At 71.3% G+C, this 114,773-nt stretch carries 93 protein-coding genes and 1 tRNA gene (1 of these 94 running past the window's edge); 45 read left to right on the forward strand and 49 right to left on the reverse strand.

The annotated features are described in order from the left end of the window. Positions 1-108 precede the first annotated feature (108 nt). Positions 109-1,065: a hypothetical protein gene (locus FHY02_RS11345; RefSeq protein WP_183922070.1), complete on the forward strand. Its 957-nt coding sequence runs from the start codon at positions 109-111 to the stop codon at positions 1,063-1,065. A 344-nt stretch (positions 1,066-1,409) separates the two neighbouring features. Further along, positions 1,410-3,821 (forward strand): hypothetical protein, encoded by a 2,412-nt coding sequence (locus FHY02_RS11350; RefSeq protein ID WP_183922071.1) that lies wholly within the window; start codon positions 1,410-1,412, stop codon positions 3,819-3,821. Positions 3,822-3,880: 59 nt separating this feature from the next. On the opposite strand, the gene FHY02_RS11355 is transcribed toward FHY02_RS11350, so the two are convergent. Then, a complete protein-coding gene (locus FHY02_RS11355) occupies positions 3,881-4,963 on the reverse strand; it encodes an acyltransferase (protein ID WP_183922073.1) in 1,083 nt (360 codons plus the stop codon). A gap of 310 nt (positions 4,964-5,273) precedes the next feature. Between FHY02_RS11355 and FHY02_RS11360 the strand changes: the two genes are divergently transcribed. Continuing rightward, positions 5,274-6,155, forward strand: coding sequence for an SGNH/GDSL hydrolase family protein (locus FHY02_RS11360; RefSeq protein WP_183922075.1), 882 nt, complete (start codon positions 5,274-5,276; stop codon positions 6,153-6,155). A gap of 10 nt (positions 6,156-6,165) precedes the next feature. Here the strand turns inward: FHY02_RS11360 and FHY02_RS11365 are convergent, their stop codons facing one another. The 5 genes from FHY02_RS11365 to FHY02_RS11385 all read right to left on the reverse strand — a co-directional run bounded on the left by FHY02_RS11365 (position 6,166) and on the right by FHY02_RS11385 (position 14,989). Further along, on the reverse strand, positions 6,166-8,517 hold the full coding sequence (locus FHY02_RS11365) for a TonB-dependent siderophore receptor (protein ID WP_183922076.1): 2,352 nt from the start codon (positions 8,515-8,517) through the stop codon (positions 6,166-6,168). 148 nt (positions 8,518-8,665) lie between these two features. Further along, a complete protein-coding gene (locus FHY02_RS11370) occupies positions 8,666-9,958 on the reverse strand; it encodes a nitrate/sulfonate/bicarbonate ABC transporter ATP-binding protein (RefSeq protein ID WP_183922078.1) in 1,293 nt (430 codons plus the stop codon). Between the two features lie 11 nt (positions 9,959-9,969). After that, the gene (locus tag FHY02_RS11375; RefSeq protein ID WP_221190027.1) at positions 9,970-11,724 is read right to left on the reverse strand and encodes an ABC transporter permease subunit; all 1,755 of its coding nucleotides are present in this window, start codon (positions 11,722-11,724) and stop codon (positions 9,970-9,972) included. Positions 11,725-11,738: 14 nt separating this feature from the next. After that, positions 11,739-11,921 (reverse strand): hypothetical protein, encoded by a 183-nt coding sequence (locus FHY02_RS11380; protein WP_183922082.1) that lies wholly within the window; start codon positions 11,919-11,921, stop codon positions 11,739-11,741. 599 nt (positions 11,922-12,520) lie between these two features. Further along, a complete protein-coding gene (locus FHY02_RS11385; protein ID WP_183922084.1) occupies positions 12,521-14,989 on the reverse strand; it encodes a PAS domain S-box protein in 2,469 nt (822 codons plus the stop codon). Positions 14,990-15,174: 185 nt separating this feature from the next. Between FHY02_RS11385 and FHY02_RS11390 the strand changes: the two genes are divergently transcribed. The 3 genes from FHY02_RS11390 (at position 15,175) to FHY02_RS23005 (ending at position 17,835) form a co-directional block, all read left to right on the forward strand. Continuing rightward, positions 15,175-16,071: an NAD(P)-dependent oxidoreductase gene (locus tag FHY02_RS11390; RefSeq protein ID WP_183922086.1), complete on the forward strand. Its 897-nt coding sequence runs from the start codon at positions 15,175-15,177 to the stop codon at positions 16,069-16,071. A gap of 321 nt (positions 16,072-16,392) precedes the next feature. Next, complete coding sequence (gene nhaA / locus FHY02_RS11395) at positions 16,393-17,658, forward strand: Na+/H+ antiporter NhaA (RefSeq protein WP_183922087.1); 1,266 nt, start codon at positions 16,393-16,395, stop codon at positions 17,656-17,658. A gap of 45 nt (positions 17,659-17,703) precedes the next feature. Beyond that, positions 17,704-17,835: a hypothetical protein gene (locus FHY02_RS23005; protein WP_260158640.1), complete on the forward strand. Its 132-nt coding sequence runs from the start codon at positions 17,704-17,706 to the stop codon at positions 17,833-17,835. 196 nt (positions 17,836-18,031) lie between these two features. On the opposite strand, the gene FHY02_RS11400 is transcribed toward FHY02_RS23005, so the two are convergent. From FHY02_RS11400 to FHY02_RS11420, 5 genes are read right to left on the reverse strand one after another with little or no spacing between them, the layout of a single operon-like run. Next, entirely contained in the window at positions 18,032-18,844 is an 813-nt protein-coding gene (locus FHY02_RS11400; protein WP_183922089.1) for a MetQ/NlpA family ABC transporter substrate-binding protein, read from the reverse strand. Between the two features lie 8 nt (positions 18,845-18,852). Then, the gene (locus FHY02_RS11405; RefSeq protein WP_183922091.1) at positions 18,853-19,518 is read right to left on the reverse strand and encodes a methionine ABC transporter permease; all 666 of its coding nucleotides are present in this window, start codon (positions 19,516-19,518) and stop codon (positions 18,853-18,855) included. Then, positions 19,515-20,243 carry a methionine ABC transporter ATP-binding protein gene (locus FHY02_RS11410; protein WP_183922102.1) on the reverse strand — a complete coding sequence of 243 codons (729 nt, stop codon included), beginning with the start codon at positions 20,241-20,243 and terminating at the stop codon, positions 19,515-19,517. Before FHY02_RS11410 ends, FHY02_RS11405 begins: the two co-directional genes overlap by 4 nt. After that, complete coding sequence (locus FHY02_RS11415) at positions 20,240-21,256, reverse strand: LLM class flavin-dependent oxidoreductase (protein WP_183922105.1); 1,017 nt, start codon at positions 21,254-21,256, stop codon at positions 20,240-20,242. Before FHY02_RS11415 ends, FHY02_RS11410 begins: the two co-directional genes overlap by 4 nt. Then, entirely contained in the window at positions 21,253-22,164 is a 912-nt protein-coding gene (locus FHY02_RS11420; protein ID WP_183922107.1) for a RimK family alpha-L-glutamate ligase, read from the reverse strand. Before FHY02_RS11420 ends, FHY02_RS11415 begins: the two co-directional genes overlap by 4 nt. A 315-nt stretch (positions 22,165-22,479) precedes the next feature. On the opposite strand from FHY02_RS11420, the gene FHY02_RS11425 reads away from it, so the two are divergent. The 3 genes from FHY02_RS11425 (at position 22,480) to FHY02_RS11435 (ending at position 26,510) form a co-directional block, all read left to right on the forward strand. After that, positions 22,480-24,711 (forward strand): glycosyl hydrolase, encoded by a 2,232-nt coding sequence (locus FHY02_RS11425; protein ID WP_183922110.1) that lies wholly within the window; start codon positions 22,480-22,482, stop codon positions 24,709-24,711. Between the two features lie 136 nt (positions 24,712-24,847). After that, the gene (locus FHY02_RS11430) at positions 24,848-25,855 is read left to right on the forward strand and encodes an NAD-dependent epimerase/dehydratase family protein (protein WP_183922112.1); all 1,008 of its coding nucleotides are present in this window, start codon (positions 24,848-24,850) and stop codon (positions 25,853-25,855) included. 43 nt (positions 25,856-25,898) lie between these two features. After that, positions 25,899-26,510, forward strand: coding sequence for a hypothetical protein (locus tag FHY02_RS11435; RefSeq protein WP_183922114.1), 612 nt, complete (start codon positions 25,899-25,901; stop codon positions 26,508-26,510). Positions 26,511-26,658: 148 nt separating this feature from the next. Here the strand turns inward: FHY02_RS11435 and FHY02_RS11440 are convergent, their stop codons facing one another. Continuing rightward, positions 26,659-28,269, reverse strand: a complete 1,611-nt coding sequence (locus FHY02_RS11440; protein WP_183922116.1) for a cyclic nucleotide-binding domain-containing thioredoxin-disulfide reductase — start codon at positions 28,267-28,269, stop codon at positions 26,659-26,661. Between the two features lie 150 nt (positions 28,270-28,419). Between FHY02_RS11440 and FHY02_RS11445 the strand changes: the two genes are divergently transcribed. Beyond that, positions 28,420-28,653, forward strand: a complete 234-nt coding sequence (locus FHY02_RS11445) for a hypothetical protein (RefSeq protein WP_183922118.1) — start codon at positions 28,420-28,422, stop codon at positions 28,651-28,653. Positions 28,654-28,684: 31 nt separating this feature from the next. On the opposite strand, the gene FHY02_RS11450 is transcribed toward FHY02_RS11445, so the two are convergent. Beyond that, the gene (locus tag FHY02_RS11450) at positions 28,685-29,452 is read right to left on the reverse strand and encodes a DUF1206 domain-containing protein (RefSeq protein ID WP_183922120.1); all 768 of its coding nucleotides are present in this window, start codon (positions 29,450-29,452) and stop codon (positions 28,685-28,687) included. Positions 29,453-29,646: 194 nt separating this feature from the next. On the opposite strand from FHY02_RS11450, the gene FHY02_RS11455 reads away from it, so the two are divergent. Both FHY02_RS11455 and FHY02_RS11460 read left to right on the forward strand, forming a co-directional pair. Then, complete coding sequence (locus tag FHY02_RS11455) at positions 29,647-31,944, forward strand: EAL domain-containing protein (protein ID WP_183922122.1); 2,298 nt, start codon at positions 29,647-29,649, stop codon at positions 31,942-31,944. 148 nt (positions 31,945-32,092) lie between these two features. Then, positions 32,093-32,362, forward strand: coding sequence for a hypothetical protein (locus FHY02_RS11460; protein WP_183922125.1), 270 nt, complete (start codon positions 32,093-32,095; stop codon positions 32,360-32,362). Positions 32,363-32,451: 89 nt separating this feature from the next. Here FHY02_RS11460 and FHY02_RS11465 read toward each other — a convergent pair whose 3' ends face one another. From FHY02_RS11465 to pyrE, 8 genes are all read right to left on the reverse strand, one after another. Continuing rightward, positions 32,452-33,636 carry a glycosyltransferase gene (locus FHY02_RS11465; protein WP_183922127.1) on the reverse strand — a complete coding sequence of 395 codons (1,185 nt, stop codon included), beginning with the start codon at positions 33,634-33,636 and terminating at the stop codon, positions 32,452-32,454. A gap of 12 nt (positions 33,637-33,648) precedes the next feature. Continuing rightward, the gene (locus FHY02_RS11470) at positions 33,649-34,179 is read right to left on the reverse strand and encodes a DUF2141 domain-containing protein (protein ID WP_183922129.1); all 531 of its coding nucleotides are present in this window, start codon (positions 34,177-34,179) and stop codon (positions 33,649-33,651) included. Then, positions 34,155-35,132, reverse strand: coding sequence for a hypothetical protein (locus tag FHY02_RS11475; RefSeq protein WP_260158885.1), 978 nt, complete (start codon positions 35,130-35,132; stop codon positions 34,155-34,157). Before FHY02_RS11475 ends, FHY02_RS11470 begins: the two co-directional genes overlap by 25 nt. Before the next feature lie 121 nt (positions 35,133-35,253). Beyond that, positions 35,254-36,315, reverse strand: a complete 1,062-nt coding sequence (locus FHY02_RS11480; protein ID WP_311731833.1) for an AI-2E family transporter — start codon at positions 36,313-36,315, stop codon at positions 35,254-35,256. 38 nt (positions 36,316-36,353) lie between these two features. Then, positions 36,354-37,292 carry a signal peptidase I gene (lepB, locus tag FHY02_RS11485; RefSeq protein ID WP_183922131.1) on the reverse strand — a complete coding sequence of 313 codons (939 nt, stop codon included), beginning with the start codon at positions 37,290-37,292 and terminating at the stop codon, positions 36,354-36,356. 4 nt (positions 37,293-37,296) lie between these two features. After that, positions 37,297-37,716 (reverse strand): holo-ACP synthase, encoded by a 420-nt coding sequence (gene acpS / locus FHY02_RS11490; protein WP_183922133.1) that lies wholly within the window; start codon positions 37,714-37,716, stop codon positions 37,297-37,299. A 229-nt stretch (positions 37,717-37,945) separates the two neighbouring features. Further along, complete coding sequence (locus FHY02_RS11495) at positions 37,946-38,680, reverse strand: pyridoxine 5'-phosphate synthase (RefSeq protein ID WP_183922135.1); 735 nt, start codon at positions 38,678-38,680, stop codon at positions 37,946-37,948. Next, a complete protein-coding gene (pyrE, locus tag FHY02_RS11500; protein WP_183922137.1) occupies positions 38,680-39,264 on the reverse strand; it encodes an orotate phosphoribosyltransferase in 585 nt (194 codons plus the stop codon). Before pyrE ends, FHY02_RS11495 begins: the two co-directional genes overlap by 1 nt. 196 nt (positions 39,265-39,460) lie before the next feature. Here pyrE and coxB point away from each other — a divergent pair, with 196 nt between their 5' ends. From coxB to FHY02_RS11525, 5 genes are all read left to right on the forward strand, one after another. After that, positions 39,461-40,699, forward strand: a complete 1,239-nt coding sequence (coxB, locus tag FHY02_RS11505) for a cytochrome c oxidase subunit II (protein WP_260172867.1) — start codon at positions 39,461-39,463, stop codon at positions 40,697-40,699. Positions 40,700-40,703: 4 nt separating this feature from the next. Beyond that, complete coding sequence (ctaD, locus tag FHY02_RS11510; RefSeq protein ID WP_183922139.1) at positions 40,704-42,371, forward strand: cytochrome c oxidase subunit I; 1,668 nt, start codon at positions 40,704-40,706, stop codon at positions 42,369-42,371. A gap of 284 nt (positions 42,372-42,655) precedes the next feature. Further along, complete coding sequence (locus FHY02_RS11515; RefSeq protein WP_183922141.1) at positions 42,656-43,024, forward strand: hypothetical protein; 369 nt, start codon at positions 42,656-42,658, stop codon at positions 43,022-43,024. Positions 43,025-43,131: 107 nt separating this feature from the next. Next, positions 43,132-44,433, forward strand: coding sequence for a UDP-glucose/GDP-mannose dehydrogenase family protein (locus tag FHY02_RS11520; RefSeq protein ID WP_183922143.1), 1,302 nt, complete (start codon positions 43,132-43,134; stop codon positions 44,431-44,433). Positions 44,434-44,524: 91 nt separating this feature from the next. Beyond that, positions 44,525-45,415, forward strand: coding sequence for a PEP-CTERM sorting domain-containing protein (locus FHY02_RS11525; protein WP_183922145.1), 891 nt, complete (start codon positions 44,525-44,527; stop codon positions 45,413-45,415). A gap of 239 nt (positions 45,416-45,654) precedes the next feature. Here FHY02_RS11525 and FHY02_RS11530 read toward each other — a convergent pair whose 3' ends face one another. Then, positions 45,655-47,160: a PAS domain-containing protein gene (locus FHY02_RS11530; RefSeq protein ID WP_183922147.1), complete on the reverse strand. Its 1,506-nt coding sequence runs from the start codon at positions 47,158-47,160 to the stop codon at positions 45,655-45,657. 120 nt (positions 47,161-47,280) lie between these two features. Between FHY02_RS11530 and FHY02_RS11535 the strand changes: the two genes are divergently transcribed. Next, positions 47,281-48,582 (forward strand): PQQ-dependent sugar dehydrogenase, encoded by a 1,302-nt coding sequence (locus tag FHY02_RS11535; protein WP_183922150.1) that lies wholly within the window; start codon positions 47,281-47,283, stop codon positions 48,580-48,582. A 33-nt stretch (positions 48,583-48,615) separates the two neighbouring features. Here the strand turns inward: FHY02_RS11535 and FHY02_RS11540 are convergent, their stop codons facing one another. After that, positions 48,616-50,295 (reverse strand): class I poly(R)-hydroxyalkanoic acid synthase, encoded by a 1,680-nt coding sequence (locus FHY02_RS11540; RefSeq protein WP_311721401.1) that lies wholly within the window; start codon positions 50,293-50,295, stop codon positions 48,616-48,618. A gap of 138 nt (positions 50,296-50,433) precedes the next feature. On the opposite strand from FHY02_RS11540, the gene FHY02_RS11545 reads away from it, so the two are divergent. Beyond that, entirely contained in the window at positions 50,434-51,642 is a 1,209-nt protein-coding gene (locus FHY02_RS11545) for an LL-diaminopimelate aminotransferase (RefSeq protein WP_183922152.1), read from the forward strand. Positions 51,643-51,800: 158 nt separating this feature from the next. On the opposite strand, the gene FHY02_RS11550 is transcribed toward FHY02_RS11545, so the two are convergent. Both FHY02_RS11550 and FHY02_RS11555 read right to left on the reverse strand, forming a co-directional pair. Next, positions 51,801-52,505 carry a gluconate 2-dehydrogenase subunit 3 family protein gene (locus FHY02_RS11550; RefSeq protein WP_183922154.1) on the reverse strand — a complete coding sequence of 235 codons (705 nt, stop codon included), beginning with the start codon at positions 52,503-52,505 and terminating at the stop codon, positions 51,801-51,803. Next, a complete protein-coding gene (locus FHY02_RS11555; RefSeq protein ID WP_183922157.1) occupies positions 52,502-54,235 on the reverse strand; it encodes a GMC family oxidoreductase in 1,734 nt (577 codons plus the stop codon). Before FHY02_RS11555 ends, FHY02_RS11550 begins: the two co-directional genes overlap by 4 nt. 297 nt (positions 54,236-54,532) lie before the next feature. Between FHY02_RS11555 and FHY02_RS11560 the strand changes: the two genes are divergently transcribed. The 3 genes from FHY02_RS11560 (at position 54,533) to FHY02_RS11570 (ending at position 58,313) form a co-directional block, all read left to right on the forward strand. Then, on the forward strand, positions 54,533-55,516 hold the full coding sequence (locus FHY02_RS11560; protein ID WP_183922159.1) for a ferritin-like domain-containing protein: 984 nt from the start codon (positions 54,533-54,535) through the stop codon (positions 55,514-55,516). Positions 55,517-55,527: 11 nt separating this feature from the next. Further along, the gene (locus FHY02_RS11565) at positions 55,528-56,556 is read left to right on the forward strand and encodes a ferritin-like domain-containing protein (protein WP_183922161.1); all 1,029 of its coding nucleotides are present in this window, start codon (positions 55,528-55,530) and stop codon (positions 56,554-56,556) included. Between the two features lie 278 nt (positions 56,557-56,834). Next, entirely contained in the window at positions 56,835-58,313 is a 1,479-nt protein-coding gene (locus FHY02_RS11570; RefSeq protein WP_183922163.1) for a UxaA family hydrolase, read from the forward strand. A gap of 189 nt (positions 58,314-58,502) precedes the next feature. On the opposite strand, the gene FHY02_RS11575 is transcribed toward FHY02_RS11570, so the two are convergent. Both FHY02_RS11575 and FHY02_RS11580 read right to left on the reverse strand, forming a co-directional pair. After that, complete coding sequence (locus FHY02_RS11575; RefSeq protein WP_183922165.1) at positions 58,503-59,600, reverse strand: PepSY domain-containing protein; 1,098 nt, start codon at positions 59,598-59,600, stop codon at positions 58,503-58,505. After that, entirely contained in the window at positions 59,600-61,723 is a 2,124-nt protein-coding gene (locus FHY02_RS11580) for a TonB-dependent receptor (RefSeq protein WP_183922167.1), read from the reverse strand. Before FHY02_RS11580 ends, FHY02_RS11575 begins: the two co-directional genes overlap by 1 nt. A 300-nt stretch (positions 61,724-62,023) precedes the next feature. Here FHY02_RS11580 and FHY02_RS11585 point away from each other — a divergent pair, with 300 nt between their 5' ends. After that, complete coding sequence (locus tag FHY02_RS11585; RefSeq protein WP_221198610.1) at positions 62,024-63,409, forward strand: alpha-L-fucosidase; 1,386 nt, start codon at positions 62,024-62,026, stop codon at positions 63,407-63,409. 9 nt (positions 63,410-63,418) lie between these two features. On the opposite strand, the gene FHY02_RS11590 is transcribed toward FHY02_RS11585, so the two are convergent. Together FHY02_RS11590 and FHY02_RS11595 are read right to left on the reverse strand one after the other, a co-directional pair. Further along, positions 63,419-64,558 carry an MFS transporter gene (locus FHY02_RS11590; protein ID WP_183922169.1) on the reverse strand — a complete coding sequence of 380 codons (1,140 nt, stop codon included), beginning with the start codon at positions 64,556-64,558 and terminating at the stop codon, positions 63,419-63,421. Next, a complete protein-coding gene (locus tag FHY02_RS11595; RefSeq protein WP_311731822.1) occupies positions 64,555-65,499 on the reverse strand; it encodes a DeoR/GlpR family DNA-binding transcription regulator in 945 nt (314 codons plus the stop codon). Before FHY02_RS11595 ends, FHY02_RS11590 begins: the two co-directional genes overlap by 4 nt. Before the next feature lie 47 nt (positions 65,500-65,546). Here FHY02_RS11595 and FHY02_RS11600 point away from each other — a divergent pair, with 47 nt between their 5' ends. Beyond that, positions 65,547-67,568, forward strand: a complete 2,022-nt coding sequence (locus FHY02_RS11600; protein ID WP_221198611.1) for a TonB-dependent siderophore receptor — start codon at positions 65,547-65,549, stop codon at positions 67,566-67,568. A 66-nt stretch (positions 67,569-67,634) separates the two neighbouring features. Here FHY02_RS11600 and FHY02_RS11605 read toward each other — a convergent pair whose 3' ends face one another. After that, complete coding sequence (locus tag FHY02_RS11605; RefSeq protein ID WP_183922175.1) at positions 67,635-67,796, reverse strand: DUF1674 domain-containing protein; 162 nt, start codon at positions 67,794-67,796, stop codon at positions 67,635-67,637. Positions 67,797-67,882: 86 nt separating this feature from the next. Here FHY02_RS11605 and FHY02_RS11610 point away from each other — a divergent pair, with 86 nt between their 5' ends. From FHY02_RS11610 to FHY02_RS11620, 3 genes are read left to right on the forward strand one after another with little or no spacing between them, the layout of a single operon-like run. Then, on the forward strand, positions 67,883-69,205 hold the full coding sequence (locus FHY02_RS11610) for an RsmB/NOP family class I SAM-dependent RNA methyltransferase (RefSeq protein ID WP_183922177.1): 1,323 nt from the start codon (positions 67,883-67,885) through the stop codon (positions 69,203-69,205). Positions 69,206-69,236: 31 nt separating this feature from the next. Then, complete coding sequence (gene rpe / locus FHY02_RS11615; RefSeq protein ID WP_183922179.1) at positions 69,237-69,899, forward strand: ribulose-phosphate 3-epimerase; 663 nt, start codon at positions 69,237-69,239, stop codon at positions 69,897-69,899. A gap of 4 nt (positions 69,900-69,903) precedes the next feature. Further along, positions 69,904-71,679: a heparinase II/III family protein gene (locus FHY02_RS11620; protein ID WP_183922181.1), complete on the forward strand. Its 1,776-nt coding sequence runs from the start codon at positions 69,904-69,906 to the stop codon at positions 71,677-71,679. Between the two features lie 215 nt (positions 71,680-71,894). Here FHY02_RS11620 and FHY02_RS11625 read toward each other — a convergent pair whose 3' ends face one another. The 4 genes from FHY02_RS11625 to FHY02_RS11640 form a co-directional block, all read right to left on the reverse strand. Next, complete coding sequence (locus FHY02_RS11625) at positions 71,895-74,024, reverse strand: M3 family metallopeptidase (RefSeq protein ID WP_183922183.1); 2,130 nt, start codon at positions 74,022-74,024, stop codon at positions 71,895-71,897. 326 nt (positions 74,025-74,350) lie between these two features. Further along, entirely contained in the window at positions 74,351-75,127 is a 777-nt protein-coding gene (gene ppk2 / locus FHY02_RS11630) for a polyphosphate kinase 2 (protein WP_183922185.1), read from the reverse strand. A gap of 66 nt (positions 75,128-75,193) precedes the next feature. After that, positions 75,194-76,651, reverse strand: a complete 1,458-nt coding sequence (locus FHY02_RS11635) for a DEAD/DEAH box helicase (protein ID WP_183922187.1) — start codon at positions 76,649-76,651, stop codon at positions 75,194-75,196. Positions 76,652-76,934: 283 nt separating this feature from the next. After that, entirely contained in the window at positions 76,935-77,408 is a 474-nt protein-coding gene (locus FHY02_RS11640) for a hypothetical protein (RefSeq protein WP_183922189.1), read from the reverse strand. A gap of 109 nt (positions 77,409-77,517) precedes the next feature. Here FHY02_RS11640 and FHY02_RS11645 point away from each other — a divergent pair, with 109 nt between their 5' ends. The 3 genes from FHY02_RS11645 to FHY02_RS11655 all read left to right on the forward strand — a co-directional run bounded on the left by FHY02_RS11645 (position 77,518) and on the right by FHY02_RS11655 (position 80,346). Continuing rightward, positions 77,518-78,933: an FAD-binding oxidoreductase gene (locus FHY02_RS11645; protein ID WP_260172879.1), complete on the forward strand. Its 1,416-nt coding sequence runs from the start codon at positions 77,518-77,520 to the stop codon at positions 78,931-78,933. A gap of 81 nt (positions 78,934-79,014) precedes the next feature. Then, positions 79,015-79,782 carry a SapC family protein gene (locus FHY02_RS11650; RefSeq protein ID WP_183922193.1) on the forward strand — a complete coding sequence of 256 codons (768 nt, stop codon included), beginning with the start codon at positions 79,015-79,017 and terminating at the stop codon, positions 79,780-79,782. Positions 79,783-79,803: 21 nt separating this feature from the next. Further along, positions 79,804-80,346: a cytochrome b gene (locus FHY02_RS11655; protein ID WP_183922195.1), complete on the forward strand. Its 543-nt coding sequence runs from the start codon at positions 79,804-79,806 to the stop codon at positions 80,344-80,346. Positions 80,347-80,541: 195 nt separating this feature from the next. Here FHY02_RS11655 and FHY02_RS11660 read toward each other — a convergent pair whose 3' ends face one another. Beyond that, the gene (locus tag FHY02_RS11660; protein WP_183922197.1) at positions 80,542-81,384 is read right to left on the reverse strand and encodes an N-formylglutamate amidohydrolase; all 843 of its coding nucleotides are present in this window, start codon (positions 81,382-81,384) and stop codon (positions 80,542-80,544) included. Between the two features lie 155 nt (positions 81,385-81,539). On the opposite strand from FHY02_RS11660, the gene cpdR reads away from it, so the two are divergent. Both cpdR and FHY02_RS11670 read left to right on the forward strand, forming a co-directional pair. Continuing rightward, entirely contained in the window at positions 81,540-81,917 is a 378-nt protein-coding gene (gene cpdR, locus FHY02_RS11665) for a cell cycle two-component system response regulator CpdR (protein ID WP_183922199.1), read from the forward strand. A 58-nt stretch (positions 81,918-81,975) separates the two neighbouring features. Further along, positions 81,976-82,050 (forward strand) — tRNA-Val (locus FHY02_RS11670). Positions 82,051-82,202: 152 nt separating this feature from the next. On the opposite strand, the gene FHY02_RS11675 is transcribed toward FHY02_RS11670, so the two are convergent. Together FHY02_RS11675 and FHY02_RS11680 are read right to left on the reverse strand one after the other, a co-directional pair. Then, a complete protein-coding gene (locus FHY02_RS11675; protein WP_183922201.1) occupies positions 82,203-82,457 on the reverse strand; it encodes a hypothetical protein in 255 nt (84 codons plus the stop codon). Between the two features lie 383 nt (positions 82,458-82,840). Then, on the reverse strand, positions 82,841-85,942 hold the full coding sequence (locus tag FHY02_RS11680; protein ID WP_260172868.1) for a PAS domain S-box protein: 3,102 nt from the start codon (positions 85,940-85,942) through the stop codon (positions 82,841-82,843). A gap of 164 nt (positions 85,943-86,106) precedes the next feature. Here FHY02_RS11680 and FHY02_RS11685 point away from each other — a divergent pair, with 164 nt between their 5' ends. From FHY02_RS11685 to FHY02_RS11700, 4 genes are all read left to right on the forward strand, one after another. Continuing rightward, entirely contained in the window at positions 86,107-87,105 is a 999-nt protein-coding gene (locus FHY02_RS11685; protein WP_183922203.1) for an SDR family oxidoreductase, read from the forward strand. 91 nt (positions 87,106-87,196) lie between these two features. Further along, positions 87,197-87,568, forward strand: coding sequence for a response regulator (locus FHY02_RS11690; protein WP_183922205.1), 372 nt, complete (start codon positions 87,197-87,199; stop codon positions 87,566-87,568). A 102-nt stretch (positions 87,569-87,670) separates the two neighbouring features. Further along, a complete protein-coding gene (locus FHY02_RS11695; RefSeq protein WP_260172869.1) occupies positions 87,671-89,191 on the forward strand; it encodes a permease in 1,521 nt (506 codons plus the stop codon). Continuing rightward, positions 89,188-90,204, forward strand: a complete 1,017-nt coding sequence (locus tag FHY02_RS11700) for a serine hydrolase (RefSeq protein ID WP_183922207.1) — start codon at positions 89,188-89,190, stop codon at positions 90,202-90,204. Before FHY02_RS11695 ends, FHY02_RS11700 begins: the two co-directional genes overlap by 4 nt. Before the next feature lie 22 nt (positions 90,205-90,226). Here the strand turns inward: FHY02_RS11700 and FHY02_RS11705 are convergent, their stop codons facing one another. Next, positions 90,227-90,811, reverse strand: a complete 585-nt coding sequence (locus FHY02_RS11705) for an NADPH-dependent FMN reductase (protein WP_183922209.1) — start codon at positions 90,809-90,811, stop codon at positions 90,227-90,229. A gap of 83 nt (positions 90,812-90,894) precedes the next feature. On the opposite strand from FHY02_RS11705, the gene alr reads away from it, so the two are divergent. Next, on the forward strand, positions 90,895-91,941 hold the full coding sequence (gene alr, locus FHY02_RS11710) for an alanine racemase (RefSeq protein ID WP_183922211.1): 1,047 nt from the start codon (positions 90,895-90,897) through the stop codon (positions 91,939-91,941). 23 nt (positions 91,942-91,964) lie between these two features. On the opposite strand, the gene FHY02_RS11715 is transcribed toward alr, so the two are convergent. Beyond that, positions 91,965-93,044, reverse strand: a complete 1,080-nt coding sequence (locus tag FHY02_RS11715; RefSeq protein WP_260172870.1) for an alpha/beta fold hydrolase — start codon at positions 93,042-93,044, stop codon at positions 91,965-91,967. A gap of 13 nt (positions 93,045-93,057) precedes the next feature. On the opposite strand from FHY02_RS11715, the gene phaR reads away from it, so the two are divergent. Beyond that, positions 93,058-93,615, forward strand: coding sequence for a polyhydroxyalkanoate synthesis repressor PhaR (gene phaR, locus FHY02_RS11720; protein ID WP_183922213.1), 558 nt, complete (start codon positions 93,058-93,060; stop codon positions 93,613-93,615). A 535-nt stretch (positions 93,616-94,150) separates the two neighbouring features. Here phaR and FHY02_RS11725 read toward each other — a convergent pair. After that, positions 94,151-94,942 carry a class I SAM-dependent methyltransferase gene (locus FHY02_RS11725; protein WP_183922215.1) on the reverse strand — a complete coding sequence of 264 codons (792 nt, stop codon included), beginning with the start codon at positions 94,940-94,942 and terminating at the stop codon, positions 94,151-94,153. A gap of 41 nt (positions 94,943-94,983) precedes the next feature. Here FHY02_RS11725 and FHY02_RS11730 point away from each other — a divergent pair, with 41 nt between their 5' ends. After that, positions 94,984-95,178 (forward strand): hypothetical protein, encoded by a 195-nt coding sequence (locus FHY02_RS11730; RefSeq protein ID WP_183923006.1) that lies wholly within the window; start codon positions 94,984-94,986, stop codon positions 95,176-95,178. A 33-nt stretch (positions 95,179-95,211) separates the two neighbouring features. On the opposite strand, the gene FHY02_RS11735 is transcribed toward FHY02_RS11730, so the two are convergent. The 9 genes from FHY02_RS11735 to sucC form a co-directional block, all read right to left on the reverse strand. Continuing rightward, entirely contained in the window at positions 95,212-96,429 is a 1,218-nt protein-coding gene (locus FHY02_RS11735) for an aspartyl protease family protein (protein ID WP_183922217.1), read from the reverse strand. 311 nt (positions 96,430-96,740) lie between these two features. Further along, on the reverse strand, positions 96,741-98,114 hold the full coding sequence (locus FHY02_RS11740; protein WP_183922219.1) for a glutamate--cysteine ligase: 1,374 nt from the start codon (positions 98,112-98,114) through the stop codon (positions 96,741-96,743). A 134-nt stretch (positions 98,115-98,248) separates the two neighbouring features. Next, positions 98,249-98,989: a 16S rRNA (uracil(1498)-N(3))-methyltransferase gene (locus tag FHY02_RS11745; RefSeq protein WP_183922222.1), complete on the reverse strand. Its 741-nt coding sequence runs from the start codon at positions 98,987-98,989 to the stop codon at positions 98,249-98,251. Beyond that, on the reverse strand, positions 98,990-99,151 hold the full coding sequence (locus FHY02_RS11750) for a hypothetical protein (RefSeq protein WP_183922224.1): 162 nt from the start codon (positions 99,149-99,151) through the stop codon (positions 98,990-98,992). Continuing rightward, complete coding sequence (locus FHY02_RS11755; RefSeq protein ID WP_183922225.1) at positions 99,148-99,549, reverse strand: DUF2147 domain-containing protein; 402 nt, start codon at positions 99,547-99,549, stop codon at positions 99,148-99,150. The genes FHY02_RS11750 and FHY02_RS11755 overlap by 4 nt, the downstream gene beginning before the upstream one ends. 164 nt (positions 99,550-99,713) lie before the next feature. Continuing rightward, the gene (locus FHY02_RS11760) at positions 99,714-101,342 is read right to left on the reverse strand and encodes an NAD(P)/FAD-dependent oxidoreductase (protein WP_183922227.1); all 1,629 of its coding nucleotides are present in this window, start codon (positions 101,340-101,342) and stop codon (positions 99,714-99,716) included. A 212-nt stretch (positions 101,343-101,554) separates the two neighbouring features. After that, positions 101,555-102,484 carry an electron transfer flavoprotein subunit alpha/FixB family protein gene (locus FHY02_RS11765; protein ID WP_183922229.1) on the reverse strand — a complete coding sequence of 310 codons (930 nt, stop codon included), beginning with the start codon at positions 102,482-102,484 and terminating at the stop codon, positions 101,555-101,557. An 11-nt stretch (positions 102,485-102,495) separates the two neighbouring features. Further along, positions 102,496-103,245 carry an electron transfer flavoprotein subunit beta/FixA family protein gene (locus FHY02_RS11770; protein ID WP_183922231.1) on the reverse strand — a complete coding sequence of 250 codons (750 nt, stop codon included), beginning with the start codon at positions 103,243-103,245 and terminating at the stop codon, positions 102,496-102,498. Between the two features lie 436 nt (positions 103,246-103,681). Next, positions 103,682-104,881, reverse strand: a complete 1,200-nt coding sequence (gene sucC, locus FHY02_RS11775) for an ADP-forming succinate--CoA ligase subunit beta (RefSeq protein WP_183922233.1) — start codon at positions 104,879-104,881, stop codon at positions 103,682-103,684. A 466-nt stretch (positions 104,882-105,347) separates the two neighbouring features. Between sucC and FHY02_RS11780 the strand changes: the two genes are divergently transcribed. From FHY02_RS11780 to FHY02_RS11805, 6 genes are all read left to right on the forward strand, one after another. Beyond that, positions 105,348-108,089, forward strand: coding sequence for an ATP-dependent DNA helicase (locus FHY02_RS11780; RefSeq protein WP_183922235.1), 2,742 nt, complete (start codon positions 105,348-105,350; stop codon positions 108,087-108,089). Continuing rightward, positions 108,086-108,625, forward strand: a complete 540-nt coding sequence (locus FHY02_RS11785) for a histidine phosphatase family protein (RefSeq protein WP_183922237.1) — start codon at positions 108,086-108,088, stop codon at positions 108,623-108,625. Before FHY02_RS11780 ends, FHY02_RS11785 begins: the two co-directional genes overlap by 4 nt. Positions 108,626-108,946: 321 nt before the next feature. Further along, positions 108,947-111,283, forward strand: a complete 2,337-nt coding sequence (locus FHY02_RS11790; protein WP_183922239.1) for a TonB-dependent receptor — start codon at positions 108,947-108,949, stop codon at positions 111,281-111,283. A 2-nt stretch (positions 111,284-111,285) separates the two neighbouring features. Continuing rightward, positions 111,286-112,845, forward strand: coding sequence for a sulfatase (locus FHY02_RS11795; protein WP_183922240.1), 1,560 nt, complete (start codon positions 111,286-111,288; stop codon positions 112,843-112,845). A gap of 548 nt (positions 112,846-113,393) precedes the next feature. Continuing rightward, on the forward strand, positions 113,394-113,927 hold the full coding sequence (locus FHY02_RS11800) for a CarD family transcriptional regulator (protein ID WP_132908544.1): 534 nt from the start codon (positions 113,394-113,396) through the stop codon (positions 113,925-113,927). A 110-nt stretch (positions 113,928-114,037) separates the two neighbouring features. Continuing rightward, positions 114,038-114,773, forward strand: partial view of a head GIN domain-containing protein gene (locus tag FHY02_RS11805; protein ID WP_183922242.1) — the 5' portion only. Its footprint extends 35 nt past the window's final position; the window shows 736 of its 771 coding nt (coding positions 1-736); it begins with the start codon at positions 114,038-114,040; its stop codon lies beyond the right edge, outside the window.

The raw sequence follows: 114,773 nt of genomic DNA on the forward strand, positions 1-114,773 counted from the left end.
TGATCGTCCGTCAGCCAAAACAGGTCGCTCATCCGGGTCTCCTTGCAGAGCCTGAATCAGATCGCGACGCTCACATCAATGGGTCCTGACCCTAACAAGGTTTCTTCGATGCGAACTCTCTTCCATGCAGTTGGCGCGATTATGTTGGCGGGCTTTCTCGATCGACCTGCCGCTGCGCAGAACCCGGACTCGAACGCTACTCATCGCCTGATGGTCGAGAACGGCTTCACCCCGATCGACGACATGATCTTCGGGGATCGTGACGTCCGACGCGTCCTGCCGATCGATCCCTATGGCATCCTCCCGATCCCCGGCATCGAGCTCGAGCGCCATCACGACGGCAGGCTGACGCTTCGGACGCAATATCGGCATTGGACCGGCACGACCTACATCATCTCACCTGAGGAGTGGCGCCGCCTGGCGCCACTCGAAATTGCCGCGTTCGCTCCAGACCAGAACAAGCGCACGAAGCCTGCAGCGAACGCGCTCGCGCACTGTTGGAGCGGCGCCGTTGAAGCGAGTTCTCCCAGGGCTAGTCGGTTTTGGCATTGTAGCGACGAGTCGAGAGCAGCCCAGGCCTATGCGGAAGCCGCATTGACCTTGGCGATGGAGAAAAACAATTGCCCCGCGAGCGATAAGGGACTGTTCTGGCGCTACGCCGATTGCTTCGAAGATCGCGGCACGATCGCCGATCCCGGGGCGCAGCGATGGTTGGCGGGGCTGGTCGATCGATGGACGAAAATACGAGCGCCTGTCGCTGATCTGTTGGCCGCCGCCCGTGGCTCACTACAGGAAGCGGCGGCCGCACCAACACCAGAACGGGTGTCGGCAGCACGCGGCGCGGTCATGGCCTTCGGTCGGCAGAAGAGAGCGTTAACCGCCGTCCTGACGGATAGCGCTTCCAGCTCCCGCGACGATGAAGCGCGCGACGACCGATCGCGAGCCATTATCTCGCAGACCCGAAAGGAGTGGAAGGATGATATCGCGAACACCGACCACCTCTACGTGGAGTTACTCGAGGATCTCACGAAAGTGCTTTCGGACCCACGTGCCAAGGCCAGCTAACTGAAGGACGCTCGGTCGCCTCTCACTTCCGCCTCGGGCGTGACTTCACTGTATCAAACAGGCATGCCGACGCCCCGGCCGCCCTTTTAGCGCGCGCTCCGTCCCCTCCGACTGTCCTACATTCGGCGATTCTGCGACATGCCGGGCGTGTTTTCGCCCCGCCCCCGCCCCGACCCATGCGCGACCGCGCCGGCCACTCAACATTCGCAACATTCGCTCCAACAGGACTCACCATTCGCGCCCGCCCCACCATCCCCACCGCGCCGCCGCATCCTCGCCCAGATCGCGCGCCACCCATGGCGGCGGTGGCGCGGGCGCGCGCGGCTGGGCTATAGCGAGGGGTGATGCGGCTTCTTCTTCAACGCGTGCTGGCGCTGCTGGCGCTCTCCTCGCTCGTGCTGTCGCCCCTCCCCGCGAGCGCGCAGGGCAACAGCTTCGACCTCGCCGGCCCGGCGCTGACCATGGCGGTGACGCGCGACAAGGTGACGCTGCCGATCGGCCAGGTGCCCTCCTTGCGCGTCGGCGACCAGCTCGAGCTCAAGGCGGACCTCCCCGCCGACCAGGCGGCGCGCTACCTGCTCGTCCTCGTCTTCCTGCGCGGCGCGACCAACCCGCCGCCCAAGAACTGGTTCTACGAGGCCGAGACCTGGAACCCCAAGAAGGCCACGCTCCGCGTCAAGGTGCCCGAAGGCGCGCAGCAGGCGATCGCGCTGATGGCGCCCGAGACCGGCGGGGGCTATAACGCGTTGGTCAAGGCGGTGCGCGGCCGCCCCGGCGTGTTCGTCCGCGCCGCGCAGGACCTCTATCAGGCCTCGCTCGACCGCGCCCGGCTGGAGACCTTCGTCAACGGCGTCGCGCGCGTCGAGGAGAGCGCGCCCGAGCGGCTCGTCCCGGTCTCCACCGCGCTCGCCGGCTCGCTCGGGATCAAGCTCAACGCCGACTGCCTCGCGCGCAGCCGCGCGCTCCAGGCCTCCTGCCTGACGCAGAACCGCGACGGCATGGTGCTCCAGACCGGCGGCGGCGCGGCCTCGATGATCGACGTGATCGGCGGCACCACCACGCAGTTCGCCTACAGCCTCGCCGCCACCAAGGAGGGCGGCGCGGGCGAGTTCAGCCCCTATATCTCGCTGGCACGCGACTTCGCGCGGCTGTTCGGCGTGTTCCGCAGCGCCGACTATCAATATGCCCCCGCGCTGGCGGTGGGGCAGAACGAGCGGCTGCGGCTCCAGCTCAACACGCCGCCGTCGTTCCAGAACCCCAAGTCGGTGCTGGTCGCGCCGCTGCCGCCGATCGGATCGTCGCCGCCCCCGCCGCTGCGCGCGGCGCTCAAGGACGCGGTGTGCCTCGCCAAGCCCGGCCTGGTGCTGCCGCTGGAGGATGCGCCTTTGGTGTTCGCGACCGACTATGCGCGCGCGCTGACGCTCCGGCTGGCGCTGGCGGACGGCAGGACGGTGGAGCTGCCGGTGACGGCCGACGCCGAGCGCGGCGGCCTCGTGGTCGGGCCCGACGCGCAGAAGCTGGGCGCGAGCACGATCGGCGAGGCGGTGCTGACCGGCCGCTGGGGCTTCGACAGCTTCACCGGCCCGCGCTTCCCGCTCCAGAACGGCGCGCCGGCGGCGTGGCAGCCCAAGCCCGACGACACGGTGGTGGTCGGCCGCGACGCGCCGCTGACGCTGCGCGGCGGCGCCGCCGCCTGCGTCGAGCAGGTCGCGCTGCGCGACCGCTCGGGCACGATCAAGCCGGTCGAGTGGAAGGCCAGCGCGCCCGACGAGATCAGCGCGACGCTGCCGCTCCAGCGCGCGCGCCCGGGCGACCTGACCGTGCTGGTGTCGCACTATGGTGCCAGCGCGCCGGCGCAGCTGACGCTCAAAGGCCAGAGCGAGGCGAGCCGGCTGGAAGGCTTCACGCTCTACACCGGCGACAAGGAGGGCCGGCTGGTCGGCGCGCGGCTCGACCAGGTCGCGTCACTCGAGGTGGCGGGGCTGACCTTCACCGCCGGCGCGCTGTCGCGCGACATGGGCGGCGGCGACCGGCTCGCGCTCACCACCGACGCCAATACCGAGACGGTGCCGACCGGGACGAGCGACGCCAAGGTGACGCTCAAGGACGGGCGCACCACCGCAGTGCGCGCCACGATCACGCCGCCGCGGCCGCGGCTCGAGCTGGTCAGCCGCAGCGTCGCCGCGCCCGCAGCGCCCGACCGGCTCGCGCTCGAACTGCCCGACTTCGCGCTGGCACCCGAGGCGACGCTCACCTTCTCGGCGCGCGCGGTCAACACGCGGCTGAGCGCGGGCGACCTGATCGAGGTGGCGACCGCCGACGACGGCGCCAGCGCCAAGCTCAGCGTGGCGAGCGGCAAGCTCCAGCTGATCGGCAGCGACGTCGCGGTCGCCAGCCTCACCCCGCGCGAGGCGCTCGGCGCGGCGGCGACGGGGCCGCTCAAGATGCGGCTGGTGCAGGGCGAGCTGGTCGGCGACTGGCAGCCGCTGGCGCGCGTGGTGCGGCTCCCCGAGCTGACCGAGCTGCGCTGTGAGGGCGCGACCTGCACGCTGCACGGCCAGGAGCTGTTCCTGATCGCGCAGGTAGCGGACGAGGCCGGCTTCCAGAAGCCGCAGACGGTGCCGCTCGGCTTCGTCGGCGGCGAGCTGGCGGTGCCGCACCCGGTGGCGGGCGCGCTCTACCTCAAGCTGCACGACGCGCCCGACGACGTGGTCAAGCTGGTCGTACCCGCGGGGGCGGCGAAGAAGGCGAAGTGAGAGGGGAGGGAGCGCTCAAGCCACCTTGTCCTTACCCCTCGTGGGAAGGATCGCTCCCCTCACACCACCACGGTACGCGCCGCTATCGGCCGCAGTCGGTAGCCGCCGCGGTGAAGCGCGCGCCGCACCCGCGCCAGCGGCTGGTCGACCCAGCGGTACATCGCCGCGGCGTAGACGAAGGCGAGCGGGTAGGCGATCAGCGCCGCCGCACCGCGGCTCGCGGTGCCGGTCAGCGCCATCACCAGCGTCAGCAGCAGCAGATGCGAGAGATACAGGCTGTACGAATAGTCGCCGACCAGCTTCATTGGCGCCGAGGACAGCCAGCGCGCCACCCGGCCGCGCGACTGCAGCACCGCCGCGAACAGGACGAAGAAGGCGAGCGACTGGAGCGAGTAGCGGATCGTCTGGCGGAACAGCTCATTGCGGATTGCCAGCGTGGCGAGCAGCAGCGCCGCCGCCAGCAAGGTCTCGCGCCGCCGCGGCCGCCACGCCGCGGCGCCGTCGAGCACCGGGTTGCGGTGGAGCGCGAGGCAGGAGCCGGCGAGGATGCTGTCGACCCGCGTGTGCGACCAAAAATAGAGCGGGTCGAGCGGGTCGCCGGCGAGCGCATGCGCGCCCCGCACCAGCAGCACCAGCATGCAGAGCGCGAGGCACAGCTGCGCCGCGCGCGCGTTGGGCAACCGCCGCAGCACCGCGACGTACAGCAGCGGGAAGGCGAGGTAATAATGTTCCTCCACCGCCAGCGACCAGACCGGCATGCCCGGCACCGCGCCGCTCAGCCCGAAGCTGTCGGTATAGTTGTTGAGGAAGAGGAACTGCGCCGCCAGGCCGCGCCCATCGAGCCCGTTGCCCCCGCTCGCCGGCAGCACACCGGCGAGCACCAGCAGCAGCCCGAGACCGAGCGTGATCCACATCGGCGGCACGATCCGCAGCACGCGCCGCGCGTAGAAACCGCGCAGGCTCACCGCCTGGGTGCGCGTCTGCTCGACCCGCATCAGCGTGGTGATGAGATAGCCGGACAGGAAGAAGAAAGCGGAGACGCCCAGCCCGCCGGGTACGATCCGATCGAGGCCGGCATGCGACAGCATCACGATCGCCACCGCGCAGGCGCGAATGCCGTCGAGCGGTGCGATATGTCCCATCGGTGCGCCGGGCGCCCCGTCACCTCTCGCCAAGTCCCCGCCCCCACTCGCCGCAGTCGCCAACATGGGTGAGGGAGTCGCGAGCGATCCCGTCCACCGGCCCGACCGATCCCTATCACCCCGCCGACCCTGGCACGACGCGGCTTACATTTGCTTTAATGTACAATCTGCTCCACTTCTGGACAGTGATGTCGCGCCTCATCGTGGCGGGAACGGGTCCGGGGCGACGGGAACCATTTACTTCTTGTCAACCACGAGCCGGTAACCACGCGTTCGATGGCCGCGGTGCGGCGCAGGAGAGAGCTTCCCCATGACGATCGCGTCGATGTCGCCGGCCGCTGGCACCCGACCGCTGCGGCGCCCCCTTCCCCTCACCCGGGCCGCGTCGCTGATCGCCTTCGCGTCGCTCTCGGCGTGTGGCGGCGGCGGTGGCAGCGCCGCGGCGGCCTCGCTCGCGGCACCGGTCGCTGTGGTCGCGGCGGCCACACCGATCGCCGCCCCCGCGCCCGCCCCCGCCCCGAGCGCGTCGCCCAGCGCGATGCCGAACTCGGCGGCGGCCGCCGAGCCCGCGCCCGCCGCCACGCCGAGCGCCACCGCCGCGCCGGCGGCGAGCGGCAGCGGCGTGCTGTCCGAGGGCGACTCGATCTCGGTCTTCTGGGGCGGCAGTCACACCGGCCTCTACGCCGCGTCGCATCCCAAGGTGACCTTCTACGGCAAGGCGGTCGGCGGCTCGGGCGTCAACGACCTGGAGGCACGCGCCGACGCCGACCTCGCGCTCCACCCGCGCCTGCTCACCGTGCTGATCGGCGCCAACGACCTCCAGGCTGCCGGCGGTGCGCGCGCCTGGCTCGAGCAACTGTTCCGCTATACCGCGCGCTTCAAGGCCGCGGGCGTGACGGTGGCGGTGGGCACGCTGCTGCCGATCAACATACCCGACCAGCCGCGCTATACCAGCGTCCACAATGAGCGTCGCCAGATCGTCAACGCCGAGCTCCGCGCCGCGGTCGGGCATGAGATCGACGCGGTGATCGACTTCGCCGCCGATCCCGTGATGGGCCCCGACACCGCGCCGCTCGACAAGACGCTCTACAAGGACGGGCTCCACCCCACCGACGGCGGCCCCAACGGCGCGGGCGGCCAGGGCAAGCTCGCGCTGATCTACGCCAAGGCGGTCGACGCGCTGCTGAAGTGAGCCGCGTGGTTCACGCACCCAGCCGCAGCCGCAGGTAGTAGAAGCCGCCGTCCTGCCCGAGCTGCTGGCTCGCCAGGTCGTAGCGCATCGCACCGATGTACGAGTTCGCCGCGGGCAGCCGCGACGGATACGCGTCGAACAGGTTGCTCGCCCCGATCGCGGCGCGGAGCGAACCGGCGAGACGCAGGCCGAGCTCGACGTTGGTCACCCAGCGCGCCGCGTTGGTGAAATTTCGGAAGCGCTCGGTCGAGAAGGCGTCCGGGCCGGCATAGTAGGTCAGCTGTGAGCGCGTCGCGCCGTAGCGGAGCTCGTGCAGCGTGACGTCCCAACGCGACGTCGCCACCGCGCCGCCGGCGATCACGCGCGACGCGGGATAGGCGGTGGTGAGATAGCCGACACCCTGCACGTCAAGCAGCGCGCGGCCGAGCTGGTCGCGGCCGACATGCGTGACCGCGGTGCGCCCCGCGGTCGCGGCCAGGTCGGCGTCGAGCGTCGCGCCGCCCGCCAGCGCCGCGTGGTAGCGCAGCGTCAGGTCGAGGCCGCGCGTCCGCGTGCGCACGCCGTTGGCGTAATATTGCACCGCGGTGCTCTCCGGCGTCAGCCCGGCGGGCAGCGTCACCCCCTGTAGCGCGAGCGCGTCGAGCGCGGTCCGGCCGGTATAGGCGCCACCGGTGACGATGCGATCGCGCACGATGATCTGATAACCGTCGAGCGTCAGGTCGAGCGAGTCGCGCAGGTGCGCCACCGCACCCGCCCCGATATGCGTCGAGCGCTCCGGGCGCAGCGGCGCGGCACCGAGCGCGCGCGCCGCTGCGGAGGTCACCGCCACCTGCGCGTTGGCATAGCTGGGCGAGACGACGATGCTGCTGAAGTGCGACTGCGCCAGCGTCGGCGCACGGAAGCCGGTCCCGGCGCTGGCCCGCAGCGCGATCGCGTCCGTGAGCGCGAGCCGCGTCGCCAGCTTGCCCGTCAGCGTCTCGCCGGCATCGCTGTAATGTTCGTAGCGTCCCGCCGCGTCGAGCCGCCACGCGCGCGCGAGCGGCACTTCCAGATCGGCATAGCCAGCAGCGACCGAGCGATCAGCGCGCGTGCGATTGTCGGGCGAGAGCCCCTGATAGCCCTGCGTCCCGCCGAGCACATAGGCCGCCGGCTCGCCCGGATCGATCGCATAGGTCTCGCGGCGATATTCCCCGCCCAGCGCGAGATGGAGCGGCGCGGCGAGCCAGGCCAGCGCGATCGGTCGGCGCAGGTCGAGCGTGCTGGTCCATTGCCCGAGCCGGTAGCGCCCGATCGCCACCGCGGTCGGCGTCGCGCCGGTCGCGGCGTAGAGCCCGAGATTGGCGGTGTCGCGCAGACCCAGGTCGATGCGGTCGCTGCCGTACGTCGTGCTGAGGTCCCAATGCCAGCCGTCGCGCGCGCCGCCGCGTGCGCCGATCGTGGCGGCGGCGTCCTGCTCGGCGATCGTCTCCTCGGGCTGGAAGCCGCGCGGGTACAGCGCGGGGAGCACGTCGCCGAGCCGGCGAAAGGCGAGCCGTCCCGCGTCGCGGCGCGCCCAGCTGGCGTCGCCGTACAGCGTCGCCGCGCCGAGCCGGTAGTCGGTCTCGAGCGCGAGCGCTGCCCGATCGGTCCGTGGCGCGCCGATCGCGGGATTGTCGTACAGGCCCGTGCGCGTGTCGCGGCCCTCGCGGTCGGTGCGGTCGCGATGGACCAGCTCGGCGGTCCAGCGGGCGTGCCCGCCCTCGCCCAGCGCCACGCCCGCGCCGGCCGACAGCGTGCCCGATGCGCCGTCGCCGGCATAGGTTCGCCCCGCCAGCGCGCGCGCTTCGCTGGCGGTGTCGTCGCGGAGGATCAGGTTGATCACTCCCGCGATCGCGTCCGAGCCATATTGCGCGGCGGCGCCGTCCTCGAGCACTTCCACGCGGGCGATCGCCGCGGCGGGGAGCAGGTCGAGGTCGACCGGCGCGGTGCCCTGCTGCGGGCCGGGATCGAGCACCACCGCCGCGGTCGGGTGGCGGCGCTTGCCGTTGACCAGCACCAGGGTCTGGTCCGCGGTGAGCCCGCGCAGGCTGATCGAGTCGACCAAAGAGGCCTGATCGAGCCCGTGCAGCGGGCGCGACAGCGACGGCACCAGCTGCACGAGCGAGTCGCGCAGGTCGGGCAGCCCGATCGAGCGCAGCGCGGCATCCGAGACGATCGTGATCGGGCTCGCGCTCTGGCCCGCCGTCACGTTCGGGTCGCGCGAGCCGGTGACCACCACGTCCGCCGCCTGGGCGGGCGCGTCGGCGGCCTGCTGCGCCAGCGCCGGGCTGGTGATGGCGGCGAGCGCGGCGGCGACGGACAGGCGGGAAGAGACGGACGGCATGATCGAACCCTCGACGAGGCCGCGACGCTGCTATCCCCTTGACGCGCGGCGCGGCACGTCAGCGTCTCTTAGGAAGGCGGCGCACGGCCTTGTCGCGCGAGAGCGTGCCTTATCTTGCCGCCCGCCAAGCCCGGCTATGCGCCGTACCTCAGCCCGGATCGTCCAGCGTGAACAGGTCGCCCGCCTCGTCATAGGCGAACAGCTCGGCGTAGCGGCCCCATTCGGTCACCGCGCGCAGCGTGTCCTCGGCGAAGTCGGGCGAGAGCGCCTCCTCCAGCTCCTCGCGGAAGAGCCGCGCCGGCACCTGGTGGCCCGTGCGCGCGTCGAGCGCGGCGCGGATCGCCCCGGCCAGCGGCACATGGCCGAGCAGCGCGGCGCGGAACATCGCCTTGCGCTGGTCGACGTCTTCCTGCGCGAATCCCGCGCCCGCCGCGGTGAGCGCTACCTCACCCTCCGCCAGCGTGACGAAGCCGAGCTGCTGCAGCGTCTCGACGATCGGGAACAGCTCGTCGACCTCGAGCTGGAGCGTGTCGCCCAGCTCCGCGAGCGGCGCCCGCCCGTCGAACGGCGCCGCCTCCACCTCCTCGATCAGTCCGGCGAGCGCGGTGACCGAGACGGGCGCGAGCGGACGGCCGAGCGCCGGCGCCGGCGCGTGCGCCTCCTCCGCCGCGGGCACAACGCGCTGGGTCATGCGCGCGTAGATCCGCTCGACCAGGTCGCGGAAGGCGGGATCGAGCCGGTCGCGCGGCTGCGGCAGGCCGACGCGGAACTCGGCGACGATCCGGCCGGGATTGGAGGAGAGCACCAGCACGCGGTCGCTCATCAGCACCGCCTCCTCGATATTGTGCGTGACGATCAGCACCGCGGCGATGCCGAGCCGCCCGTCGCCCCACCACTCGATCAGGTCGCTGCGCAGCGTCTCGGCGGTGAGCACGTCGAGCGCGGAGAAGGGCTCGTCCATCAGCAGCAGCGACGGCTCCACCACGAGCGCCCGCGCCAACCCGACGCGCTGGCGCATGCCGCCCGACAGCTCGCGCGGGAAGGCGTTCTCGAAGCCGTCGAGCCCAATGAGATCGATCGCAGCGAGCGCGCGCCGGCGCCGCTCGGCCGCTGGTACCTTCTTCGCCTCCAGCCCGAGCTCGACGTTCTGCAGCACGGTCAGCCACGGCATCAGCGCGAACGACTGGAACACCATCGCCACCGAGCGCGCGCGCCCGTCCGCGCCGGGGGTGAAGCGCAGCGTCCCCGCGTCGGGCGTCACCAGCCCGGCGATCGAGCGCAGCAGCGTCGACTTGCCCGAGCCCGAGCGGCCGAGCAGCGCCACCACCTCGCGCTCGTGCACCGTCAGCGCCACGTCGTCGAGGATCGGCGGCCCCTCGCTCCCGCCGTAGCGGTGGCTCAAGGCCTCGACGGTGACGAGCGGTGGGTTGTGCTGCGCCATGCGCGCCTCCTTCACGACAGCCGCAGCCGGCGCTCGGCCAGCCGGTAGAGCGGGCGGAACAGCGCCCGGTTGATCGCGATCACCAGCGCGGACATCACGAGGATGCCGAGCAGCACGCGCGCTTCGTCCCCCGCCGCGGTCGCCTCGGCGATATAGCTGCCCAGCCCCGCCGCGGTGAGCCGCGTGGAGCCCCAGCTCACCGCCTCGGCGACGATGCTGGCGTTCCACGAGCCGCCGCTCGCGGTCAGCGCGCCGGTGACGTAATACGGGAAGATCGCGGGCAGGATCAGCCGCCGCCACCATGCCCAGCCGCTGAGGCCGAACAGCCGCGCCGCCTCGCGCAGGTCGCTCGGGATCGCGCTGGCACCGGCGATGACGTTGAACAGGATGTACCATTGCGTGCCGAGCCCGATCAGCGGGGTGAGCCAGATGTCCGGGTTCGCGTGCCAGCGCACGATCAGCACCACCGCGACCGGGAACAGCACGTTGGCGGGGAAGGCCGCGAGGAATTGCGCGACCGGCTGCGCGCGCGCGGTCCAGCGGGGGCGCAGCCCGATCCACACGCCGATGGGTACCCAGACGAGACTCGCCGCGACGATCAGCACCGCCACGCGCACCAGCGTGTAGAAGGCGAGCCGCAGCACTAGACAAGCGTCGCTCGGGCTCAGCCGCGCCGCCAGGTAGCGCGCGGCGAGCAGCGCCGCGCCCGCCGCGGCGAGCGCGACCGCCACCTGCCAGACCCGCTGCGACCGCGCCGCTCGCTTCCCCGCGTCCTCGCGCGTGCCGAACGTGCGGTGCTGGGCGGCAGCGCTCGGGGCTGGGTCGAGCAGCAGCATCGCCCCCGCCACGGCGCGCCACGGCTTCACCAGTGCGGGCAGCAGCCGCGCGCGCCGCAGCAGCTCGAACAGCCAGGAACGCGGCGGCGCCACGCTGGCGGTCTGCTCGACGCGGAAGCGATCGGCCCAGGCGATCGCGGGGCGGAACACGAGCTGGTCGTACAGCAGGATCACCGCCGCCATGGTCGCCACCGCCAGCGCCACCGCGCCGAGATCGCGCCGCTCGATCGCCAGCCCCAGCCATGAGCCGACGCCGGGCAGCATCACCTGCGTCCGCCCGACGCTGATCGCCTCCGAGGCGACGACGAAGAACCAGCCGCCCGACATCGACAGCATCGCGTTCCACACCAGCCCCGGCGCGGCGAAGGGCAGCTCGACCCGCAGCAGCCGGCGCAGCGGAGACAGGCCGAAGCCGCGCGCCACCTCGGCGAGGTCGTCGGGCACCTGGCGCAACGACTGGTAGAGGCTCAGTGCGATGTTCCACGCCTGGCTGGTGAAGATCGCGAAGACTGCGGCGCATTCCACGCCGAGCCGACTGCCCGGGAACAGCCCCATGAAGGCGGTGACGGTGAAGGTGAGGAAGCCCAGCACCGGCACCGACTGGAGGATGTCGAGCGCGGGGACGATCACCAGCTCGGCGCGGCGGCTCTTGGCGGCGGCGGTGGCGACCACGACGCTGAACACCAGCGAGGCCGCCAGCGCCGCGAACAGCCGCAGCGTGGTGAGCAGCGCGTAATAGGGCAGAGCGCGCGGATCGAGCGTGATCGGCTCGAGCTGGAGCCGGCGGAGCGGCTCGACCGCGTCGTGCGCGCCCGCGGCCACCGCGGCGCCGAGGCCGGCGAGCAGCGCGAAGAGCGCGAGATCGGGCCAGCCGAGTGCGATACGACGCGCTCCCAGCGGCGGGGCGGTGCGGCCGAGCGGACGGGACAGCACGGGCGATCCTGTCAGGCGACGCGGCGGCGCGCCGCCACCATCGCGCGCAGCAGCCGGGCGCGGTGGAGTGGCGCGGCGGCGAGCGCGGCGCGGATCGCGCACCCGCGCGCGGCGGCGCGAAGGGCGAGCAGGCGCTGGTCCTTGTTGAGGGTGACGAAAGCTGGATCGGTCCCGCCCGGGCCATGATCCGGCAAAGGCGACACTCTTGCAAGAGCCGCGCAACGCTCCCCCACTTCCGTCATTCCTGACTTGTTCCGGGATCCACGCTTCCGCGAGAGCAACGCACCGGCTGTCTGCGGCACAGTGGATCCCGGACCAAGTCCGGGATGACGGAAGGTTTTGCAGGGGTCCCGCGAACGCCGAGATTCAAGGTCGCCGGGATCGGGCTCGCGGCGCTGGGTTCCTGCGTGCGCAGGAGCACGCTGATCGTGCGATGAAGACAGGTCGAGTTCAGGCGCACGCACGACGGCGCGCGGGTCATATCGGGTCATGGCGACCTCCATCGGGGTTCCGGTGACGGGACCCGGCGGCGGTCGGCTCAGGTCAGCGCGTGCCGACCTCGCGAGCCACCGACGGACCCGTGCGCTGACGTGCGGTGACGGCGAAGCGGGTGCTTCGACTGTCTCCGTCGTCGGACAAGGGACTAGATCGGGGCATCGGTGCGCGTTTCTCCGAGTCGCACGGGAGCGCGCGACGCGGTCGCCCTTACGCCTGTCGCGCCGCGGATCAACCCCGCGCCCGCCGCGTCGCTACCCGATATGAGCGAGCGGCCGTCCGGCGCCGTGCCGGACGCTCAGCCGGTTGCGCCCAGCATCTCCGCTACCTTGGCGGTGAGCGCGTGCATCGTGAAGGGTTTGGTCAGCAGCTCCATGCCGGGCTCGAGATGCCCCCCGCCGACCGCGACATTCTCGGCATAGCCCGTCACGAACAGCACCTTCAGCCCGGGGCGCAGCGCGCGCGCCGCATCGGCCACCTGGCGGCCGTTGAGCCCGCCGGGCAGGCCGACGTCGGTGATCAGCAGGTCGATCGGCGCGTCCGAGCCGAGCACCTTCAGCCCGGCCGCGCCGTCGGCGGCCCCAATCACCGTATAGCCCGCCTCCTCGAGCACCTCGTCGATCAGGTGGCGGATCGTGGTCTCGTCGTCGACCACCAGCACGGTCGCGCTGCGCACCGCCGCGGCGGCGTCTTCCACGCCCTCCTCCTCACCACCGAGAGCGGCACCGGCGTGGCGCGGCAGATAGATGGTGATCGTGGTGCCCGCGCCCAGCGCGGAGTCGATGCGCACCTGCCCGCCCGACTGGCGCGCGAAGCCGTAGATCATCGACAGCCCCAGGCCCGTCCCCTGGCCGATCGGCTTGGTGGTGAAGAAAGGCTCGAACGCGCGCTCCACCGTCTCGGGCGCCATGCCGGTGCCGGTGTCGCTCACCGCGACGCTGAGATAGGGTCCCGGCTCCAGCTCGAGCTCGCGCGCATCCGACTCGTCGATCCAGCGATTGGCCGTCGCGATCGTCACGCGGCCGGCGTCGGGCATGGCGTCGCGCGCGTTGATGGCGAGGTTCAGGATCGCGCTCTCCAGCTGGGTGGCGTCGATCATCGCGGTCCACAGCCCGGGCGCAGCGATCACCTCGATCGCGCTGGTCGGGCCGATCGAGCGCTGCAGCAGCTCCTCCATCCCCGCGATCAGCCGGTTGACGTCGGTCGGGCGCGGGTCGAGCGTCTGGCGGCGCGAGAAGGCCAGCAGCCGCTGGGTCAGCGACGCGGCGCGGCGGCTGGCACCCTGCGCGGCGAGGACAAAACGCTCAAGGTCGTCGTGCCGCCCGCGCGCCAGCCGCGCCTGCACCAGCTCCAGATTGCCCATCACGCCCGTGAGCAGATTGTTGAAATCGTGCGCCAGCCCTCCGGTGAGCTGGCCGACGGCCTCCATCTTCTGCGCCTGGCGCAGCTGTCCCTCGGCGAGCGCCAGCGCGGCGGTCTGCGCCTTCTCCTCGGTGGCGTCGCGGCCGACCGCAATGATCTTGCCGTCGCCCGGCCCCGCCGCCCAGACGAGGTCGCGGTAGCTGCCGTCGCGGTGGCGGTAGCGGTTGTCGAAGCGCGCGAACGCCTGTCCGGCGCCGATCCCCGCCGCCGCGGCGCGCGTCTCGTCGAGGTCGTCGGGGTGGACGAAGGCGAAGATCGGGCGGCCGAGCAGCTCGAACTCGGCCCACCCCAACACCCGCGTCCACGCCGGATTGACCGCCTCGATCGTGCCGTCGAAGCCGGCGACGAGCATGATGTCCGACGACAATTGCCACAGCCGGTTGCGGTCGGCGGTGCGCGCCGCGACCTCCTGCTCGAGCGTGGCGTTGAGCCGCTCGAGCTCCTGCTGCGCCTGCCAGCGCGCGGTCTCGTCGCGTGCGATCTTGATGAAACCGCGCTCCTGCCCCTGCGCATCGGCGGGCAGCGGGTGGACCGAGCCGTTGAGGAACACCCGCGTGCCGTCGCGGCGCAGGTGCCAGCGCTCGTCGGGCGCGCAGCCGTCGCGCGCGGCGCCGGTGATCTCGCGCACGTCGGCCCCCGCGGCGCGGTCCTCGGGCGTGAAGATCATCGCGGCGGGCTGACCCACCGCCTCCTCCGGCGTCCAGCCGAGCACCGCCTCCGCCCCCGCCGACCAGCTGGTGATCACCCCGCCCGCGTCGGTGGTGAAGATGACGTGGTCGCGCGCGCCCTCGATCACCAGCCGCAGCCGCTCCTCGCTCTGGCGCAGCGCGGCGTCGCTCAGCACGCGCTCGGTGGTCTCGTTGGTGAAGATAAACAGGCCCGCCACCCCACCGCTCGAGTCGAGCACGCGCGAGTAGGAGAAGGTGAACCAGGTGTCGGACTGGCCGCGGTCGGTGTCGAGCTTCCACGGCAGGTCGGTGAAGCGCTGGCTGCGCCCGGCGAAGGCGTCGTCGATGATCGGCTTCGCCTGCGCCCAGGCGTCCGCCCAGACGGTGCGGAACGGCGCCCCCATCGCCCAGGCCAGACGCGGCCCGAGCAGCGGGAAATAGGTTTCGTTGAAGAAGAAGGTGAGCTCTTCCGCCCCCCAGCAGAGGATCATGGACTCGGGCGAGTTGAGCACGGTGCTCAGCGTCGCCTTGAGCGCCTCGGGCCAATTGGCCGGCGTGCCGAGCGGGTGATCGGTCCAGTCGCGCGCAAGGATCAGCTCGGTCGCGCGCCCGCCCCCGGCGAGGAAGCGCAGCGGCGCGGGCAGCTCGGCTGGATCACGGTAGAGAGCGGAGATCATGGGCCGTTCGCGTTAGCGCTACAGCGGCGGCAAAGATACCGCTCGACGTGGTGGCCGTACGAACCGCCAGGGGACTCCTGCGAACGCCGGAGCCCGGACCCACGGGCAGGTCGCCCTGCCACCCTGGATCCCCGCGTGCGCAGGAACACGATGCGTGCCGGACCAATCCCGTCTATCGCTGATCCATGGCCAGACCCGACCTCTTCCTTGCCCAGCCCCAGTCCGCCGCGCTCGAGGCTGCGCTGGCGGCGCGCTTCACGCTCCACCGCGGCACCGCGCCGGCGACGACGCGTGCCGTCGTCGGCGGCGGCTCGCTGCGCTGGGGGGCGGCTGACTGCGACCGGCTGCCCGCGCTCGAGATCGTCGCGATCCATGGCGTCGGCCACGACGGCGTCGACCTCAACGCGGCGCGCGCGCGCGGCGTGCGCGTGACCATCACGCCCGAGGTGCTGACCGACGACGTCGCCGATCTCGCGCTCGCCCTGTGGCTGGCGGCGGAACGCGCGGTGGTGGCGAACGACCGCGCGGTGCGCGACGGGGGCTGGAGCGTACCACTGGCGCGGCGCGCGACGGGGCGGCGAGTCGGCATCTTCGGCCTGGGGCAGATCGGCCGTGCGATCGCGACGCGCGCCGCGCCCTTCGCCGGCTGGATCGGCTATTGCGCGCGTTCGGCCAAGGACGTGCCCTATCAGCGGCTGCCCGACATCACCGCGCTGGCGGCGGCGTGCGACGTGCTGATCCTCGCCGCGCCGGGGGGTGCAGCGACCGAGCGCGCGGTCGACGCCGCGGTGCTGGACGCGCTCGGCGCGGGCGGCGTGCTGGTCAACGTCGCGCGCGGCAGCCTGGTCGACGAGGCGGCGCTGGTGAGCGCGCTGGAGCGCGGCGTGATCGCGGGCGCGGGGCTCGACGTCTTCGCCGACGAGCCGCGCGTGCCCGCGGCGCTGCGCGCGCTGCCGCAGGTGGTGCTGGCACCGCATCAGGGCAGCGCGACGCGCGAGGCCCGCGCGGCGATGGAGGCGCTGGTGCTCGCCAACCTCGACGCCTGGCTGGCGGGAAAGCCGCCGGTGTCCGCGATCGCCTGAGCGGTGGGCGGCAAGCATCGCCAAGTCAACCAGCGCCACCGCCGTCATCCAGGGCTCGTCTCAGGGTCCACCATCCCGCGCACACGCCGGCCGGAGAGCGTGCGGCGCGGTTGATCCCGGACCAAGGCTCTCCCGAGCGTGTCGGGGGATCCGGGATGACGGAAAGGGGAGGCGGCGAGCGGATGACGCCCGGCCTACTCGTCGGCACCACCGGGCGGGCTCCCGCGCATGCAGGAGCCCAGCGCCACCGCCGTCCCGCCCGCGACCCTGAACGTCGGCGTCCGCCGGAGCACGGCTAGCCCTTGCCCCCGGGGATACCCGATGCGATACGCGCCGCGGGTGTCCGCGCTGCTCCAGCGCGGGCAGGTTCTCGCGCTGGTCGGGCCGCCAGCGCGTCGACGCCTGCCCGGAGTCCGCGCCATCACCCAGCCGAACCACCCGCCCCGGTCGCGCGCCAGCGCGCTGCGCCGCTTCCTCACCGGCCAGGCCGCCGGCGGCGCGGTGCTGATCGCCGCCGCCCTGCTCGCGCTGCTGCTCGCGAACTCGCCGCTCGGACCCGGTTATGCCGCGCTGCTCCACGGCGACGTCGGACCGCTCACGCTGGAAGCCTGGATCAACGACGCGCTGATGGCGGTGTTCTTCCTGCTCGTCGGGCTCGAGATCAAGCGCGAGACGCTGCACGGCCAGCTCGCCTCCTGGTCACGCCGGCTGCTGCCGGGCATCGCCGCCGCGGGCGGGATGGCGGCGCCCGCGCTGCTCTACCTCGCGATCAACCGCGGCGGCGCGACGCAGGGCTGGGCGATCCCGGCGGCGACGGACATCGCCTTCGCGCTCGGCGTCATCGCGCTGCTCGGGGAGCGCGTCCCCGCCTCACTGCGCGTCTTCCTCGCCGCGCTGGCGATCATCGACGATCTCGGCGCGGTGGTGATCATCGCGCTGTTCTACACCGGTGCACTGGCGCTGCCTTACCTCGTCGCGGCGGGCGCGGTGCTGGTCGTGCTGACGCTGCTCAACCGCGCGGGCGTGACCCGGCTCACCCCGTATCTGCTGCTCGGCGTCTTGCTGTGGTGGCTGGTGCTGCGCTCGGGCGTCCACGCGACGCTCGCGGGCGTGATGCTGGCCTTCACCATACCGGCGCAGGACGGGCGCGAGGGCAGCCCGCTCTGCCGGCTCGAGCACCGGCTGCACGCGCCGGTCGCCTTCGTCATCCTGCCGCTGTTCGCGCTCGCCAACGCCGCGGTGCCGGTGCTCGGCCTGCCAGCCGGCGCGCTCGCCGCCCCGGTGACGCTGGGGGTGGCGGCGGGGCTGCTGCTCGGCAAGGTGGCGGGCGTGTTCGGCTTCGCCGCGCTCGCGGTGCGACTGCGCTGGGCCGAGCTGCCGGCGCATGCCGGCTGGTTGCAGCTGCTCGGCGTCGCTCTGCTGTGCGGGATCGGCTTCACGATGAGCATCTTCATCACGCTGCTCGCCTTCGCCGGCGCGCCGCTGCTCCAGGCCGAGGCCAAGCTGGGCGTGCTGACGGGCTCGCTGCTGTCGGGCGCGGCCGGCTACCTGCTGCTGCGCGTCGCCGCGCGTGAGACGGATCATTAGCGCTTTCAGCGGGTTACGATGCCGAACCGGCACGGGAGAGCGACCATGCGGCACGACGACCACGGTGACCAGAGCTTCGGCAAATCGGGCGTGAAGATCCGCGGCGGGCTGATCTACCTCGCCTTCCTGCTGGCGAGCAGCATCGGCATCCTGTTCTACGCCGGCGACGTGATCTGAGGCGGCGGGGAGAGCGGGCGGACCCGCTCGGCCTCGAACAGCCCGTTCGTCGACGAAGGGTCGGCCCCTCACCACCTCCGGCATCCCCGCACAAGCGGGGATCCAGACGCGCTGGGCTCATAAGCCGCGCCGGCGGCGCGTCTCGATTTCCGCCTGCGCGGGAACGACGGTGAAGTGACGGAGCGAACTGACCCGCTCAGAACGCCGGCAGCACCGCGCCTTTGTAGGTCGTCTCGATGAACGCCTTCGTCGCCGGGCTGCGGAGCGCCGCCACCAGCTTGCGTACGCGCGGGTCGTCGGCGCTGCCGGGGCGGCCGACGAGGTAATTGACGTAGGGCGAGTCCTTGTCCTCGATCGCGAGCGCGTCGCGCACCGGGTTGAGCTTGGCGTCGAGCGCGTAATTGGTGTTGATCATCGCCAGGTCCACCTCGCCCAGCACGCGCGGCAGCGTCGCCGCCTCCAGCTCGCGGAACTGCAGCGCCTTGGGATTGCTCGCGACGTCGCGGATCGTGGCGAGCGGGTCGGCGGGGTTCCTCAACCGGATCAGTCCCGCCTTCTGGAGCAGCTGGAGCGCGCGTCCGCCGTTGCTCGGCTCGTTGGGGATCGCCACGCTGGCGCCCTGCGGCAACTGCGCCAGCGTCTTCCAGCGACGCGAATAAGCGCCGAGCGGCTCGACATGCACGCCCGCGATCGGCACCAGCTTGGTCCCGCGCTCGCGGTTGAACTGGTCGAGATACGGCTTGGTCTCGAAGAAATTGACGTCGATCTGCCCCTGGTCGACCTGGAGGTTCGGCTGGACATAGTCGTTGAACACCCGCACATCGAGGTCGACGCCTTCCTTCGCCAGCACCGGCTTCACCTGCGCGAGGATCTCGGCATGCGGCACCGCGGTCGCGGCGACGGTGAGCGTCGCGCCGTCGCCCTTGCCCCCATTCCCGCTTCCGCCCCCGCCGCAGGCGGCGAGCAGCAGCGCGGGAAGCGTGGAGAGCAGCAAGCGGCGGTGGATCATGTCGGTCCTCAGCGGTGGTCGAGCCGGCGCGCCAGCGCGTCGCCGCCCCATTGGAGAAGCTGCACCAGCGCCACCAGCAGCGCGACGGTGACGAGCATCACGTCGGTCTGGAAGCGCTGATAGCCGTAGCGGATCGCGAGATCGCCGAGCCCGCCGGCGCCGACCACCCCCGCCATCGCGGTGAACGAGACCAGCGCCACCGCGGTGACGGTCGCGCCCGAGACGAGCCCGGGCAGCGCCTCGGGCAGCAGCGCGCGCGTGACGATCTGCCAGCGCGTCGCCCCCATCGCCTGCGCCGCCTCGATGGTGGCGCGCGGGATGTCGCGCAGCGCCTGCTCGACCAGCCGCGCGTAGAAGGGCGCCGCGCCGACCACCAGCGGCGGGATCGCGCCGGCGACGCCGAGCGAGGTGCCGACCAGCAGCAAGGTCAGCGGGATCATCACGATCAGCAGGATCACGAAGGGGATCGAGCGCAGCACGTTGACCACCACGCCGGCGGCGCGGTTGAGCCAGCGCCGCTCGGCCAGCTGGCCGCGATCGGTGAGGAACAGCAGCACGCCGAGCGGCACGCCAAGCACGATCGTCAGCGCGAGCGAGGCGCCGAGCATCACCAGCGTGTCACGCGTCGCGACCGCGATGTCGCCCCACACCACGTTGCCGAACCAGCCGCTCACGCCGCCTCGCCCAGCAGCGCCAGCGTGGCGGCGTGGCGCGCGTCGCCGAGCACCGCCTCGGTCGCGCCGCTCTCCACCACGCGACCGCGGTCGATCACCGCAACATGGTCGCAGATCGCGCGCACCACCGAGAGCTCGTGCGTGATCAGCACGATCGTCAGCCCGAGCTCGCGGTTGAGCTCGCCCAGCAGCGCCAGCACCGAGCGAGTCGTCTCGGGATCGAGCGCGCTGGTCGCCTCGTCGCACAGCAGGATGTCGGGCCGGGTGGCGAGCGCGCGCGCGATGCCGACGCGCTGGCGCTGCCCGCCCGAGAGCCGCGCCGGATAGACGCCGGCCTTGTCCGCCAGCCCGACGCGCGCGAGCAGCGCGGCGACACGCCCGTCCTGCTCGGCACGGGGCACGCCGGCGAGCGCGAGCGGGAGCGCGACGTTGCCCGCGGCGGTGCGGTTGGCGAGCAGCCCAAACGACTGGAAGATCATGCCGACGCGCCGCCGCAATGCGCGCAGCCCGGCGGCGTCGAGCGTCGACAGAGCCGCGCCGTCGACGCGCACCTCGCCCGCGCTCGCGCGCTCCAGCCCGTTGAGCAGCCGCAGGAGCGTCGACTTGCCCGCGCCCGAGCGACCGATCACGCCGAACACCGAGCCGCGCGGCACCTCCAGCGTCACCTCGTCGAGCGCGAGCGTGCCGTCGGGGAAGGTCTTGGAGACACGCTCCAGCGCGATCATGCGGTGCCCATCACCTGCGCGGCGAAACGCTCCATCTCCTCCGCCTGCGGGCTCATCTGGAGCAGCAGCAGGTCGAGCCCGGCCGCCTCATATTCGGCGATCCGCTCCTTGAGCTGCTCGGGCGTGCCGACCAAGTTAGGGCGCAAACCGCGGTTGGATACCGCATATTCCTGCAGCTTGAGCTCGCGTTCCAGCTGCGTGCCCGACAGCCACTGGTCGAAATTGGCGTAGCCCGCGGGCAGCTCGGCGACGGTGGTGATCCGCTCCAGCTCGCGCTTGGCCTCGGCCTCGCTGTCGCGCACGATCGCATAGGCCGCCATGCCGTACTGCATCGGCGGGCCGCCCGCGGCCGCGCGGCGCGCGCGCATGTCCGCGATCTTGGGCGCGATCGCGGCGGCGGGGTCGCCGTGCATGACATAGGCGTCGCACTGCGCCGCGATCATTGCCTTGGCCTTCTCGCTCTCGCCGCCGGCATAGACGATCGGGCGCTTGAGCGGCTTGGGCGCGCAGATCGCCTCCTCGGTGCGGTAGAAGTCGCCCGCGAAGCTGAAGCGCTCCTCGGTCCACAGCCCGTCGACCACGCGCAGCCACTCGCTGGTGCGCGCGTAGCGGTCGTCGTGCTGGTCGAACTGGAGGCCGTACTGCCGCGCCTCGTCGGCCCACCAGCTCGACACGACGTTGAGCGCGAGCCGCCCGCCCGCGATCCGGTCGATGTTCGCCGCCGCTTTGGCGAACAGCGCCGGGTGATGGAAGTTGGGGCGGACCGCGACCATCAGCTCGATCGTCTCGGTCAGCGCCGCCAGCGCCGCGGCGGTCGACCAGGCGTCGAGCGCGGGCTGGTCGATGCCCTTGATGTCGTTGAGGTTGAGCTCGGCGATCAGGGTGAGGTCATAGCCCCAGCGCTCGGCGTTCCGGGTGAGATCGCGCGTATATTCCCAGGTCGCGGCCATATCCTCGTCGGGTACGTTGCGCAGCCAGCCGCCGAAGACGGGAGTCCAATAACCGTATCTCACGCGCGTGCCTCTAGCAGCCGCTCGGCCAGCCAGTCGACCAGCCGCTCGTGCGGGTCCCAGCCCAGCACGGTGAGCGGGTCGGCGACGAAGTTGGAGAGCGCGTTGATGTCGTAGAAGCGCGACGTCCCGTCGCGGTCGTCGACCAGCAGCTCGACCCCGCCGACGTCGATGCCCGCACGCTGTACGATCGCCTCGGCCGCGGCGATCGTGGCGGCGTCGGGCTCGACGCGCGTCATCGTCACGCTCGGGCGGCCGGGAACCGCGCAGGCGTCCGCGGGGCACAGGTCGAAGCCGCCGCCGCCGTCGACCGCGATGGCGTAGAGATAGCGCCCGCCGAGCGTCTCGACGCGCGTGATCGTGCCGCCGCGCGTCGGCGCATATTCCTGCGCGAGCAGCACCCGGTCGATGCTGTCGGGCACACTGCCCTCCGCCACCGCGGCGGCGAGCGCGCCGGCGTCGTCGTAGCGCGCGATCCCCGCGCCTGAGCCACCGATGTTCGCCTTGACCACGATCGGGAAGCGCAGATCCGCCGCGGCGGCCGGCAGGTCGGCGGCGCGGTGGACGACTCGCGTGGCGGGGATGGCAAGCCCCAGCCCGGCGATCAGCGAGAGTTGGCGCGCCTTGGACGAGTCGATCGCCAGCGCGCCGGCGCCGTTGAGCACGCGCGCGCCGCGCGACTCCCAGTGCGCCAGCGCCGCCGCGGCGTGGAAGATCGGATGCTCGGCCGCGCGCAGGAAGCTCGACATCGCGATCCGGTTGAACACCAGCGGCGAGGGCGCCGCGCCGGCGGGGTCGAAGGCGAGGCCGTCGGCGTGGACCGCGTCATAGCCGATGCCGCGACGATCGAGCGCGGCGAACAGCGGGCGGAACCACTGCGGATGCTCGTAGAGGATGGTGAGGTCGGTCATACGGTCCTGGTCACGCGAGCGGCGAGGGCTAGCGCGCGGGGCGAGCGCTGGCGGCATAGATCGGCTTGCCGGCGCGGTAGCTCGGCTTGGGCAGCAGCTTCGCTGGACGGGGCATCCGCCACCTGGATCAGCACGCACCATTGCGCTCATGTCACGAAGCAGAGCCGAAAAAGATTGACGTTCGTTCACTAGTAAATTCCATTTAACCTCGTTCGGTGACGAAGCTTTCCATGCTCGTCCCGTAATAGCCGCTCCATCAGATCACCTCTGGATTGGGCGACGACAATGCAGAACTCCGTTTACATCGACAATAGCATGAACTCGGTCACGCAGAACGCGGCCTGGCTGAACAGCCATCTCGACGCGATCCAGCTGGTCGGCGGCTTCGGCAGCTGGTGGGACTTCAACGAGTCGCCGAAGTGGATCGCGCAGCAGGTCGCCGGGGCCGACGTCGATATCAAATGGTCGATCGGCCTCATCCCTTGGGGCGCGACCCTGGAGAATGCGGCGAAGGGCCAGTACAACAACAATTATCGCACGCTCGCCAAGGATATGGCGGCGATCGGCGCCGACGACGACAAGATCCATATCCGGCTGGGCTGGGAAATGAACGGCAACGGCTGGTTCCCCTGGTCCGCCAACGGCCACGAGAAGGCCTATGTCGGCGCGTTCCAGCAGTTCGTCGACACCTTCCGCTCGGTCTCGGACAAATTCGTGTTCGAGTGGACGCCCAACATCGGCAGCCAGGGCATGGACGTCGCTTCGGTCTACCCGGGCGACAAGTACGTCGACGTGATCGGACTCGACTTCTACTATAACACGCAGTGGGATCCCAAGGACCCGGTCGCGGCGTTCAACTATTTCGTCAATCAGCCCTACGGCCTGCAGTGGCAGCAGGATTTCGCCGACGCACACGGCAAGCCCACCGCGATCGGCGAGTGGGGCGTCAACTCGGACACGTCGGGCGCCTTCATCGAGATGGCGGCACAGTGGTTCGAGGACCACAACATCACCTACCAGAATTACTGGAACTCGAACGCCGACTTCAAGGGCCGCCTCTCCGACGGCCAGTATCCGAACGCGGGCAAGGTGTTCCAGGCGATCTTCGGCCAGGGCATCGACCCCTTCGCCAACGACACGACGGTGGTGAACCGCAGCGGCGGCAGCGGTGTCGACATGCTGATCGGCCATGCCGGCAACGACACGCTCTCGGGCGGCGCGGGCAACGATTTCCTGCACGGCCGCGCCGGCGATGACGTGCTCAACGGCGGCGCGGGCAACGACCTGCTCGACGGCGGCACCGGCGCCGACAAGATGACCGGCGGCGCCGGGGATGACACCTACCGCGTCGACAATGTCGGCGACAAGGTGATCGAGAAAGCCGGCGAGGGCTATGACACCGTCGAGGCATCGATCGACTTCGACATGGCGGGGCTCAACGTCGAGGCGCTGCGCCTCACCGGCACCGCCGACCTGAAGGCCTATGGCAGCGCGGGCGTCGACAAGATCACGGGCAATGACGGGAACAACGTGATCGACGGCCGCGCCGGCGCCGACACGATGGCGGGCGGGCTCGGCAACGACACCTATTACGTCGACAACGTCGGCGACAAGGTGATCGAGGCGCAGTACGAGGGCGACGACACGATCTACGCCTCGGTGAGCTACAATCTCGCCGGCACCTTCGTCGAGTCGCTCCACCTCACCGGCATCGCCGACCTCACCGCCACCGGCAACAGCCAGGACAATGCCCTGTACGGCAACGCGGGCAATAACGTGCTCGACGGCAAGGCGGGCGCCGACCTGATGGTCGGCGGGCTCGGCAACGACACCTACTACGTCGATCACGTCGGCGACCAGGTCGTCGAGAATGCCGGCGAGGGGAACGACACCGTCTACGCCTCGGTCAATTTCGACCTCGCCGGCACCAACGTCGAGACGCTGCGCCTCACGGGCAAGGCCGATCTCTCGGGCTTCGGCAGCGACGGCGCCGACTCGCTGTTCGGCAACGCCGGCAACAACGTGCTGGACGGTCGCGGTGGTGCCGATGTGATGACCGGCGGCGCCGGTGACGACATCTATTATGTCGACAATGTCGGCGACAAGGTGGTGGAGTTGCAGGGCAAGGCGCAGGGCAACGACACCGTCTACGCCTCGGTGAGCTACAATCTCGCGGGCACCTTCGTCGAGACGCTGGCGCTGACCGGCACCGCCAACATCAACGCCACCGGCAACAGCCAGGCCAACACGCTGATCGGCAACAGCGGCAACAACGTGCTCAACGGCATGGGCGGCGACGACATCCTCACCGGCGGCGGCGGCAACGACAAATTCGTCTTCACCAAGGCCGGTCATGCCACGATCACCGACTTCGGCGCGGGCGACACGCTCGATCTCGCCGGGCTGCTGAAGGGCGGCAAGGTCGCGACGGTGGCGCAGGATCACGACGGCGTGCTCGTGACCATCGACTCGGGCAGCTCGGTCCTGCTCGAGGGGCTCGACATGGCGCACCTGCTCAAGACCGACACCGGTTTCCACTTCGTGTGAGCCGGCCCGGCCGAGGCGGGAAGGGAGGACCGGGTCGGCGCGCGCCGGTCCGGTCCTCCCTTTTGCGCTCCCCTCCCGAGCAGTTGCTCCCCGCCCGATTATCGGGAAAAGCGTCTACAGGGTTTGGGGGACGATCATGCAGGTTCTGGTCACCGGCGTCGCCGGCTTCATCGGCAGCCATGTCACGCGCCGGCTGCTCGCGCGCGGCGACACCGTGGTCGGGATCGACAATCTCAACGACTACAACCCGGTGCAGCTCAAGCGCGACCGGCTCGAGGCGATCACCGCGGACGGCGGCGCCGAGCGCTTCACCTTCCACCAGCTCGACTTCAGCGACCATGAAGCGATCGACGCCGCGCTTGGCGGCACCGCGATCGAGCGCATCGTCCATCTCGGCGCGCAGGCGGGCGTGCGCTACTCGCTGAGCAACCCGCGCGCCTATGTCGCGTCCAACCTCGCCGGTCACGTCAACATGCTCGAGCTGGCGCGCGCGCGGCGCGTCGAGCAGATGGTCTACGCTTCCTCCTCCTCGGTCTACGGCACCAGCCCCGACCTGCCGTTCCGCGTCGAGCAACGCGTCGACTTCCCGATCTCGCTCTACGCCGCCACCAAGAAGGCGGACGAGCTGATGAGCGAGACCTACGCGCATCTGTACCGCATCCCGCAGACCGGGCTGCGCTTCTTCACCGTCTACGGGCCGTGGGGCCGGCCCGACATGGCGGTGTGGGGCTTCACCGACAAGATCCTCTCCGGCCAGCCGATCGAGGTCTATAACGGCGGCAACATGCGGCGTGACTTCACCTATATCGACGACATCGTCACCGGGATCGTCGCCGCGCTGGACCACCCGCCCGCCGACGACGGCCAGGTGAAAGCGGGCGGCAGCGTCTCGCCGCACCGCCTCTACAACATCGGCAACAACAAGGCCGAGGAGCTCGAGACCTTGATCACGCTGATCGAGGCGGCGTGCGGGCAGAAGGCGATCCGGGTCGACAAGGGCATGCAGCCCGGCGACGTACCCGCGACCTACGCCGATCTGACCGCGATCCGCGACGACCTCGGCTTCCGCCCCACCACGCCGATCGCGGTTGGCATCCCCAAGTGGGTCGAGTGGTACAAGGGCTATCGCGCGCGGCGCGGCTGAGCCGCGGCTTGCCAGCGCATCGCGCGCGCGCGATGGTGGTGCGATGGCACGCGAGACAGACAGGCGAACCGCGCCGACGACGATGGCCGGGCTGGTACGGCGCACCACGATCGAGCTGGGACCGCTGCGCATCACGCGCGAGGTCGCGCTGACGAGGCTGCCGACTACGCTTCCCGCGTTGGCCCGACCGCGCCGGCGGCTATGGCCGGCGCTGCTCGCCGCCGCGGCCGCGACCAGCGTCGGCGGGCTCGCGGTCGCCGCGACGAAGCTCCCGCCGCGCGCGAGTTATTCGGTGAGCGTGCCGGTGCCCGAGCGCGTCGTCGCGGCGGCGCCGCGCGCGATATCGGTCGCCCGCACCGCCGACCGAGCCTCACCCGCGCCGACGTCGAGCGCGCCCGCCGCCGCGGCACCGGCGGCCGAGGTGCCGCCGGACGGCGCAAGCTCGCGCGCCGCGGCGGTGGCAGCGGCGCTGCGCAGCGGTGAGATGACCGAATGGCAACAGCCCGGCGGCGCGCACGGCTTCGTCGTCGCGGGGGCGGCCGAGCCCGACGGCGCGCGCACCTGCCGCGCGCTCTCGGTGCTCACCCGGAGTGACGGCGGCGACCACGTCGAGCAGCTCCGCGCCTGCCTGCCGGGCGAAGGCGCCGCGGGGTGAGTGGGTTGGTGCCTTAGACGATGGCTGCACCTGCCGTGCCCCGGCGCAGGCCGGGGCCTAGTCGGGCGAGGGCAGTGGATCTCACGAAAACCTTCGCACCTGGGCCCCGGCCTTCGCCGGGGCACAAGCTCGCGAGCACCGCGCTCTCTCACTCGTTGAGATACGACCACAGTTGCGAGATCACCACTGACCCTTCCCCCACCGAGGACGCGACGCGCTTGACCGACCCCGCGCGCACGTCTCCCACCGCATAGACGCCGGGGCAGGAGGTGGCGTAGGAGCTCGCGCCTCCCGCCGCGCGCCCGGTCAGCACGAATCCCTTGTCGTCGAGCGCGACCAGATTCTCGAGCCATCCGGTGTTGGGCGCCGCGCCCACCATCACGAAGGTGGCACAGGTGTCGACCATGCGCTCGGCGCCGTCCTGCCGGATCGTCACGGCTTCCAGCGCATCGCCGCCGTGGACCGCAACCAGCTCGGCGCCATAGTCGATCGAGATCGCGGGGTCCGCTTCGAGCCGGCTGGTGAGATAGTTGGACATGGAGGTGGCGAGCGAGCGCCCGCGCACCAGCAGCCGCACGTGCCGCGCGACGCGGCTGAGGTACATCGCCGCCTGCCCCGCCGAATTACCCCCACCGATCACGATCGCCTCGGCGTCGCGGCAGAAGCGCGCCTCGTTCTCAGTGGCCGCATAATAGATGCCGCTGCCCTCGAAGTCGCCGAGCCGCTCGATCGGCAGCCGACGGTATTGCACCCCGGTCGCCACCACCACCGCGCGCGCGCGGACGCGCTGACCGTTGTCGAAGGTGGCACAGAACTGGCCGTCGTCGAGCCGGTCGAGCGCGGCGACGCGGAGCGGCATGGCGAAGCGCGTGCCGAACTTCATCGCCTGCACCTCGCCGCGCCACACCAGGTCCGCGCCCGAGATGCCGGTGGGGAAGCCCATGTAATTTTCGATCCGGCTCGACGTCCCCGCCTGCCCGCCGATCGCGGTGTCCTCGACCACCAAGGCGCCCAGCCCCTCGGCGCCGGCATAGACTCCCGCCGCGGTGCCGGCCGGCCCCGCGCCGACCACCAGCACGTCGACCGCCTCGTCGTCGACGAACTCGCGGCTGAGCCCGAGCAGTTTGGCCACCTTCTCGGGCGTGGGATCCGCCACCACGCGGTCGCGCCCGAAGATCACCGCCGGGCGATTCGCGTCGACCGCGCAGCTCGTCGCCACCGTCGCCGCGTCCGCGGTGCCGAGCGCGTGGCTGGTGTAGGGGATGCGGTTGCGCGCGGCGAAGTCGGCGACGCGGCGCACGCCGCGATCCTGCTCCTCGCCGAGCAGCACCAGCGAACTGTCATGCGACTCGAGCTGGCGCCGGCGCCGCGCCGCCAGCACGGTGATGATGATGTCCGACATCTCGGGCACGTGTGCCATCAGCTCGAGCATGCGCGCGCGCGGCACCTCCACCACGCGCGTGTCGCGCGCGGCGCGCATCGCCATCGACCAGCTGCCGCCGCTGAGGAAGGAGATCTCGGCCATGAACTGGGTCGGCCCCAGCGTGGAGGGCAGGTGGCGCTCACCCGTGAAGCTGTTGACCACCTCGATCTCGCCGTCCTCGACGTAGACGAAGCGCTCGACCGGGTCCCCGGGCTGGACCAGGTAGGCACCCGCGGCGTAGTGGCGCTCGGCCCCGGCGGAGCGGATAGCGGCGACATGCTCGGGGTGGAGCGGCACGCGCTGCATCTCGCGCAGGTCGCGCCCGATCGTCTCCATCGTCTGACCTCCGCCGCCCCAGCCCCGTGATGCGCATGATGGCGGGCGCCGCGGATCGCCGCAACGGGTCGGCTGCGACAATCGCGCGACAAAGCTGCAACAAAGCGCCATCCGCACGCATCATCCGCAGGGTAGGGCTGACGCTCCCCGATGCGAGAGACCGACGTGCCCGCGCTTGCCCCCGCCTCTTCCATGATTGACGCGTTCGCGGCCGGCGCGCTGCTGGACCGCGAGCTGCGCCGCGTCCGCCGCGTCGCGACCATGCTGCACGACCGCCGCTCGATCGCCGAGCTCGCCGCCTATGAGCGCGAGCTGGAGGCGCAGCTGGCGCGTGCGCGGCGCGGCGTCGACCTGCTCGACGCGACGCTGCGCACGCTGGGCTGAGCGCCCCGGCGCGCGCACGATCGAGGGCGGCTCACCGCGCGGTGGCGCGGCGCATCAGCCCGTCGACGGGCACGTCGTGGAGGCGGCGGAAGCGCGCCTCGATGAGGCCGAACAGCCCGAAGGCGAATAGCCCGAGCGCCACCACCACGTCGAACGGCTGCTCGAGCCAGGCGAGCACCTCCCCCATCCCGGCCGCCGCGCTGGCGCGTGCCTCGATGCCGGCGCGCACGAGGAACCAGGCGCTGATCAGGAATACCGCACCGCGCGCGGCATAGCCCGCACGCCCGCTCCAGCGCGCCCAGGGCTTCGACGCCACCGCGGGATCGAGGTAGCGCAGGAAGCTCCCCTCGACCGCCTTCGCCAGCTGCACCGCGCCGACCGCGGCGAGCAGCGCACCACCCAATATCACCAGCGCGCCGCCCCCGGGCAGCGCCAGCGCGGTGCGCGCGCCCTGCTCGGCCCCGTCGCCCGCGCGCGCGACACCCTGGATCAGCCGTGCCGCCTGCCAGGTGAGGAACAGGTGAACCGCGCCGCTCGCCGCCGCGCCGACCCGCTCGAGCGCGCCCTTGCGATCGCTGCCATGCCGCTCGATGTCGAGCACCGCGTCGGCGAGGCGCCAGATGCCGTAGCCGAGCAGCCCGGCCGCCATCAGGACGAGCAACAGCCGCCCGCCTCCTTCACCCAGATAGGCCAAAGCGCCGGCGGGATCCTCCGCGCGACCGGTCCGCAGGATCAGCAGCGCGATGACGATGTACAGCGCACCGCGCACCGCGAAGCCCAGCCGAGTGAGTGTCGTCAACCGCGCGCCCGTGTTCATTCGTGTTCCCCCGCTATTCTTTTTCAACCAGCCGAAACACCGCACCGTTCCCGCCCGTCATACTCACGCCGAGCACGTCAAACTGGTCGAAAAGCCAGCTTCTTAGTCCTGACCCCCTGACATGCGTTAACGGTTTGTCGAGGGCGGAGCCGTAAGAGACGGCGAGGAGTTGCGCAGTGCCATCACGCGATCGTCCCTCGTCCGCTCGATTCGGCCCGCGCTTCATCGCCGCGGTGGTCGCGCCCGTGTTGCTGCTCGCGCTCGGCCTCGCCGGCTTCGCCGTGTCGGCGTTGCGCTCGGCCGCGGCGCAGGCGGATCGCGTCTCGATCGAGCGGCAGGAGCGCGAGGTGCGGCTCGCGGTCGACGCCGCGCTCGACGAGCTGGCGCAGAGCCAGTCCGGGGTCGGGATCTGGACGCCGCTGGTGCTCGAGCTGTGCAAGGCCGCGCCCGACTGGACCTGGGTCGACGAGAATGTCGGCGTGTGGCTCAGCTATGTCTTCGCGCACGACGCCGACGCGATCCTCGCCGGCGACGGACACCCGGTCTATCTGATGCGCGACGGCGTGCGCCGCGCCTCCGCCGACTATGCCGCGCTTGCCGGCGCCGCTACGCCGCTGGTCCGCGCGGTGCGCGGCGAGGCGCGCGCTTCGCCCAATCCGCACGAGCGGCTACCCGGGCGCGCGCTGCCCGCCGGCTCGACCGTGCGCACCTCGCCCCGCGCGGTCCACGCCACCGACCTGGTCACGATCGGCGGCCGTCCCGCGATCATGAGCGTGATGCGGATCATCACCGAGGACCCCGGCTCGCCCGCGCCGCGTGGCGGCGCCCCGCTGCTAGTGAGCGCGCGCTTCCTCGACACCAGTTTCGTCCAGCGGCTGGCGCGCATCCAGCTCGTCGCCGGCGCGCGGCTGAGCGGATCGCCGCGCCACGCGCCAGGCGAGCAGGCGCTGACTCTGGTATCGAGCCGAGGCCAGCGCGTCGGCTATCTGCTGTGGCGACCCGACCGGCCCGGCGCCGCGGTATGGCGCACCATGGCGCCGAGCGCGCTCGCCGCGCTGGTCGCCTTGCTGGCCACGCTCGCCGCGCTGATCGCCAGCGTCTTCAAGCTGGTGCGTAGCGATGCGCGCTCGCTCGCAAAGCTCAACGCGGCGCATCTCGCGCTCCAGGCCAAGGAGGCGCAGGCGCACCACCTCGCCTATCACGACACGTTGACCGGCCTGCCCAACCGCGCCGCCTTCAATCACGCGGGCGACCAGCTGCTCGCGCACGCGCCCGGCGAGGGGGTGCACGCGGTGCTGCTGATCGATCTCGACCGCTTCAAACAGGTCAACGACACGCTCGGGCATCTCGGCGGTGACCAGTTGATCCAGCTGGTCGCGGCGCGGCTTCAGGCGCTGGTCGACGCGGGCGACCTGGTGGCGCGGCTCGGCGGCGACGAGTTCGCGGTTCTGGTCAGCGCGCGCGCCGACGAGACCGCCGTCGGCGCGCTCGCGGGGGTGATGGTGGCGGCGCTGCGCGAGCCGTTCACCGTCCTCGGCACGCACGTGTTCATCGGCGCCAGCATCGGGATCGCCTGCCACCCGCGCTGCAGCGGTGATCGCTCCGAGCTGATGCGCATGGCCGATATCGCGATGTACCGCGCCAAGGCGGAGGGCCGCGACGGCCACCGCTTCTTCACCGAGGACATGGACGAGAGCGTCAAGATGCGCCGCGCGATCGAGCACGACCTGCGCCGCGCGATCGCGACGCGGCGCGAGCTGATCGTCCACTACCAGCCGCGCATGAACGCCGGCGGGAGCCGCGTGATCGGGCTGGAGGCGCTGGTGCGCTGGCACCACCCGGAGCGCGGCCTGCTCGCGCCCGACGCCTTTATCCCGATCGCGGAGGAGACCGGGCTGATCCGTGATCTCGGCGCCTGGGTGCTGCGCGACGCCTGCGCGGTGGCGCGCGCCTGGCCGTCGCTGTCGATCGCGGTCAACCTCTCACCGGTCCAGTTCCGCGCGCGCGGCATCGCGGCGGAACTGATCGAGATCGTGCGCCATGCCGGCGCGCGCCCGCAGCAGATCGAGCTGGAGGTGACCGAGAGCATCCTCCTCGACGACGACGACGCGGTACGCGACGCCCTGGCGGCGCTGCGCCACGCCGGCTTCCGCATCGCGCTCGACGATTTCGGCACGGGCTATTCCAGCCTCGGCTACCTCAGCAAGTTCGAGGTCGACAAGATCAAGATCGACCAGAGCTTCACCCGGCGCTTGGGCGAGAGCGCCGACGCCGCCGCGATCATCCAGGCGGTGGTGCGGCTGGGCCAGGCGATGGGGCTGGCGGTCAGCGCCGAAGGCGTGGAGACGCGCGAGCAGCGCGCCTTCCTCGAACATGCCGGTTGCAACGAGCTGCAAGGCTTCCTGTTCTCCGCCGCCGTGCCGCCGGGTGCGCTCGCGGCGCTGCTCGGCGGGCGCGTGGAGGCGGCGGCATAGGCGGCCTCGCTCCTCGTGCGCGGGGCGAAAGACCGGCGCAGAGGGAGTAACGCCGCCGCGCGCTGGCGGCCGACCGGTGCGGCAGTGGAACAATCCGAATCGTCGGAGATTATTTTCCGCGACTTCGGATCGACCAGAGGGGAATGCCATGAAGAAGCTCGTCACCGCCGTCGCCGCCTTCGGGCTGGTGTCGCTCGCCGCGTGCAACTCCAGCCCGCGCGAGCAGGCCGCCGACAATATCGAGGCCAATGCCGAGGCGGTCGCGGACAATCTCGAGGAGATGGCGGACAACGCCACCACCGACAACGCCGAGGACGCGCTCGAGAATAAGGCCGACGCGGTGCGTGCGACCGGCGAGAACAAGGCCGACGACATGCGCACCCACGACGCCGACACCAATCTTTCCAACGGGATCTGATCCCGCGGTCGGCGCGGCGCCGGCCGAGTAGCGCGGGGGGCGTCCCGGGTGACCGGGCGCCCCTCGCCGCATTCAGGCGGGTAGCTTAGTCATCCGGCCCGCCGGACACCGCGCTGGCGCTCGATCACGCCGCGATAATGCTCGACCAGCGCCACCGCATGCTCGCGGTCGCTGAGCACAGTGCGGGACGCGACCTCGGCGGCGCGACGCACCAGCGGCTGGTCGCGCGTGAACAGCGCGACGATCGCCTTGGCGCAGGCATAAGCGTCGCCGCTGCGATAGGTCTCGGCGAAGGCGGGCCGCGCCACCGCGGAAGAGCCGCCGCGATCGGGCACGATCATCGGCAGGCCGGATGCCAGCGCCTCGGACGCGACCATGCCGAACGGCTCGCTGTCGCCGCCGTGGATGAAGGCATCCGCGCTCGCCATGATCGAGGCGAGCTGGCCGCGGTGGTAGATCGGCTGGAACATGCGCACATGCGGGCTCTCGGCGATATGGCGCTCTAGCGTGCGCGTGTCGGGGCCGAGCCCGAGGAGCATCATCCCGACCGGGATCTTGGTCCCCGCGCGGCGCGCCGCGTCGATCACCATCGGCCAGCGCTTCTCGGCGTGGTGGCGCCCGATCCCGATCAGCAGGTGCGCGTCCTCGGGCAGGTCGCATTGCGCCAGCATCGCGGCGCGCAGCGCCGGGCTGCGCAGCTCGGGCGAGAAATGCTCGCGCTCGATCCCCAGCGTCATCGTCGCGTCGACGCGCAGCCCGCGCGCGCGCAGCCGCTCGGTCAGCACCGGGCCGTTGGTCACCACCGTGTCGAAGGGCGCGAGGCAGCGCGCCATATAGCGGTCGTACCAGCCGAACACGCGCTCGATCGCGCCCTCGGAGGCGACCTTGGCGAACCAGCGCTTGGGATAGGCCTCCATATTGTCGTTGTGCATGAACCAGGCGCGGATCGCCGGCCCCTGCCACGAGGTGACGATCGCGGCCGAGCGCCACGGCGAGCAATTCTCGATCACGTCGGGCTGGAGCTGGTCGAGCAGCGCGTGCACCGGCGCCGCGTCCCAGAACAGCCCGTAGTTGGAGTCGAAGGGCATGGCGGGCGACTTGACGTAATAGAGCAGCGCCCCGCCGGGCCGCTCCTCGACGCGATCCTCCTTGCCGGGCGCGATCACGATCTGCTGGTGCCCCAGTTCGGACATGATCGCCATCTTGCGGTCGAGGTACGAGCGCACCCCGCCGCCGTTGGGCGAGTAGAATTCGTTGACGTCGACGATCCGCATCGCGCGCCTCCCTCAGTCAGCGAAGCCGAAGCCGCCGAGCCCGCGCAGATACTGCATCCGGATCGTGGCGCGGGTGACGCCGGGTCCGACGTCGATCAGCGAGTCGACCAGCTTGGGCTTGGCGCGGCCGATCTTGTGGTTGCTCGGGAAGCCCGCGCCGTCGCTCCAGAAGTTGAACTTGCGCTTGCCGTCGCGGTCATGGCCGAGGAACAAAGCGTAGCGCCCCGGGCGGGGCACTCGGATGCAGATCTCCCCCGCGAGGCTCGCGGGCGGCGCCACGTCGATCCGGCGGAAGGTCTTGCCCGCCTCCAGCAGCTTCTTGTCACCGGCGAGGAAATCTTCCTCGGTGGCGGGATACAGCTCGAGCTTGAGCGTGCCCTTGCGGTCCTTGACCCCTGACACGCTGGCGAGGATCGCTGGGCCGGGCGCGCCGGGCGCGCAGGCGGCGGCGTCCTGGCCGAGCACCTGTGCCGCGCCCGGGGTCGCGGCCAATGCCGCTCCCGCCGCCGCGGCGAGCATCACGCCCCGCCGGTATGTCGCCATCGCTGCGTCCTTTCCCACACGTACACGACCCCAAATAGGAGCGTCAGCAGCAGATGCATCACCAAGGTTGACGCGCCCGTGAACGCCATGAGGTCCGACAGCGTGCGGTCATGCCCGATCACCAGGATCGCGAAATTGGCGAAAAGCAGGTCTTTGTTGGGCACGAGCGGCAGACGCGAGACCAGCTGGCGCCCCGCCACCAGGAACAGCCACATGCCGATCGACACGCTCGGCATGGCATAGGACCAGGCGAGTGCGATGGTCACGCAGGTCAGCGTGATGCGCAGCCAGTCGATGCCGAAGATGAACCACAAATCGCCGCGCGAGAGCGAGAAGACGCGGCTGGAGAAGGCGACCACCACCACCGGCACGGCGAGCGCGATACCGAGCGACCACAGCATGGTGCGCACCAGCTCGGGGTCGATCAGCTCATAGCCGAGCGGCAGCGCCACAGCGCCGAGCAGGATCGCGGTGAGATTGCCGACGATGCCCGAGACGATGCTGACGTCCTTCACCGCGCCGAACGGCGCCGCCACCATCTTCAACCGCGCGCGCGCCCAGGCATAAAAATAGGCGTCGCCCGAGTAGCCGATCAGGATGTCGTTCGCGATCCGCTTCTTGTTGAGCGCGAGGAAGGCGCCGGGCGGGACGCCCCACAAGCGGCGGAAGATGACGAAGTCGCACACCGGCAGCGCGAGATAGGAGAGCAGGAAGTAAACGTAGAAACCGGGCGCCTCGGGCACGGTGCGGCGCAGCCCGGCGAGGCCGTGATCGAGCAGCTCGTGCAGCAGCCCGACCATCATCGCCACCGTCACCGCGGCGCCCAGCAGGGCGGGCCAGCGCCGCCGCAGCGTCTGCACCGGGCGAAGCGCGACCAGCGGCGCGTCCGCGGGTGCGGCGCGGTCGGCGGTGCTGGCGGAGGCTCGCTCGGTAAGGGGCTCGTCGGCGCGCAATCTTCTGGTCCTGTCCCGCGCGCTGGCGGGGATCGACGGCGTCTAGCAGCGCGTCGAGCCATTCGCCAGCGAGCGCCGCGGCCGCGCTGTCCCGCGCGCGATCAGGCGCCCTCGGCGCGGCTCAGGCCGAGTCGCGCGCCCCGTCACGATCGTCGTCGAGCCGCTCGGAGCGGCGCTCCATCGCGGTCTTCACCATCGCGGTCATCGGGTCGGCCAGCGCGAGCCCGAGGATGCCGAACAGCGCGCTCGCCAGGATCTGCGTGCCCAGTGTCAGCGCGGGCGGCAAGTCGACGGTGCGCTTCGCCACCATCGGGATCACGACATAGCCGTCGAAGGTCTGCACCACGACATAGACGACGATCGCCAGCACGCCGACATGCGCGCCCGCCGAGAAGCCCACCGCCACCATCAGCGCGCCCGAGATGAACGCCCCGATATTGGGGATGAAGGCGAGCAGCCCGGTGAGGATGCCGAGGATCAGCGCCATCGGCACGCCGACGATCCACAGCGCGATCGCGGTGAGCACTCCCTCGAACGCCATGCCGAGCAGCCGCCCTGCCAGCAGCCGCCGCAGCGTCTGCCCCATGCGATTGACGGTCAGCGCGAACTCCGTGCGATCCGACTCGGGCACCATCCATTGCAGCCCGCGGTCGTACACGCGCGGGTCCATCGCCACGAACAGCCCGATCACCATGATCATGAAGAGCGTGGTGAGCGCCCCCACCGCGGTGCCGACCCAGCTCGTCACGCGTCCGACCGAGGAGAGCGCCTGGCGCGACAGGCCGCTCAGGTCGGAGGCGCCGGGCATCAGCCCCTGCGCGCTGAGCCAGCTCGTGACCCGCACCGCCTGTGTCTCGACCGTGCTGCGCAGCTGCATCACCTGCTCGCTGATCTGCACGCCGGCGAGATAGAAGGTGCCGAGCAGGAAGGCGATCGTCAGCAGGCAGACGATCAGCAGCCGCCAGCCGCGCCCGATCGGCAGCACGCGCCCGAGCAGCCGCACGCCGCCGTCGAGCAAAGCGGCGAAGACCAGGCCAGCGAAGATGATCAGCAGCGGCTGGACCAGCAGCACCACCAAAGCGATCGCGCAGGCCATGCCGAGCCACACCGCGGCGCGGCGGATCTCGTCACGCGTCGCGGGGTCGCGCACCTCGTGCGGGCTCGCGCCTGGTGTCACCTTCACCCGCTCGCCGCGGCGGTCGAGCGGCGGGGTGGCGTCGCTCAACGGACGCGCTCGGGATGGAGCGAGGTGCCCGCCCGGCCGGCGCGCAGTGCGTGCGGCCAGGTCAGCGGGTTCCACGTCGCCGCGCCGTCGACCGAGAAGGTGATGAACTCGGCGCGACCGCCCAGATTCTCATACGGCACCGGGCCGCCCAGTCCGCGCTCGAACCCGCCGAGCGCGAAGCGGCTGTCGGCCGAGCGATCGCGGTTGTCGCCCATCAGGAAGACGCGGTTGGCCGGGATCTTGATCGGGCCGTAATTGTCGCCGGGGCTGTCGGGCTCGAGATCGACCGTGTCGTAGCGGCGGCCGTTGGGCAGCGTCTCGGTGACGATCGGCAGGCGGCACACGATCGTGCCGTCGGCGCGGGCGACGCGCGCGCCGGGATATTGCGCCGGGTCGCAGGTGGCGTTGGCGTCGACCGGCAGCTCGCGATAGTGTTTCTCGCCGCGCTGCACCGCCACGCCGTTGAGGAAGACGACGCCGCCGCGCACCGCCAGCGTGTCGCCGGGCAAGCCGATCACGCGCTTGATATAGTCGCTGCTCTGGCCGGGCGGGGTGACGATGACGACGTCGCCGCGCTCGGGCAGCGTGCCCCAGACGCGCCCGTGCAGGAAGGGCAGCTGCACCGACCAGCCGTCGACCGGGCGGTGGAAGACGAGGTCCTCGACGATCGCGACCGGGTTGGGGATCGTCGGCGAGACGAACGACCAGCCATAGGCATATTTGGAGACGACCAGCCGGTCGCCCACCATCAGCCCGGGCAGCATCGACTCGCTCGGGATATAGAAGGGCTTGGCGATGAAGCTGTGGAAGCCGAGCACGGCGAGCACCAGTCCGACCAGCCCCTTCACCTCGCCCCACCAGTCGAAGCGCGCGCGCGGCGCCTCGGCGCGGCGCTCCAGCGGGGGCTCGCCGCTCAAGCTGATCTCATCGGCCATGGCGTCACGCCGCTCCCTTGCTCTCGACCCTCACCGCCTCGATGATCACGAAGGCCTGCGCCCAGGGGTGATCGTCGGTCAGCGTCAGATGGACGCGGGCGACGTGGCCCTCGGGTATCATCGCGTCAAGCCGTTCCTTGGCGCCGCCGGTCAGCGCCAGCGTCGGCGCGCCCGAGCGCGCGTTGACGACGCCGATGTCCTTCATGAACACGCCCGCCTTGAAGCCGGTGCCGACCGCCTTGGAGAAGGCCTCCTTGGCGGCGAAGCGCTTGGCATAGGTGCCCGCGCGGGTGAGCGGGCGCCGGGTGGCCTTGGCGCGTTCGACCTCGGTGAACACGCGCGCCTCGAACCGCGCGCCGAAGCGGTCGAGCGAGGCCTGGATCCGCTCGATGTTGCACAGGTCCGAGCCGAGGCCGACGATCATGATGCGGTCCTGACAAAGGGCAAGATCCTCCCCGGCACGGGGAGGGGGACCGCCCGGCGCAGCCGGGTGGTGGAGGGGGGGCGCGGCATCGCGCAGCGTCGGCGAAGGTATCGGCGCTGTGCTTGCGGCCGTTGCGGATGCCATAAAGCGCCTCGCTCGCGGAGCCCCCCCTCCACCACCGCTTCGCGGCGGTCCCCCTCCCGTTGCAGGGGAGGATTTAGCGTCCACCTCATCGCGCGCTCTCCATCGCGTCGCGCATGCGGCGGACGCTCGCCTCGAGGCCGACGAAGATCGCCTCCCCGATCAGGAAATGCCCGATGTTGAGCTCGCGCAGCTGCGGGATGGCCGCGATCGGCGCGACGTTGTCGTAGGTCAGCCCGTGGCCCGCGTGGACCTCGATCCCGTTCTTCGCCGCCAGCGCCGCGGCGTCCGCCAGCCGGCGCAGCTCGCCCGCGCGCGCCGCCCCCTCGAGCTCGGCGTAGCGGCCGGTGTGTAGCTCCACCACGGGCGCACCGAGCTGGAGCGCGGCCTCGATCTGGCGCGGGTCAGGCTCGATGAACAGCGACACGCGCACCCCGGCCTCCCGCAGCGCGGCGACGATCGGCGCCAGCGCGGCGCGCTGCCCCGCGGCGTCGAGCCCGCCCTCGGTGGTGCGCTCCTCGCGCTTCTCGGGGACGATGCAGGCGGCGTGCGGGCGGTGGCGCAGCGCGATCGCGAGCATCTCGGGGGTCGCCGCCATCTCGAGGTTGAGCGGGATCGCCAAGCCCGCGGACAGCCGCGCGATATCGTCGTCGGTGATGTGGCGGCGATCCTCCCGCAAGTGCGCGGTGATCCCGTCCGCGCCCGCCTCGGCCGCCAGCAGCGCGGCGCGGACCGGGTCGGGGAAAACACCGCCCCGCGCGTTGCGCACGGTCGCGACGTGATCGATGTTGACCCCGAGCCGCAGCGGCGACGAGGGCGCCATCACGCGGCCGCCCGGCTGCCCGGCTTGATCGCCGGGATCGCGGCGAGCTCGGGCGGCAGCGAGTCGGCCGCGTAGGTCGGCACGTCCAGCCGGATCAGCGGGAAGAAGGGCACGCCGATATCGGCCTGGCCGTTCGAGCGGTCGACCAGCGCGGCGCCGGCGACGACTCGCCCGCCCGCCGCCGTGATCGCGGCGATCGCCTCGCGGCTGGAGAGGCCGGTGGTGACGACGTCCTCCATCATCAGCACCTCCTGTCCGGGGGCGAGTCGGAAGCCGCGGCGCAGCTCGAACGTGCCGGTCGGCCGCTCGACGAACATCGCCTCGACGCCGAGCGCGCGCGCCATCTCCTGCCCCGCGATGACCCCGCCCATCGCGGGCGAGACCACCGCGCTGATCCGCTGCCGCAGCTCGCCGGGGATGCGCGCGGCCAGCGCCTCGGCCAGCCGGGCGCCGCGGCGCGGGTCCATCAGCACGCGCGCGCACTGGAGATAGCGCGGGCTGCGCAGCCCGGAGGAGAGGATGAAATGTCCCTCGAGCAGCGCGTCGGCGGCGCGGAACTCGGCCAGCACCTCGTCGTCGGTCATCGTCGCGTCACGCTCCTCCACGGCCACCCGCGCGGCATAGGAGCGGGCGCGCCCGCGCGCAACGCGCCGGCCTTCGAAAACCGGCGTCGCGCGCAGGGCCTTGAGGCGAGGGGTCGGTCTGCTATACGCCTAAGCAGGAGGGGCAGGTTTGCCCGGCCCGCTGACGCGTGCGCCAGAGAGGGGTTTAGAACACAACATGCTGACAACCGGGTTCAAGGCAGGTTTCGGGGCGGGTCGCCGGGGCGCGCTGACAGGATTGATGCTCGCGGCCGGGCTCGCGCTGGCGGGCGTCGCCGGCGGGGCCTCCGCGCAGGCCGCCGCGCCGAGCGCCGGCCCCGCGACGAGCGCCACCGCGGCGCCGAGCGGGCTGCGCCCCGCGGACGCCAACCAGGGCCAGGCCGGCGGCACCGTGCAGAAGGCCGACGCCGCGCCCGCCGCCCCCGCGCTGGCGATGGACGGCGCCCCTGCGATGGACGCGCGGGTCGTCAGCACCGGCCCCAAGATCGGCCAGCCGGTCGACGGCGTGATCCACATCCAGCCGCAGGTCACCAAGAATGGCCTGCGCGCGCACTGGTTTCACGATCGCATCCTGTTCCCGCTGATCACGATCATCTCGCTGTTCGTGCTGGCGCTGCTGGTGTTTGTGGTGATCCGCTTCCGCGCCAGCGCCAACCCCACCCCGTCCAAGACGAGCCACAACACCGCGATCGAGGTGGTGTGGACGCTGGCGCCGGTGCTGATCCTGGTCGCCATCGCGGTGCCCTCGATCGGGCTGCTGCAGGCGCAGTTCCGCCCCGCCCCGGCGGGCGCGGTGACGCTCAAGGCGATCGGCAACCAGTGGTTCTGGAGCTATCAGTACCCGGACCACGGCGGGATCGAGATCACCGCCAACATGCTCAAGGAAGGCAGCCAGGTCGCCGCGGGCGAGCGCGCGCGCAGCGACGCCGACGGACCGCGGCTGCTCGCCACCGACAACCGAGTCGTGCTGCCGGTCGGCGTGCCGATCCGGCTGATCACCACCGCCAACGACGTGATCCACAGCTGGGCGGTCCCGGCCTTCTGGATCAAGCTCGACGCGATCCCGGGTCGCCTCAACGAGACCAGCTTCACCATCGACAAGCCGGGCCTCTACTTCGGCCAGTGCTCGGAGCTGTGCGGCGCGCGCCACGCCTTCATGCCGATCGCGGTGGAAGCGGTGCCGCCGGCGCAGTTCGCCGCCTGGGTGCGCGCCAAGGGCGGCTCGATGCCGGCCGCGGGCAAGCCCTCCGACAAGGTGATCCCGCAGCCCGGCGCCGACGGCTCGGCCGCGGTGATGGACGAGGCCGCGATGAGCAACGCGCTGACCGGTCCGACCGAGAACGGCACCGACACTCCCACCCCTTCCCCGCAGGGCGCGACCGGCAACCCCGGTGGCGTCGGCGAAGCCGGACGCTAAGACGATGACCGACACCGCGCTCCACCCGTCCGCCTTCCAGGCGCACGATCACGGCCACCATGACGCGCATGCCGACCACAAGCCCGGCTTCTTCGCGCGCTGGTTCATGTCCACCAACCACAAGGACATCGGAACGCTCTACCTGATCTTCGCGATCTGCGCGGGGATCATCGGCGGCGCGATCTCGGGGCTGATGCGCGCCGAGCTGATGCACCCGGGCATCCAGTATCTGCCCAAGTGGGTGGCGATGCTCCACGGCGGCACCGAGCAGAGCTTCGACCAGGCGCTCCACCTGTGGAACGTGCTGGTCACCGCGCACGGCCTCATCATGGTCTTCTTCATGGTGATGCCGGCGATGATCGGCGGCTTCGGCAACTGGTTCGTGCCGATCATGATCGGCGCGCCCGACATGGCGTTCCCGCGGATGAACAACATCAGCTTCTGGCTGCTGATCCCGGCGTTCACCCTGCTGCTGGCCTCGCCCTTCTTCGGCGGCGCGGGCACCGGCTGGACGGTCTACGCGCCGCTCTCCACCTATGGCGAGCCGGGGCCGTCGGTCGACATGGCGATCCTGTCGCTCCACCTCGCCGGCGTCAGCTCGATCCTCGGCGCGATCAACTTCATCACCACCATCTTCAACATGCGCGCGCCGGGCATGACGCTGCACAAGATGCCGCTGTTCGCCTGGTCGGTGCTGGTCACGGCCTTCCTGCTGCTGCTGGCGCTGCCGGTGCTCGCCGCGGCCATCACGATGCTGCTGACCGACCGCAACTTCGGCACCACCTTCTACGATCCCGCGGGCGGCGGCGACCCGGTGCTGTACCAGCATCTGTTCTGGTTCTTCGGCCACCCCGAAGTCTACATCATGATCCTGCCGGGCTTCGGCATCATCAGCCACATCGTCGCCACCTTCAGCCGCAAGCCCGTGTTCGGCTATCTCGGCATGGCCTATGCCATGGTCGCGATCGGCGTGGTCGGCTTCGTGGTGTGGGCGCACCACATGTTCACCACTGGCATGAGCGTCAACGTGAAGATGTACTTCACTGCGGCGACGATGGTGATCGCGGTGCCGACCGGCATCAAGATCTTCTCCTGGATCGCGACGATGTGGGGCGGCTCGCTGCGCTTCCCCACGCCGATGGTCTGGGCGATCGGCTTCATCTTCATGTTCACCGTCGGCGGCGTGACCGGCGTGGTGCTCGCCAACGGTGGCGTGGACGATTACATGCAGGACACCTATTACGTGGTGGCGCACTTCCACTACGTGCTGAGCCTCGGCGCGGTGTTCTCGCTGTTCGCCGGCTTCTACTATTGGTTCCCGAAGATGACCGGGCGGATGTACTCGGAGCTGCTCGGCCAGCTGCACTTCTGGGTGTTCTTCGTCGGCGTGAACGTGATGTTCTTCCCGATGCACTTCCTCGGCCTGCAGGGCATGCCGCGGCGCTACCCGGACTATCCCGACGCCTTCGCGCACTGGAACCAGGTCGCGACGGTCGGCTACATGATCATGGCGATGGGAATGGCGATCTTCTTCGTCAATGTCGTCTGGTCGATGCTGGCGGGCAAGAAGGCCCCCGACAATCCCTGGGGCGCGGGCGCGACCACGCTGGAGTGGACGCTGTCGAGCCCCCCGCCGTTCCACCAGTTCGAGACGCTGCCCAAGATCGACTGACCGGGCGCTCCCTCGTGAGACACCGGCCGGCGCCGCGTCAACCGACGCGGCGCCGGTTGGCGTTTGGGGCTGAGAAGCGGGCGTGAGGACCTCCTTCATTCCTCCCTTTCTTCGTCATCCCCGCGGAGGCGGGGATCCAGACGCGCGGACCTTCGATCGAGTCGGAACGTCAGCGTATATGGATCCCCGCCTTCGCGGGGATGACGGTGAGGGCGATGGGGCAGGCAGCCGCCGCCCTTCAACATAGCGATTCCGTAACCCCTCCCTCGCTACACCGCCGCGCGATGGAACTCGCGCGCGCCTACAAGCAGCTGATCGACCAGGTCGTCGCGACCGCCGGACCGGCGCCGCTGCTCCACGTCCACGCCGGGCTCGCCATCTATCTGCTCGCCCGCCTCGTCCTGCGCGAGCGGCGCGGCTCGCTGGCCGCGCTCCACGTCGTGTTCACCGCCGAGATGCTCAACGAGGCGCTCGACTGGCTCGCTGGTTCGCCGAGCTGGTCCGTCCGCGACACGCTCGGCGACATCACGCTGACGATGCTGTGGCCCGTCGCCATCGCCGCGGTGGCGCAGCACCGCCGCCGGCGCTGGCGCCGCGCGGCCGCGCGCCGGCCCCGCCCCGCTGTACCAGCCGCCCCATATCCAAGCAGTTGAATGCTGCACTGCACCGCTTGCGGCTTGCCAGACCGCGAACGTAACGGGTAGCGCTCCGGGCGAGGGGCCGATCGCGTCCCATCGTCAATCAACGAGGAGCGACCACCTTGCGCATCACCATGATCGGCTCGGGCTATGTCGGGCTGGTATCGGGCACCTGCTTTGCCGACTTCGGCCACGACGTCGTCTGCGTCGACAAGGATCAGGGCAAGATCGAGCGACTGCTCGCCGGCAAGATGCCGATCTACGAGCCCGGTCTCGAGGATCTCGTCGCGCGCAACGTGCAGGCGGGGCGGCTGCGCTTCACCACCGATCTCAAGGAGGGCGTCAAAGACGCCGACGCGGTCTTCATCGCGGTCGGCACGCCGTCGCGCCGCGGTGACGGCCACGCCGATCTGTCGTACGTCTACGCCGCCGCCAAGGAAATCGGCGAGGCGATCACCGGCTATACCGTGATCGTGACCAAGTCGACCGTGCCGGTCGGCACCGGCGACGAGGTCGAGCGGATCATCGGCGAGGCCGCCCCTGATGCGGACTTCGGCGTGGTCTCCAACCCCGAGTTCCTGCGCGAGGGCGCCGCGATCGACGACTTCAAGCGGCCCGACCGCATCGTCATCGGCTCCGAGGACGAGCGCGCCACCGACGTGATGCGCCAGGTGTACCGCCCGTTGTACCTCAACGCCGCGCCGATCCTGGTCACTCGCCGTCGCACCGCCGAGCTGATCAAGTACGCCGGCAACGCCTTCCTCGCGACGAAGATCACCTTCATCAACGAGATTGCCGACCTGTGCGAGAAGGTGGGCGCGGACGTGAAGGATGTCAGCCGCGGCATCGGGCTCGACAATCGCATCGGCGCCAAGTTCCTGCACGCCGGTCCGGGCTACGGCGGCTCGTGCTTTCCCAAGGATACGCTGGCGCTGCTCAAGACCAGCCAGGACTATGACGCGCCGCAGCGCATCGTCGAGGCGGTGGTCGCCGTGAACGACAACCGCAAGCGCGCGATGGGGCGCAAGATCGTCCATGCGATGGGCGACGACGTCCGCGGCAAGACGGTGGCGGTGCTGGGCCTCACCTTCAAGCCGAACACCGACGACATGCGCGACTCGCCCGCGATCGCGGTGATCCAGACGCTGCAGGACGCCGGCGCGACGGTGAAGGCCTATGACCCCGAGGGCATGGAGCAGGCCGAGAAGCTGCTCGGCGACGTGGTCTATTGCAAGGGCCCATACGAGGCGATCGAGGGCGCCGACGCGCTCGCGATCGTGACCGAGTGGGACCAGTTCCGCGCGCTCGACCTCGATCGCGTCAAATCGCTGCTCAAGACGCCGGTGCTGATCGACCTGCGCAACATCTACACGCCCGACGAGATCGCCGCGGCGGGCTTCCACTACACCAGCATCGGCCGCTGAGCCGCGACGGCGCCGCTTCTCCCCCGCAGCGGGAGGAGCGGCGCCGCGCTTCGCGCTTGGCATAAGTGCGCGGGTCTGCTGTCTAAGTGGCATGACCCGCCTCCTCCCCCGCGCGCTCGCCGCCGCGCTGCTGCTCACCGCCGCGCTGCCCCAGGCCGCCGCCGCGCGCACCGTCCTCTTCATCGGCAACAGCTTCACCTTCGGCGCCAACTCGCCGGTGCAGCGCTACCGACCCGATCGCGTCACCGATCTCAACAGCGAGGGGATCGGCGGCGTGCCCGCACTGTTCAAGACCTTCGCCGACGAGGCTGGGCTCGACTGGCAGGTCAGCCTCGAGACCTCGCCCGGCAAGGAGCTCGCCTGGCACCTTCAGAACCGGCGCGCGCTGATCGACCGGCCGTGGGACGCGGTGGTGCTGCAGGGCTATAGCACGCTCGATCCGGCGCGCCCCGGAGACCCGACGCGCCACGTCGCCGCGGCGCGCGACCTCGCCGCGCTGTTCCGCGCGCGCAACCCCGCGGTGATCGTCGATCTCGTCGCCACCTGGTCGCGCGCCGACCTGACCTATCGGCCGGGCGCGCGCTGGTCGGGCCAGCCGATCGTCGCGATGGCGGACGAGCTCGCCGCGGCGACCGACCGCGCCGTCGCCGACGGCAACGGCCTCACCGCCGCAGTGGCGGTGGGCAGCGCGTGGAACCGCGCGATCCGGGACGGGCTCGCCGACCCCGACCCCTATGACGGGATCGCGTTCGGCCAGGTCAGCCTGTGGAGCTGGGACCAGTATCACGCCAGCGCGGAGGGCTATTATCTCGAGGCGCTGATGACCTTCGGCACGCTGACCGGCACCGACCCGCGCCGGCTCGATGGGCGCGAGCGTGCCGCCGACGACCTCGGGCTGGACCCGCGCGTCGCCACGCGACTGCGCGCCATTGCCAGCGACGAGCTGCGCGCGCGGGGGCCTGGGGTGAGAATGCGGGGGTAGCGGGGGCTAGGCTGGCGGGAACGGCCCGGCTGCCCTGCCGCCCGAGGTCGCATCCTGACGCCAGCCCAGACCCGTCATCCCCGCGGAGGCGGGGATCCAGACGAGCGGACCTGCGAAGGAGCCGCAGCGGCAGCGTGTATGGATCCCCGCCTGCGCGGGGATGACGGAAGTTGCGGGGCGGTGTCGCGGCAGTGAGCGCCCTCATCGAGTGCGTCCGTGTGCATCGAGGCTCCCCGCCCCTACACCGGCGCCTCGACCTCGAACCGCGCGCCCGCGGGCGGATAGGCCACCGCCACCGGCCCGCTGACGTGCGGCGCCAGCACCCGCTCGATCATGCGTGAGCCGAAGCCGACGCGCGTCGGCGGGGTCACCGCGGGACCGCCCTGCTCGACCCAGGAGAAACGGAAGCGGCGCGCGCGGTCATCATCCGCCAGCGCCCAGCGGATCGTCACGCGGCCCTCGGGAACCGAAAGCGCGCCATATTTGATCGCGTTGGTGGCGAGCTCGTGCAGCGCCATCGACAGCGCCAGCGTGATCTCAGGGCTGAGCCGGATCGAGGGTCCCGCGGCGTCGAAGCGGCGCCCGTCGCGGTCGGCGAAGGGGGCGAGCACGCGCTCGACGATGTCGCCGATCGCCGCGCCCTCGACCTCGTCGTGGACCAGCAGCTCGTGCGCCGCACCGAGGCTGGCGATCCGCCCCGCCACCGCGCCGCGCGCCGCGGGCAGCGAGGGGGCGTCGCGCAGCGTCTGGCTCACCACCGCGCCGACCGTGGCGAGGATGTTCTTCACGCGATGCGTCAGCTCGCGTGCGAGCACGGCGCGATGCTCTTCGGCGAACTTGCGGTCGGAGATGTTAGTGGTGAAGCCCACCATCGCCAGCGGCGTGCCATCGGCGCGGTACTGCATCTCGGCGCGGACCGCCACCCAGCGCTGCTCACCCGCCGGCGTCAGCAGGCGATATTCGATATCGTACGGCTCGCCGCGCTCGAGTGTCGCCGCCATGGCAGCGTCGGCGCGCGCGCGATCACCAGGGTGGATCGAACCGAACAGTTCCTCCAGCGTCAACGGTTCGTCCGGCGCGCGGCCGCAGTTCACCTTGCAGCTGGCCGATGCAACCAGCTCGCGCGTGTTCGGATCGACCGAGAAGGTGCCGAGCCCGCCCGCCTTCATCGCCAGGGTCAGCCGCTCCTCGCGCTCGGCGATGGCGGCGTCGCGCTCGGCCACCTCAAGGGCGAGCTGCGCGCGATCCGCCTGCAATCGCGCGAGCCGATGGCGCTCGAGGGTCACGTCGAGCTGCGACGACACGAAGTACCGCAGCGATCCGAGGGCATCGTGCACCGGGGCGACGGTCAGCCGGTTCCAGAAGGGCGCGCCGTCGCGGCGGTGGTTGAGCAGGTCGACCTCGACGCGCTCGTGCCGCGTGATCGCCTCGCGCAGCCGAGTCACCTCGGCGGGGTCGGTCAGCGGACCCTGCATGAAGCGACAATTACGACCCACCAACTCGGCCGCGGTGAAGCCGGTCAGCGCCTCGAACGCGCGGTTGACGTAGAGCAGCGGGTTGTCGGGGAGCGTCGGGTCGCTGATCGCCATCGGCGTGATCGACTCGTCGAACGCCGCGACCCAGGGATCACCTTGCGCCAGGCGCGCGGCGAATGCGGCCACCGCCGCGCGGACCGCGGCGTCTGGCTCGCGCGGGAGCAGCGGTGGGGAGGCGCGGGAAGGATCGTCCAAGATGCTGGCTAGCATAGATTAGTCCCTGCGCAACGGCAACTCGCCGCGCCCTGCCCTGCGGCAGCGCGATGCCGCCTAGGCGAGCGCCGGCGGCGCCACTAAGGTCGCGCGTTCGCCGGGTAAGAGAGAGGATCTATGCTGCGGAATCTATTGGCCTTCACGACGATTTCCGCGGCCCTGGCGGGGTGCGGCGGCACGACCTCCCCGGCCGGCAACCAGCAGCAGCCGAGCGCCGCCGCACCGAGCGGTGGCGCGCCCACCGCCGCGGCCGCGCCGGTGAACTACGGCGACGCCAAGCCCACCGCGACCAAGCCGTTCGATACCGCCACCGTGACGACCTTCGACCAGCCCTGGGCGCTCGCCTTCCTGCCCGACCGGCGCATGCTGGTGACCGAGAAGCCGGGACGGATCTGGCTCGTCACCACCGACGGCAAGAAGACCGAGGTAAATGGCGTGCCCAAGGTCCACGACGAGGGCCAGGGCGGCCTGCTCGACGTCGCCGTGTCGCCGCGCTTCGCCAGCGATCATGCGGTGTACATCAGCTACAGCGAGCCCGGTAACGGCGGCGACTCGCTCGCGCTGGCGCGCGCGACGATCGATCCCGCCGCGGCGGCACCCGCGTTGACGGGGCTCAAGGTGATCTGGCGCCAGCTGCCGCGCGGCCAGGGCGGTCAGTTCGGCGCCTATATCGCCTTCGCGCCCGACGGCCAGCACCTGTTCCTCGCCGCGGGCGACCGCCAGCGCATGACGCCGGCGCAGGACCCCGACCAGCCCGTCGGCAAGATCCTGCGGCTGACGCTCGACGGCAAGCCCGCTCCCGGCAACCCCGGGGAAGGAAAGACCGGCGCGACCACGGTGTCGCTGATCGACCCGCCCGAGAACACCGTGGCGGCGGCCAAGGCCAAGGGCCGGCAGGTCACCGTGCCGGCGCCGAACCTCACGCCGGCGGAGACGTGGAGCAGCGGGCACCGCAATCCCTATGGCCTCGCCTTCGACTCGCAGGGTCGGCTGTGGTCGGTCGAGATGGGGCCGAAGGGCGGGGACGAGCTCAACCTGATCGAGCCCGGCAAGAACTACGGCTGGCCTCTGGTGTCCTATGGCGCGAACTACGACGACGTGCCGATCCCCAGCCCGACGACCCGGCCCGACTTGGCCGAGCCAGCGCTCTACTGGAACCCGGTCATCGCGCCGGCCGGGCTGACCTTCTACGACGGTACGTTGTTTCCCGACTGGCGCGGCTCGGCCTTCGTGGGCGGGCTGGCGGCGACCGCGCTGGTGCGCATCGCCTTCGACGGCACCAGGGCGCGCGAGGCGGAGCGCTGGGACATGGGCAACCGCATCCGCGCGGTGGTGAGCGGCCCCGACGGTGCGCTCTGGCTGCTCGAGGACGGCGCCGAGGCCAAGCTGCTGCGGCTCACCCCGAAGAAGGCGGGCTGAGCCTGCGCGCCCTCTCCCCGCGGGGAGAGGGCGTCAGCGCGCGCGCACGTAGCTGCCCGGCGCCGGCTCGATCGCCGCCAGCGCGCCCGCGCCCGGCACGCGCGCGCCGGTGGCGGGCACCTCGTCGGGCGCGAGCGCGCGCAGCCACGCCGCCCAGTCGGGCCACCAGCTGCCCTTCACCTCGCGCGCGCCCGCGACGAACTCCTCCAGCGACGCGGCCCCCGCCTCGTTGACCCAATGCTGGTACTTGCCCGCCGCCGGCGGATTGACCACGCCCGCGATATGGCCCGAGCCGGCCAGCACGAAGCGCAGCGGCCCGCGGAAATGCTCGGTGAGCTTCCACACGCTCTCGGCCGGCGCGATATGATCCTCGCGCCCGGCCTGAACGTAGCTCGGCGTGGTCACGCGGGCGAGGTCGATCGGCACGCCGGCCACGCTCATCTCCCCCTTGGCCAGCCGGTTGTCGCGGTACAGGTCGGTGAGATAGGCGAGGTGCCACTTGGCCGGCAGGTTGGTGACATCGCCGTTCCAGTGGAGCAGGTCGAACGGCACGTGATCCTTGCCGAGCAGATAGTTCTGCGTGACATAGTTCCAGATCAGGTCGCGCCCGCGCAGCAGGTTGAAGGTTGCGGCGAGATAGCGGCCGTCGAGGAAGCCCTGCGGGCTGAGCGCCGCCATGACCTTGAGTTGTTCGTCGTCGACGAAGTGGAGCAGGTCGCCGGCGCGGCTGAAGTCCACCTGCGCGGTGAGGAAGGTGGCGCTCGCGACGCGCCCCTCCTCGCCACGCGCGGCGAGCAGCGCCAGCGTCGCCGCCAGCGTCGTCCCGGCGACGCAATAGCCGACGGTATGGACCGCGGGCACGTCGAGCAGCGCGCGCACCGTGTCGATCGCGTCGAGCTGCGCGGCGACGTAATCGTCCCAGGTCACGTCCGCCATCGTCGCGTCGGCCGAGCGCCACGAGACGACGAAGACGGTGACACCCTGCTCCACCGCCCAGCGGATGAAGCTCTTCTCGCGCGTCAGGTCGAGGATGTAGAAGCGGTTGATCCAGGGCGGGAAGATCACCAGCGGCGCGGCCAGCACCCGCTCGGTCGCGGGATCGTACTGGATCAGCTCGTAGAAGGGCGTGCGCTTGACCACCTGCCCGGGCGTGGTGGCGAGGTCCTCGCCGAGCGTGAAGGCGCCCTCCCTGCTGTGCGTCACCTGGCCGCGCCGGAGGTCGTCGAGCAGGTGCTGCAATCCCGCGAGCAGATTCTCGCCGCGGGTCGCGATCGTGCGCTCGATCACCTCGGGGTTGGTCAGCGCGAAGTTGGACGGGCTCATCGCGTCGACGAAGCCGCGCGCGGCGAAGCGCAGCTGCGCGCGGGTGCGCTCGTCGACGCCGTCGAGCTGGTCGACGCCGCGCAGCAGGTGGTCGGCCACCAACGCGTAGCTCTGCCGGATCCAATCGAACAGCGGGTGGTCGCGCCACGCCGCGGCGGCGAAGCGGCGATCCTTCTCGGGCGTGGCGGCGGCGCCGGCGTCGGGCGCGGCGAAGCGCTGCCACAGGGCGAGATAGTCGCTCCAGAAGTCCTGGACCTGCGCCGCCGCTTTCTCCGGCGCCGCGAGCGGCACCCCCGCCTCCATCAGCATCTGCTGGGCGCGTCCCGCCACCCACGTCCAGTGCTGGAGCTCGGCGAGATCGGGGATCGGCGGCTTGGTCGTCGCGCTCACGGCTCGTCGCTCCTCGTTGGCACGACCGGCATAGCGCAAGCTCGTTGCGCGGCGAAGCAGCCCGCCACGCTTTTTCTGTCGGGCGGGTGCCGCGCGGGGCGAATGGCTATATAGGTGAACCGAAAGGAGTGCCCGCCCGTGTCCGACGAATTCTACCGCATGAAGCGCCTGCCGCCCTATGTCATCGCCGAGGTCAACGCGATGCGGGCACAGGCGCGCGCGGGCGGGGAGGACATCATCGACCTCGGCATGGGCAACCCCGACCTGCCGCCGCCCGATCACGTCATCGCCAAGCTGGTCGAGGTGGCACAGAAGCCGAGCGCGCACGGCTACTCGCAGTCGCGCGGCATCCCCGGGCTACGCCGCGCCCAGGCCAATTACTACGGCCGGCGCTTCGGGGTGGAGGTCGACCCCGAGACCGAGGTCGTCGTCACGATGGGATCGAAGGAGGGGCTCGCCAGCCTCGCCACCGCGATCACCGCGCCCGGCGACGTGGTGCTGGCACCCAACCCAAGCTACCCGATCCACACCTTCGGGTTCATCATCGCCGGGGCGACGATCCGCGCGGTGCCGACCACGCCCGACGAACATTATTTCGAGAGCCTCGACCGTGCCGTCGCCTTCACCGTGCCACGGCCGAGCGTGCTCGTGGTCAATTATCCCTCGAACCCGACGGCGGAGACCGTCGACCTCGCCTTCTACGAGCGGCTGGTCGCCTGGGCGCGCGAGAATGAGGTGTGGGTGATCTCCGACCTGGCCTATTCCGAGCTCTATTATGACGGCAAGCCGACCGTCTCGATCCTCCAGGTGCCGGGCGCGCGCGACGTCGCGGTGGAGTTCACCAGCCTCAGCAAGACCTATTCGATGGCGGGCTGGCGGATCGGCTTCGCGGTCGGCAACCGCAAGCTGATCGCGGCGATGACGCGGGTAAAGTCCTACCTCGACTATGGCGCGTTCACGCCCGTCCAAGCGGCCGCCTGCGCCGCGCTCAACGGACCGCAGGACATCGTCGAGAAGAACCGCCAGCTCTATCACAAGCGCCGCGACGTGCTGGTGGAGAGCTTCGCGCGCGCCGGCTGGGACGTGCCCGCGCCGCGCGCCTCGATGTTCGCCTGGGCACCGCTGCCCCCCGCGCTGGCGCATCTCGGCAGCCTCGAATTCTCCAAGCAGCTGCTCAGCCACGCCAAGGTCGCGGTGGCACCGGGCGTCGGCTATGGCGAGAACGGCGAGGGCTTCGTGCGGATCGCACTGGTCGAGAACGAGCAGCGGCTGCGTCAGGCGGCGCGCAACGTGAAGCGCTACCTGCAGAGCATGGGAGTCAATGTGCCGGGCAAGGCGGCGGGGTGAGTTGAGGGCGAAGCGTCTTCCTGAGCCCCTCCCCCTTTTGGGGAGGGGTTGAGGTGGGGCGCTTCCTCAGACGCGACGCTCGCGGAGAGGCCCCACCCCCGCCCCCTTCCCTGAAGGGAGGGGAGAGATAACGCAACGACCCTGCGATCTAGCCCCGCTCAGCTCCGCGCCACCGCCGGCGACAGCTTCAGCTCTCCCAGCACGCGGTCGAGATGCGCCAGCGCCTCGGGGGTCGGGCCCGGATACGGCCCCTCGGTCGGCTGGTCGCCGATATAGCCCATGTCGGCCTTGCCCTCGGGCAGGCTGTAATAGCCCGTGACGAAGAGGTAGCGCAGCTTGTCCATGAAGGCGACCGGCGCGACCATCCGCGGCGCCGGAGTCTCCACCATCAGCGCGTCCATCAGCGTCGTGCGCTGCACCGGCGCGAGCGCGACGAACGAGCGGCCGCCGAGCGCGCGGCTCTGCGCGTCGAGCCAAGCGAGCCCGGGCAGGATCCGCTCGCGGTCGGCGCGCTGCACCGGATAGGGCGCGCTGACCCATTCGTCGACGAAGGCGGCGACGCCCAGCTTCCCCGCCCCCGGCGCGTCGCCCTCGGGCGGCAGGATGAGATCCCCCAGCAGGTCGAGCGTGGCGCGCTGCGAGCGGTCGAGCGTCAGCGGCCACGGCACGCTGGGCTCCATCAGCTTGGGATCACGGCCGTAGCCGGGCGCGGGCTTGGCCGCTGGCAGCGCGGGCCAGTCGACCACCGCGAAGGGCGGCGCTACCGCGGCGGCGCCGGCCTGCGCCAGGGCGGGCGGCTCGAACAGCGGCAGGGTGGCCGCGGCGGCGAGCCACTGCAGCGTGGTACGGCGCGATAGCGTCACGCGAGAGCTCCCGTCTTGATCCGTTGCGCCAGCCGCTCGGAGTTGCGCAGCGCGAGCGCGAGAATGGTCAGCGTCGGGTTCTTGTGTGCGCCCGAGGCGAACACCGCGCCGTCCATCAGCACGAGGTTGGGCACGTCCCACGCCTCGCCGTAGCTGTTCACCACCGAGGTGCGCGGGCTGTCCCCCATGCGCGCGGTGCCGAGCTCGTGGATGATCTCGCCGCCTGCGGTCATGATCTGCTCGACCGGCAGGTCGGGGCTGAGGATCGTCCCGCCGAGCCGCTCGAACACCGCGTGCGCGGAGCGGCGGCCGTGCGCTACCTGGTTGACCTCGTTCTGCGACCATTTGAACGCGAAGCGCAGCACCGGGATGCCGAACTTGTCCTTCACGCCCGGATCGATCTCGCAGAACGTGTCCTTGTTGGGGATCATTTCGCCGCGCAGCGTCAGCCGCAATGTCGCGCCCGAGGACTGGCGCACCGCCTGGCGCAGCGCGCTGCCATAGGCGCGCGGCAGCGTCGCGGGCGGCGGGATGTCGAAGCGGCCGCCGATCTCGAAATGATAGCCGCGCGCGAAGTCGAGCTCGCCGCGCGCCTGCTCCTTGTACTGCCAGAACGGAATATAGATGTGCTGCCCGCCGATCCCGTCCTCGTTGTAGCGCGGGCGCCCGGCGAGCTTCGGGATGTAGGCGCTGAACGAGGCACCGGTGGAATCGGTCAGATTGCGCCCCAGCTCGCCCGAGCCGTTGGCCAGCCCGCGCCGGTCGCTGCCCGAGTTGAGCAGCAGTCGCGCCGTCTCGCCTGTCCCCGCCGCCAGCACCACCGCGCGCGCGCTCACCTGGTGGCGCTGCCCGGTCTTGCGGTCGACATATTCGACCCCGGTGGCGCGGCCGTTCGCGCCCATCAGCACGCGCGCCACCATCGCGTCGGTGACCACGCGCAGCCGACCGGTCGCATCCGCCTGCGGCAGCAGCGAGGTGGTGGTCTGGAACATCGCGCCGATCGTGCAGCCGCGCGTGCACGGCGTGGCGTTGAAGCAGGCGCTGCGCGGCGCGACGTCGTCGGGCATGTCGCGCGTGAGCACCGCGGTATGCGCGGCGCGCACCGGGATGCCGATGCTCTCCGCCGCGGCCTTGATCATCATCTCGGTGACGCGCGGCTTGGGCGGCGGCAGCAGGCAGCCGTCGGGCGAGTCGGGGTGGTTCTCCAGCCCGAGCTTGCCGCCGTTCACCCCGATCATCCGCTCGACGCGATCGTAATAAGGCGCGACGTCGTCGTAGCCGATCGGCCAGTCCACCCCGAGCTTGTCGCGCGAATACGGCTTGAAGTCGTACGGGCCCCAACGCGGCGAATGGCGACCCCAGTGGTTGGTGCGCCCGCCCAGCATACGCGGGCGATACCAGCGAAAGTCGCTGCCAGGCCGCGAGGTGTAGGGCTCGCCGTCGACCTCCCAGCCGCCGCCGACGGTGGCGTCGAAATAGCCGAACGGCTTGTCGGGGGTGGAGGCACCGCGCAGCGGGGCATCGCTCTCCGGCGCGAACATGTTGACCTCAGCCTTGGGGTCATAGTCGCGACCCGCTTCCAGCATCAGGCAGCGCAGCCCGGCCTTGGTGAGGCTGTGCGCGGCCATCGCGCCGGCGGCGCCCGACCCGACGATGATCACGTCCGCGGGCGCATCGGTCGCGCCCGCGCGCGCCGGTGCGGCGCCCGCCGCTCGGGCCTGTGTCGACATGCTCTCTCCCGCTCCACCCACGCTCGTGGTCCTACCTAATGGCAGCGGACCTCAGCGCAATCCCTTGATCGCCGTGAAGTCAGCGCATGAGGCGGGCGATGTCAGCCGGATGGGACACAGTCCAGCCCGATGCGCTCGGCGCGGACGGCGCGCTGCGAGTCACTCGCTGGCCGAGCGGTGACCGTCGCCGCGCCGGGTCAGAACGCGATCGTCCGGCCCTGACGCATCCTTTTCGCCGCCCCCTCGTATCCCTCCTGCGGCCGGCATCGCGCCGCGTCGGTGAACGGGGAGCGCGGGATGGCAGCGGGCGAGAGACTGATCGAGGCGCGCGCGCGCCGCCGCGACGGGCGACGCGCCTTCTTCCGCGGCGCCGCCGGGGTGGCGGTGCTCGGCGCGGGCGGGCTGATGCTGGCGCGCGAGGCCAACGCGCAGACCGCGCCGAGCGACGCCGACATCCTCAACTTCGCGCTCAACCTCGAATATCTCGAGGCGCAATTCTACAGCTACGCGGTCTCCGGGATCGGGCTGGCGGCGGACCAGCTCACCGGCACGCAGACGCAGGGCGCGGTCACGGGCGCGCGCCGTGCCGCGCTGAGCGACCCGGCGGTGATCCAGTACGCGCGCGAGATCGCCGCCGACGAGGTCGCCCATGTCGCCGTGCTGCGCCGCGTGCTCGGCAGCGCGGCGGTGGCGCAGCCCGCGATCGACCTGTCGACCACGGTCTTCACCGCCGCCGCTAAGGCCGCCGACATCGACCTCGACGCCAGCGGCGGCGTGTTCGACCCGTACGCCAGCGATGACAATTTCCTCCTCGCCGCCTTCCTGTTCGAGGACGTCGGCGTCACCGCCTACAAGGGCGCCGCGCCGCTGCTCAGCGACGTCGCGATCGTCGACGCCGCGGCGGGGCTGCTCGCCGCCGAGGCGTTCCACGCGGGGCTGATCCGCAGCGCGCTCTACCGCCGCGGCGTCGACGTCGACGACCTGCGCGAGAAGGCGGACAAGCTCTCCGACGCGCGCGACGATCTCGACGGAGACGACGAGTCGGACGGCCCGCCGCGCCGCGTCGACGACGACGACCAGGGCATCTCCCCGGTCACCTCGATCTACGGCCGCGCCGCCAACGTCGTCCCCACCGACGGGCGCGGGCTGGTGTTCGGCCGCACCGTCGAGCAGGTCCACAACATCGCCTATCTCACCGACAAGCAGGTCAGCGCGGGCGGTTTCTTCCCGGCGGGGACCAACAATGCCAATGCGGCGCTGCGTCGCTCCGGCGCGAACTGAGGAGCACGGCGATGAGCGATCCGATCGAGTTCCTCGACCTCATGGAGCGTGCCGAGCAGCAGCGCCAGGCGCGCCGCCGCTTCATTCGGCTGTGCGGCGGTGCCGCGGCGATGACGGGCGGGCTGACGTTGCTGTCGGGCTGCGGTGACGACAATGATGACGGCTCCCCGGCGCCCTCCCCCACGCCGACGCCGAGCGGCGCGATCACCGATGTCGCGGTGCTCAACTTCGCGCTCCAGCTCGAATATCTGGAGGGCGCCTATTACGCTTATGCGGTGTCGGGCAGCGGCGTCGACAGCGCGCTGCTGACCGGCATGGGCACGCAGGGGCCGGTGGCGACCGGCAGCGGCGCCGGCGCGGCGCGCGCGGTGGATTTCAGCGACGACGTGGTTGCCGAGTACGCGCGCGAGATCGCCGCCGACGAGATCGGCCACATCCGTTTCCTGCGCGAGACGCTGGGCAGCGCGCGCGTCGCGCAGCCCGCGATCAACATCTCGGGCAGCGCGAGCGTGACGGTCGGCGGTACCACCGCGGTCGGCGCCTTCACCGCGGCGGCGCGCGCCGCCGGGGTGATCGGCACGGGCGACGTGTTCGACCCCTACGCCAGCGACGAGAACTTCCTGATCGGCGCCTACCTGCTCACCGACGTCGGCGTCAGCGCCTACCGCGGCGCCGCCAGACTGCTCACCAACAAGACCTATCTCGAGGCGAGCGCGGGCATCCTCGCCGCCGAATGCTACCATGACGCGACGATCCGCGCCGAGCTGTGGCGCCGCGGGCTGACCGTGCCGAGCATCTACACGCGGGTGAGCCAGATCTCGGCGCTGCGCGACTCGCTCGACGGCGCCGGCGACACCGACCAGGACATCGGCACCGCCGCGGCCGCCAACCTCGTGCCGACCGACAGCGACGGGCTGGTGCTGGGGCGCACCGCGACGCAGGTGCTCAACGTCGTCTTTCAGAGCAGCGCCGCGGTGACGGGCGGCGGCTTCTTCCCCGCCGGGCTCAACGGCACGATCCTGACGAGCGGCGCTGGCTGAGCGCGCGGCGCGCGCGGGACCGGAAGCAACCTTCTCGTCCTCCCCTGCACGATAAGGTGGCGTGCGCCGCGCGACGGAGGGGTTTCAGCGCTGGCAAGGCGGGACGGAGTACCGCCCGCGACACCCCTCCGTCAGGCCTCCGGCCTGCCATCTCCCTTGCGGGACGGGGCAGCTCGATCGTCCATCGACCCAGCTTCCCGCACGGCACCTCGCGGGTGGTTCAAACCGGACGGATCATGCGCTAGTGGCTTGGCGATCGGTCCGGACCCGGAGGTGAGATGGCCAGCGCCCTCAAGATCGCGCCCGGCGACAGCGTCGTCACCCTGCTCGACGACGCGCGCGCGGGCGAGACGCTCACGCTTGCCGAGGCAAGGCTGACGCTCACGCAGGACGTGGCGCGCGGGCACAAGGTGGCGGTGGCCGCGCTCGCGCCGGGCGAGGCGGTGATCAAATACGGCTATCCGATCGGCCATGCCACCGCGCCGATCCGCCCCGGCGAGCACGTCCACTCGCACAACCTCGCCACCGCGCTCGACGCCACGCTCGACTACCACTACGCGCCCGCGCCGCCCGCTACGCTGGAGCGCCCGGCCGAGGCGAGCTTCCTCGGCTATCGCCGCGCCGACGGCCGCGTGGCGACGCGCAACGAGATCTGGGTGCTGCCGACGGTCGGCTGCGTCGCGCGTACCGCCGAGCGGATCGCGGCGCGCGCCGCCGCGCTGGTCGGCGACGCGGTCGACGGCGTCCACGCCTTCACCCACCCGCACGGCTGCTCGCAGCTGGGACAGGATTTGGGCGGGACGCGAGCGATCCTCGCAGCGCTGGCGGCGCATCCCAACGCGGGCGGGGTGCTGATCGTCGGGCTCGGCTGCGAGGAGAACCAGGTCGCCGCGCTGGTCGAGGCGATCCCGCCCGCGGCGCGTGGCCGGGTACGCGCGCTCACCGCACAGGCGAGCGCGGACGAGGTGGAGGACGGCGTCGCGATCGTCGCCGCGCTGGCCGAGGCGGCGCGCGCGACGCGCGAGCCCTGCGCGCTCGGCGAGCTGGTGCTCGGCGTCAAGTGCGGCGGCTCGGACGGTCTCTCGGGGCTCACCGCCAACCCGCTGGTCGGTCGTATCAGCGACCGCGTCGTCGCCGCGGATGGCAGCGTGGTGTTCACCGAGATCCCCGAGATCTTCGGCGCCGAGCAGGCGCTGATGGACCGCGCCAGCGACGCGCGGGTGTTCGACGGCATCACCGGGCTGGTCAACGGCTTCAAGCGCTACTTCCTCGACCATGGCGAGACGGTCTCGGAGAACCCCTCCCCCGGCAACGTCGCTGGCGGCATCACCACGCTGGAGGAGAAGTCGCTCGGTGCGGTGCAGAAGGCCGGGCGCGGGCCGATCAGCGACGTGATCGGCTATGGCGCCGCGGCGCGCGCGCGCGGGCTGACGCTGCTCGAGGCGCCGGGCAACGACGCGGTGTCCTCGACCGCGCTGGCGGCGGCTGGCGCGACCGTGATCCTGTTCACCACTGGGCGCGGCACGCCGCTCGGCTTTCCCGTGCCGACGGTGAAGATCGCCTCGAACAGCGGGCTGGCCGAGCGCAAGCCGGGCTGGATCGACTTCGACGCGGGCGCGGTGCTGGCGCGCGGCTTCGACGTCACCGCCGACGCGCTGCTGGCGCGCATCGTCGCGATCGCCTCGGGTGAGCCCACCGCCGCCGAGCGCAACGGCGAGCGCGAGATCGCGATCTGGAAGCGCGGCGTGACGCTGTGAGGCGCCGACTACTCGTCTGACGTCCTTACCAATCCTCCCCTGAAAGGGGAGTTGGCGCGCGCAGCGCGTCGGAGGGGTGACCCGGTCGGCGAGTGAGCGCGACAGTCACCAGCGGCGACACCCCTCCGTCAGCGCTTCGCGCTGACACCTCCCCTTGCAGGGGAGGATCAGCTTGCGGCCGTCCCGGATCTACAGGGCGCTCCGCTTGGGCAACCTAACAGAGCGCCTCCCCCGCCGCGACGCGCTCACCCGCGCCCGCGTCGCCCAGAAGCCGTAGACCGCGAGGCTGCCGAGCAGCGCCAGCGCCAGCCCCGAGGCGGTGATCGCCAGCTTCCACGCCAGGCCGCCGACCTTGGCGGCGTGGAGTGGGTAGAGCTTCTCCCGCGCGCGCTCATGCGCCCCGCCGGTCGCGGGATCGGCGACGTCGACCATGCGCAGCGTCGCCGGATCGGCGTAGACGAAGGTGCGCCCGTTCGGCGTCCACTCGAACGGCTGCCGCAGCCGCAGCGCCATCGGCGCGCCCGCACCGCGCGGCCATTGCACCCGCCGCACCACCGCACCGGGGAAGCGTTGCGCCGCGGCGGCGAGCAGCGGGCCGAAGCTTTTCGGCACCGCTACCGCCGGGTCGGTCGTCGCCAGCTTGGGCGGCCGCGCGCGATCGCTCGCGCCGAGCGGCGCCAGCAGCAGCCGCTCCACCGCCGGCAGCGCCATCATCGCGCCGGTGAGCAGCGAGAGTGCGAGCAGCGGCGCGGTCAGCACGCCGAGATCGCGGTGGTGGTGGACGATCGCGCCCGAGGTCATCCGCGCCGGCCACAGCCGCGGGCGGAAGCGCGCGCGCGTCCGCCACCACAGCACGACGCCGCTCACCACCAGCACCAGCCCGACCAGCGCCCCGACGCCGTTCACCGTCTCGCCCGCCTCGCCGAGCAGCAGGCGATGGTGGAGGTCGAACAGCAGCAGCTCGGGCCGCTGCCACGCGCTTGACCAGTGCGCCACCATCTCGCCGCTCTGGCTGAGATACGCGCCGCCGCCGTCGCGGAACACGACCTGGTGCACGCCGAGCCCCTCGCCCGCGAGCGTCACGCGATCGAGCGGTCGCCCGTTCGCGGCGAGCCCATCGAGCACGCGCGCCAGCGCCGCCGGGTCGCGCGACACCGCGTCGCCGGCGTGCGGCACGGACGTCAGCCGATCGCGCCACACCAGCAGCGCGCCGGTGGCGCCGAGCAACGCGAGCAGCGCGCCGCCGATCGCGCCGACCCAGCGGTGCAGCAGCGCCAGCAGGCGCATCAGAAGCTCGCCTGCCAGCTCAGCGTCGCGTTGCGCCCGCGCCCGGTATAGAAGCGCGCGTTGTCGGTCGGGCCCTGCGTGTCGCTGTAGTAGGTGACGTAGTCGGTGTTGCCGAGGTTCTGCACGCTCAGCATCAGCCGGCCGACCGGCGCGTCATAGGCGAGATAGGCGTCGAACAGGCGGTAGCCGCCGAAGTCGTTGGCGATCGGCTGGCCCTGGAAGCGGCGCGACAGGTAGTAGCGCCCCTGCACCCGCGCGCTGAGGCGCCCGGCACGATAGTCGGCGCTGAGGTTGAGCCGATCGGGCGAGATGTTGGCGCCGTCGAGGTCGGCGTCGAGCCGGTCGTCGCCGTTGGTGTCGGTGCGGCCGGTGACGTGGCTGTAGCCGAGCGCGACGTTGACCCCCGGGAGCGGCGTGAGCGTGTCGAGGTTGATCTCCAGCCCCTCGATGTCGATCGGCTGGCGCACCACGGTGAAGATGCCGTCGTCGCCGCGCACCAGCACCGAGCCCGCCTCGCTCGACGACCAGTAATAAGTCGAGCTCGCGGTCAGCGGGCCGCGCTTGAGCTCGACGCCGACCTCGCGATTGTTCGAGATCACCGGAGTCAGGTCGAGGAAGTCGTCGATCCGCACGTTGGGCTGGTTCACCGCGCGCAGCACGCGGCCGATATCCGCGATCGTGTAACCCTCGGCGTAGCTGCCGTAGGCGCGGATGCCCGCGGCGGGCTCGAGCACGACGCCGCCGTTCCAAAGCGCGCGCTCGAACGCGGGCGAGCCGCCGGTGACGCGGCGCGCCCCCGAGCTCGCCAGCGTGGTGTAATCGGGCACGTCGAGCCGGACGTTCTCGTACCGCACGCCGCCCGCCAGCCGCACCAGCCCGTCCGCCAGCTTGAGGTTGCCCTGCGCGAACGGCGCGAGGCTGCGGAAGTCGGTCCGCGGCACCCACTCGCGCTGCGTCTGGACGAGCGTCTGCGCCGTGCGGTCGACCAGCGCGTCGAAGCCGGCGGTGAGCGTCAGCGCCTCCCATCCGGGCACCGCGCGCTCGTAGCTCACCTTCCCGCCGAGCTTGCGCGAGACGTTGCGCGACTGGTCGAACAGCGTGCCGACCGGCGCGATCGCGGCGTCCTGGAAGGTCGCCAGCACGCCGCCCGCGAAGGTGTCGCTGGTGCGGTTGTAGAAGCCCTGCAGCGTGAAGGCGCCGCCCGCCAGCGCACCGTCGGTGAGCGAGGCCGAGACCATCTGCGCGACGCCGGTCGAGGGCTGCCCCGGCGTCGAGCCGCGCCGCGTCGTCGCGGGCACACCCGTCGCGCGATCGCCCTCGACCGGGACGTAATGGTCACGTCCCTCGAGGTGGAAGCGGCTCGCCACCACCTCCAGCCGCGCGCTGTCGCTCAGCGCCACGCCGGCGCGTGCGAAGGAGGAGAGCGTGTCGGTGTCCTGGATCTCGCTCTGGTTGCCGTCATAGCCGACACGACGCCCGCGCCCGTCGAGGAAGGCGCCGCGACGCTCGACCGCGACCCCGGCGGTCGCGTCGAAGCGCCCGGCGCGGTAGCTGACCAGCGCGCCGAGCTTGCCGCCGAGCGACTCGCCCGAGAAACTGTCGCCTGCGTTGCCCTGCACCAGCGTGCGCCCGGTCCAGCCGTCACGCTCGGGCGCGCGCACCGTCACCTGATTGACCACGCCCCCGGTTGCACCGATGCCCTGGAGCGCGTTCGAGCCGTAGATCACCTCGACGCGGTCGATGAAGAAGGGGTCGATCGTATAGCCGTCGCGCGCGCCGTCGCGGATCGGCGTGGTCTGCGGGATGCCGTTGATCGCGTAGAGCGGCGAGCGGCCGCGCAGCGTCTCGCCCACCCCGGTGATCTTCTCGCGCGTCGGCGAGAAAGCGGGCAGCAGCGCCGACACCGCGTCGACCACCGAGCCCGACACGGCCACCTGGCGCGACAGCGTCTCGCGGTCGATCACGTCGACGGTCAGCGGCAGCGCGCTCGCGGGCAGGACGGTGCGCGCCGCGGTGACGACGACCTCGCCGCGCGCGTCATCGGCGCGGGCAGGCTCGCCCGGCAGCTGCGCGCTCGCGCCCGAGGCGCACAGGCCGGCCAACACTCCCAAACTGATCCGCATTCCCGTCCCCTTTCGCGGATCAACTGCTCGGCCCTCTCTTCCGTGCTCCCACACGCGGGGGCGCAGCAGCCCTGCGCGCTGCCGACCGTGGCTCTGCTGAGCCGCGGGTTCACGCGCTCGCGGGTAAACAGCTGAGGGTCGAGCGGTTGATCCTTCACGGCGGGATAGACGCCACTTCAAGCTAATGCAAGTCGATCGCATTAGTGCAAACCGGCGATCGTGCATCACGGTCACTGGCGCCGCCGCATCGCTATGCTACGCTCGTCGCAGAGGCGGACACGTCGGAGAGGGGAGCCGAATATGGCATGGGGTTCGAAGAGCCTGGGCGCGGTCGCGGCAGCGGCGATCATGGCGGCGCTGTCATCACCGATCGTCGCGGCCGCGCAGTCCACCCCCGCCCCGCCGCCCGCCGCACCGACCTACACGCCCGCGGCCGCCAATCTCGCGGCGCGCACCTGGTTCCAGGACGCGAAGTTCGGCGTGTTCCTCCACTGGGGGCTGTATAGCGAACTCGGCGGCAGCGGTTCGCCCGGGCTGGCCGAGTGGATCATGCAGGAGAACAAGATCCCCGCGGCCAAGTACGAGCGGCTCGCGCACTTCTTCAACCCGACCCGGTTCGACGCCGACGCCTGGGTGCGCTCGTTCAAGGACGCCGGCGCGCGCTACATCGTCATCACCAGCAAGCACCATGACGGCTTCGCGATGTTCGGCAGCAAGGTGTCGCGCTACAATGTCGTCGACGCGACGCCCTTCAAACGCGACCCGATCGCCGAGCTCGCCGCGGCGTGCCGCCGCCAGGGCGTGAAGCTGTTCTTCTATTACTCGCAGCTCGACTGGCACAATCCGGACTATTTCCCGCGCGGCCGCACCGGCCACACCACCGGCCGCCCCGAGGCGGGCGACTGGGAGCGGTATCTCGACTATCAGGAAGCGCAGCTGCGCGAGCTGCTGACGCAATACGGCCCGATCGGCGGGATCTGGTTCGACGGCTGGTGGGACCAGGAAAAGACCGCGCTGCGCGACCGTTGGCGGCTCGACCGCACCTACGCACTGATCCATTCGCTCCAGCCGGCCGCCCTGATCGTCAACAACCATCACCACGCGCCCTTCCCGGGGGAGGATTACCAGACCTTCGAGCGCGACCTGCCCGGCGAGAACACGATGGGCTTCAACGGCGACAAGGCGACGATCGGGCGGCTGCCGCTCGAGATGGCCGAGACGATGAACGGCAGCTGGGGCTTCAACCTGGTGGACGACAACTACAAGTCGCCCGAGACCTTGGTGCGCACGATGGTCGGCGCGGCCGGGCGCAACGCCAATTTCCTGCTCAACACCGGGCCGATGCCGAACGGCGAGATCCAGCCCGAGAATCTCGCCACCTTCCACGCCATCGGCGAGTGGATGAAGCGCCATGGCGAGAGCATCTACGGCACGCGCGGCGGCCCGGTCGCGCCCGGCGACTATGGCGTGACGACGCAGCGCGGCGACACAATCTACGTTCACCTGCTCCGCGCGCATGACGGGCGCGTGCGGCTGCCGCTGACGGCGAAGGTACGCTCGGCGCGACTGCTCGACGGCGGCGCGGCGGTGACCGTCACCGCGCGGAACGGCGCGGTCGAGCTCGCCGGCCTGCCGACGCTGGGCGACGCCTGGGATCAGGTGGTGGCGCTCCAGATACGGCGCTGAGCGGCCGCCTCAGGCCTCGCCGGCCGCGCGCCGGGCGGTGAGCGGCACCAGCGCGAGCAGCGCGGCCAGCGCCCAGAAGGATGCGGGCAGCCCCACCGCCGCGGCGGCGACGCCGATCCCCGCCGGCCCGACCAGCACCCCGGCATAGCCGAGCGTCGTGATCGCGCCGATCGCGAGCGCGGGCGGCATGCGGCGCTGCGACCCGGCGCGGCGGAACAGCACGGGCACGATGTTGGAGGCACCGAGACCGACCAGTAGGAAGCCGCCCAGCGCGAACGGTGCCGGCAGCGCCAGCAGCGCCGCCAGCCCGACGCAGGCGAGCAGCCCGCCCGCGGTGAGGGTGCGCCGATCGCCCAGCCGCGCCACCAGAGCGTCACCACCGAGCCGGCCTGCGGTCATCGCCGCGGCGAACAGGATATAGCCCAGCCCCGCCTGGGCCGCGGGGGCGAGCCGCCGCTGCACCACCAGCAGCGCGCTCCAGTCGAGCATCGCGCCCTCCACCAGAAAGGTCACCATCGCCAGCAGCGCGAGCAGCAGCACGATGCCGCGCGGCAGCGCGAACGACGGCCCCGGCTCGGCGCGCGCGGCGAGCAGCCGCGGCGTCGCCACCGCCATCGCCGCGACCATCGGCAGCGCGCAGGCGAGCGTCGCGGCGAGCGGCGCGACGCTGCGGCTGAGCAGCAGCGTCATCAGCGCGGCCCCGGCGAAGCCGCCGATGCTGAAGAGCGCGTGGAAACCCGACATCAGCGGCCGCCCCGCGGCGCGCTCCACCTCGACGGCGTGGATGTTCATCGCCACGTCGAGCGAGCCGAGCGCGGCCCCGAACAGCAGTAGCAGCGCGCCGAGCATGATCGGCGTGGCGGCCACGGCCAGCGTCGGCAGCAGCACGGCCAGCGCGACCCCTCCCGCGACGATCACCGGCCGGCTGCCGAGCCGCGCGCTGAGCGGCCCTGTGGCCACCATCGCCGCGACCGAGCCCGCGCCGATACACAGCAGCAGCAGACCCAGTCCGGCGTCGTCGACGCCGAGGCGCGCCTTGGCGAGCGGCACCAGCGGTACCCAGCAGGCGATGCCGAAGCCGGCCACAAGAAAGGCGAGCCGGGTCGCCAGCCGCGTCGCGGGCCGGTCGGCGGAGGGAGCTGCGCTCATGCCACCGGCGCGATCAGCAGCCGCGGATAGCCGGCGGCGTCGAGCTCACGGCGCTGCGCGGCGGTCGTCGCCTCCTCGATCACCAGCAGCGCGACCTCGCCGGGCGAGGCGACATGGTAGCCCGCGTCGGCACCGAGCTTGTCGGTCGTGGCGAGCACGATCACCTGCCCCGCGCGCGCGATCACCGCGCGCTTGAAGCTGGCGTCGGCGTGATGGAAGGCGGCGACGCCCTCGTCGCCGACCGCGCAGGCCCCGACGAAGGCGCGGTCCAGCCGCACCTGTACCACCGCCTGGACCGCGACCGCGTCGACGCAGCCGCCGACCGCTGCGTCGACCATGCCGCCGAGCAGCAGCACCGCCACGTCACCGCGCCGCAGCGCCGCCGCGGCGACGTCGGGCGCGTTGGTGACGAGCGTGAGCTCGGCCTGGTCCGGCAGCATCTCGACCAGCGCGAGATGGGTACTGCTCGCGTCGAGGAAGATCCGCTCGCCCGGCCTGATCGTCTCGGCCGCGGCACGCGCCAGTGCGCGCTTGGCCGCCGTCGCCTCGTCGGCGCGCGCCGCGAGCGGCCGGGTGGCCGCGGTGATCGGGAGCGCACCGCCGTAGACGCGGCGGCAGCGACCCTCCGCGGCGAGTGCGCGCAGGTCGCGCCGGATCGCATCCTCGGACACGGCGAACTCTGCTGCTAGCGCCGCGGCCACGACGGGGCGACCCGCCATTAGGCGTGACGCGATTGTCTCGCGCCTTTGCTCCGAAAGATCATTGCTCATGCATGTTCTGTAGCGCTGTTGCGCAATCAAACAAGCACCTTCATGCGGAATCAGGCACGTCACAATGATGATGCCATCGCCAAAGTGAGCCTCCGGTCGCCAGTTAAGATTGACACGCATTAGTGGTTGAGATGGAAATGGGTGGTGACGGTGCGTCCAACCGGGAGTCATCAATGCGTGCACCTTGGGCGACCGCCCTAACCGTACCGCTGCTCATCATGAGCGGCACTGCGCTTGCCGGCGAACCGGGCGACGACGACGTGGTCGTCACCGGCAGGCGCGACGGCTACGGCGCGGTCGACACCGCCGCGGCCAAGACCGTCGCGCCGCTGCGTGACCTGCCACAGTCGATCGCCGTCGTCCCCGCCGCCGTGCTGCGCGACCAGCGTGCGTTGTCATTGCAGGACGCGCTCAAGAATGTGCCCGGCGTCGGCTTCTCCACTGGCGACGGCCAGCGCGACCAGGTCACGATCCGCGGCTTCAGCGCGATCGCCGACCAATATGTCAACGGCTTCCGCGACGACGCCCTCTACTTCCGCGACCTCTCCAACATCGAGCGAGTCGAGGTGATCAAGGGCCCCGCCGCGGTATTGTACGGGCGCGGCTCGTCGGGCGGACTGATCAACCGCGTGCTCAAGCACCCCGACGTGGACGTCACCTCCGCCACGCTCACCGGCGGCAGCTTCGGCCGCCGGCGCGCCGAGTGGGACCTGGGCCGCTACACCGCGGCGAGCGGGGTCGGCCTGCGCCTCACCGGTGCGTATGAGGACAGCGACAGCTACCGCGACCAGCAGTTCCTGCGCCGCGTCGCACTGGCGCCCTCGCTACTGGTGCAGGGCGGCTCGACCAGCCTCTACGCCGTTGCCGACTATGTCCGCGACCGCCGGCTGATGGACATGGGCATCCCCGCGCTGAACGGCCGGCCCGTCGACGTGCCGCCCCGCACCTATTACGGCGCCGCCAACGCCCGCGACGCCGACACCACGCAGAGCCGGGTGCTGTCGCAGACCGCGGTGCTCGAACATTGGATCGCCGACGGGCTGCGTTTCCGCGACGGCTTTCGCCACTATGACTATGCGCTCGAGCGCCACGGTACGCTGCCCGACGCGGTCGATCCCAAGACGCTCTCCGTGACGCTGCGCCACAATCGGATCGATCGGCGCGAGGAGGGCTGGTCCAACCAGGCCGAGCTGACCCAGACGCTCGCGCTCGCCGGCACGCAGCACCAGTTGCTCTACGGCTATGAAGCGGCGCGCCAGCTCAAGGACGCGAGCACCTACGCGCACCGCGTGGTCGCTCGCACCGCATTGTTCGACCCGGTGCTGCCAATGGTGGACAACGCCAGCTTCACCGCGCTGAGCGCGCGCACCAGCACCACGCTCGAGACCCAGGCGCTGTACCTTCAGGATCTCGCCGATCTCGGCCACGGGGTGAAGGCGCTGGTCGGCGCGCGGCACGATTGGTTCGCGCAGCGCACGCGTCAGCTGCTGCCCGGCCAACCCGATCTCGCGCGTCTCGACCGGACGTGGAGCCCGCGCGCGGGGCTGGTGCTCCAGCCCGACGCGGCGCAATCCTATTACGTCGCGTGGAGCCGCAGCTACCAGCCCTCTGCCGAGACCTTCGCGCTCGCCGCCAACAACGCCGAGCTCGCGCCCGCGCGAACCGTGAACCGTGAGGTCGGCGCCAAGTACACGCTCTTCGGCGGGCGGCTCGCGCTCGAGGCGGCAGGTTTCATACTGCGTCGCACCGGAATCAAGGGCGCCGACCCGGCGGAGCCGACCAAACTGATCCCGATCGGCACGCAACGCACGCGCGGGATCGAGCTCTCCGGACAGCTCGACCTCGCCGCGGGGCTCCACGCGATCGCCGGCTACTCCTACCTCGACGCGCGGGTCACCGCCTCAGCCAACCCCGCCTTCGCGGGCAAGCGCGCGACCATTACCCCACGCCACGCCGCCCATCTCTTCGTCACCGAGGACGTGGCCGACCGGTTCGGCATCGGCGGGGGGCTGAACTATGTCGGCGACCGCTGGGCCGACCCGGCCAACACGACGGTGCTGCCGCGCTACATCACCGCTGACGCGATGGCCTGGTGCCGCGTCGGCGCGGCGCGCGTCCAACTCAACGGCTACAATCTCGGCGACACGCACTACATCGTCGCCGGGCACGGCACCTCGCCGCTGCTCAACCTGCCCGGCGCGCCGCGAACCGTGCTGGTGACCTTGCGGGTCGACAGTTGAGGCGACACCGTGTCTGCCCCCTTCGCGCTGAGGAGAGGCTGAACACCACGGGCGAGGCGGCGTGCCTCAGAAGTCGATCGCGATCCCGTCACGCTCCCAGTCGCCGTAGCGCACCGGGTCGCGACCGAGCGGGTCCTGGGCGGGCCGGTCGAGCGGCTCCGGGGCGGGCACCGGCGGGTTGGGGCTGAGGTGCGCCGGCGGTTTCACGTGGTCGGGGCGCTGGCCCATGCGGACGTCCTTCCGATTGATCGCTCGCGTCGACAGGCACATATGCGCGGGAATGACATGCTTCAACCCGCGCGCGCCGCGCTGAGATGGCGCGCCCCTCCGCCCGACCGGCCAAGCCCGCCCGCCCCGCCCGCGGCCCCGACCCGCTCGGCACCGCCGCGCGCCGCGCCGCGCTACGCCTTCTCGACGCGGTGCTTCGCCGCGGCGAGCCGCTCGAGTCCGCGCTCGCGCTCGCCACGCGCGCGCTTCCCGGCGGCCCCGATCGCGGGCTCGCGCATGCCATCGCCGCCGAGACGCTGCGCCGCCTGCCCGACCTCGACTCGCTGATCGACTCGGCGACGCGCCAGCGCCTGCCCGACGACGCCAAGGCCCGCTTCGTATTGCGCGTCGCGCTGGTCCAGGCACTCGCGCTCGGCACGCCGCCGCACGCCGCCATCGCCACGGTGCTACCGCTGGTCGACGGCGGTCCCAAGCGACTGGTCCACGGCGTATTCGGCACACTGATGCGCGGCGGCGCCACGTTGCCTGAGGTGCCGACCTTGCTCCCCCCGGTCTCCGAGCGCTGGCGCGCGCACTGGGGCGAGGACATGGTCGCCGCCGCGGCGCGCGCGATCGCCGCGCCGCCGCCGCTCGACCTCACGCTGCGCGACTCCGGCACGACCGACGACTGGGTCGAGCGGCTCGGCGGCACCAGCCTCGCCCCCGGCCATGTTCGTCTGCCCGCCGGCGCCGGCGCGGTGAGCGAGCTGCCCGGCTATGCCGAGGGCGCCTGGTGGGTCCAGGACCTCGCCGCCTCGATCCCCGCGCGGCTGCTCGCCACCGGAGCGGCACCGGGAGCGCGCGCGCTCGACCTGTGCGCCGCGCCGGGCGGCAAGACGCTCCAGCTCGCCGCGGCGGGCTATGCCGTCACCGCGGTCGACGTGTCGGAGAGTCGCGCGGCGCGACTTCGCGACAACCGCGATCGTACCGGGCTCGGCTATGACATCGCGCTCGCCGACGTGCTCGACTGGTCGCCCGACGCGCCCGCGCAGGCGGTGCTGGTCGACGCGCCGTGCAGCGCCACCGGCATCTTCCGCCGCCACCCCGACGTGCTTTACCGTGCCGGCGAGGCCACGATCGCGGAGATGGCCGAGCTGCAGACGCGCATCCTCGACCGCGCCGCCGACTGGGTCGCGCCGGGCGGGACTCTCGTCTACGCCACCTGCTCGCTCGAGCCGGCGGAGGGAGAGGCGCAGCTGACCCGCTTCCTCGCCGCCCGCGACGACTTCGCGCTGGCAGCACCGACGGGAGCCGAGCTGCCGCAAGGCGTTGTCCCGACCAGCGAAGGCTGGATCCGGACCCTGCCGGGAACGGTCGAGGCGGTAGGCGGGTGCGACGGCTTCTTCGTCGCGCGGCTCACGCGGCTTTAACCCGACGCCGCATCGCGCTACCTCGGCGCGCATGACCAGACCCGTGCGCATCGCCCCGTCGATCCTCTCCGCCGACTTTGCGCGGCTGGGCGAGGAGGTGCGCGCGATCGACGCCGCCGGCGCCGACTGGATCCACATCGACGTGATGGACGGCCATTTCGTCCCGAACATCTCGATGGGCCCCGCGGTGGTGAAGGCGCTGCGCCCGCACACCGCCAAGCCGTTCGACGTCCATCTGATGATCTCCCCCGTCGACGCCTATCTCGACGCCTTCGCGGAGGCCGGCGCCGACACGATCACGGTTCATCCCGAGGCCGGGCCGCACGTCCACCGCACGATCCAGCACGTCAAGTCGCTGGGCAAGCGCGCCGGCGTCGTGCTCAACCCCGCCACGCCCGCCAAGATGCTCGATTATCTGATCGACATGGTCGACCTGGTGCTGGTGATGAGCGTCAACCCCGGCTTCGGCGGACAGCATTTCATCGACAGCCAGCTGCGCAAGATCACCGCGATCCGCAAGATGATCGACTCGACCGGCCGTGCGATCGACCTCGAAGTCGACGGCGGGATCGACCGGGACACCGCGCGCCGCGCGATCGACGCCGGCGCCGACGCGCTGGTCGCCGGTACCGCCACCTTCCGTGGCGGGCCCGAGTGCTACGCCGCCAACATCCGCGCGCTGCGGGGCGGCTGACACGATGGGCACGGACGGACACGGTCGCGGCCCCGGGGCGCGCGAGGGACTGACACATCACGACGAGATCGAGCCGGGCAAGCGGCTGGTGCGCGCCGCCCCCGCGACCGGCGCGCCGCTGGCGCAGCAGGTGGTGCGCTGGTTCGAGCGACTGACCTGGCGCACCCCGCTGCACGACCGTCGGCTTGACGGGCAACACCCGCCCAAGCTGCTCGCGGTGCCGGTCGATCCCTTCCCCGGCGACGAGCTGGCGGGCGAGGCGCTGCTCGAGGGCTGGCTGTTCGCCGCGGGCGAGCAGCGCGCCATCGCCGAGCTCGACCCGCTCGCCCCGATGCGGCCGGGCTTCACTGATTATCTTCACGGCTTCGCGTGGCTGCGCGACCTCGCCGCGACGGGTGAGCGCGAGCGCGCCGCTACCGTCGCCGAGACGCTGGCGCAGCGCTGGCTGATGGCGCACGGCGAGCGACCGACCGAGCCGGCATGGCGCCCCGACGTCGCCGCGCGGCGGCTGCTGATGCTGCTGTTCCACGCGCCGCTGCTGCTCTCATCGAGCAACCTCGTGGCGCGCTCGCGCGTGTTGACCGCGATGGCGCGGGGCGCGCGTCACCTCGACCGCACCGCCGACAAGGCGCCGGCGGGAGCGCCGCGCGTGCTGGCCTGGGGCGGCGTGGTCGCGGCGGGGCTGCTGCTGCCTGGCGGCGAGACGCGGCGCAGCGTCGGCGAGGTGGGCTTCACGCGCGCGCTCGCGGGCGCGCTGAGCGACGACGGTGGCGTGATCAGCCGCTCGCCGGCGCAGCTGCTCTCCGTCATGGAGGCGATCGGGCTGCTGCGCGCACTCTACGACTCGCGCCGCGAGCCGCTCCCCGAGGCGCTCGCGGCCGCGCTGACGCGCGCGACGCCGGCGCTGCTCGGCAGCGCAATGGGCGACGGCGGTCTGGCGAGCTGGCAGGGCGGGCTGCCGCTCGACGCCACGCGGATCAACGACGCCTTGCAGGCGAGCGGTGCGTTCGGGCGACCTTTGCGCCAGTCGCGCGACTGGGGCTATCAGCGGTTGAGCGCGGGCGGCGCGGTGCTGCTGGTCGACGCCGCCCCGCCGCCCGCCGCCCTGGTACCCGACGGCGGCTGCGCCGCGACGCTCGCACTGGAATTCTCCGACGGCGCCGAGCGGCTGATCGTCAGCTGCGGCGGCGCGGGCCACGCCCGCGCGCGCGGCAACGACGCGATGGCGCAGGCGCTGCGCACCACCGCGGCACACTCCACGCTGGTGATCGCCGACACCAACTCGACCGCGCTCAACGCCGACGGCACGCTCGGCCGCGGCGTCACCGCGGTGGAGCTGGCGCGGCAGGAGTCGGACGTGGGCAGCCGGATCGAGGCACGCCACGACGGTTATGCCCGTCGCTTCGGTTTCGTCCACCAGCGCACGCTGCTGCTCACCGCCGACGGCGGCGAGCTGCGCGGCGAGGATGCGGTGCTGCCCGCGCCGCAGCCGGCGCGCTGGGGCCGCCGCGTCGAAGGGGCGATGACACCGCTGGCACTGCGCTTCCATCTCGGCCCGGGGGTCGATGCGGTCGCCACCGCGGACGCGCAGGCGGCGATGCTGCGCACCCCGTCGGGCGCCTTCTGGCAGCTGCGCGCGCGCGCCGACCGGCTGACGGTGGAGGACAGCGTGTGGAGCGACCCGCACGGCCGGTTGGTGCCGACCAAGCAGATCGTGATCGACTCGCTCGCCCCCGCCGCCGGCGCGACGATCGCCTGGGTGCTGCGCCGGGCGCGATAGGCGGGAGCGGCGCCGCTCGGGTCGGCTGTCGACGGGGCGGTCGGACGGAGCCTGTCGAGACCGGGATCGCTGGGCGCGGTCCTCACGCCAGCCTGTCGCGGGACGTCAGCACGGCCGTCATGACGCCCCCTCCCCTGAAGGGGAGGGGCTAGCTTACGAATGCCTGTGGCTGCCGGCCGAGCACCCCCGCGTCACCGGCAGGGCCCCGCACCTCGTCATGGTGCGACGCGCGACCCGTCCGCGTTGAGCCCGAGGTTGTGGAGCAGCGGCGCCACTTCCGGGTCCTTGCCGTAGAAGGCGCGGAACATCGGCGCGTAGTCCTCGGTGTGCCCCTTGGACAGGATCATGTCGCGGAAGCGCTGGCCGTTGGCGCGGGTCATGCCGCCATTGCGCTCGAACCAGTCGTAGGCATTGGCGTCGAGCATCTTGGTCCACTGATAGGCGTAATAGCCGGCCGAATAGCCGTTGCCCCAGATGTGGAGAAAGTAGCTCGAGCGGTAGCGCGGCGGCACGTCGGCGGTGTCGAGCCCGGTCTCGGCCAGCGCCTTGGCCTCGAACGCGTCGGCGTCCTGCTGGCCGGCGCTAGCGGGGAGCGAGTGCCAGCTCATGTCCATCTCCGCCGCCGCCAGCGCCTCCCCGAAGGAATAGCCGGTGTTGAACGTCGCGGCGCGCTTGATCTTGCCGACGAGCTCGGCCGGGATCACCGCGCCGGTGCGATAGTTGACCGCATAGTGCGGCAGCACCTTGGGATCGAGCGCCCAATGTTCGTTGAACTGCGACGGGAACTCGACGAAGTCGCGCGCGGTGTTGGTGCCCGAGACCGACGGATAGGTCTGGTTCGCGAACAGTCCGTGCAGCGCGTGGCCGAACTCGTGGAACATCGTCGTCACGTCGTCGAAGGTGATCAGCGCGGGCTGACCCGCCGCCGGCTTGGTGAAATTGCCGACATTGTAGATCACCGGCTTGGTGCCGAGCAGCTTCGCCTGGTTGACGAAGTTCGACATCCAGGCGCCGCCGTTCTTGTTGTCGCGCTTCCAATAATCGAAGTACATCAACCCGATCGTGCGGCCGTCGCCCTCGAACACCTCATAGACCATCACGTCGGGCTGGTAGACCGGGATGTCAGTGCGGCGCTTGAAGGTGACGCCGTAGAGCTGGTTGGCGGCGTAGAACACGCCATCGGTCAGCACCTTGTTGATCTCGAAATAGGGCTTCAGCTCGTCCTGGTTGAGGTCGTACTTGGCCTTGCGCAGCTTCTCGGAATAGAGATCCCAATCCCACGGCTTGAGCGCGAAGCTGCCGCCCTCGGCCTTGATCTGCGCCTGGAGCTCGCCCGCCTCGCGCTTCTGCTCGGCCGCGACCGGCGCGCCGAGCTGGCGCATGAAGGCGAGCGCAGTCTTGGGCGTCTTCGCCATCTGATCCGACAGCACGTAGTCGCCCCAGGTGGCGAAGCCGAGCAGCTTGGCCTTCTGCGCGCGCAGCGCCGCGATCCGGCTGATCGTCGCACGCGTGTCGTTGGCATCGCCCTTGGTCGCGCGGGTCCAGCTCGCGTTGAACAGCGCCTCGCGCGTGGCGCGATCGGTGAGCGTCGCCAGCGCCGGCTGCTGCGTCGTGTTCTGCAGGGTCAGCACATATTTGCCCGCGAGGCCGCGCTCCTTGGCGGCATCCGCCGCGGCGGCGATCTCGGCGTCGGAGAGGCCGGCGAGCTTGGCCTTATCGTCAACCACCAGAGCGCCCGCCTTGGCGGCGGCGAGCAGCTTCTGCTGGAACGCGGTCTCCAGCGTGGAGAGCTGCGCATTGAGCGCGCTCAGCGCCTTCTTGTCGGCGTCGTTCAGCTGCGCGCCGGCATGGACCATGTTCTCATAGGTCAGCGTCAGCACCTGGCGCTGCTCGGCGTCGAGCTTCAGCGTGTCGCGCTGGTCGTACAGCGTCTTCACCCGCCAGAAGAGGCGCGGATCGAGGTTGATCGCGTCCTGGTGCGCGGCGAACTTGGGGGCGAGCACCTCCTGCGTCTTCTGGAGCGTGTCGTTGGTGTTGGCGCCGTTGACGCCCGAGAAGGCGAGCGCCGCGCGCTCGAGCAGCCGGCCCGATTTCTCCAACGCGGCGATCGTATTCTCGAAGGTCGGCATCGAGCGCACGTTGACGATCGCGGCGATCTCGCGGCGCTGCTCGGCCATCCCCGCCTCGAGCGCGGGGAGATAGTCCGAGTCCTTGATCTTGTCGAAGGGAGGCGCCTGATAGGGCAGGGTGCTCGGCTGGGCGAAGGGGTTGGTCGGGCTGAGCGTCTGCGCGACCGCAGAGGAAGACATCAGCGCCACGACGGTGGCGACGGCAAGGGAACGCATCGTTGCTCCTTGAGCTGGAGGATGCGCGCCTGATGCACCCGCGCGGGGACAGGGGCAAGCGTGCTGCCCTAATATGAGTTGGTAAGGGCGGCCGCGGACTCCGTTGATCCTCCGCTAGACGATGCTCCTTCGCCCGCCGTTGTCCTCGGAGCGCTCTTCACTTCCCGTCATCCCGGACTTGTTCCGGGATCCACTGGTCCGCGAAAGCAACGCTTCAAGGGTCTGCGGCACGGTGGATCCCGGACCAAGTCCGGGATGACGGGACGAGGATCGCAGCGGAAGCCTTTAAGGAAGGATTGCCGCAAGGTCGCTCCCTGGCGTCCGCCTCAGGCCGCCAGCCGGCCGTCCTTGAGCGCCGCCGCCTCGAAGGTGAACAGCACGTCGGGGTCCGGGAGCGGCACCTCGCGCGCGATCTCGGGCGGCGCGGCGCGGTGGAGCAGGTGCGCGAGGATCGCGCGGCGCGCCGCTTTCTTGTCGTCGGCGCGGACGCAGTGCCACGGCGCCAGCGGCGTGTGGGTGCGCGTCAGCATCACGTCCCGTGCCGCGGTGTAATCGTCCCACTTCGACTGGGCTACCGCGTCCATGTCGGAGACCTTGAGCGCCTTGAGGGGGTCCTCGCGCCGCGCCTCGAGCCGCTCGCGCTGCTCGTCCTTGCTGATGTCGAGCCACAGCTTGACCAGCTTGATCCCGCTCTCCACCAGCATGCGCTCGAAATCGGGCGCGTCGCGCAGGAACTCCGCCTGCTCGGCAGCGGTGGAGAAGCCCATCACCACTTCGACCCCGGCGCGATTGTACCACGAGCGGTTGAAGATCACGAACTCGCCCGCGGCGGGCAGATGCGCGACGTAGCGCTGAAAATACCATTGCGTGCGCTCGCGGTCAGACGGTTTGGGCAGCGCCACTACGCGCGTGGCACGGACCGAGCTATGCTCGACGATGCGCTTGATCGCGCCGTCCTTGCCCGCGCCGTCGCGCCCCTCCAGCACCAGTACGACGCGCTCGCCGCTGCGCGCTGCCGCCTGTTGGGTGTGCACGAGTGCTAGCTGCAGATCCTCCAGGCTAGCGTGCCCGTCACCATGCTTGTCGCCGTGATCCTTGCCCATCCGTCTCGCGCTCCGTCGCCTCACCTGCGGCTATAACGCATCGCGGGCGGGAGGATGCGCGCGCGCTCAGACCGTCAGCGTCACCCGCAGGAAGTCGGGCACGGGGCCGTTCCAGCCGCCGTCGTCGGGCGCCTCGTCGCGCTCGCGGCGGCGGTCGGCGTAGCGCTCCTGCCGCGGCGCGGCAGTACGCGGCTCGGCCGCGGGTCGCTCGGTGCGGGCCGGGCGCTCGTCGCGCGCCGGCCGCGCGGCGCGGCGCGGACGCGTGCTCGACTCCTCCGGGGCGGACTCGGTCGCGATCGGCTCGGGCGCCGCCTCGCTCCGCCCGCGGCGCTGGCTGCGCTCGCGTCCGCGGCGAGGACGCTCCTCTTCGGCCGCTTCCGGTCCCGCACTCGCATCGGCGCCTGGCAGCGCCTCGAGTCGCGCGATCTTCTGGCCGGTGAGCTTCTCGATATTCTCGATGTTCTCGATGTCGTCGGGCGCCGCCAGCGTGTAGGCGACGCCGGTCGCGCCGGCGCGCCCGGTACGGCCGATGCGGTGGACGTAATCGTCCGGATGCCACGGTGCGTCGAAGTTGAAGACGTGGCTGACGCCCTTGATGTCGAGCCCGCGCGCCGCGACATCGCTGGCGACGAGGATCGTCACCTCGCCCTTCTTGAACTTGTCGAGCTCGGCGAGGCGCGCCGGCTGGTCCATGTCGCCGTGGATCTCGCCGCTGGCGAAGCCATGCTGCTGCAGGCTCTTGTTGAGCTCGCGTACAGTGGTCTTTCGGTTGCAGAAGATGATCGCGTTGCGCACGTCGTCCTGCGCGAGCAGCTGGCGCAGCACGCGACGCTTCTCGAACGAGGTCCCTTTCACGGGCACCACCCACTGGGTGATGTTGACGTTGGTGCTGGCCGGGCGCGCCACCTCGATCGTCTTGGGATTGCTGAGGAAGCGATCGGCGAGCTTCTTGATCGGCGGCGGCATCGTCGCCGAGAACAGCAGCGTCTGGCGCGTCGCCGGCAGCTTGGTGCAGATCTCCTCGATATCGGGGATGAACCCCATATCGAGCATGCGATCGGCCTCGTCGATCACCAGCATCGAGCAGCCGGTGAGCAGGATCTTCCCGCGGCCGAACAGGTCCATCAGCCGTCCGGGCGTGGCGATCAGCACGTCGACGCCCTTCTCCAGCGCCTTGACCTGATCGCCCATCTGCACGCCGCCGATCAGCAGCGCCATCGAGAGCTTGTGATACTTGCCGTAGGTCGTGAAATTCTCCGCGACCTGCGCGGCGAGCTCGCGCGTCGGCTCGAGGATCAGGCTGCGCGGCATGCGCGCGCGGCTGCGGCCGTGCGCGAGGATGTCGATCATCGGCAGCACGAAGCTGGCGGTCTTGCCGGTGCCGGTCTGCGCGATGCCGATGATGTCGCGCATCATCAGCACGGGCGGGATCGCGCTCGCCTGGATCGGTGTCGGCTCGGTATAGCCGGTGTCGCCGACGGCGCGGAGAAGTTCGTCGGAGAGGCCGAGATCGGCGAAGCTCATGCAGATGTCCGGGCTGTGGGGCGCGGGCGGAACCGCAGGGATAGCCTGGCGCCGAGCGCTTCCCTATCCGCGGTGAGAAGTCAAGGAGAATGCGGGGCGACGGCGGTGCGGGAGGGGACCCGTCGCTGGCGCTTGCCCGTTTTCTCCCCTGCCGTCATCCTCAACTCGTTGCAGGATCCACGCTGCCGCGCACTCAAGTGCCTCGGCGCCTGCGGGGCGGTGGATCCTGAAACGAGTTCAGGATGACGCTGAAGAAAGATGAGCGCCCCCCGTAGGTCAGCCTCTACTTCCGCTTCTTCGGCACCAGGGTGCGGAACTTGCTGATCGGACACAAAGCGCCCGAGCGCGAGCGGATCGCGTCGCGGCCGGCGCAGATCTGGCCGTCGCTCGTCGGGCGCAGGTAGAAGCCGGCGTAGAAGTCGAGCGTCGGGCAGTCGTCATCGAGCTTGGCGCGGATGCGGCGCGCGCCCTCGATGACGAGGTCGACGTCACCCTTGGTGTCGATCGCCGCGCCGGTCAGCGCGGTGACGCGGAGGCACTCGGGGCCGCGCTTCTCCTGCCATTCGACCGGCGCGGGGGTGACGACGCGGGCGCCGCGCGGCGCGGGGGCGACGCGCGGGATGCGGATGATCAGCCGCTCGTGGATCGTCAGCTGCGCGTACTGGACCCCGCCCCAGCCCGGATCGGGCGCGCGCGCCGATACCGCCAGCGGGGCGGCCAGCAGCAGCGTCAGAACGGGCACGAAGCGCTGGAGCATGCGGCACGGCCCGTTGCGGAGAGTCGGTTGAATGCCGGCTGAATTGAACGCGGGCGCGTTGTCGGGCAAGAGGCGGAGCGTGACCGACGTGCAACACCGCCTCGCCGAAATGCTTGCCCAGCAGCTCGCGCCGGGCGCGATCGTCACCGATCCGGACGCGATCGCGCCCTGGCTGATCGACTGGCGGCGGCGCTGGCAGGGCCGTGCGGCGCTGCTGCTCCAGCCGCGCGATACCGCCGAGGTGCAGGCGATCGTCACCGCCGCGCGCAGTCTCGCGGTGCCGCTGGTGCCGCAGGGCGGCAATAGCTCGATGGTGGGCGGAGCAACCCCACCGGCGGACGGCAGCGCCGCGATCCTGTCGCTGCGCCGGATGAACCGGATCCGCCATCTCGACCCCGCCGCAGGGCTGGTGGTGGCGGAGTCGGGCGTGGTGCTCGCCGACCTCCACGCCGCCGCGCTGGCGCAGAGTCGCCGCTTCCCGCTCTCGCTCGGTGCCAAGGGCAACGCCACCGTCGGCGGGCTGGTATCGACCAACGCGGGCGGGACGCAGGTGCTGCGCTTCGGCACGATGCGCGGGCTGGTCGCCGGCATCGAGGCGGTGCTGCCCGACGGCACGCTGCACGAGGGGCTCGCCGCGCTGAAGAAGGATAATCGCGGCTATGACCTCGACCAGCTGCTGATCGGCGCCGAGGGAACGCTGGGCGCCGTCACCGCCGCGACGCTGCGGCTGGTGCCCGCGGTCGCGGCGCGCGCGGTCGCCTGGGCCGGCGTCGCCTCCCCCGACGCCGCGATGGCGCTGCTGCGCCGCTTCCAGCGCGCCACGCCCGCGCTGGAGAGCTTCGAACTGCTGCCCGACGAGTCGCTCGCCGCGGTGCTGGCCTATCTGCCGGACGCGCGCGCGCCGCTCGGCGGGCGCCAAGCCTGGCACGTGCTGCTCGAGGTCACCGCCGACGACCCGCGCGATGACCCCGCCGCGCTGGTCGAGGCGCAGCTCGCGGCCGCGCTCGAGGCGGGCGAGATCGCCGACGCGACGCTGGCGCAGAGCGAGGCGCAGGCCGAGGCGTTCTGGCGGCTGCGCGAGTCGATCTCCGACGCCGAGCGCGCCACCGGCCCCGCTGCCCAGCACGATATTTCGGTGCCGGTCGAGGCGATGCCGCGCTTCATGGTCGAGGCCGCCGCGGCGTGCGACGCGCGCTTCCCCGGCACACGCGCCTCGGGCTTCGGCCATCTCGGGGACGGCAACGTCCATTTCCATGTTCGTGCCGCGCCCGGCACCGATCCGGTGCGTTGGTATGCCGAGCAGGTGCCCGTCGTCTCGCGCTTCGTCCACGACCTGGTCGCCGCGGCGGGCGGCTCGATCTCGGCCGAGCACGGCATCGGGCAGATGAAGCGTGCCGAGCTCGAGCGGCTCGGCCCGCCGGCGCGGCTCCACGCGCTGCGCGCGATCAAGCGCGCGTTCGATCCGGGCCAGCTGTTCAATCCGGGCAAGCTCGTCGCGCTTGCGCCCGGCCGCGGCAGTGAATAACCCCGGCGACCATCCGCGCGGCGACCGGGGGCGACGCGCCGCGACCTGACTGCCAACCCTCACCGTCCTTTGGAGATTCGCATGGCCAGCGCGCCGCAACTGCCGCTCTTCTACAACGGCCTCGAGCCGCTCTCGAGCGAGACGCACGCCAACTATAAGGTGCAGCCCTCGACGGTCGCGCCCTTCCTCGCCAACCAGCACGCCATCCCGCTGACGGTAGAGGAATTTCCGCTGGTGCAGCGGCACATGCCGATCGTCTTTTCCTCGGGTGACGACGCCATCCCGCTGGCGCTGATGGGGCTCAACGAGGGCGTCAACGTCTTCCTCGACGACAGCGGCAAGCTGCTCGAGGAGACGATCTACGTCCCCGCCTATGTCCGCCGCTACCCCTACATGCTCGCGCGCCTAACCCCGGACGCGCAGGAGCTGTCGCTGTGCTTCGACCCGACCTCGCCGACGATCGGGGCGTTCGACCAGGGCGACGCGCTGTTCGAGAATGGCCAGCCCACGGAGCTGACGCGCAATATTCTGCAGTTCAACGAGAACTTCGAGCAGGCCGCGGCGCGCACGGCGCAGTTCATGAACGAGGTGCGCGAGCTCGGCCTGCTGATGGAGGGCGAGGTGTCGATCCAGCAGGACGGCGTCGAACAGCCGTTCGTGTATCGCGGCTTCCAGATGGTCGACGAGCAGAAGCTGGTCGACCTCCGCGGCGACCAGCTGCGCAAGATCTCGCAGTCGGGCCTGCTGCCGCTGCTCTACGCGCACCTGTTCTCGCTGTCGCTGATGCGCGATATCTTCGCGCGGCAGGTGCGACTGGGCAAGATGCCGCAGCCGCAGCTGACGATGTAACCACCAGCGGGAGAGACGGCGATGGCGACGCGGGCATATCGGGGCGAGCGCTACTCGCGCGTCGCCGTCGCCTTCCACTGGACCATCGCCGCCCTGGTGATCTTCAACATCGTGGTGGGGCTTGGACACGATCCGATCCCCGCGCTGCGCGCGCTGATGCCGGCGCACAAGGCGATCGGTCTCACCGTGCTCGCGCTCACTGCGCTGCGCGTCGCCTGGCGGCTGGCACACCGCCCGCCCCCGCTGCCCGCCGACACCCCGAGCTGGGAGCGGGGCGCGGCGCACGCGACGCACTGGACGCTCTACCTGCTGCTCGTCGCCCTGCCGCTGAGCGGCTGGGTGATGGTATCGGGGCCGCAGGGGCGTCGGCCGCTCAGCTGGTTCGGCGCATTCGACCTGCCCTACCTGCCCGCCACCTCTCCCGCGGCGGAGGGTGCCGCCAAGGCGCACGGGCTGCTCGGCTGGGTGATGCTAGCGCTGGTGCTGCTCCACGTCGCCGCGGCGCTTCGGCACCACCTCGTGCTGCGCGACCGCGTGCTGGCGCGCATGCTGCCGGGCGCGTGAGCCCGCGGCCGCATCGGCTCGGCTCATCGCAACGAGACGACATTTCGCGTCGAAGGGGTTGCAACCAAAAACCGTGTTCCTAAGTTAATGGCGTACGGCGCTCGTGTCCCCCCTTTCGCGAGCCCGTATGACACGCCTTTGGCGTGTCTCCTCCCTGAACCTTGGCCACCGCGTGCTCGCACGCGGTGGTTTTTTTTATTCGGCCGCGAGGGGCGTGCTGCCGGTCGCGGCGAGCGCCTCGTCCGCGAGCGAGTCGATCACGGTGCGGAGCAGCGCCACCATCGCTGGCGCCCCCCCGCCGAGCGACTCGAGACGGCGGTCGAGATAGAGCGAACGGTCGAGCTCGAGCTGGATCGCGTGCACGCCCTGGTGCGGCCGCGCGTGACGCTCGAGGATATGGCCGCCCGCATAGGGCGTGTTGAGCGTGTAGCCCAGCCGCGCCGCGCGGACCGCACCTTCCACCCGCGCCACGAAGCGCGCGCCGGCGGCGCGGCCGAAGCGGTCGCCGATCACCAGCCGCGTCCGCCCGCCGGCGATCGGCGGCATCGAGTGGACATCGAGCAGCACCGCGCAGCCGAAGCGCACGCGTGCCTGCGTCAGCACGTCCTCGAGCGCGGCGTGATAGGGCCGGTGCGCCGCCGCGATCCGCGCCTCCACCTCGCCCGCGCTGAGCTTGCAGCGCCACAGCTCGCCCGCCGCCGCGGTCCGCCGCGGCACCAGCCCGATGCCCGCGCGCACCTTGGCCGAGAGCGGCGCGCCGCCGCGCGCGCCGTCATCGAGCAGCGGGTCGCGCTCGTGCTCGGCGCGGTTGAGATCGATCCAGGCGCGCGGCGTGTCCTGTACCAGCAGCGTCTCGTCGCGGCGCGCGGCGAGCGCGAGCGCGTCGACCAACCGGTCCTCCAGCGTGGCGAGGCAGGACAGCGGCGCGCGCAGCGAGTCGCGCAGCGCGACCGGATAGTCGCGCCCGGCGTGCGGCACCGACACCACCACCGGCGAGGCGGGCGGCGTGTCGCCGATCAGTCGGAAGCTGCGCGTCATCTGCGCGCGACCCTATGGAACCCGCCGCGGCACCGCAACGCATCGTCGCTCGTTATGGCTTAATGGGACGGCAAGGCCGTTCGTTCACCATGTCCGCTGGTGGAAAAATCAATGCGGATCGGGCATAAGGGTCGGCTCGGGAGCATGGACACGTGATGATCAGGATTCTTCTGGCCGAGGATGATTCGGTGATGCGCGAGTATCTCACGCGCGCGCTGGAGCGATCCGGCTATGCCGTCACCGCGGTCGACCGCGGCACCGCGGCGCTGCCGCTGATCACCGAGGAGCGGTTCGACCTGCTGCTCACCGACATCGTCATGCCCGAGATGGACGGGATCGAGCTCGCCCAGAAGGCGCAGGAGCTCGCGCCCGGCATGCGCGTGATGTTCATCACCGGCTTTGCCGCGGTGACGCTGAAGGCGGGCAACACGATGCCGCAGGCGCGTGTGCTCTCCAAGCCGTTCCACCTTCGCGACCTCGTCCTCGAGGTCGAGCGGCTGTTCGACGTCGACGCCGCCAACGAGCTGATCTGAGGCGCGCGCGAAAAGGCGCTTGCGCCCGCCGCCGAGGCCGGTTAGAGGCGCCACCCTCGGGCGTGTAGCTCAGTGGTAGAGCACTGTGTTGACATCGCAGGGGTCGCAAGTTCAATCCTTGCCACGCCCACCACGTAGTCGGCTCTATCCGGTCGGCCCAGCTCTCCAGCTGGGCGACCGGATAGAGCGACTTCGCCGCTTCGCTGGCGCCATTATCCTTGACCATCGTCGGCGCTGCGGGCTCTTACCGCGTCGCTTGCCTGGGCGCACGACGCGATCGATGCGTCACTCGGACGAGAGCACGCAGAGGGCCAGCAGGGGCAGGCCGAAGAAGAGGATCATCAGCAGCAGGTCGACGTCGACGAACCGTGCCAGCGCGCCTCTCCACCCAGCGCTGCGCTCCTCCGCCTCATTACGCCCACCGCGTGCATCAGCGGAGCGACCGGCTCGCGGGCCAACTGCAGCATCCAAGTCGCCGGAACGATGAGGGGAAGACGCGACCGCGAGGTCGCGCTGTCTGAGACCGTTTTCCATGTCCATGCTCTCGCAATCTCGAGGCCGAGAACGTGTCGGTCACGTTCCGGCGGATCGGTCGGAAGGTCCCGAACTCGAGCGAGCAAGCCGTCGAGCCCGGGCTAACCGCGTGCGGCGAGTTGACCCGCGTGGCTGCGAAAGCGCTGAAAGAGAACAGCGAACGGCATATATCTAAGATGCACCCGCCATCGCGCGAGTCAATGGCCGGACCTAACATCGATCACCGTTCCGGATGTGATGCCGACCTCGGGGCATCTTTCTCGGTCGTCATCTGAGCCGTGCTCATCTGACCACAGGGTCACCCACGCCGAGCGAGTGTCCTTCCCGCCCGCGTCCTCGCGAAGCGGGCGGCCGCGGCGATGGCTCGACGCGGCGCCGCTGGCGCCGGACTAGACCTCGCTCTCGCGCGCCAGTGCGCGCGGCGCCCCAGTCGCCCCGATCGCGCGCAGAAGGTCGGCCGCGCCATAAGGCTTCGGCAGCAGCCGCACCCCCGCCGCCGCGGCGTCGACCGAGCCGGTGTCACCGCTCGCCACTACGACGCGGATACCCGGGCGTAGCTCGACGGCGCGCTCGGCCAGTGCCAGCCCCGAGGTGCCCGGCAGGTGGATGTCGGTGATCAGCACGTCGATCGGCGCGGTCTGAAGTGCCGCCATGGCCTCCTCCGCGCTGGCAGCCTCGACCACCACCTGACCCGCTTCCTGCAACACCTCGGCGGTGGCGGAGCGGATCAGGGCGTCGTCCTCGACCAGCAGGATCGTCGCGCGCGGCGGGGTCGCGGCCGGCGCTTGGCTCGTGACCGGAATGGCGCGCGGCCGCAGCGCCGCGCGCTGGCGCTGGTTGGCGAGCACGTGCCGGATCTTCCGTGCCAACGCCTCGCGCGTGTAGGGTTTGGAGAGCAACTCCACGCCCGCGTCGAGCCGCCCGCCGTGAACGATCGAGTTCTCGGTATAGCCTGAGGTGAACAGCACCGCGATCTCGGGCAACCGCTCGCGTGCCTTGCGCGCCAGCTCGGGGCTCTTGAGCGTGCCGGGCATCACCACGTCGGTGAAGAGCAGGTCGATGGCGATGCCGCTCTCCACCACGCTGAGCGCGCTCTGCGCGTCGACCGCCTTGAGCACGCGGTAGCCGAGATCGGCGAGCAGCTCGACCACGGTGGCGCGCACCTCGTCGTCGTCCTCGACCACCAGCACGGTCTCGCTGCCGCCGGTGATCGGCCCGGTATCGACCGCCACCTCGACATCCTCGCTCTCCAGCGCGCGCGGCAGGTACAGCCGGATCGTCGTGCCGTGACCGGGCTCGGAGTAGAGGTTGACGTGCCCGCCCGACTGTTTGACGAAGCCGTACACCATCGAGAGGCCCAGCCCCGAGCCCTTGCCCTCGGCCTTGGTCGAGAAGAACGGCTCGAACACCTTCTCCATGATCTCCGGCGTCATGCCGCTGCCGGTGTCGCTCACCGCCAGCATGACATATTGGCCGGGCGTCACCTCGTCGTGGCGGCGCGCATAGGCGTCGTCGAGGTGCGCGTTGGCCAGCTCGATTGTGAGTTTGCCCTGCCCTTCCATCGCGTCGCGCGCGTTGATCGCGAGGTTGAGCAGCGCGTTCTCGATCTGGCCGGGATCGATGAAGGTGTTCCACAGCCCGCCGCCGAACACCGTTTCCACCTCGATCCCCTCGCCGATCGCGCGGCGCAGCATGTCGTCCATGCCGCGCACGAAGCGGGTGACGTTGACCGTCTTGGGCTCGAGCGCCTGGCGGCGTCCGAAGGCGAGCAGTTGCGCTGCCAGCCGCGACCCCCGCGACACGCCCGCCAGCGCGTTGGCGACGCGCGTCTCGGCGCGCTCGTTGCCCGCGATGTCCTTCTGCAAGAGTTGTAGGTTGCCCGAGACGACCTGAAGCAGGTTGTTGAAATCGTGTGCTACGCCCCCGGTGAGCTTGCCCACCGTCTCCATCTTCTGCGCCTGCGCCAGCTTCGCCTCGGCGGCCCGGCGCGTCGCGATCTCGTCGATCACGCGAGTCTCCAGCGTCTCATTGAGCTGGCGCAACTGCTCCTCGGCGCGCTCGCGGTGGCGCACCTGGCGCTCGAGCTGCTCGGCATGGTCGCGCAGCGCCGCCTCGGCGGCGCGCTGGTGCGTGATGTCGGTGTGGACGCCGACCCACTCGGCGATCGCGCCCTTGTCATCGAGCCGCGGCACCGCGCGGATCGCGAAGGTGCGCCAGACGCCGCAGTGGCGCCGGACGCGATGCTCGAACACGAAGGTCGACTTGGCCGCGACCGCCTGCTCCCAGGCGGCGAGCGTCGGCGCGACGTCCTCGGGATGGACCGCGGCGGACCAGCCGTGGCCCTGATAGTCCTCGAGTCGCTGGCCGGTCAGCAGCGCCCAGCCGGGCTGCTCGCCGATCATTCGACCGTGTGCGTCATTGGTCCACAGCACGCCGTGCATCGCCTCCATCGCGGCGCGGAAGCGCGCGTTGCTGGCGTCGAGCGCCTCTTCGCGGCGGACGCGATCCTCGATGTCGAAGACGATCACCTGGAAGCCGGTGATGCTCCCGTCCGCGGCGCGGCGTGGCAGGTAGCGCACGTCCGCGCGACGCAGGCTGCCGTCGCCGTGGCGGATCGCCGAGTCGGACTCGATCGTCTCGCCCGCGAGCGCGCGATCCATCAGCGGTCGGCGCTGCGCGTAATTCTCCGCGCCGATCACGTCGCACGCGTGGCGGCCGACGACCTGCTCGGGGCTCAGCCCGAACCAGTCGAGGTAATAGCGATTGGCGAAACGGAAGACGTGGTCGCGGTCGATGAAGGAGACGAGCAGCGGCAGCGCGTCGGTGACGGTGCGCAGCTCCGCCTCGCTGTCGGCGAGCTGGCGCTCCAGCTCGATCCGCCCGGTATTGTCGATCACGGTGCACAGCACGCCGCCGACGCTGCCGTCGGCCTCGTAGACCGGCGTGTAGAACAGGTCGAAGATCAGCTCGACGGGCACGCCGTCGCGCAGCAGCGTCAGCGGCTGGTCGCGATACGAGACGATCTCGCCCTTCAAGCCGCGCTCGAGGATGGCGCGGTTCCAGTCCCAGATCTCGGGAAAGACGCTCGCCGCGGTCTGGCCGAGCGCGGCGGGATGATGGGCGCCCGCGACCGCGCGATAGGCGTCATTGTAGAGCATCACGCCCTCGCGACCCCACATCAGCACCTTAGGGACGGGCGAGTTGACCACGTTGGCCACGGTGGTGCGCAGCTGCGGCGTCCAGTCCGCGAGCGGACCGAGCGCGCTGCGCCCCCAATCGCGTGCGCGGATCAGCCCGCCGGTCTCCCCCCCGCCGACCGGCCAGGAGGGCGCCGCGCCGGGCGTGCCGCGGTCGCGCAGCAGCTTGAGCGCGGTGCGGACCACCTCGCTGGCGTTGCCGTATTCCCCCGAGGCGAGCGCGTCGGTGATGACCGACTCGAGTTCGGGGGTGAGCGACACGTCGCAGGAGGGGCGTTGAGTCATGCCCGGCATGTCTGGCCTCCGTCGCCGCTGTGTCAATCGATGTCAGGGAAGGATGTGTCTGATCTACATTGCCTTTCGGCTTGGTTAACGACGCTGCGCGCCGGCGACGGTCCGCGATGAACCCATCGCTGCTCGCGTTGGTTACCTGTCGCGCAATCACGAGAGGATGACCGATGCCGCCGCAGCTCAAGCCGATCGACCAGCAGGTGGTCCTGATCACCGGCGCCAGCTCGGGCATCGGGCTGGTCACGGCACGGACGGCGGCGAAGCGCGGCGCCAAAGTGGTATTGGTCGCGCGTGACAGCGACGCGCTGGCGACGATCGCGCGCGAGATCGAGGAGGCGGGCGGGCAGGCCGAGTTCGCCACCGCCGACGTCGGCGACCTGCGCGACGTCCAGCGCGCCGCCACCAAGGCGGTCGAGCGCTTCGGCCGCATCGACACCTGGGTCAACGCTGCGGGCGTCGCGATCTATGCCAAGCTGGTCGACACCCCGATGGACGAGCACGAGCGGCTGATGCGCACCAATTATCTCGGGGCGGTGCACGGCTGCCTCACCGCGGTGGAGCAGCTCCAGCGCGAGGGCGGCGCGTTGATCACCGTCGGCTCGATCGTGTCGGACATCCCCACCGCGGGCATGGGTGCCTATGCCGCGAGCAAACACGCTGTGAAGGGCTATGTCGACTCGCTCCGCATCGAGATCGAGGGTGATCGCCTGCCGATCTCGGTGACGCTGGTGAAGCCCTCCGGAATCGACACGCCCATCGCCGAGCACGCCGCCAATCATCTCGACGGCGCCGCGCTGCTGCCCCCGCCTGTCTACGCCCCCGAACTGGTGGCCGAGGCGATCCTCGAAGCGGCGCAGCATCCCAAGCGTGACATCACCGTCGGCGGCACCGGCCGCCTCCAGGTGCTGGTGGCAGAGCATTTCCCGCCGCTGCTCGACAAGCTCGGCCACAAGCTGCTGCCGATGATTCAGGACCGCACGCGCGCGCCGACGCGGCGCGACAATCTCGCGGCGCCGTTCGTCGGCGGACGCGAGCGCTCGCACGACCAGCACGGCCGCTCGATCAGCCTGTACGACGCCGCCGGCCGCCACAAGTTGGCCGCCGCGACCGCGGTCGGCGCTGGGCTGGGCCTGGCGGTGCTGGCGCGGCTGCGCGGGCGAAGCTGAGTGCCAGCTTCTACCTAGGTTAGGCGGTTGCCGCGGAACGCCCCGGATGTCGGAAGGGTTAGTCCGATAGATCAACAGGGTAGATCAGCTAATGGGTCAGGCATGCGGCACCACCGTCCTCCTCGTCGAGGATGAGCTGTTCGTCCGCATGATCGGCGCTGACGCGCTGTCCGAGGCAGGCTATCGCGTGATCGAGGCGAGCGATGCCGACGAGGCGCTGGCGCGGCTCGAGCGCAGTGACGATGTCCAGGTGCTGTTCACCGATATTCGCATGCCCGGGTCGATGGACGGGCTCCAGCTCGCCGGTGAGGTGCACCGTCGCTGGCCGGCGATCCGCATCCTGCTGACCTCGGGCGACACCCGCCCGACTGGCGCCGCGATTCCCGACGACGGCCGCTTCCTCGCCAAACCATACCGTTTCGAGGCGCTGTCGCGCGAGCTGGACCAACTGCTGGCGCACTGATCGTCCGCCCGGCGCCGCGTTCCGCCGCTTGCTTGTCGCGGGCGGCTTGACGCACGCATCGGGGCGGCGGAGGCTCCTCCGCTCGTCTCCAGCGGAGCATCGATGACCGACGCCGCGGTCGCGCTCGACCTTCCCCAGCCCGCCGCCTCGACGCCGGCGACCGTGCCGCATGGCATGCCGCTGTACGCGCTGCTCGGCTTCGCCGCGGGGCTGCCCTTCTACCTCTTCTCCACCGTGCTCGCGCTCCGGCTGCAGGCGCACGGCGTCGCGCTCGGGGTGATCGGCTTCTTCGCCTGGGTGCAGCTGCTGCCGACCTTCAAGTTCGTCTGGGCCCCGCTGCTCGACCGTTACGACGTGCCCGGCTTCGCGCACTTCTGGGGCAAGCGGCGCGGCTGGATCATGCTGGCGCAGCTCGGCATCACCGCCTCCATCGCGGCGATGGCGTTCACCGCCGCCGACACCAGCCTGCCGCTCACCGCCTTGTTCGCGGTGCTGCTCGCCTTCTGGACGACGACGCTGGAGATCGCCGCCGATGCCTGGCGCATCGAGCTCTACCCGACGCAGGACCAGCAGGGGCCGATCGTCGCCGCCAACCTGCGGGGCTATCGCGGCGCGATGGTGGCCGCCGGGTCGGGCGCGCTGCTGATCGCCGACACCGCCGGCTGGACCGCCGCCTATCTCGCGATCGCCGCCGCGGCGTTCCTGCCCTTCCCGCTGCTCGTCGCCGGGGAGGCGCAGCCGGGGCACGACGCGCGCGGCGGCCGCTGGGCCGCGCTGGCGGCGGGGCTCGCCGCGGCGGCGGTGATCCTCGGCGCGGTCGCGATCGCCACCGCCGCGCTGGGCCGGGTCGCGCTGGCGCTCGCCGCCAGCGCGGGGCTGGGCGGCGCGAGCAACGTCACCCCCTATGTGCTCGCGCTCTGCCTGCTGCCGTTCGTCGCGATGGCGGCGGCGCTGCCGCGGATCCGCCGCGCGACTCCAGAGTCACGGCTGCGCCGCTCCGCCGCGCTCGGCCCCTACGTCGATTTCTTCTGGCGCTATGGCGGCGCTGCGATCGGGCTGATGGCGTTCGTCTCGATCTATCGCATGGGAGACGTGCTCGCGCTCAATCTCGCCAAGCCGATGATAAAGGGGCTGGGCTACAGCCTGAGCCAGATCGGCCGCGCCGACAGCCTGGTCGCGCTCGCCGCCAGCGTCGCCGGCGTCGGTGCCGGGGGCTGGCTGGTGACGCGCGCGCCGATGCCGCTGGCGCTCGCCCTGGGGGCGGGGGTGGCGGCGATCGGCAATCTCGGCTTCGTCTGGCTCGCGCACCAGCCGGTCGGCGAGCCGGTGCTGTACCTCTCCACCGCGGCGGACCAGTTCGGGAACGGCATGGCGGGGGCGGTGTTCGTCGTCTATCTCTCGCTGCTGGTGCACCCGCGCTTCCCGGGCGCGCAATATGCCTTTCTCACCGGCTTCGCTTTCCTGCTGCCGCGGCTCCTCGCGGGTGCGGGCGGCACGATGGTGGGCGCGATCGGCTATGACGGCTTCTTCCTGCTCTCGGGCGCGCTGAGCCTGGCGGCGCTGCCCTTCCTACCGTGGCTGGCGCGACTGCGCCCGCGCGCCGACGATAGCGACGCGGCGTGATCGAGCGCGCAGTCGAGGCCGGCTTCGCTCCCGCCGCGGCGGCGGTCGAGTCGGGCAGGATCCCCGGCGCCGCGCTCGGCGCGGTGACTCGCGAGGGCGCGCGCGCAGTGCGCTGGAGGGGGTGGGCGCGCCGCGTGCCCGCTCCCGAGCCGCTGACGCGCGCGCATTGGTTCGACCTCGCCTCGGTCAGCAAGGTGCTCGCCACCACCCGCCATGTGCTGCGTCTCGCCGACGCCGGACGGATCGACCTCGACCGCCCGCTCACCGACGCGATCCCCGACCTGCGCCAATATGACGTCGCCGGCGCGGCGGAGCGGCGGATCACCTTCCGCGACTGTCTCGCGCACCGCACCTTCCTGCCCGCGGTCGAGCCGATCTACACCTATGGCGACGATCCGGCGCGGCTGCGCGCCTTCGTGCTCCAGCGCGAGTGGCGCCACGGGCCGCCGGTCTATTCCGACATCAACTTCATCCTGCTCGGCATCGCGCTCGAGCGGCTGACCGGGGCGGGGCTGGACCAGCTGCCGCTGGGGAGCGACGGGCTCGCCTGGTCGCCGCCGCCCGGTCCGGCGGTCGCGACCGAGTCCTGCATGTGGCGGGGGCGCGTGCTGCAGGGCGAGGTGCATGACGAGAACTGCTTCGCCATGGGCGGCCGCACCGGCCACGCCGGTCTGTTCGGCACGATCGACGGCGTGCTCGACGCGGCGCAGGCGCTGCTCGACGGCAGTCAGGACTCGCCCAGGGCGCTCGACGCGATGCGCACCCCGGTCGCGGGCGTGCGCACCCACGGCTGGGAGAGACGGCACGACGGCTGGTCGGGGGGTCAGGCCTGCTCGGCTGGGACGATCGGCCACACCGGCTTCACCGGCACCGGTTTGTGGATCGACCCCGCGCGCGGGCTCGCCTGGACGCTGCTGACCAACCGCGTCCACCCGACGCGGCATCACGACAGCGGCATCTTTACGCTGCGCCCCGCGGTGGGCGAGGCGCTGGTGGCGGCCTGGGACGCGTGAGGCGCGACCGCCGCGCGCGAGCTTAGTACGGCGGCCCGACCCGCCCGCGCTGCGCCTTGGCCGCCTCCGCCCACCAGGCGAGATCGTCGGCGAAGCGGCCGAACTGGCGCTCCAGCGACTCGCCCGCGCCGCCGGTCGGGCGCGCCTCCGCGTCGAGCGTCTGTGCGATCGGGCCGACCACCAGCGTGCTGGAGATCACCGGCATCCCCATCTCGGGCAGGATCGCGTGCCACGCGCTGTTGCTGCGCGCGCCGCCGAGCCGTCCGGCCGAGTAGCTCGCCACCGCGGCGGGGCGCCAGAACCACTCCTCGAGATAATGGTCGGTGAGGTTCTTCAGCCCCGGCTGCGGACCCCAGTTGTACTCGCCTGTCACGAACACGAAGGCGTCGGCGTCGCGGATCTGGCCGGCCAGCCGCTCCATCGCCGCAGGCGCCTCGCCAGCGGGATATTCCTTGTACATCCGGTCGAGCAGCGGCAGCCCCACGTCCTTGGCGTCGACCAAGGTCGGCGCGTCACCGCGCGCGGCGAACCGATCGACGAGGTAGCGCGCCAGCCGGATGCCGGTGCGATCGGCGCGATACGAGCCGTAGAGGATCAGGACGTTCATCGCACCGTCCTGCCGGCCGCGTCGAGTCGGGTAAAGCCCCGCGCGGTGGCGCCGCGCGCGCGGGCGCGCTAGGCGCAGGCGCGATGACCGACCCCCCGCACCGCCTCGACTGCTCCGCCGCCGCGCTCACCGCCAACTGGCGCGCGCTCGCGCGGCTGAGCGGCGCGGCGGCGTGCGGCGCCGCGGTGAAGGCCGACGGCTACGGCCTCGGCGCGGTCGCGGTGGCGACGCGGCTCGCCGACGCGGGCTGCCGCGACTTCTACGTCGCGACCTGGGCCGAGGCGGCCGCGCTCGCCCCCGCGCTCGCCGGCGGTCCGGCGCGGATCGCGGTGCTCCACGGCGCGCGCGCGGCCGATCTCGCCCTCGCCGACCTGCCCGGCGTCCGCCCGGTCCTCTCCACCGCAGCGCAGGTACGGCGCTGGCGCGAGGCGGGCGCCGGGCGCGCGTGCGACGTGATGGTCGACACGGGCATGAACCGCCTCGGCTTGGCGCCGGAGGAGGTCGCCGACGGGCTGCTCGACGGGCTCGCGCTCGACACGCTGCTGAGCCATCTCGCCTGCGCCGACGAGCCCGGCCACCCGCTCAACGCGGTGCAGCGCGCGCGCTTCGCCGCGCTGACCGGTCGCACCGCGGCGAAGCGGTTGAGCCTGGCGAATTCGGCGGGCATCGCGCTCGGCGTCGACTATCACTTCGACCTCACCCGCCCCGGCCTCGCGCTCTACGGCGGGGTGCCGGTGGCCGCGCTCGGCGATGCCCTGCGCCCGGTCGCGACGGTCGCGGCGGAGGTGTTGCAGCGCCGCCTGGTGCGCGCGGGCGAGACGGTGGGCTATAACGCCACGTGGCGCGCGCGCGCCGACACCGCGGTGGTGATCGCCAACCTCGGCTATGCCGACGGCTATTATCGCGCCTTCTCCGATCGCGGCCGCGCCTATGCCGGGGACGCTCCGCTGCCGGTGATCGGGCGGGTCTCGATGGACCTGGTCGCACTCGACGCGACCGGGGTGGACGTCGACGAGGGCGACTGGCTGCGCTTCGACGCCGACCTGCCGGCGATGGCGGCGGCGAGCGGAACGAGCCAGTATGAGCTGCTCACCGGCCTGGGGCGGCGGCTGGAGCGACGCTGGACCTGAGGCGGGCGACCGAGCGGCCGCGCTCACGCCGCGATCGCCCGCAGCCACTCGGCCAGCGGATCATAGAGCAGCGCCTGCGCGCGGCCGCCGACCATCATCCCGACGTGTCCCGCGCCGACGTCGCGCCGCTCGTCCAGCCCCGCCGCGGTCGCCGCGGGGACGATGCGGTCGCTCAGCGAGACGAACTCGATCGACGGGCAGGCCAGGTCGCCGGGCGTGACCGCGCGCCCGCCGACGTGCCAGGCACCCCCGCCCGGCGCGTCCTCTCCCACCAGCGCGCCGAACAGCTCCGCCCCCGCCGCATAGGTCAGCGGCGCACCCGCGTTCGCCCAGTCCTCGAGCAGCACGAAGCGCGCCAGCGTCGCCGCGTCCGTCGTCGCGAGCGCCTCGTATTTGGCGACGGTGCGCGCCGGGTCGAGCTGCCAGAAGCCCGACTGGAGCACCTCCATCGGCAGCACGCCGAGCGCGCGGCAGGCGGGCTCGGCCTGCTGCCACGACGCGCGCATCGCCGCGCGCGCGCGCTCGCCATAGCCGGTGAAGCGCCACGGCGCCGCCACCGTCGCCACGCCGGCGCAGCGTGGGCCGAGCAGCGCCGCCGCGGCGAGCGCCAGCGTGCCGCCCAGGCAATAGCCCACCAGCAGCGGCGGACGGTGGAGCCGCGCCAGCAGCGGCAGCAGCCGCTCGGTGACATGGCCGGCGAGGTCGAGCGCGGCGTCGCGCGCGCGCGGATGACCCCAGTCGAGCAGCCAGGGATGCAGGCCGGCGCCGGCGAGATGGTCGACCAGCGAGCGACCGCGCGCGAGATCGAGCACAGAGGGCGGGTTGATCAGCGACGGCACCAGCACCACCGGCGGCGCGTCGGTCGCGCCGCCGCCGTCGCGCAGCCGTGCCGCACCGCGGCGATACCGCACCGGCTTCATCCGCCGGCGCCCGCGCGGCGCCTCTTGGTAGCGCCGGAGTCCGGCGAGCGCCGCGGTCTGACGCTCAGAGGATGCTGCGGTCTCGCGGCGCAGCATGTCGAGGAACAGCGGCAACGGGCGAGGCACGTCGCGCTTGTGTTGCGGCGCGAAAAATTGTGCGTTACCGAAGGGACTATCCGTCATGGGGGCTCGCGCGATGAAGAAACAGCAGGGCGACGGCGTGGTCGTCATCAAGAAATACGCCAACCGCCGGCTCTACAACACCGAGAGTTCGTCCTACATCACGCTCGAGCATCTCGCCGCGATGACCCGCGCCGGGCGCGAGTTCAAGGTGGTCGACGCCAAGACCGACGAGGACATCACCCACAACGTCCTCACGCAGATCATCATGGAGGAGGAGAGCCGCGGCCAGACCATGCTGCCGGTCAACTTCCTGCGCCAGCTGATCGCGCTGTACGGCGACTCGATGCAGGCGATGGTGCCCGACTATCTCGAGGCGTCGATGGAGAGCTTCCGCCGCAACCAGACGCAGTTCAAGACCGCGGTCGAGGGTGCCTTCGCGGGCTCCCCCTTCGCCGAGATCGCCAAGCGCAACCTGGAGATGTTCGAGGCGGCGGCGAACGCGTTCAAGCCGGGCGCCACCCCGGCGCCGGCGGCGGACGCGACACCCGCGGCAGGCAAGGACGGCGAGATCGCCGCGCTCAAGGCCGAGCTGGCGCAGCTGCGCGACAAGGTCGACAAGCTGGGCGAGTGAGGGCGTTGGCCGGACGGTAACACGTCGCTGCGGCGACGGGCCCGCGGCGCGAATGTTGCGAATGTTGAGTCGCTGGCGCGTGTCGGGCGATCGTTGAGTCGCGGGAGCGTGTTGAGGCGCGAGGATCGAGGAAGGCGTCACCCGGCCCGTCTACCAGGGCGTGGGTAGCGTAGGACAGCGCTCGTCGTGTGCGTGACGGCGCGGGGCACGCGAAGGATCGTTCAAGCCGACGCACCAGCGCCACCACGAAGGCTGCACCGCGCAGATCGCGCCTTCCACCACCTCGCGAACGCGCCGCGTGCCGGTGTCGGCAGGCCTCAACTCCTTAGGGCGTCATCCTGAGCTCGGCTCGAGATCGACGGGTCCGGCATGAAGAGCTGAGGGCGTTGCCCGCGCGGAGGCAGGGATCCCGGCTCGAGGCCGGGATGACGGTGGTGGAACAAGGACGAACCCAGCAGCACCTGGATTCGCGGCACGGTGGATCCTGAGACAAGCTCAGGATGACGCCGAGCGATAGGGGAGCTGCGGCACTCCCTCAGCGCGGCTTGACGAAGCGGAGCGTCATCCGGTCGCTCTCGCCGATCGCCGCATATCGCGCGCGGTCCTTGTCCTTGAGCGCGTAGCTCGGCGGCAGCGTCCACACGCCCTCGGGCCAGTCGGCGCTGTCCTTGGGATTGGCGTTGATCTCGGAGCGGCCCGCCAGCTTGAACCCCGCCGCGGTGGCGAAGCCGATCACCGAGCTGGGCTTCATATAGCCGCTCTTCTCCTCCGCCGCGCTGGGGCGCGACTCGGGCAGGCGGTGCTCGACCACGCCGAGCGTGCCGCCCGGCTTGAGCATCTTGTACATCGCCGCGAACATCGCGCGCGCGCGATCCTCGCCGCCGAAGCGCCAGTTGTGGACGTTGCGGAAGGTCAGCACCACGTCGGCGCTGCCGTCGGGCACGCCGGGCTGGCCCGCCTCCGCCGGGAAGGCGGCGAGCTTGACCTTACCGTAGGTGGCGGCGTCCTTCGCCTGCAGCGCCCGCACCGCGCCAAGTCCCTTCTCCCATGGGCCGGCGGCATAATAGGCGCCGGCGCGCGAGGTCAGCGGGGCGAGGATCTCGGTGTACCAGCCGCCGCCCGGCCACACTTCCACCACCGTGTCGCCGGGCTTGACCCCGAAGAAGGCGAGCGTCTGCGCCGGATGGCGGTAGCGGTCGCGCGCCACGTTGGCGGCGGTGCGCGTCGGCGCGGCGACCGCGGCGGCGATCGGCGCGGGGACATTGGGAGTGCTGGCTGCGACGAGCAACGGGGCGGCGAGCAGCAGGGAGCAGGCGAGACGATGCATCGGCGATCCTCCGGGACGATGACGCACAGGCTGACGCGCGCGTGAGCGATGCGCAAGCCTCGCTCGTCGCGATCGCCTCGCTGGCGTTCGCGCTGGCGCTGTTCGCCGGCTGGCGCGCGCACCGCCGCACGCGCCGCGCCGACCCCGACTCGGTCGGCTGGGTCGACTGGACGCTGGTGCAGATGGCGGCGCTGATCGCGCTGGCGGTGTCGGGCTATGTCGCGCTGAAAGGGTGAGGCTGGGCGGGAACGGCGGCGGGCAGCCCGCGCTCAGTAGAAGCGCCGCAGCACCAGCACGCGCTCGCCGGCGCCGTCGCACAAGGTGAGCCGCACCGCGCGTCCCGGCGCCCCCGTCGCCCAGCCGGCGACCGGCTGGCTCGCATAGCCCGGCCCGACGGCGGCGCCGTCGACCGCGCAGATCGTGTCGCCCACGCGCCAGCCCGCCGCCGCGGCGGGGCCGCCGCGCATGACGTGGAGCACCTTGAGCCGGTCGCTCGCCAGCCCGAGCAGCAACCCGCTGGTCGAGCGCGCCACTGCCGTGCCACCCGGCAGCGCGCGCAGCAGCATGTGCCCCGCGCCCGGATCGAGCAGCACGCGATAGCGCTGGAGGAAGCCCGAGCCGATCCGCCCCGCCACCCCGATCGTGTCGGAGAAGCCGCCGGCGGGCTCGACGCGCAGCTCGACGTCGCGTGCCGCTACCCGACCGACCTGCAGCCGCGGCACGATCGCGAGCTCGCTCACCACCGCCCCGGCCAGCCCGTAGGAGACGGTGGTGGTGGTCGGCACCGCGCGCGCCGCCATGCCCACCGTCGCCCAGGACTCGGCGCCGAGGGTGATCGACGAGCCGTCGCCGGTATCGACCACCATCGGGCGCAGCCGCGCGCGCCCGAGCGCCACCTCGCTGACGTAGACCAGCCGGTCGGGCGCGATCGCGAGCGGCGCGCTCAGCCCGGCGAAGGGCACGCGCCCGCTGCGCAGCAGGCGGAAGCGTCGCGCGCCATAGTCGATGTCGAGCGCGTAGGCGGCGGTGAGGTCGCGCCCGACGAGCAGGTCGACCGGGGTGGCGCTGCCGGTCGCGGCGGCGGGCAGCTCGGCCACCGCGAGGCTGCCGCCGCGCCGCGTGAGCCCGCCGAGCGCCAGCGTCGCGGTGTCGACGCGTCCGACGTCGACGCTGCCGCCGATCACCGTCGCCTGCCCCTCGGCCCGCACCGTCAGCCGATTGGCAAGGGCATAGCGCTTGGCCAGCACCGAGTAGCTCACCCCGGTGTCGAGCACCGCGATGACGTCGCGGCCGTCGAGCGTCATGCGGAAGCGGATCTGGTTGCCGGGGGTGAGGTCGAAATCGACCCAGCGCGCCTCCGCGTCGGGCGCGAGCGCGCTGCTGCCCGCCCAGGCGACGCGCGGCTCGGGCAGCGGCGGCGCCGCGGCGGCGAGCAGCAGCGGCAGCAACAGGAGGGATCGGGCGCGCACCGCGCGGGTGTAGCGCATCGCCGCGGCGAGTCACGGGCAGAGCGGGAGGACGGGTGTGTCGCTATGGGTGTCGGGCCGTCCTTACCTCCGGGCAGATCGGCCACCACCCTTAGCTTTGTGCGCGTCGAGGGGTGGCCCCAGGCGCATCTGTTCTCGGACCAAAGGGCCACCTACCCGTTCCGTCATCCCGGACTTGTTCCGGGATCCACCGTGCCGCGAACTCAGGACCCGTTGCTCATGCGGGCAAGTGGATCCCGGACCAAGTCCGGGATGACGACAGAGTCGAGGCTGCCCCCGACCTGTGTCGCCCACCTATGCGGCAGGGCCCTCTAGAAGCTCGCCTCGGCATAGACCTTCGACACGTCGCCGCCCCACGCACCGTGATAGCGCTCGAGCAGCTGCTCGGCGGGGACCTTGCCGCTGCGGACGATCTCGCGCAGCGGCTCGAGGAAGCCGGTCTCGTCGTCGCCCGCGGCATTGGTGCGCCCGCGCGCGCGCAGGCCGAGCGTGGCGATGTCGAGCACCGCGCCCGCGATGTCGCGCAGCGTGCCGCCGCGCGGGAGCGGCGCGGCGAGCCCCAGCCGCGGCACCGAGTCGCGCAGCGTCTGGCGCTCGTCGAGCGTCCAGTCCTTGACGAGGTCCCAGGCGGCGTCGAGCGCGCCCTGGTCGTAGAGCAGGCCGACCCACAGAGCCGGCAGCGCGCAGATCCGGTTCCACGGCCCGCCGTCGGCGCCGCGCATCTCGAGGAAGGTCTTCAGCCGCACCTCGGGGAAGGCGGTGGAGAGATGGTCGTTCCAGTCGTCGAGCGTCGGCTTCTCGCCCGGCAGCACGCTCAGCTCGCCGCGCAGGAAGTCGCGGAACGACAGGCCCGCGGCGTCGATGTAGCGGCCCTCGCGATAGACGAAGTACATCGGCACATCGAGCATATAGTCGGCGTAGCGCTCGTAGCCGAAGCCGTCCTCGAACACGAACGGCAGCATGCCGGTGCGCGCCGGGTCGGTGTCGGACCAGATATGGCTTCGATAGGAGAGGAAGCCGTTGGGCTTGCCCTCGGTGAAAGGCGAGTTGGCGAACAGCGCGGTGGCGAGCGGCTGGAGCGCGAGGCCTACCCGGAACTTCTTCGCCATGTCCGCCTCGGACGCATAGTCGAGGTTCACCTGGATGGTGCAGGTGCGCAGCATCATGTCGAGCCCCATCGTGCCGACGCGCGGCATGTGGCGCAGCATGATCGCATAGCGGCCCTTGGGCATGATCGGCAGCTCGGCGCGGGTCTTGTCGGGCCACATGCCGAGCCCGAGGAAGCCGATCCCCAGCGCCTCGCCCGCGGCCTTGACCTGGGCGAGGTGGCGCCCGGTCTCGGCGCAGGTCTGGTGCAGATTCTCGAGCGGCGCGCCCGAGAGCTCGAACTGCCCCGCGGGCTCGAGGCTGACGCTGCCGTCGGCGCCGCTGAGCGCGATGACGTTCCCGCCCTCCTCGACCGGGCGCCAGCCGTGCTGGACCAGCTCGCCGAGCAGCGCGCGGATGCCGGCGGGCTCGTCATAGGAGGGTGCGTGATGGTCGCCGAGCGCGTAGACGAACTTTTCATGCTCGGTGCCGATGCGCCAGCGCGGCGCCGGCTTCTCCCCCGAGGCGAGATGAGCGATCAGTTGGTCGCGCGATTCGATGACCGCCGCGTTGTGATCCGAAACGGTCTTCGTCGTCATGGCGCCGCGCTTACGCGCGGATGAACGAGCGCGCTAGAGCCGATCGACGTCGGCTTGACGCAGGTCGAGCGGCGGCAAGCAGGCCTTGAGCAGCAGCCACGTCGGATCGCCTGGACGATCGTGTCGGCTAGGCCTCACCAATCCCCCGCCGCCGCCATCCACAGCGCCACCGACGCCGCCGCGGCGGTATCGGCGCGCAGGATGCGCGGGCCGAGCGTGATCGCCACCGCCTGCGGCAGTGCCCGGATCAGCGCGCGCTCCTCGTCGTCGAAGCCGCCCTCGGGACCGATCAGGATCGCCGCCGGCCCCGCGTGCGCGCGCATCGCCGCCGCGGCGGGCACACCGCCGGTCTCGTCGGCGAAGAACAACGCGCGTTCCGCCGGCCAGTCGCGCAGCAGCGCGGGCAGCTTCACCATCGGCGCCAGCTCGGGCACCGCGGTTCGCCCGCACTGCTCGGCCGCCTCGATCATGTGCGCGCGCAGCCGCTCGGCATTGGGCTTGTCGACCACGGTGCGCCGCGTCACCACCGGCACCAGCCGCGCCACGCCGAGTTCGCACGCCTTCTCGGCGAGCCAGTCGACTCGCCCCTTCTTGAGCGGCGCGGCGGCGAGCCACAGGTCGGGCACCGGCTCACGCTCGGCCAGCCGCTCGGTGACGTCCAGCACCAGGTCGCGCTTGCCGACGCTCGCCGCGGTGGCGAGCCACTCGCCGGTGACGTCGTCGAACAGCCGCACCGGATCGCCGGCGCGCAGTCGCATCACCGCGATGAGATAGTGCGCCTGCGCTCCGGCGAGCGCGCGCGGGCCGGGGGCGAGCGGCGCCTCGACGTACAGCCGCGGGGTCGAGCGCGGCGGCCAGGCGGGAGTCGCGCCCAATCAGCGGCGCCCGCGCGCGAGCAGCAGCCGCGCGATCAGGAACGCCGCGCCGCCGAGCAGCGCGATGCCGATGACGCTCACCGCGATGCCCCCCGCCACCCGCAGGATCGCGTAGAACAGGGCCTCGAAGAATCGACCGAGCGCGACCGAGAGATGGATCACCTCCCTGTCACGCGGGACCAGCGCTGCTCGCGGCACCCGAAGCCGGCGAAGAGACACCCCTCGGCGACCAGCGTGTCGCGACCCTCCAGGTGCAGCGTGCCGTCGACCTCGCTGCCGATGTCGGGGACGAAGACGGTACCGGCATATTGTCCGTCCTCGCCGCGCTCGAAGCCGCGGAACAAAGCGGTGCCGATCAGCCGTTCGGTGCCACCCGCCGCGGCGTCGGCGCGCGCCTTCTCGCTCGCGGCCACGACGGTGCCGCACATGCCCGGCTCGCCGCGGCACGGCGCGACTCGGATGCGGACGCTGTCGCTCGCGTTGCGCCACGTGCCCGCGAGCGGGTCCGCCGCGGCGGCGGGAGCGGGGGCGAGCGCGAGCAGCAGGGCGAGCGGGAGCATGCCGGCGAGATAGGGGCGGAAACGGGCGGTTTTAAGTCCGCGCGGGTCGGTCGATCGCGGGGGCTCGTACCCCGGCAAAGGCCGGGGCCCAACCGGGAAGGCGGAGGTGAGACCCATCAGCGTCTCCCACCTGGGCCCCGGCCTGCGCCGGGGCACGTTTTCGATCAGCCCGGCTGCGCCGCCAGCCGTACCGCCACGGCCTCGGCCACCTTGATCCCGTCGACCGCGGCGGAGAGAATGCCGCCGGCATAGCCCGCACCCTCCCCCGCGGGGTAGAGCCCGGCGGTGTTGAGGCTCTGGAAGTCGGCACCGCGGGTGAAGCGTACCGGCGAGGAGGTGCGCGTCTCCACCCCGGTCATCACCGCGTCGGGATGGTCGTAGCCGCGGATCTGGCGACCGAACACCGGCAGCGCCTCGCGCATCGCCTGAATCGCGAAATCGGGCAGGCAGGCGCTGAGGTCGGTCGGCGTCACGCCCGGGCGATAGCTCGGCGTGACGCTGCCCAGCGCGGTCGAGGCGCGGCCCTCGAGGAAGTCGCCGACGCGCTGCGCCGGGGCGCGATAGTCGCGCCCGCCGGCGACGAAGGCGCGCTCCTCCCAGTGGCGCTGGAGCGCGATGCCGGCGAGCGGGTCGCCGGGATAGTCGCGCGCCGGGTCGATCGCGACCACCAGCCCGGAATTGGCGTTGCGCTCGTTGCGCGAATATTGGCTCATGCCGTTGGTGGCGACTCGCCCCACCTCCGAGGTGGCGGCGACCACCGTGCCGCCCGGGCACATGCAGAAGCTGTAGACGGTGCGGCCGTTCGAACAGTGATGCGAGATATGATATTCGGCCGCACCCAGCGCGGGGTGGCCGGCGTCGTCGCCGAAGCGCGCGCGATCGATCCACGACTGCGGATGCTCGATCCGCACGCCCAGCGAGAAGGGCTTGGCCTCGGCATGCACCCCCGCCTCGACCAGCATGCCGAATGTGTCGCGCGCGCTATGGCCGACCGCGAGCACGACGTGCTCCGCCTCCAGGTACGAACCGTCGTGGAGGTGCAGCCCGCGCACGCGGCGCTCACCGCGCGCGTCCGCCTCGACGTGGAGCCCGTCGACCCGCGTCGAGAAGCGATACTCGCCGCCCAGCTCCTCGATCGACGCGCGCAGGCGCTCGACCATCGTCACCAGCCGGAAGGTGCCGATGTGCGGGTGCGCCTCGGTGAGGATCTCGGCCGGCGCGCCGGCGGCGACGAATTCCTCGAGCACCTTGCGGTTGAGGTGGCGCGGGTCCTTGATGCGGCTGTAGAGCTTGCCGTCGGAGAAGGTGCCCGCGCCGCCCTCGCCATATTGCACGTTCGACTCCGGCTCCAGCACGCCGCGGCGCCACAGCCCCCAGGTGTCCTTGGTGCGCTCGCGCACCACCTTGCCGCGCTCGAGCAGGATCGGGCGGAAGCCCGCCTGCGCCAGGATCAGCGCGGCGAACAGCCCGCACGGCCCAGCGCCGATCACCACCGGGCGCTGGCGCGCGCCGCCGCCAGGGGCGAGCACGGGCGGGCGGTAGACGATGTCGGGCGTCGGGCGGACGTCCTTGTCCGCGCCGAGCCGCGCCATCACCGCGGCCTCGTCGCGGAGCGCGACGTCGATCGAATAGACCAAGGCGATCCGCCCGCGCCCCCGCGCATCATGCCCGCGGCGCGCCACCTGCCAGCCGAGCACGTCGTTGGCGGCGACGCCGAGCCGCTCGTGCAGCGCCGCCGGGAGCGCGTCGTCGTCGTGCCGCAGCGGCAGGCGCAGGTTGGAGAGCCGGATCATCGCCGCGCCTTACATCGCGCGTGGGCAGCGGCCAACGTGAGTCGGGCGGCGGCAGACCTTGCAGATCCTCCCCGCGCGGCGGGGAGGGGGACCGCTCGCCAAAGGCGAGTGGTGGAGGGGGCTCTCCTCGCAGCGCAGCGCTTGTGGATGCCCCCCTCCACCACCGCTTCGCGGCGGTCCCCCTCCCCGTGCCGGGGAGGATCTTACGCGTCTCACAGCTTCTCGGTGAGCTCCGGGACGATCTTGAACAGGTCGCCGACCAGGCCGACGTCGGCGACCTGGAAGATCGGCGCGTCCTCGTCCTTGTTGATCGCGACGATGATCTTGGAATCCTTCATCCCGGCGAGATGCTGGATCGCGCCCGAGATGCCGACCGCGACATAGACCTCCGGCGCGACGATCTTGCCGGTCTGGCCGACCTGATAGTCGTTGGGGACATAGCCCGCGTCGACCGCGGCGCGGCTCGCGCCCACCGCCGCGCCGAGCTTGTCGGCGAGCGGCTCGATCAGCTCGTGGAACTTCTCGCCCGAGCCGAGCGCGCGCCCGCCCGAGACGATCACGCGCGCGCTGGTCAGCTCGGGGCGGGTCAGCGCCGCGATCTCCGCGCCCTCGAAGGTCGCCAGCCCGGTGTCACCGGTGGCCGCCACCGCCTCGATCGTGCCGCTGCCGCCCTCGGGGGACGCCTTCTCGAAGGCGGTGCCGCGCACCGTCAGCACCTTCTTGGCGTCGCGCGTCTGCACCGTGGCGATCGCATTGCCGGCGTAGATCGGGCGGGTGAACGTGTCCTCGCCCTCGACCGACAGCACGTCGCTGATCTGCATGACGTCGAGCAGAGCGGCGACGCGCGGCGCGATCGCCTTGCCGGTGGTGGTGGCGGGGGCGACGAAAGCGTCGTGGTGCCCCATCAGCTCGACCACCAGCGGCGCGACATTCTCGGCGAGCTGGTGCGCATAGGCGGCGTCGTCAGCGACATGAACCTTGCCCACGCCCGCGATCTTGGCGGCCGCCTGCGCGACGCCGTCGACGCCCTGCCCTGCGACCAGCAGGTGGACCTCGCCGAGCTTGGCCGCCGCGGTCACCGCGCTGAGCGTGGCGTCCTTGACGGACTGGCCGTCGTGCTCGACCCAAACCAGAGTCTTCATGCTGCGCTCCCTTACTTCGCGATGCCGAGCGACTTGAGCTTGCCCGCCAGCTCGTCGACGTCGGCGACCTTGACGCCCGCGGTGCGCTTGGCCGGCTCGGCCACCTTCACCGTGGTGAGCCGCGGCGCGACGTCGACGCCGATGTCGGCGGCGGTCTTGGTCGCGAGCGGCTTCGACTTGGCCTTCATGATGTTGGGCAGCGAGGCGTAGCGCGGCTCGTTGAGGCGCAGGTCGGTCGTCACGATCGCGGGGAGCGTGTAGCGATCGGTCTCGAGCCCGCCGTCGACCTCGCGCGTCACCGTCACCGCCTCGGCGCTCAGCTCCACCTTGGAGGCGAAGGTCGCCTGGCCCCAGCCGAGCAACGCGGCCAGCATCTGGCCGGTCTGGTTGTTGTCGTCGTCGATCGCCTGCTTGCCGAGGATGACGAGCTGCGGCTGCTCCTCCGCGACGATCTTGGCAAGGATCTTGGCGACGCCGAGCGGCTCGACCTTGGTGTCGCTGGTGACGAGGATGGCGCGATCGGCGCCCATCGCCAGCGCGGTGCGCAGCGTGTCCTGCGCCTTGGGCTCGCCGATCGAGACCGCGACGATCTCGGTGACGGTCCCCTTCTCCTTGAGCCGGATCGCCTCCTCGACCGCGATCTCGTCGAAGGGGTTCATGCTCATCTTGACGTTGGCGAGGTCGACGCCCGAGCCGTCCGCCTTCACACGGGGTTTCACGTTATAGTCAAGCACGCGCTTGACCGGCACCAAGACCTTCATCAGCGTCCTTCCGATCCTGCGGTCGGGGCGCGCGTTCGCGGCCCCGTTATGGGCTCCACATGGCGGTTTTCCGCGCTTTTCGCAAGTTCAGTACGGAAAGCGCGGTTGCCGTAGCGGCAGCGTTTGCGGCGTCAACGCGCGGGGCGCGGACATGGTGGCGAGGGTGGGTGATTTTCGCGTCGTGCCGCGGCAATCGGCGACGTCCTGGTGGAGAGACGACGCAGGAGCGCGCTACGCCTTGGCTCATACCCAACCGTCATCCCGGACTTGGTCCGGGATCCACCGTGCCACATACCCAGCGGCCGATGAGGGCGCGGAAGGGTGGATCCCGGACCAAGTCCGGGATGACGGCAGAGAGCCGGGAAAACGGTATGGACCCGGGTGACGATCGCGAGAGAAAAAGGGGCGGCCCCAACAGGCGCCGCCCCATCTCCCCTCAGGCGACTTTCTTCACCTCGGCGACGATCTTCTGCGCGGCGTCGCCCAGGTCGTTGGCGGGGACGATCGCGAGGCCGGAGGTGGACAGGATCTCCTTGCCCTTCTCCACATTGGTGCCCTCGAGCCGGACGACCAGCGGCACCGACAGGTTCACTTCCTTCGCCGCGGCGACGATGCCCTCGGCGATGATGTCGCACTTCATGATGCCGCCGAAGATGTTGACCAGGATGCCCTTCACCGCGGGATCGGCAAGGATGATCTTGAACGCCGCGGTCACCTTCTCCTTGCTCGCGCCGCCGCCGACGTCGAGGAAGTTGGCGGGGAACATGCCGTTGAGCTTGATGATGTCCATCGTCGCCATGGCGAGGCCGGCGCCGTTGACCATGCAGCCGATGTCGCCGTCCAGCTTGATATAGGCGAGGTCGTACTTGGACGCCTCGAGCTCGGCCGGATCCTCCTCGGTCTCGTCGCGCAGCTCGGCGAGGTCCTTGTGGCGGAACATCGCATTGCCGTCGAAGCCGACCTTGGCATCGAGCACCATCAGCTTGTTGTCATCGGTCACCGCGAGCGGGTTGATCTCGATCTGCGAGGCGTCGGTGCCGAGGAAGGTGTCGTACACCTTGCCCGCTAGGCTGTGCGCCTGCTTGGCGAGGTCGCCGGTGAGCCCGAGCGCGTTCGCGACGGCGCGGCCGTGGTGCGGCTGGAAACCGGTCGCCGGGTCGACCGCGAAGGTGTGGATCTTCTCGGGCGTGTCGTGCGCGACGGTCTCGATGTCCATGCCGCCCTCGGTCGAGACGACGAAGGCGACCCGGCCGGTGGCGCGGTCGACCAGCAGCGCGAGGTAGAATTCCTTGGCGATGTCGACGCCGTCGGTGACGTAGAGGCGGTTGACCTGCTTGCCGGCGTCGCCGGTCTGGATCGTCACCAGCGTGTTGCCGAGCATCTCGGTGGCGGCGTGGCGCACCTCCTCCTCGGTCTTGGCGAGGCGGACACCGCCCTTGGCCTCGGCCGGCAGCTCCTTGAACTTGCCCTTGCCGCGCCCGCCGGCGTGGATCTGCGCCTTGACCACGTAGAGCGGCCCGGGCAGCTTCTTGGACGCGGCGACCGCCTCCTCCACGCTCATCGCGGCGAAGCCCGCGGGCACCGGCACGCCGAACTTCGCGAGCAGCTCCTTGGCCTGGTATTCGTGGATGTTCATGCGCGGTCTCCGAGACAGCAGGACAGACTAGACTGGAGCGTGCCTTAGGCGCTTGCGGCCGGGGAATCCACCCCGGGGTTATCGTTTCTGGGTGAGTCACCGCAGTTGCGAGGCGATAGCAATAGGGTGAATGAGCGCCTCTCGGGCGAGCTCAGGCACCGACGCGAGCGCCCCCTACCCGTTCGTCATTCCGGAATTGGTCCGGGATCCACCGCGCCGCCTTCTCAGTGGCCGATGAGTGCGTGGACGGGTGGATCCCGGAACAAGTCCGGGATGACGGTCAGGTAGTGGGGCAAAGGGGCTCCACTCATCGCAGCGTTTCTCCTCGCGATCTTCCTCACGGTAAAGGACGACCGACGGAGAACGTCCCCCAACTCCTCGTCCCCGCGACCGCGTTCCGCCTCACCCTCGGCACCGTCCCGTGTTTGCGGTTGCCGATCTGTTCCGCGTGGCGCACAGCGGGAGCGTGACGTCGCCCTTTCCCGCGCTGCCGCATCCCGCGCTCCATGCCAGCCACTCGGGCGTGTGGGTGGCGCGCGGCGGCGAGACGCGCGCGCTGTCGCGCGGCGAGGCGATCCGGCTCGCCGCCGACACGCCGGTCATCCTGCTCAACGCGCCGCTGGTGGCGCAGCGGCTCGGCTATGCCGAGCTGTCCGGGCTCGACCTGCTCGAGCTGTTCGCCTTCCTCCATCCCGCGCGCTTCGCGGTGCCCACCCCGCGCGGGATCGCGCAGGTGAGCGGGCTCGACGCCCCCGCGCGCGACGAGGACGTCGCCGCCTTCCTCGCCGCGGCCGCCGAGAAGCTGCTCGCGGTGACGCAGGCGGGCGACTGGCCCGAGCGCGAGGGCGCCTGGACCGCGGCGCAGTCGCTCACCCGCGCGCGCTGGCCCTGGGCACCGATCGTCGCGCCGCGGATCGCCAAGCCGGCGCAGCACGAGCGCTGGCTGTTCTCGCGCCTGCCCGAGTGGCAGGAGGCCGCGCCGCGCCCCGCGCCGCGCGCGGTGACGCTCGACGACGCCGCGGTGCTCGACCGGCTCGCGGCGCTCGTCGGCAGCGGCGCCGAGCTGCGCACCGGGCAGCGCGCCTATGCCGCCGCCGCCGCGGCCGCCTTCGCACCGCGCATGGCGCGCGACATGCCCAATCTGGTGCTCGCCGAGGCGGGGACCGGGATCGGCAAGACGCTCGGCTATCTCGCTCCCGCGAGCCTGTGGGCCGAGCAGGCCGGCGGCGCGGTGTGGATCTCCACCTACACCAAGGCGCTCCAGCGCCAGCTGGGGCATGAGACGCGGCGGCTCCACCCCGATCGCGCGGTGCGCAAGGCGCGCGTGGTGACCCGCAAGGGGCGCGAGAACTACCTCTGCCTGCTCAACCTCGAGGACGCGCTCCAGGGCGGGTTCGCCGGGCGTGCCGCGATCCTGGCACATCTGGTGGCGCGCTGGGCGGCGTATAGCGACGACGGCGACATGGTCGGGGGCGACCTGCCCGGCTGGCTCGTCACGCTGTTCCGCCGCAACGGCTCGGCGGCGCTGACCGACCGGCGCGGCGAGTGCGTCTACGCCGGTTGCCCGCATTACCGCCGCTGCTTCATCGAGCGCGCCGCGCGCGCCTCGGCCGAGGCCGACCTCGTGATCGCCAACCATGCCCTCGTGATGGTCAACGCCGCGCGCGGGCGCGAGACCGCCACGCGGCCGACGCGCTACGTGTTCGACGAGGGGCATCATCTGTTCGACGCGGCCGACGCGATGTTCGGCACCGCGCTGACCGGGCAGGAGACGATCGAGCTGCGCCGCTGGATCGTCGGCCCGGAGGGCAACGCGCGCGGGCGGCGGCGCGGGCTCCAAGCGCGACTGTCCGACCTCGCCAGCTACGACGAGCAGGGCGCGCGCGCGATCACCGAGATCGTCGCCGCCGCGGGAGCGCTCGCCGCCGACGGCTGGCTCCAGCGCGTCGCCGAGGGGCAGCCGTTCGGCGCGATCGAGACGCTGCTCGCGGCGGTGCGCGGCGTCGCCTATGCGCGCGCCGAGCAGGACGCCGACGCGGGCTACGGCCTGGAGACCGAGCTAGCCGAACCGACCCCCGAGTTGATCGAGGCCGCGGCACCCGCCGCGCACGCGCTTGATTCGTTGGTGCGGCCGATGGTGGCGCTGGGCAAGAGGCTGGAGGCGGTGCTCGCCGACGCGCCCGACTGGATGGACGCGCCGGCGCGCGCGCGGGTCGAGGGCGCGATCGCCTCGCTCGGCTGGCGCGCCGAGACGGTCGCGGCGTGGCTGGCGCTGCTCGCGCGCGTCGGCGGGCCGGCCGACCCGCGCCACGTCGACTGGCTCGCGGTCGAGCGCGGCGAGGGGCGCGAATATGACATCGGGCTGCACCGTCGCTGGCTCGACCCGACGCTGCCCTTCGCCGAGACCGTGCTCAAGCCCGCCCACGGCGCGCTCGTCACCTCGGCGACGCTGACCGCAGGGGGCGACTGGGAGACCGCCGAGGCGCGCGTCGGCGCGCCGCACCTCCAGCGCGCGCCGGGCCGCTTCACCGCGCCGAGCCCGTTCGACTATGCGCGCAACGCCGAGGTGGTGATCGTCACCGATATCAAGCGCGGCGACGTGCCCGCGCTCGCCAACGCCTATGCGCGGCTGATCGAGGCGTCGGGCGGCGGCGCGCTCGGGCTGTTCACCGCGATCCGCCGGCTGCGCGCGGTTCACGCGCGCGTCGCCGACCGGCTCGCGCGCGCCGGGCTGCCGCTCCACGCGCAGCACGTCGACCCGATCGACACGGGCACGTTGGTCGACATCTTCCGCGACGATCCCCACGCCAGCCTGCTCGGCACCGACGCGCTGCGCGACGGCGTCGACGTGCCCGGCCAGTCGCTGCGGCTGGTGGTGATGGAGGGCGTGCCCTGGCCCAAGCCCACCGTGCTCCACGCCGCCCGCCGGCTCGCCGGGGGCGGCAGCGCCTATGACGACCGCATCGTGCGCGCGCGGCTGGCGCAGGCGTTCGGGCGGCTGATCCGGCGCGGCGACGACGCCGGCATGTTCGTGCTGCTGTCGGCGGCGATGCCGTCGCGGCTGCTCGACGCCTTCCCGCAAGGCGTCAGAGTGTCCCGCGTGCCGCTGGACGAGGCGGTGAATCGCGTGCGGCAGCGGCTTTCCACGGCGGGGCCGATCGGGCATGAGGCCGACCTCGACGACGCCCGAGCGGAGCTGCCCGAATGAAGACGCTGACGCTGCTGCGCCACGCCAAGTCGGGCTGGGACGATGCCGTGCCGCGCGACCTCGACCGCCCGCTCAACGGCAAGGGACGCCGCGCCGCACAGGCGATGGGGCGCGAGATCAGGGCGATCGGGCTCGACTTCGACCGCGTGCTCGCCTCTCCCGCGGTGCGCGTGCGCGAGACGCTCGGCGAGCTCGAGCGCGGGCTCGGCCGCGCGCTGGCGCCCGAGTGGGATCGGCGGTTGTATCTCGCCTCGGCGGCGACATTGCTCGACCTGGTGCACGAGCAGGACAACGCGGCGGAGACGCTGCTGCTGATCGGCCACAATCCCGGGTTGGCGGAACTGGTGCTCACGCTGGTGCCCGACGCGCCGGGCGGGCTGCGCGACGCGGTGGAGGAGAAGTATCCGACTGCCACGCTGGCCGAGATGACCTTCGCGGCGACTGATTGGCGCGCGGTGGCGCAGGGCGGCGCGACGCTGACGCGCTTTGTCCGCCCGCGGGATATCGACCCGACGCTGGGGCCGGACGGGGAGTAGCGGATCGTCGGGCGAAACGCGAGATCCTCCCCTGCAAGGGGCAGTGGCAGCGCGCAGCGCTGACGGAGGGGGGTCTCCGCGAACGCCACGCTCGCTGCGCACAGCAAGCGCGCTACTTTCCAGGAACGCGATCAACTGAGCGACTCGCCCGCGCAGAGCCCCCTCCACCACCGGCCTGCGGCCGGCGGTCCCCCTCCCCGCCGTGCGGGGAGGATCTAGCGCGCAGCACTAAAGCCCGCATGCATGCGGTGCATGCGCTTCTTTATTCCCCATCGACGAACTCGGCTTTTACAAGCACATTGATCGTAGAGGGGAGTTTCCATGCACCGTCGCCGTCTGTTCGCGTTCCTCACCACCACCGCGGGACTCGCCGTCGCACTCCCCGCGACCGCGCAGCAGGCGCCCGACGCGCCGGCGCAGGACACCGCTGCCGCCACCCCGACGCCCGCGCCGTCCCCTGCCAACCCCGCCGACGGCGACGTCGTCGTCACCGCGCGGTTCCGCAACGAGTCGCTCCAGCAGGTGCCGATCGCGATCACCGCGCTCAGCGGCGCCTCGCTTGCCGAGCGCCAGCTCAACAACGTCCAGGCGATCACCGCCGCAATCCCCTCGGTCAACTTCCGCACCGGCGCGTCGAACAAGGACCGCACGATCTTCATCCGCGGCGTCGGCACGATCACCACCTCGCCCGGCGTCGAGCCCTCGGTCTCGACCGTGCTCGACGGCGTGGTGCTGACCCGCCCGGGCCAGGCCACGCTCGACCTCGGCGAGGTCGAGCGGATCGAGGTGCTGCGCGGGCCGCAGGGCACCTTGTTCGGCAAGAACGCCTCGGCCGGCGTGGTCAACATCGTCACGCGCGATCCTGGCGACACGTTCGCGGCCTTCGGCGAGCTCGGCGCCACCACCGACGAAGAGTATCGGGTCAAGGCGGGCGTGTCGGGACCGCTGATCCCGGGCAAGCTCGCCGCGCTGATCGGCGGCCTCTACGACGATTTCGACGGCAACACGCGCAACGTCGTGACCGGCAACGACACCAACGCCTCGCGCCGCTACGGTGTGCGCGCCAAGCTGGTCGCCACCCCGACCGAGACGCTAAAGCTCACCGCGATCGGCGACTATCTCAACACGAAGGAGACGGTGGCGGCGGTCTACTCATCCGCGAGCCAGATCGCCTATCCGAGCCGCGCAGTGACGACCTCCGCGCCGCTCCTCGCCGCGCTCGGCGCGCAGGGGATCACCCCCTCGCCGACCAACCGGGCCAACGCCACCGACATCGACACCGACGTGCGCGACGAGAATTACGGCGGCTCGCTCACCGCCGAGCTCGGGCTGGGCGACTATCAGGTCACCTCGATCACCGCGTGGCGCCAGTGGCTCAACCATCAGCGCCAGGACTATGACGGTCTCACCGGGCTGAGCACCGCCTTCCCGCAGGGGCTTGACGACGGCACGGTGGACAGCAAGCAATTCTCGCAGGAGCTGCGGCTCACATCGCCGCGCGGCGGGCTGATCGACTATGTCGTCGGCGCCTATTACCTGCGCGGCGAGACCGACGAGCGCTACCAGCGCACGCTCACCACGCTGACCGCGGGCGCGCCGCTCACCACCATAGGCGTCGCCAACTACGGGATCACCAGCCACAATTACGCTCTGTTCGGCGAGGCCAACGTCAATTTCAGCGCGGCCTTCCGCGCGATCGCGGGCTATCGCTCGACCTGGGACACGCTCGACTTCTACCACGTCCGCACGTCGAGCAACGACCCGACCAACAGCGGCGCGGCCGCGCTCGATCGCCCCGCGATCCGCGCCTATCACAACGCCAGCGGCAGCACCGACCGGCGCGGCGACAGCTACCGGCTCGGCCTCCAGCTCGATCTCGGCGCGCGCGCGCAGACCTATTTCACCTACTCGCGCGGCTACAAGGGCCCGGCGTACAACGTCTATTTCAACATGCGCTCGCTCAACGCGACGACCTTGCTGGACGAGCTGCCGCTCAGCCCGGAGACGAGCGACTCGTTCGAGATCGGGCTCAAGGGCAGCACCGGCGACCGCGCGCTGAGCTACAGCCTCGCCGCCTACACCACGACCTTCGACGGCTATCAGGCCAATTTCAACGACGTGGTCAACGGCGCGCAGGTTACCCGGCTGATCAACGCCGGCTCGGTGCGCTCGCGCGGGGTCGAGGCCGACGTGACGCTGCGCCCGACCGCGGGGCTGACGGTCGACCTCTCGGGCGCCTTCACCGACGCCACCGTGCGCGACTTCCTCTGCCCGCCCGGTGCGCCAACCAGCTGCAACATCAACGGCCAGCCTTTGCCCTTCGCGCCGCGCGTGAAGCTGTACGAGAACGCCGCCTATCGCTTCGCGCTGAGCGACTCGCTGTCGATGGAGCTGCAGAGCGACGTCAGCTTCAGCTCGAAGACGCAATATTCGCTCAACCAGACGCCGAGCACGATCCAGCCCGCCTATGCGATCTGGAACGCCAGCGTCGCGCTGATCCGCCCCGGCGAAGGCTGGCAGCTGCGCGCCTACGTCAAGAACATCACCGACCAATCCTATGCCAGCTTCCTCGCCAACGGTTCGTTCGCTGGCACGGTGCGGTTCGTGCCGCGCGATGACCGGCGCTATGCCGGGCTACTGCTGCGCAAGGATTTTTGAGGATGACTGACGACGCAACGCGACGCGGCGTATTGCTGGCTGGGACCGGGGGCGCGTTCGGACTGTACAGCTGGGCGGCGAGCGCGGCGGAGGCGGCGACGCCCGCGCCGCGCCGCTCGCGCCGGCTCGCGCGCGTGCCCGGCACGAAGCCGCGCAACATCCTCTTCGTGCTGACCGACGACCATCGCTACGACGCGATGGGCTTCATGAAGGCACAGGATTTCGGCGACACACCGACGCTCGACCGGCTGGCGCGCGAGGGCACGCATTTCCGCAACGCCTTCGTCACCACCGCCCTCTGCTCGCCGAGCCGCGCCTCGATCTTCACCGGCCTGTACGCGCATCAGCACAAGGTGGTGGACAACAACCACCCGATCCCGCCCGGGCTGGTCTATTACCCCGAGTACCTCCAGGCCGCCGGCTATGACACCGCCTTCATCGGCAAATGGCACATGGGCGAGGAGGGCGACTCGCCCCAGCCCGGTTTCGACCGCTGGGTCAGCTTTCGCGGCCAGGGCAGCTATCTGCCCGAGGCGAACGGGCTCAACGTCGACGGGCGGAAGGTGCCGCAGAAGGGCTATATCACCGACGAGCTGACCGAGTACGCGCTCGACTGGCTCGGCGAGCGGCCCACGGGCAAGCCGTGGATGATGCACCTCGCGCACAAGGCGGTGCACTCCGAGTTCATCCCGGCCGAGCGCCACAGGGGCCGCTACGACAAGGAGACCTTCCGCTACCCGGCGTCGATGAAGCCGGGCGTGGCGGGGCGGCCGATGTGGGTCGAGAACCAGCGCAACAGCTGGCACGGCGTCGGCTACCCCTATCACGGCACGCTCGACATCGGCGACTATTACAAGCGCTACATGGAGACGTTGCTCGCGGTCGACGAGGGGCTGGCGCGGATCATGGACCTGCTCGAGAAGCGCGGCGAGCTCGACGATACGCTGATCCTCTACATGGGCGACAACGGCTTCATGTTCGGCGAGCACGGGCTGATCGACAAGCGCGCCGCGTACGAGGAATCAATGCGCGTGCCGATGCTGGCGCGCTGCCCCTCGCTGTTTCCCGCGGGCAGCGTGGTCGAGCAGGTGGTCGCCAACATCGACGTCGCGCCGACCATGCTCGCCGCCGCCGGGCTGTGCGCGCCCGCGGACATGGCGGGCGCGAACATGCTGCCGCTCGCCCGCGGCGGCGCGGTGCCGTGGCGGCGTGAATTGCTCTACGAATATTATTGGGAGCGCAACTTCCCGCAGACCCCGACCGTCCACGCGCTCCGCGAGGATCGCTACAAATACATGCACTTTCACGGCATCTGGGACCTCGACGAGCTGTACGACCTCGCCGCGGACCCGCACGAGAGCAACAATCTGCTGGCGCGGCCCGGCCACGAGGACCTCGCCGCGCGGATGAGCGGCAAGCTGTTCGCGCTGCTCGAGACGACCGGCGGCATGGCGATACCGCTCAGCGCCGACGCGGGCGTGCGCAACGACCTGCGCGATCCGAAGGGGCCGCGTCAGGCGCCCTTCCCGGCGGGCTTCTTCCGCCCGCCGAGTGCCGGCTAGGGTCTGACCCATTGTAGCGAGAGCGTGCTCCGACGAGAGCGGGACCTTTGCGAAAGTTGCGGAACGTTCCTCCTCTTCCGTCATCCCGGACTTGTTCCGGGATCCACTTCACCGCGAAAGCAACGCGTTATGTGTTTGCGGCCCGGTGGATCCCGGACCAAGTCCGGGATGACGAGTGGGTTTTGCAAAGGTTTCCCGCGAAAGCTGGAGCCTCGGGGTAGCGGACGCGGCGTTCGTGGCCCTGCGCTGGCGCAGGCGCACGCTCGTGTTTCCGATTCGGCGGACCACGCTCCAATCGCACCGGAACGGGTCATCTCGCCGCACCGGGTGACGCGAAACTGTAAAAAGGTTCCCTCGCGTCAGCCTCCCTGCCCCAATGGGGCTGGAAATTTTGTTGCCGAGTTGCTATATGAGACCGGCACGGGCGCATTCGTTCTCGCGTCCCTGGAGACGTCAAACCTTCTGCTCCCCTCGTCAGTCCGTTCCGCGGTGCTTGCCGGCGCGGGTCGCAACGGGCTGCGGGAGCCCTAACATTGGAAAGGCCTCCTATGGCTGCCAAGGCTCTGCATTTCGATGTCGGTGACTATGTCGTCTATCCCAAGCACGGGGTCGGCCGTGTGATCGAGCTGCAGAAACAGGAGATCGCGGGCATGCAGCTGGAGCTGTACGTGCTGCGGTTCGAGAAGGAGCGCATGACGCTGCGCGTCCCCACCAACAAGGCCGAGTCGGTCGGCATGCGCAAGCTGTCATCGGACAAGACGATGCGCGAGGCGATGGAGACGCTGAAGGGCAAGCCCAAGGTCAAGCGCACGATGTGGTCGCGCCGCGCGCAGGAATATGAGGCGAAGATCAACTCGGGCGACCTCGTCTCGATCGCCGAGGTGGTGCGCGACCTGTTCCGCGCCGACGACCAGCCCGAGCAGAGCTATTCCGAGCGCCAGATCTTCGAGGGCGCGTGCAGCCGCCTCGCCCGCGAGCTCGCCGCGATGGAGCAGATCGACGAGCCGGCGGCGCAGGAGAAGATCCTCGAGATCCTGCGCAAGGCCGCGGCGATCTACAACAAGGACAAGGTGCCGGCGTAAACCGGCGCATCGGGTCGATGAGAGAGGGGCGGTCCGCGGGCCGCCCCTTTTCGTTTGCGCGTCCCGCCGCTGTGTATTAGTGGTGCAATACACGTTGGGGAGAAGAGGACATGCGCGCGATCATCGCCGCCGCACTGCTGCCGCTGGCGGCCTGCGGCAACAGCTTCACGCAGGACGATAGCCCCGGCATCCCGGGCACGGGCAGCGGCAACCAGCGCAGCTTCCAGGCCGCCGGCTTCGACTCGGTCGAGCTCGCGGGAAGCGACGATGTCAGCGTGCGCGTCGGCGGCGGCTTCGCCGTCACCGCCGAAGGCGACGCCGAGGCGCTCGACAAGCTCAAGATCACGCGCGACGGCAACACGCTGCGGGTGTCGCGCCGCAACGGCCGCTCGCGCGGGCACGCGCGCGTGACGGTGACGATGCCCGCGATCACGGGCGCGATCCTGGCGGGCTCGGGCAATCTCTCGGTCGATCGCGTCGAGGCGCGCGCGTTCAAGGCGAAGCTGGCGGGCTCGGGCAATCTCACCGTGGCGGCGCTCCGCACCGACGCGGCCGACGTCTCGATCGCCGGCTCCGGCAACGCCGCCCTCACCGGCCGCTCGGGCACGCTCGACCTGTCGATCGCCGGCTCGGGCAGCGCCACGCTGGCCGGCGAGAGCGATCGCCTCGAGGTGTCGATCGCTGGTTCGGGCGATGTGGCCGGCGAGCGGCTGGTCGCCAAGGCCGCCGACATCAAGGTGATGGGCTCGGGCAGCGTCCGCGCGACGGTCGACGGCCGGGCAGAGGTGATGGCGATGGGGTCGGGCGACGTCGACCTCGGCGCGCGGGCGCGCTGCTCGGTGCGCA

Origin of the sequence: Sphingomonas sp. BK069 (assembly GCF_014193405.1) — a bacterium.
In the GTDB taxonomy this organism is placed as follows: domain Bacteria; phylum Pseudomonadota; class Alphaproteobacteria; order Sphingomonadales; family Sphingomonadaceae; genus Sphingomonas.

What these genes read in the sequence shown, in the direction of transcription:
- FHY02_RS11345 (WP_183922070.1), top strand. Translation starts at nt 109, where the DNA reads ATGCGAACTCTCTTCCATGCAGTTGGCGCGATTATGTTGGCGGGCTTT.
- FHY02_RS11350 (WP_183922071.1), top strand. Translation starts at nt 1,410, where the DNA reads ATGCGGCTTCTTCTTCAACGCGTGCTGGCGCTGCTGGCGCTCTCCTCG.
- FHY02_RS11355 (WP_183922073.1), bottom strand. Translation starts at nt 4,963, where the DNA reads ATGGGACATATCGCACCGCTCGACGGCATTCGCGCCTGCGCGGTGGCG.
- FHY02_RS11360 (WP_183922075.1), top strand. Translation starts at nt 5,274, where the DNA reads ATGACGATCGCGTCGATGTCGCCGGCCGCTGGCACCCGACCGCTGCGG.
- FHY02_RS11365 (WP_183922076.1), bottom strand. Translation starts at nt 8,517, where the DNA reads ATGCCGTCCGTCTCTTCCCGCCTGTCCGTCGCCGCCGCGCTCGCCGCC.
- FHY02_RS11370 (WP_183922078.1), bottom strand. Translation starts at nt 9,958, where the DNA reads ATGGCGCAGCACAACCCACCGCTCGTCACCGTCGAGGCCTTGAGCCAC.
- FHY02_RS11385 (WP_183922084.1), bottom strand. Translation starts at nt 14,989, where the DNA reads ATGATCTCCGCTCTCTACCGTGATCCAGCCGAGCTGCCCGCGCCGCTG.
- FHY02_RS11390 (WP_183922086.1), top strand. Translation starts at nt 15,175, where the DNA reads ATGGCCAGACCCGACCTCTTCCTTGCCCAGCCCCAGTCCGCCGCGCTC.
- nhaA (WP_183922087.1), top strand. Translation starts at nt 16,393, where the DNA reads ATGCGATACGCGCCGCGGGTGTCCGCGCTGCTCCAGCGCGGGCAGGTT.
- FHY02_RS23005 (WP_260158640.1), top strand. Translation starts at nt 17,704, where the DNA reads ATGCGGCACGACGACCACGGTGACCAGAGCTTCGGCAAATCGGGCGTG.
- FHY02_RS11400 (WP_183922089.1), bottom strand. Translation starts at nt 18,844, where the DNA reads ATGATCCACCGCCGCTTGCTGCTCTCCACGCTTCCCGCGCTGCTGCTC.
- FHY02_RS11410 (WP_183922102.1), bottom strand. Translation starts at nt 20,243, where the DNA reads ATGATCGCGCTGGAGCGTGTCTCCAAGACCTTCCCCGACGGCACGCTC.
- FHY02_RS11420 (WP_183922107.1), bottom strand. Translation starts at nt 22,164, where the DNA reads ATGACCGACCTCACCATCCTCTACGAGCATCCGCAGTGGTTCCGCCCG.
- FHY02_RS11425 (WP_183922110.1), top strand. Translation starts at nt 22,480, where the DNA reads ATGAACTCGGTCACGCAGAACGCGGCCTGGCTGAACAGCCATCTCGAC.
- FHY02_RS11430 (WP_183922112.1), top strand. Translation starts at nt 24,848, where the DNA reads ATGCAGGTTCTGGTCACCGGCGTCGCCGGCTTCATCGGCAGCCATGTC.
- FHY02_RS11435 (WP_183922114.1), top strand. Translation starts at nt 25,899, where the DNA reads ATGGCACGCGAGACAGACAGGCGAACCGCGCCGACGACGATGGCCGGG.
- FHY02_RS11440 (WP_183922116.1), bottom strand. Translation starts at nt 28,269, where the DNA reads ATGGAGACGATCGGGCGCGACCTGCGCGAGATGCAGCGCGTGCCGCTC.
- FHY02_RS11445 (WP_183922118.1), top strand. Translation starts at nt 28,420, where the DNA reads ATGCGAGAGACCGACGTGCCCGCGCTTGCCCCCGCCTCTTCCATGATT.
- FHY02_RS11460 (WP_183922125.1), top strand. Translation starts at nt 32,093, where the DNA reads ATGAAGAAGCTCGTCACCGCCGTCGCCGCCTTCGGGCTGGTGTCGCTC.
- FHY02_RS11465 (WP_183922127.1), bottom strand. Translation starts at nt 33,636, where the DNA reads ATGCGGATCGTCGACGTCAACGAATTCTACTCGCCCAACGGCGGCGGG.
- FHY02_RS11470 (WP_183922129.1), bottom strand. Translation starts at nt 34,179, where the DNA reads ATGGCGACATACCGGCGGGGCGTGATGCTCGCCGCGGCGGCGGGAGCG.
- lepB (WP_183922131.1), bottom strand. Translation starts at nt 37,292, where the DNA reads ATGGCCGATGAGATCAGCTTGAGCGGCGAGCCCCCGCTGGAGCGCCGC.
- acpS (WP_183922133.1), bottom strand. Translation starts at nt 37,716, where the DNA reads ATGATCGTCGGCCTCGGCTCGGACCTGTGCAACATCGAGCGGATCCAG.
- FHY02_RS11495 (WP_183922135.1), bottom strand. Translation starts at nt 38,680, where the DNA reads ATGGCGCCCTCGTCGCCGCTGCGGCTCGGGGTCAACATCGATCACGTC.
- pyrE (WP_183922137.1), bottom strand. Translation starts at nt 39,264, where the DNA reads ATGACCGACGACGAGGTGCTGGCCGAGTTCCGCGCCGCCGACGCGCTG.
- coxB (WP_260172867.1), top strand. Translation starts at nt 39,461, where the DNA reads ATGCTGACAACCGGGTTCAAGGCAGGTTTCGGGGCGGGTCGCCGGGGC.
- ctaD (WP_183922139.1), top strand. Translation starts at nt 40,704, where the DNA reads ATGACCGACACCGCGCTCCACCCGTCCGCCTTCCAGGCGCACGATCAC.
- FHY02_RS11515 (WP_183922141.1), top strand. Translation starts at nt 42,656, where the DNA reads ATGGAACTCGCGCGCGCCTACAAGCAGCTGATCGACCAGGTCGTCGCG.
- FHY02_RS11525 (WP_183922145.1), top strand. Translation starts at nt 44,525, where the DNA reads ATGACCCGCCTCCTCCCCCGCGCGCTCGCCGCCGCGCTGCTGCTCACC.
- FHY02_RS11530 (WP_183922147.1), bottom strand. Translation starts at nt 47,160, where the DNA reads ATGCTAGCCAGCATCTTGGACGATCCTTCCCGCGCCTCCCCACCGCTG.
- FHY02_RS11535 (WP_183922150.1), top strand. Translation starts at nt 47,281, where the DNA reads ATGCTGCGGAATCTATTGGCCTTCACGACGATTTCCGCGGCCCTGGCG.
- FHY02_RS11555 (WP_183922157.1), bottom strand. Translation starts at nt 54,235, where the DNA reads ATGTCGACACAGGCCCGAGCGGCGGGCGCCGCACCGGCGCGCGCGGGC.
- FHY02_RS11560 (WP_183922159.1), top strand. Translation starts at nt 54,533, where the DNA reads ATGGCAGCGGGCGAGAGACTGATCGAGGCGCGCGCGCGCCGCCGCGAC.
- FHY02_RS11565 (WP_183922161.1), top strand. Translation starts at nt 55,528, where the DNA reads ATGAGCGATCCGATCGAGTTCCTCGACCTCATGGAGCGTGCCGAGCAG.
- FHY02_RS11570 (WP_183922163.1), top strand. Translation starts at nt 56,835, where the DNA reads ATGGCCAGCGCCCTCAAGATCGCGCCCGGCGACAGCGTCGTCACCCTG.
- FHY02_RS11575 (WP_183922165.1), bottom strand. Translation starts at nt 59,600, where the DNA reads ATGCGCCTGCTGGCGCTGCTGCACCGCTGGGTCGGCGCGATCGGCGGC.
- FHY02_RS11580 (WP_183922167.1), bottom strand. Translation starts at nt 61,723, where the DNA reads ATGCGGATCAGTTTGGGAGTGTTGGCCGGCCTGTGCGCCTCGGGCGCG.
- FHY02_RS11585 (WP_221198610.1), top strand. Translation starts at nt 62,024, where the DNA reads ATGGCATGGGGTTCGAAGAGCCTGGGCGCGGTCGCGGCAGCGGCGATC.
- FHY02_RS11590 (WP_183922169.1), bottom strand. Translation starts at nt 64,558, where the DNA reads ATGAGCGCAGCTCCCTCCGCCGACCGGCCCGCGACGCGGCTGGCGACC.
- FHY02_RS11595 (WP_311731822.1), bottom strand. Translation starts at nt 65,499, where the DNA reads ATGACTCCCGGTTGGACGCACCGTCACCACCCATTTCCATCTCAACCA.
- FHY02_RS11600 (WP_221198611.1), top strand. Translation starts at nt 65,547, where the DNA reads ATGAGCGGCACTGCGCTTGCCGGCGAACCGGGCGACGACGACGTGGTC.
- FHY02_RS11605 (WP_183922175.1), bottom strand. Translation starts at nt 67,796, where the DNA reads ATGGGCCAGCGCCCCGACCACGTGAAACCGCCGGCGCACCTCAGCCCC.
- FHY02_RS11610 (WP_183922177.1), top strand. Translation starts at nt 67,883, where the DNA reads ATGGCGCGCCCCTCCGCCCGACCGGCCAAGCCCGCCCGCCCCGCCCGC.
- rpe (WP_183922179.1), top strand. Translation starts at nt 69,237, where the DNA reads ATGACCAGACCCGTGCGCATCGCCCCGTCGATCCTCTCCGCCGACTTT.
- FHY02_RS11620 (WP_183922181.1), top strand. Translation starts at nt 69,904, where the DNA reads ATGGGCACGGACGGACACGGTCGCGGCCCCGGGGCGCGCGAGGGACTG.
- FHY02_RS11625 (WP_183922183.1), bottom strand. Translation starts at nt 74,024, where the DNA reads ATGCGTTCCCTTGCCGTCGCCACCGTCGTGGCGCTGATGTCTTCCTCT.
- ppk2 (WP_183922185.1), bottom strand. Translation starts at nt 75,127, where the DNA reads ATGGGCAAGGATCACGGCGACAAGCATGGTGACGGGCACGCTAGCCTG.
- FHY02_RS11635 (WP_183922187.1), bottom strand. Translation starts at nt 76,651, where the DNA reads ATGAGCTTCGCCGATCTCGGCCTCTCCGACGAACTTCTCCGCGCCGTC.
- FHY02_RS11640 (WP_183922189.1), bottom strand. Translation starts at nt 77,408, where the DNA reads ATGCTCCAGCGCTTCGTGCCCGTTCTGACGCTGCTGCTGGCCGCCCCG.
- FHY02_RS11645 (WP_260172879.1), top strand. Translation starts at nt 77,518, where the DNA reads ATGCTTGCCCAGCAGCTCGCGCCGGGCGCGATCGTCACCGATCCGGAC.
- FHY02_RS11650 (WP_183922193.1), top strand. Translation starts at nt 79,015, where the DNA reads ATGGCCAGCGCGCCGCAACTGCCGCTCTTCTACAACGGCCTCGAGCCG.
- FHY02_RS11655 (WP_183922195.1), top strand. Translation starts at nt 79,804, where the DNA reads ATGGCGACGCGGGCATATCGGGGCGAGCGCTACTCGCGCGTCGCCGTC.
- FHY02_RS11660 (WP_183922197.1), bottom strand. Translation starts at nt 81,384, where the DNA reads ATGACGCGCAGCTTCCGACTGATCGGCGACACGCCGCCCGCCTCGCCG.
- cpdR (WP_183922199.1), top strand. Translation starts at nt 81,540, where the DNA reads ATGATCAGGATTCTTCTGGCCGAGGATGATTCGGTGATGCGCGAGTAT.
- FHY02_RS11675 (WP_183922201.1), bottom strand. Translation starts at nt 82,457, where the DNA reads ATGGACATGGAAAACGGTCTCAGACAGCGCGACCTCGCGGTCGCGTCT.
- FHY02_RS11680 (WP_260172868.1), bottom strand. Translation starts at nt 85,942, where the DNA reads ATGCCGGGCATGACTCAACGCCCCTCCTGCGACGTGTCGCTCACCCCC.
- FHY02_RS11685 (WP_183922203.1), top strand. Translation starts at nt 86,107, where the DNA reads ATGCCGCCGCAGCTCAAGCCGATCGACCAGCAGGTGGTCCTGATCACC.
- FHY02_RS11690 (WP_183922205.1), top strand. Translation starts at nt 87,197, where the DNA reads ATGGGTCAGGCATGCGGCACCACCGTCCTCCTCGTCGAGGATGAGCTG.
- FHY02_RS11695 (WP_260172869.1), top strand. Translation starts at nt 87,671, where the DNA reads ATGACCGACGCCGCGGTCGCGCTCGACCTTCCCCAGCCCGCCGCCTCG.
- FHY02_RS11705 (WP_183922209.1), bottom strand. Translation starts at nt 90,811, where the DNA reads ATGAACGTCCTGATCCTCTACGGCTCGTATCGCGCCGATCGCACCGGC.
- alr (WP_183922211.1), top strand. Translation starts at nt 90,895, where the DNA reads ATGACCGACCCCCCGCACCGCCTCGACTGCTCCGCCGCCGCGCTCACC.
- FHY02_RS11715 (WP_260172870.1), bottom strand. Translation starts at nt 93,044, where the DNA reads ATGACGGATAGTCCCTTCGGTAACGCACAATTTTTCGCGCCGCAACAC.
- phaR (WP_183922213.1), top strand. Translation starts at nt 93,058, where the DNA reads ATGAAGAAACAGCAGGGCGACGGCGTGGTCGTCATCAAGAAATACGCC.
- FHY02_RS11725 (WP_183922215.1), bottom strand. Translation starts at nt 94,942, where the DNA reads ATGCATCGTCTCGCCTGCTCCCTGCTGCTCGCCGCCCCGTTGCTCGTC.
- FHY02_RS11735 (WP_183922217.1), bottom strand. Translation starts at nt 96,429, where the DNA reads ATGCGCTACACCCGCGCGGTGCGCGCCCGATCCCTCCTGTTGCTGCCG.
- FHY02_RS11740 (WP_183922219.1), bottom strand. Translation starts at nt 98,114, where the DNA reads ATGACGACGAAGACCGTTTCGGATCACAACGCGGCGGTCATCGAATCG.
- FHY02_RS11755 (WP_183922225.1), bottom strand. Translation starts at nt 99,549, where the DNA reads ATGCTCCCGCTCGCCCTGCTGCTCGCGCTCGCCCCCGCTCCCGCCGCC.
- FHY02_RS11760 (WP_183922227.1), bottom strand. Translation starts at nt 101,342, where the DNA reads ATGATCCGGCTCTCCAACCTGCGCCTGCCGCTGCGGCACGACGACGAC.
- FHY02_RS11765 (WP_183922229.1), bottom strand. Translation starts at nt 102,484, where the DNA reads ATGAAGACTCTGGTTTGGGTCGAGCACGACGGCCAGTCCGTCAAGGAC.
- FHY02_RS11770 (WP_183922231.1), bottom strand. Translation starts at nt 103,245, where the DNA reads ATGAAGGTCTTGGTGCCGGTCAAGCGCGTGCTTGACTATAACGTGAAA.
- sucC (WP_183922233.1), bottom strand. Translation starts at nt 104,881, where the DNA reads ATGAACATCCACGAATACCAGGCCAAGGAGCTGCTCGCGAAGTTCGGC.
- FHY02_RS11785 (WP_183922237.1), top strand. Translation starts at nt 108,086, where the DNA reads ATGAAGACGCTGACGCTGCTGCGCCACGCCAAGTCGGGCTGGGACGAT.
- FHY02_RS11790 (WP_183922239.1), top strand. Translation starts at nt 108,947, where the DNA reads ATGCACCGTCGCCGTCTGTTCGCGTTCCTCACCACCACCGCGGGACTC.
- FHY02_RS11795 (WP_183922240.1), top strand. Translation starts at nt 111,286, where the DNA reads ATGACTGACGACGCAACGCGACGCGGCGTATTGCTGGCTGGGACCGGG.
- FHY02_RS11800 (WP_132908544.1), top strand. Translation starts at nt 113,394, where the DNA reads ATGGCTGCCAAGGCTCTGCATTTCGATGTCGGTGACTATGTCGTCTAT.